The sequence below is a fragment of the Geodermatophilus sabuli genome (assembly GCF_010686765.1).
Classification (GTDB): domain Bacteria; phylum Actinomycetota; class Actinomycetes; order Mycobacteriales; family Geodermatophilaceae; genus Geodermatophilus; species Geodermatophilus sabuli_A.
Window position 1 is genome coordinate 109,517 of the sequence record NZ_JAAGWF010000017.1, and the last position, 91,913, is coordinate 201,429.

79 protein-coding genes, 1 tRNA gene and 1 pseudogene are annotated in these 91,913 nt (G+C 74.6%); 40 read left to right on the plus strand and 41 right to left on the minus strand.

What is annotated here, in order from left to right; genetic code table 11:
* Positions 1 to 46: 46 nt before the first annotated feature.
* Entirely contained in the window at positions 47 to 637 is a 591-nt protein-coding gene (locus GCU56_RS15550) for an SACE_7040 family transcriptional regulator (protein WP_163482655.1), read from the minus strand.
* Positions 638 to 694: 57 nt separating this feature from the next.
* Here GCU56_RS15550 and GCU56_RS15555 point away from each other — a divergent pair, with 57 nt between their 5' ends.
* From GCU56_RS15555 to GCU56_RS15565, 3 genes are all read left to right on the plus strand, one after another.
* The gene (locus GCU56_RS15555; RefSeq protein WP_163482656.1) at positions 695 to 2,308 is read left to right on the plus strand and encodes a carboxyl transferase domain-containing protein; all 1,614 of its coding nucleotides are present in this window, start codon (positions 695 to 697) and stop codon (positions 2,306 to 2,308) included.
* Positions 2,309 to 2,387: 79 nt separating this feature from the next.
* On the plus strand, positions 2,388 to 4,382 hold the full coding sequence (locus GCU56_RS15560; RefSeq protein WP_163482657.1) for an ATP-binding protein: 1,995 nt from the start codon (positions 2,388 to 2,390) through the stop codon (positions 4,380 to 4,382).
* Positions 4,379 to 5,542: an acyl-CoA dehydrogenase family protein gene (locus tag GCU56_RS15565; protein WP_345771867.1), complete on the plus strand. Its 1,164-nt coding sequence runs from the start codon at positions 4,379 to 4,381 to the stop codon at positions 5,540 to 5,542. The genes GCU56_RS15560 and GCU56_RS15565 overlap by 4 nt, the downstream gene beginning before the upstream one ends.
* 141 nt (positions 5,543 to 5,683) lie before the next feature.
* On the opposite strand, the gene GCU56_RS15570 is transcribed toward GCU56_RS15565, so the two are convergent.
* From GCU56_RS15570 to GCU56_RS15585, 4 genes are read right to left on the minus strand one after another with little or no spacing between them, the layout of a single operon-like run.
* Entirely contained in the window at positions 5,684 to 6,697 is a 1,014-nt protein-coding gene (locus GCU56_RS15570) for a zinc-binding dehydrogenase (protein WP_163482658.1), read from the minus strand.
* 40 nt (positions 6,698 to 6,737) lie between these two features.
* Positions 6,738 to 7,082 (minus strand): cupin domain-containing protein, encoded by a 345-nt coding sequence (locus GCU56_RS15575; RefSeq protein WP_163482659.1) that lies wholly within the window; start codon positions 7,080 to 7,082, stop codon positions 6,738 to 6,740.
* A gap of 16 nt (positions 7,083 to 7,098) precedes the next feature.
* Positions 7,099 to 7,746 carry an HAD family hydrolase gene (locus tag GCU56_RS15580; RefSeq protein WP_163482660.1) on the minus strand — a complete coding sequence of 216 codons (648 nt, stop codon included), beginning with the start codon at positions 7,744 to 7,746 and terminating at the stop codon, positions 7,099 to 7,101.
* On the minus strand, positions 7,743 to 8,633 hold the full coding sequence (locus GCU56_RS15585) for an IclR family transcriptional regulator domain-containing protein (protein WP_163482661.1): 891 nt from the start codon (positions 8,631 to 8,633) through the stop codon (positions 7,743 to 7,745). The genes GCU56_RS15580 and GCU56_RS15585 overlap by 4 nt, the downstream gene beginning before the upstream one ends.
* 94 nt (positions 8,634 to 8,727) lie before the next feature.
* On the opposite strand from GCU56_RS15585, the gene GCU56_RS15590 reads away from it, so the two are divergent.
* Genes GCU56_RS15590 through GCU56_RS15625 form a run of 8 tightly spaced genes read left to right on the plus strand, consistent with a single transcriptional unit; the run spans position 8,728 to position 19,816 of the window.
* Positions 8,728 to 10,770: an acetoacetate--CoA ligase gene (locus GCU56_RS15590; RefSeq protein WP_163482662.1), complete on the plus strand. Its 2,043-nt coding sequence runs from the start codon at positions 8,728 to 8,730 to the stop codon at positions 10,768 to 10,770.
* Positions 10,754 to 12,574 carry a PEP-utilizing enzyme gene (locus GCU56_RS15595; RefSeq protein ID WP_163482663.1) on the plus strand — a complete coding sequence of 607 codons (1,821 nt, stop codon included), beginning with the start codon at positions 10,754 to 10,756 and terminating at the stop codon, positions 12,572 to 12,574. Before GCU56_RS15590 ends, GCU56_RS15595 begins: the two co-directional genes overlap by 17 nt.
* A complete protein-coding gene (locus GCU56_RS15600; RefSeq protein WP_345771868.1) occupies positions 12,571 to 13,653 on the plus strand; it encodes a PEP/pyruvate-binding domain-containing protein in 1,083 nt (360 codons plus the stop codon). The genes GCU56_RS15595 and GCU56_RS15600 overlap by 4 nt, the downstream gene beginning before the upstream one ends.
* Before the next feature lie 5 nt (positions 13,654 to 13,658).
* Positions 13,659 to 14,207, plus strand: coding sequence for an acetyl-CoA carboxylase biotin carboxyl carrier protein (locus GCU56_RS15605; RefSeq protein ID WP_345771869.1), 549 nt, complete (start codon positions 13,659 to 13,661; stop codon positions 14,205 to 14,207).
* On the plus strand, positions 14,146 to 15,558 hold the full coding sequence (locus GCU56_RS15610) for an acetyl-CoA carboxylase biotin carboxylase subunit (protein WP_345771870.1): 1,413 nt from the start codon (positions 14,146 to 14,148) through the stop codon (positions 15,556 to 15,558). The genes GCU56_RS15605 and GCU56_RS15610 overlap by 62 nt, the downstream gene beginning before the upstream one ends.
* On the plus strand, positions 15,558 to 17,039 hold the full coding sequence (locus GCU56_RS15615) for a biotin carboxyl carrier protein (protein WP_163482664.1): 1,482 nt from the start codon (positions 15,558 to 15,560) through the stop codon (positions 17,037 to 17,039). The genes GCU56_RS15610 and GCU56_RS15615 overlap by 1 nt, the downstream gene beginning before the upstream one ends.
* Positions 17,032 to 17,895, plus strand: coding sequence for an HAD-IIA family hydrolase (locus GCU56_RS15620; RefSeq protein ID WP_163482665.1), 864 nt, complete (start codon positions 17,032 to 17,034; stop codon positions 17,893 to 17,895). The genes GCU56_RS15615 and GCU56_RS15620 overlap by 8 nt, the downstream gene beginning before the upstream one ends.
* A gap of 52 nt (positions 17,896 to 17,947) precedes the next feature.
* A complete protein-coding gene (locus tag GCU56_RS15625; RefSeq protein WP_163482666.1) occupies positions 17,948 to 19,816 on the plus strand; it encodes an EAL domain-containing protein in 1,869 nt (622 codons plus the stop codon).
* An 18-nt stretch (positions 19,817 to 19,834) separates the two neighbouring features.
* Here the strand turns inward: GCU56_RS15625 and GCU56_RS15630 are convergent, their stop codons facing one another.
* Positions 19,835 to 22,438: a bifunctional FO biosynthesis protein CofGH gene (locus GCU56_RS15630; protein ID WP_163482667.1), complete on the minus strand. Its 2,604-nt coding sequence runs from the start codon at positions 22,436 to 22,438 to the stop codon at positions 19,835 to 19,837.
* A 94-nt stretch (positions 22,439 to 22,532) separates the two neighbouring features.
* Positions 22,533 to 23,045 carry a flavin reductase family protein gene (locus GCU56_RS15635; protein ID WP_163482668.1) on the minus strand — a complete coding sequence of 171 codons (513 nt, stop codon included), beginning with the start codon at positions 23,043 to 23,045 and terminating at the stop codon, positions 22,533 to 22,535.
* Between the two features lie 35 nt (positions 23,046 to 23,080).
* Here GCU56_RS15635 and GCU56_RS15640 point away from each other — a divergent pair, with 35 nt between their 5' ends.
* Positions 23,081 to 24,511, plus strand: coding sequence for a dihydrolipoyl dehydrogenase family protein (locus GCU56_RS15640; RefSeq protein ID WP_345771871.1), 1,431 nt, complete (start codon positions 23,081 to 23,083; stop codon positions 24,509 to 24,511).
* 161 nt (positions 24,512 to 24,672) lie between these two features.
* On the opposite strand, the gene GCU56_RS15645 is transcribed toward GCU56_RS15640, so the two are convergent.
* Complete coding sequence (locus GCU56_RS15645; protein ID WP_163482669.1) at positions 24,673 to 25,200, minus strand: NUDIX domain-containing protein; 528 nt, start codon at positions 25,198 to 25,200, stop codon at positions 24,673 to 24,675.
* 31 nt (positions 25,201 to 25,231) lie between these two features.
* The gene (locus GCU56_RS15650) at positions 25,232 to 26,017 is read right to left on the minus strand and encodes a transglutaminase-like domain-containing protein (protein WP_163482670.1); all 786 of its coding nucleotides are present in this window, start codon (positions 26,015 to 26,017) and stop codon (positions 25,232 to 25,234) included.
* A 98-nt stretch (positions 26,018 to 26,115) separates the two neighbouring features.
* Between GCU56_RS15650 and GCU56_RS15655 the strand changes: the two genes are divergently transcribed.
* Together GCU56_RS15655 and GCU56_RS15660 are read left to right on the plus strand one after the other, a co-directional pair.
* Positions 26,116 to 26,910 carry a GDSL-type esterase/lipase family protein gene (locus GCU56_RS15655; protein ID WP_163482671.1) on the plus strand — a complete coding sequence of 265 codons (795 nt, stop codon included), beginning with the start codon at positions 26,116 to 26,118 and terminating at the stop codon, positions 26,908 to 26,910.
* Positions 26,911 to 26,993: 83 nt separating this feature from the next.
* Entirely contained in the window at positions 26,994 to 27,491 is a 498-nt protein-coding gene (locus GCU56_RS15660) for a hypothetical protein (RefSeq protein ID WP_163482672.1), read from the plus strand.
* Between the two features lie 10 nt (positions 27,492 to 27,501).
* Here GCU56_RS15660 and GCU56_RS15665 read toward each other — a convergent pair whose 3' ends face one another.
* Positions 27,502 to 29,508, minus strand: coding sequence for a putative bifunctional diguanylate cyclase/phosphodiesterase (locus GCU56_RS15665; RefSeq protein ID WP_345771872.1), 2,007 nt, complete (start codon positions 29,506 to 29,508; stop codon positions 27,502 to 27,504).
* 316 nt (positions 29,509 to 29,824) lie between these two features.
* Between GCU56_RS15665 and GCU56_RS15670 the strand changes: the two genes are divergently transcribed.
* Both GCU56_RS15670 and GCU56_RS15675 read left to right on the plus strand, forming a co-directional pair.
* Entirely contained in the window at positions 29,825 to 30,196 is a 372-nt protein-coding gene (locus tag GCU56_RS15670; protein WP_163482673.1) for a VOC family protein, read from the plus strand.
* Between the two features lie 69 nt (positions 30,197 to 30,265).
* A complete protein-coding gene (locus GCU56_RS15675; protein WP_163482674.1) occupies positions 30,266 to 31,303 on the plus strand; it encodes an LLM class flavin-dependent oxidoreductase in 1,038 nt (345 codons plus the stop codon).
* A 67-nt stretch (positions 31,304 to 31,370) separates the two neighbouring features.
* On the opposite strand, the gene GCU56_RS25255 is transcribed toward GCU56_RS15675, so the two are convergent.
* Together GCU56_RS25255 and GCU56_RS15685 are read right to left on the minus strand one after the other, a co-directional pair.
* Complete coding sequence (locus tag GCU56_RS25255; protein ID WP_204332166.1) at positions 31,371 to 32,123, minus strand: DUF4333 domain-containing protein; 753 nt, start codon at positions 32,121 to 32,123, stop codon at positions 31,371 to 31,373.
* 160 nt (positions 32,124 to 32,283) lie between these two features.
* A tRNA-Arg gene (locus tag GCU56_RS15685) sits at positions 32,284 to 32,356 on the minus strand.
* A 135-nt stretch (positions 32,357 to 32,491) separates the two neighbouring features.
* Between GCU56_RS15685 and GCU56_RS15690 the strand changes: the two genes are divergently transcribed.
* The 5 genes and pseudogenes from GCU56_RS15690 to GCU56_RS15705 all read left to right on the plus strand — a co-directional run bounded on the left by GCU56_RS15690 (position 32,492) and on the right by GCU56_RS15705 (position 36,318).
* Positions 32,492 to 33,298 (plus strand): methyltransferase domain-containing protein, encoded by an 807-nt coding sequence (locus GCU56_RS15690; protein ID WP_163482675.1) that lies wholly within the window; start codon positions 32,492 to 32,494, stop codon positions 33,296 to 33,298.
* Between the two features lie 7 nt (positions 33,299 to 33,305).
* A pseudogene (locus GCU56_RS25260) lies at positions 33,306 to 33,734 on the plus strand (single-stranded DNA-binding protein); the annotation flags it as partial.
* Between the two features lie 137 nt (positions 33,735 to 33,871).
* On the plus strand, positions 33,872 to 34,018 hold the full coding sequence (locus tag GCU56_RS25265) for a hypothetical protein (RefSeq protein ID WP_345771878.1): 147 nt from the start codon (positions 33,872 to 33,874) through the stop codon (positions 34,016 to 34,018).
* Between the two features lie 101 nt (positions 34,019 to 34,119).
* Positions 34,120 to 35,790 carry an energy-dependent translational throttle protein EttA gene (gene ettA / locus GCU56_RS15700; protein ID WP_163482676.1) on the plus strand — a complete coding sequence of 557 codons (1,671 nt, stop codon included), beginning with the start codon at positions 34,120 to 34,122 and terminating at the stop codon, positions 35,788 to 35,790.
* Positions 35,791 to 35,901: 111 nt separating this feature from the next.
* A complete protein-coding gene (locus GCU56_RS15705; protein WP_163482677.1) occupies positions 35,902 to 36,318 on the plus strand; it encodes a thioesterase family protein in 417 nt (138 codons plus the stop codon).
* Positions 36,319 to 36,361: 43 nt separating this feature from the next.
* Here the strand turns inward: GCU56_RS15705 and GCU56_RS15710 are convergent, their stop codons facing one another.
* The 4 genes from GCU56_RS15710 to GCU56_RS15725 all read right to left on the minus strand — a co-directional run bounded on the left by GCU56_RS15710 (position 36,362) and on the right by GCU56_RS15725 (position 38,872).
* Positions 36,362 to 36,922 (minus strand): MOSC domain-containing protein, encoded by a 561-nt coding sequence (locus GCU56_RS15710; RefSeq protein ID WP_345771873.1) that lies wholly within the window; start codon positions 36,920 to 36,922, stop codon positions 36,362 to 36,364.
* Complete coding sequence (locus GCU56_RS15715; RefSeq protein WP_163482678.1) at positions 36,919 to 37,566, minus strand: energy-coupling factor transporter transmembrane component T family protein; 648 nt, start codon at positions 37,564 to 37,566, stop codon at positions 36,919 to 36,921. The genes GCU56_RS15710 and GCU56_RS15715 overlap by 4 nt, the downstream gene beginning before the upstream one ends.
* A complete protein-coding gene (locus GCU56_RS15720) occupies positions 37,566 to 38,222 on the minus strand; it encodes an energy-coupling factor ABC transporter ATP-binding protein (RefSeq protein ID WP_345771874.1) in 657 nt (218 codons plus the stop codon). The genes GCU56_RS15715 and GCU56_RS15720 overlap by 1 nt, the downstream gene beginning before the upstream one ends.
* 83 nt (positions 38,223 to 38,305) lie before the next feature.
* Complete coding sequence (locus tag GCU56_RS15725; RefSeq protein WP_163482680.1) at positions 38,306 to 38,872, minus strand: biotin transporter BioY; 567 nt, start codon at positions 38,870 to 38,872, stop codon at positions 38,306 to 38,308.
* A gap of 595 nt (positions 38,873 to 39,467) precedes the next feature.
* On the opposite strand from GCU56_RS15725, the gene GCU56_RS15730 reads away from it, so the two are divergent.
* A complete protein-coding gene (locus GCU56_RS15730; RefSeq protein WP_163482681.1) occupies positions 39,468 to 39,836 on the plus strand; it encodes a hypothetical protein in 369 nt (122 codons plus the stop codon).
* Positions 39,837 to 39,969: 133 nt separating this feature from the next.
* Here GCU56_RS15730 and GCU56_RS15735 read toward each other — a convergent pair whose 3' ends face one another.
* From GCU56_RS15735 to GCU56_RS15755, 5 genes are all read right to left on the minus strand, one after another.
* Positions 39,970 to 41,505 carry an ATP-binding cassette domain-containing protein gene (locus tag GCU56_RS15735; RefSeq protein WP_163482682.1) on the minus strand — a complete coding sequence of 512 codons (1,536 nt, stop codon included), beginning with the start codon at positions 41,503 to 41,505 and terminating at the stop codon, positions 39,970 to 39,972.
* A 182-nt stretch (positions 41,506 to 41,687) separates the two neighbouring features.
* Positions 41,688 to 43,304 (minus strand): glycoside hydrolase family 13 protein, encoded by a 1,617-nt coding sequence (locus GCU56_RS15740; protein ID WP_345771875.1) that lies wholly within the window; start codon positions 43,302 to 43,304, stop codon positions 41,688 to 41,690.
* Positions 43,301 to 43,738 (minus strand): globin domain-containing protein, encoded by a 438-nt coding sequence (locus GCU56_RS15745; protein ID WP_163482683.1) that lies wholly within the window; start codon positions 43,736 to 43,738, stop codon positions 43,301 to 43,303. Before GCU56_RS15745 ends, GCU56_RS15740 begins: the two co-directional genes overlap by 4 nt.
* The gene (locus GCU56_RS15750) at positions 43,735 to 44,982 is read right to left on the minus strand and encodes an MFS transporter (RefSeq protein ID WP_345771876.1); all 1,248 of its coding nucleotides are present in this window, start codon (positions 44,980 to 44,982) and stop codon (positions 43,735 to 43,737) included. Before GCU56_RS15750 ends, GCU56_RS15745 begins: the two co-directional genes overlap by 4 nt.
* 68 nt (positions 44,983 to 45,050) lie before the next feature.
* The gene (locus GCU56_RS15755) at positions 45,051 to 46,061 is read right to left on the minus strand and encodes a mechanosensitive ion channel family protein (protein ID WP_163482684.1); all 1,011 of its coding nucleotides are present in this window, start codon (positions 46,059 to 46,061) and stop codon (positions 45,051 to 45,053) included.
* Between the two features lie 221 nt (positions 46,062 to 46,282).
* Between GCU56_RS15755 and GCU56_RS15760 the strand changes: the two genes are divergently transcribed.
* The gene (locus GCU56_RS15760) at positions 46,283 to 47,257 is read left to right on the plus strand and encodes an ABC transporter substrate-binding protein (protein ID WP_163482685.1); all 975 of its coding nucleotides are present in this window, start codon (positions 46,283 to 46,285) and stop codon (positions 47,255 to 47,257) included.
* Between the two features lie 75 nt (positions 47,258 to 47,332).
* On the opposite strand, the gene GCU56_RS15765 is transcribed toward GCU56_RS15760, so the two are convergent.
* Positions 47,333 to 49,396 (minus strand): prolyl oligopeptidase family serine peptidase, encoded by a 2,064-nt coding sequence (locus GCU56_RS15765; protein WP_163482686.1) that lies wholly within the window; start codon positions 49,394 to 49,396, stop codon positions 47,333 to 47,335.
* A gap of 228 nt (positions 49,397 to 49,624) precedes the next feature.
* Here GCU56_RS15765 and GCU56_RS15770 point away from each other — a divergent pair, with 228 nt between their 5' ends.
* Both GCU56_RS15770 and GCU56_RS15775 read left to right on the plus strand, forming a co-directional pair.
* Complete coding sequence (locus GCU56_RS15770; protein WP_163482687.1) at positions 49,625 to 50,161, plus strand: HNH endonuclease; 537 nt, start codon at positions 49,625 to 49,627, stop codon at positions 50,159 to 50,161.
* 97 nt (positions 50,162 to 50,258) lie between these two features.
* Entirely contained in the window at positions 50,259 to 51,122 is an 864-nt protein-coding gene (locus GCU56_RS15775; protein WP_163482688.1) for an SCO6745 family protein, read from the plus strand.
* Positions 51,123 to 51,180: 58 nt separating this feature from the next.
* On the opposite strand, the gene kynU is transcribed toward GCU56_RS15775, so the two are convergent.
* Positions 51,181 to 52,437, minus strand: coding sequence for a kynureninase (gene kynU / locus GCU56_RS15780; protein ID WP_163482689.1), 1,257 nt, complete (start codon positions 52,435 to 52,437; stop codon positions 51,181 to 51,183).
* A gap of 43 nt (positions 52,438 to 52,480) precedes the next feature.
* Between kynU and GCU56_RS15785 the strand changes: the two genes are divergently transcribed.
* From GCU56_RS15785 to GCU56_RS15795, 3 genes are read left to right on the plus strand one after another with little or no spacing between them, the layout of a single operon-like run.
* Positions 52,481 to 53,914: an amidase family protein gene (locus GCU56_RS15785; protein WP_163482690.1), complete on the plus strand. Its 1,434-nt coding sequence runs from the start codon at positions 52,481 to 52,483 to the stop codon at positions 53,912 to 53,914.
* A 38-nt stretch (positions 53,915 to 53,952) separates the two neighbouring features.
* On the plus strand, positions 53,953 to 54,228 hold the full coding sequence (gene ctaJ, locus GCU56_RS15790) for an aa3-type cytochrome oxidase subunit CtaJ (protein ID WP_163482691.1): 276 nt from the start codon (positions 53,953 to 53,955) through the stop codon (positions 54,226 to 54,228).
* Between the two features lie 48 nt (positions 54,229 to 54,276).
* Positions 54,277 to 54,744, plus strand: coding sequence for a DUF5130 family protein (locus GCU56_RS15795; RefSeq protein WP_163482692.1), 468 nt, complete (start codon positions 54,277 to 54,279; stop codon positions 54,742 to 54,744).
* 55 nt (positions 54,745 to 54,799) lie between these two features.
* Here the strand turns inward: GCU56_RS15795 and pepN are convergent, their stop codons facing one another.
* Positions 54,800 to 57,352 carry an aminopeptidase N gene (gene pepN, locus GCU56_RS15800; RefSeq protein WP_163482693.1) on the minus strand — a complete coding sequence of 851 codons (2,553 nt, stop codon included), beginning with the start codon at positions 57,350 to 57,352 and terminating at the stop codon, positions 54,800 to 54,802.
* A 156-nt stretch (positions 57,353 to 57,508) separates the two neighbouring features.
* Here pepN and GCU56_RS15805 point away from each other — a divergent pair, with 156 nt between their 5' ends.
* Complete coding sequence (locus GCU56_RS15805) at positions 57,509 to 58,171, plus strand: mycothiol-dependent nitroreductase Rv2466c family protein (RefSeq protein ID WP_163482694.1); 663 nt, start codon at positions 57,509 to 57,511, stop codon at positions 58,169 to 58,171.
* Between the two features lie 80 nt (positions 58,172 to 58,251).
* Positions 58,252 to 59,007 carry an SDR family oxidoreductase gene (locus GCU56_RS15810; RefSeq protein ID WP_163482695.1) on the plus strand — a complete coding sequence of 252 codons (756 nt, stop codon included), beginning with the start codon at positions 58,252 to 58,254 and terminating at the stop codon, positions 59,005 to 59,007.
* A 58-nt stretch (positions 59,008 to 59,065) separates the two neighbouring features.
* On the opposite strand, the gene GCU56_RS15815 is transcribed toward GCU56_RS15810, so the two are convergent.
* Together GCU56_RS15815 and GCU56_RS15820 are read right to left on the minus strand one after the other, a co-directional pair.
* Positions 59,066 to 59,851, minus strand: a complete 786-nt coding sequence (locus GCU56_RS15815) for an MBL fold metallo-hydrolase (protein WP_345771877.1) — start codon at positions 59,849 to 59,851, stop codon at positions 59,066 to 59,068.
* The gene (locus GCU56_RS15820) at positions 59,848 to 60,519 is read right to left on the minus strand and encodes a DUF429 domain-containing protein (protein WP_163482696.1); all 672 of its coding nucleotides are present in this window, start codon (positions 60,517 to 60,519) and stop codon (positions 59,848 to 59,850) included. The genes GCU56_RS15815 and GCU56_RS15820 overlap by 4 nt, the downstream gene beginning before the upstream one ends.
* 26 nt (positions 60,520 to 60,545) lie before the next feature.
* Between GCU56_RS15820 and GCU56_RS15825 the strand changes: the two genes are divergently transcribed.
* Complete coding sequence (locus tag GCU56_RS15825) at positions 60,546 to 61,025, plus strand: ribose-5-phosphate isomerase (protein WP_163482697.1); 480 nt, start codon at positions 60,546 to 60,548, stop codon at positions 61,023 to 61,025.
* A gap of 91 nt (positions 61,026 to 61,116) precedes the next feature.
* Here the strand turns inward: GCU56_RS15825 and GCU56_RS15830 are convergent, their stop codons facing one another.
* Entirely contained in the window at positions 61,117 to 62,361 is a 1,245-nt protein-coding gene (locus tag GCU56_RS15830) for a GNAT family N-acetyltransferase (RefSeq protein WP_163482698.1), read from the minus strand.
* Positions 62,362 to 62,433: 72 nt separating this feature from the next.
* Between GCU56_RS15830 and GCU56_RS15835 the strand changes: the two genes are divergently transcribed.
* The gene (locus tag GCU56_RS15835; protein ID WP_163482699.1) at positions 62,434 to 62,787 is read left to right on the plus strand and encodes an MmcQ/YjbR family DNA-binding protein; all 354 of its coding nucleotides are present in this window, start codon (positions 62,434 to 62,436) and stop codon (positions 62,785 to 62,787) included.
* A gap of 3 nt (positions 62,788 to 62,790) precedes the next feature.
* Here the strand turns inward: GCU56_RS15835 and GCU56_RS15840 are convergent, their stop codons facing one another.
* Together GCU56_RS15840 and GCU56_RS15845 are read right to left on the minus strand one after the other, a co-directional pair.
* A complete protein-coding gene (locus tag GCU56_RS15840) occupies positions 62,791 to 63,462 on the minus strand; it encodes a response regulator (RefSeq protein ID WP_440588748.1) in 672 nt (223 codons plus the stop codon).
* Complete coding sequence (locus GCU56_RS15845) at positions 63,453 to 64,769, minus strand: sensor histidine kinase (protein WP_163482700.1); 1,317 nt, start codon at positions 64,767 to 64,769, stop codon at positions 63,453 to 63,455. Before GCU56_RS15845 ends, GCU56_RS15840 begins: the two co-directional genes overlap by 10 nt.
* A gap of 224 nt (positions 64,770 to 64,993) precedes the next feature.
* Here GCU56_RS15845 and GCU56_RS15850 point away from each other — a divergent pair, with 224 nt between their 5' ends.
* The 4 genes from GCU56_RS15850 to helR all read left to right on the plus strand — a co-directional run bounded on the left by GCU56_RS15850 (position 64,994) and on the right by helR (position 71,320).
* Positions 64,994 to 66,658, plus strand: coding sequence for a hypothetical protein (locus tag GCU56_RS15850; RefSeq protein ID WP_163482701.1), 1,665 nt, complete (start codon positions 64,994 to 64,996; stop codon positions 66,656 to 66,658).
* 71 nt (positions 66,659 to 66,729) lie between these two features.
* Positions 66,730 to 67,704 carry an RNA polymerase subunit sigma-70 gene (locus tag GCU56_RS15855; RefSeq protein ID WP_163482702.1) on the plus strand — a complete coding sequence of 325 codons (975 nt, stop codon included), beginning with the start codon at positions 66,730 to 66,732 and terminating at the stop codon, positions 67,702 to 67,704.
* A gap of 354 nt (positions 67,705 to 68,058) precedes the next feature.
* Positions 68,059 to 68,799, plus strand: a complete 741-nt coding sequence (locus GCU56_RS15860) for a DUF1775 domain-containing protein (protein WP_163482703.1) — start codon at positions 68,059 to 68,061, stop codon at positions 68,797 to 68,799.
* A gap of 373 nt (positions 68,800 to 69,172) precedes the next feature.
* Positions 69,173 to 71,320, plus strand: coding sequence for an RNA polymerase recycling motor ATPase HelR (helR, locus tag GCU56_RS15865; protein ID WP_163482704.1), 2,148 nt, complete (start codon positions 69,173 to 69,175; stop codon positions 71,318 to 71,320).
* A gap of 21 nt (positions 71,321 to 71,341) precedes the next feature.
* Here the strand turns inward: helR and GCU56_RS15870 are convergent, their stop codons facing one another.
* The 3 genes from GCU56_RS15870 to GCU56_RS15880 form a co-directional block, all read right to left on the minus strand.
* On the minus strand, positions 71,342 to 72,898 hold the full coding sequence (locus GCU56_RS15870; RefSeq protein ID WP_163482705.1) for a glycosyl hydrolase family 28-related protein: 1,557 nt from the start codon (positions 72,896 to 72,898) through the stop codon (positions 71,342 to 71,344).
* Between the two features lie 181 nt (positions 72,899 to 73,079).
* Complete coding sequence (locus tag GCU56_RS15875) at positions 73,080 to 74,726, minus strand: glycosyl hydrolase family 28-related protein (RefSeq protein ID WP_163482706.1); 1,647 nt, start codon at positions 74,724 to 74,726, stop codon at positions 73,080 to 73,082.
* Positions 74,727 to 74,787: 61 nt separating this feature from the next.
* Positions 74,788 to 76,296, minus strand: coding sequence for an exopolysaccharide biosynthesis polyprenyl glycosylphosphotransferase (locus GCU56_RS15880; protein ID WP_239522393.1), 1,509 nt, complete (start codon positions 76,294 to 76,296; stop codon positions 74,788 to 74,790).
* A gap of 140 nt (positions 76,297 to 76,436) precedes the next feature.
* Between GCU56_RS15880 and GCU56_RS15885 the strand changes: the two genes are divergently transcribed.
* Together GCU56_RS15885 and GCU56_RS15890 are read left to right on the plus strand one after the other, a co-directional pair.
* Positions 76,437 to 77,360 carry a sulfotransferase family protein gene (locus tag GCU56_RS15885; protein WP_163482708.1) on the plus strand — a complete coding sequence of 308 codons (924 nt, stop codon included), beginning with the start codon at positions 76,437 to 76,439 and terminating at the stop codon, positions 77,358 to 77,360.
* Between the two features lie 26 nt (positions 77,361 to 77,386).
* Positions 77,387 to 78,625 carry a glycosyltransferase gene (locus GCU56_RS15890; RefSeq protein WP_163482709.1) on the plus strand — a complete coding sequence of 413 codons (1,239 nt, stop codon included), beginning with the start codon at positions 77,387 to 77,389 and terminating at the stop codon, positions 78,623 to 78,625.
* Here GCU56_RS15890 and GCU56_RS15895 read toward each other — a convergent pair.
* Genes GCU56_RS15895 through GCU56_RS15915 form a run of 5 tightly spaced genes read right to left on the minus strand, consistent with a single transcriptional unit; the run spans position 78,594 to position 84,709 of the window.
* Positions 78,594 to 79,784 carry a glycosyltransferase family 4 protein gene (locus GCU56_RS15895; protein WP_163482710.1) on the minus strand — a complete coding sequence of 397 codons (1,191 nt, stop codon included), beginning with the start codon at positions 79,782 to 79,784 and terminating at the stop codon, positions 78,594 to 78,596. The two genes, GCU56_RS15890 and GCU56_RS15895, sit on opposite strands and share 32 nt — an antisense overlap.
* Positions 79,781 to 80,965 carry a glycosyltransferase family 4 protein gene (locus tag GCU56_RS15900; RefSeq protein ID WP_163482711.1) on the minus strand — a complete coding sequence of 395 codons (1,185 nt, stop codon included), beginning with the start codon at positions 80,963 to 80,965 and terminating at the stop codon, positions 79,781 to 79,783. Before GCU56_RS15900 ends, GCU56_RS15895 begins: the two co-directional genes overlap by 4 nt.
* Positions 80,962 to 81,888 (minus strand): sulfotransferase family protein, encoded by a 927-nt coding sequence (locus GCU56_RS15905; protein WP_163482712.1) that lies wholly within the window; start codon positions 81,886 to 81,888, stop codon positions 80,962 to 80,964. The genes GCU56_RS15900 and GCU56_RS15905 overlap by 4 nt, the downstream gene beginning before the upstream one ends.
* A complete protein-coding gene (locus GCU56_RS15910) occupies positions 81,888 to 83,303 on the minus strand; it encodes a lipopolysaccharide biosynthesis protein (RefSeq protein ID WP_163482713.1) in 1,416 nt (471 codons plus the stop codon). The genes GCU56_RS15905 and GCU56_RS15910 overlap by 1 nt, the downstream gene beginning before the upstream one ends.
* A complete protein-coding gene (locus tag GCU56_RS15915) occupies positions 83,300 to 84,709 on the minus strand; it encodes a hypothetical protein (RefSeq protein WP_163482714.1) in 1,410 nt (469 codons plus the stop codon). The genes GCU56_RS15910 and GCU56_RS15915 overlap by 4 nt, the downstream gene beginning before the upstream one ends.
* Before the next feature lie 155 nt (positions 84,710 to 84,864).
* Here GCU56_RS15915 and GCU56_RS15920 point away from each other — a divergent pair, with 155 nt between their 5' ends.
* Together GCU56_RS15920 and GCU56_RS15925 are read left to right on the plus strand one after the other, a co-directional pair.
* A complete protein-coding gene (locus tag GCU56_RS15920; RefSeq protein ID WP_163482715.1) occupies positions 84,865 to 85,749 on the plus strand; it encodes a sulfotransferase in 885 nt (294 codons plus the stop codon).
* Positions 85,750 to 85,809: 60 nt separating this feature from the next.
* A complete protein-coding gene (locus GCU56_RS15925; protein ID WP_163482716.1) occupies positions 85,810 to 86,751 on the plus strand; it encodes a Wzz/FepE/Etk N-terminal domain-containing protein in 942 nt (313 codons plus the stop codon).
* Positions 86,752 to 86,826: 75 nt separating this feature from the next.
* Here GCU56_RS15925 and GCU56_RS15930 read toward each other — a convergent pair whose 3' ends face one another.
* The 4 genes from GCU56_RS15930 to GCU56_RS15945 all read right to left on the minus strand — a co-directional run bounded on the left by GCU56_RS15930 (position 86,827) and on the right by GCU56_RS15945 (position 91,512).
* Positions 86,827 to 87,780, minus strand: coding sequence for a UDP-glucuronic acid decarboxylase family protein (locus GCU56_RS15930; RefSeq protein ID WP_163482717.1), 954 nt, complete (start codon positions 87,778 to 87,780; stop codon positions 86,827 to 86,829).
* A gap of 143 nt (positions 87,781 to 87,923) precedes the next feature.
* The gene (locus GCU56_RS15935; protein WP_163482718.1) at positions 87,924 to 89,243 is read right to left on the minus strand and encodes a nucleotide sugar dehydrogenase; all 1,320 of its coding nucleotides are present in this window, start codon (positions 89,241 to 89,243) and stop codon (positions 87,924 to 87,926) included.
* A gap of 127 nt (positions 89,244 to 89,370) precedes the next feature.
* Positions 89,371 to 91,023 (minus strand): peroxidase family protein, encoded by a 1,653-nt coding sequence (locus GCU56_RS15940; protein ID WP_163482719.1) that lies wholly within the window; start codon positions 91,021 to 91,023, stop codon positions 89,371 to 89,373.
* Positions 91,024 to 91,326: 303 nt separating this feature from the next.
* Positions 91,327 to 91,512, minus strand: coding sequence for a hypothetical protein (locus GCU56_RS15945; RefSeq protein ID WP_163482720.1), 186 nt, complete (start codon positions 91,510 to 91,512; stop codon positions 91,327 to 91,329).
* Positions 91,513 to 91,913: the final 401 nt, after the last annotated feature.

Consider the following 91,913-nt stretch of genomic DNA (forward strand, 5'->3'; position numbering starts at 1 on the left):
CTCTCCGCGGAAAGTCCCCGGGACGTCCGCGGAGGAGCCCGGGGCGTCAGGAGGTGGCGGCGGCCTCGGCCATGGTGGCCAGCAGGGTGGCCATCTGGGCCCGGGGGAGCCCGCCGGCGCTGTGTGGCGTCGAGTTGATCAGCCCGAACACCGCGTGCGCCCGCGCCCGGCAGGACGGCGCCCCGGCGGTGGGGTGCAGCGCGACCAGCACGGCGACCCACACCTCGACGTAACGGCGCTGCAGCCGGCGCACCTGGGCCGCCTCGTCGCCGGGCAGTGAGCCGAGGTCGCGGTCGTGCACGGTGATCAGTGCCGGGTTGTCCAGCGCGAAGTCGACCTGGAAGGCGATCAGCGTCCGCAGCTGGGCCAGCGGGTCGGCCCCGGCCGCGGCGACCCGCGAGGTGCCCCCGGCGAGCAGCCGCTCGCTGATCCGCACCAGCATCTCGGCGAGCATCGCGTCCTTGCTGGCGAAGTGCCGGTAGATGGCCGGCCCCGTGACGCCGACCGCGGCCCCGACGTCGTCCACGCCCACCGCGCGGGACCCGCGCTCGGCGAACAGCTGCGCCGCGGCCCGCAGGATCTGCTCCCGGCGGGACGGGCGGGCGGCGTCGGCGTGCAGCGCGGTGTCGACGTCCACGGGGCCGATGTTAACGGTCGTTGACCCGCGATGTGAACCGTCGTTAACATCACCGCCGTGGACGCCCCCGTGCTCGCGCGCACCGCCCCTGCCGACGTCGCGGCGGCCGACCGCAACGCGCGGGCGCACGCCGCGCTGGCGACCGACCTCGCCACGCAGCTGCGCCGGGTGGCCGAGGGCGGCGGCGAGCGGGCCCGTCAGCGGCACGTCGAGCGCGGCAAGCTGCTGCCCCGCGAGCGGGTCGACGCCCTGCTCGACCCCGGCAGCCCCTTTCTCGAGCTCTCCCCGCTGGCCGCGCACGGCATGTACGACGGCGATGCGCCGGCCGCCGGGATCATCACCGGCATCGGCCGCATCGCGGGGCGCGAGTGCGTCGTCGTGGCCAACGACGCCACCGTCAAGGGCGGCACCTACTACCCGATGACGGTGAAGAAGCACCTGCGCGCGCAGGAGGTGGCGCTGCACAACCGGCTGCCGTGCGTGTACCTGGTCGACTCCGGCGGGGCGTTCCTGCCGATGCAGGACGAGGTCTTCCCCGACCGCGAGCACTTCGGCCGGATCTTCTTCAACCAGGCGACGATGTCCAAGGCCGGGATCCCGCAGATCGCCGCCGTCCTCGGCTCCTGCACGGCCGGCGGCGCCTACGTCCCCGCGATGAGCGACGAGGCGGTCATCGTCCGCGAGCAGGGCACGATCTTCCTGGGCGGCCCGCCGCTGGTGAAGGCCGCGACCGGCGAGGTGGTCACCGCCGAGGAGCTGGGCGGAGGTGACCTGCACAGCCGGGTCAGCGGGGTCACCGACCACCTCGCCGAGGACGACGGGCACGCGCTGCAGCTGGTCCGCCAGATCGTCGGCACGCTCGGCCCGCGCGCGCCGCGGCCGTGGGACGTCGAGCCGGCGGAGGACCCCCTGCACCCGCCGGAGTCGCTCTACGCGGTGGTGCCGCCGGACCCGCGCACCCCCTACGACGTCCGTGAGGTCATCTCGCGGTTGGTCGACGGCAGCCGCTTCGCCGAGTTCAAGCCGCTCTACGGGCAGACGCTGGTCACCGGCTTCGCCCGGCTGCACGGCCACCCGGTGGGGATCGTCGCCAACAACGGCGTCCTGTTCGCCGAGTCGGCGCTCAAGGGTGCGCACTTCATCGAGCTGTGCGACCGCCGGAGCATCCCGCTGCTGTTCCTGCAGAACATCACGGGGTTCATGGTCGGCCGCGACTACGAGGCCGGGGGCATCGCCAAGCACGGCGCCAAGATGGTCACCGCCGTCGCCTGCGCCCGGGTGCCCAAGCTGACCGTCGTCATCGGCGGCTCCTTCGGCGCCGGCAACTACTCCATGTGCGGCCGCGCCTACTCGCCCCGGTTCCTCTTCACCTGGCCCAACGCCCGCATCTCGGTGATGGGCGGCGAGCAGGCGGCGTCGGTGCTCGCCCAGGTCCGCCGTGACGGTGCCGAGGCCCGGGGCGAGGACTGGCCGGCCGAGGCCGAGGAGGCGTTCAAGGCGCCGATCCGGGAGCAGTACGAGCACCAGGGCCATCCGTACTACGCCACCGCCCGGCTCTGGGACGACGGCGTCGTCGACCCCGCCCAGACCCGGACCGTCCTCGGCCTGGCCCTGTCCGCCTGCGCCAACGCGCCCCTCGAGGAGGTCGGCTATGGCGTCTTCCGCATGTGAGACCGGACTCTCGGCGCCGAGAGTCCGCGACCGAGCCGGGACTCTCGGCGCCGCAGGTCCTGAAGGGTCGGTGGCGTAGGTGTTCGGGACAGTGCTCGTGGCCAACCGCGGCGAGATCGCCGTCCGCGTCATCCGCACGCTGCGGTCGATGGGCATCCGCTCGGTCGCCGTCCACAGCGAGGCGGACGCCGGAGCGCTGCACACCCGGCTGGCCGACGTCGCCGTCCCGATCGGTCCGGCGCCCGCGGTGGACAGCTACCTGTCGATCGACCGGGTGCTCGACGCCGCCGCCCGCACCGGTGCGCAGGCGATCCACCCCGGCTACGGCTTCCTCTCGGAGAACGTGGAGTTCGCCCGCGCCTGCGAGCGGGCCGGGATCGTCTTCATCGGTCCGCCGGTCGCCGCGATCGAGGCGATGGGCGACAAGATCCGCGCCAAGCAGACAGTCGCGGCCGCCGGCGTGCCCGTCGTCCCCGGCCGCGCCGAGCCCGGCATGGACGACGGCGCCGTGGCCGCCGCCGCGGTCGAGGCCGGCTTCCCGGTGCTGCTCAAGCCCAGCGCCGGCGGCGGCGGCAAGGGCATGCGCGTCGTCCGCTCCGAGGCGGAGCTGTCGGACGCGATCGCCGCCGCTCGCCGGGAGGCCCGCGGTTCCTTCGCCGACGACACGCTTCTGGTCGAGCGGTACATCGGCTCCGCCCGGCACATCGAGGTGCAGGTGCTCGGCGACGCGCACGGCACCGTCGTCCACCTCGGCGAGCGCGAGTGCAGCCTGCAGCGCCGGCACCAGAAGGTGGTCGAGGAGGCGCCGTCGCCGCTGTTGGACGACGCGCAACGGGCCGCCATGGGCGCCGCCGCCGTGGAGGCCGCCCGGGCCGTGGGCTACACCGGCGCGGGCACGGTCGAGTTCATCGTCGACGCGGACCGGCCGGCCGACTTCTTCTTCCTCGAGATGAACACCCGGCTCCAGGTCGAGCACCCGGTCACCGAGATGGTCACCGGCCTGGACCTGGTGGAGCTGCAGGTGCGCGTGGCCGCCGGGGAACGCCTGCCCCTCACCCAGGACGACGTCGTGCTCACCGGCCACGCCGTCGAGGCGCGGCTCTACGCCGAGGACCCGGCCCGCGGCTTCCTCCCGCAGACCGGCACCGTCCTGGGCCTGCGCGAACCGGCCGGGGCGGGCGTCCGTCTGGACACCTCCCTGGCCGTGGGGTCGGTCGTCGGCCCCGACTACGACCCGATGCTGGCCAAGGTGGTCGCGCACGGCCCCGACCGGGAGACCGCGCGGGCCCGGCTGGTGGGGGCGCTGGGGCACACCGCCGTCCTCGGGGTGCCGACCAACACCGCGTTCCTGCGGGCCCTGCTGGCCGATCCCGACGTCGTCGCCGGGCGGCTGGACACCGGCCTCATCGAGCGCCGCGGCGAGGCGCTGACCGCCGCGGGCCCCGTCCCGCCGGCGGTGTACGCGGCGGCCGCCCTGGCCCTGCAGCTGGAGGCCGAGCCGGCCGGGCCGGTCGTCGACCGCTGGGACGTCCCCGACGGCTGGCGGCTGGGTGAGCCCGCCTGGACCGTCCGCCGGCTGCAGGCCGCCGGCGGGGACCCGGTCACCGTCCGGGTGCGCGGCCGGTCGTCGGCCGCGGAGCTGTGCGTGGGCGACGGCCGGCCGATGGCGGCCGCCGCGCACCGCGACGCCGCCGAGCTGCGCGTCACCCTCGACGGCGTCACCACCCCGTACACCGTCGTCCACGCCGGTGGGGACGTGTGGCTGGCCGCCGACGGGCGGGCGACGGTGCTGCGCGAGCACGAGCGGCTGCACTCCGCCGTCGAGGGCGCGGGTGGGGACGGCGTGGTCGCCGCTCCCATGCCCGGCACGGTGACCGTGGTGCAGGCGGCCGTGGGTGACCGGGTGGAGGCGGGGACCCCGCTGCTGGTCGTGGAGGCGATGAAGATGGAGCACGTGCTGACCGCGCCCCTCGCGGGGACGGTCACCGAGCTCGGCGTGACGGCCGGCCACCAGGTCCGGCTCGACGAGCGGGTGGCCGTGGTGACCCCACCGGCCACCGACGAGGGGGAGTGACCCGAGTGCTGGACTACCGGCTCGACGAGGAGACCGAGGCCCTGCGGAAGGTCGTGCGGGAGTTCGCCCACGAGGTGGTCGCCCCGCAGATCGGGGCGTTCTACGAGGCCGACGAGTTCCCGACCGCGATCGTGCGGCAGATGGGGGAGCTCGGCCTGTTCGGGCTGCCCTTCCCCGAGGAGTACGGCGGGTCGGGCGGCAGCTACTTCACCCTCTGCGTCGCGCTGGAGGAGCTGGCGCGGGTCGACTCGTCGGTCGCGATCACCCTGGAGGCCGGCGTCTCGCTCGGGGCCATGCCGATCTACCGGTTCGGCACCGAGGAGCAGAAGCAGCGCTGGCTGCCCCGGCTGTGCGCGGGAGAGGCGCTGGGCGCGTTCGGGCTGACCGAGCCCGGCGGCGGGTCGGACGCCGGCGCCACCCGCACCACCGCGCGCCTCGAGGACGGGCACTGGGTGGTCAACGGGTCCAAGGCCTTCATCACCAACGCCGGCACCGGGATGACCGACCTGGTCACCGTCACCGCGGTCACCGGCACCCGTCCGGACGGCGGCAAGGAGATCTCGGCGATCCTCGTGCCGGCGGGGACGCCGGGCTCCGCCGTCGGCCAGCGCTACTCGAAGGTGGGCTGGAACGCCTCGGACACCCGCGAGCTGTCGTTCACCGACGTGCGGGTGCCCGAGGAGAACCTGGTGGGGGAGCGCGGCCGCGGCTACGCGCAGTTCCTCTCCATCCTCGACGAGGGGCGGGTCGCGATCTCCGCGCTCGCGGTGGGCCTCGCCCAGGGCTGCGTCGACGAGTCGGTCAGGTACGCCGCGCAGCGGGAGGCCTTCGGGCACCCGATCGGCCGCAACCAGGCGATCCAGTTCATGATCGCCGACATGGAGGTGCGCGCCTCCACCGCCCGGCTGGCCTACTACCGGGCGGCGGAGAAGATGCTGCGCGGCGAGCCGTTCAAGCGGGAGGCGTCCATCGCCAAGCTGTACAGCTCGGAGATGGCGATGGAGAACGCCCGCTACGCCTCCCAGGTCCACGGGGGCTACGGGTTCATGAACGAGTTCCCGGTCGGCCGGTTCTACCGGGACGCGAAGATCCTGGAGATCGGCGAGGGCACCAGCGAGGTGCAGCGGATGCTCATCGCCCGCGACCTCGGTGTCGGCTGACGGGCGTCCTGCTCCGCTCCGCCGTCGATCATGGGGGACGGTCGCCCCGACATGCCGGCGACGGCGTGTCCCGGGGCGACGCCCCCATGATCGAGGCGCGGAGGGTCCGCTGGCGCCGGGACCCGAGGCGACCGGGCTCCGCTACGCCGTGACGTCGACCAGCACCTTGCCGACGGCGCCGTCCTGGACCGCCCGGTGCGCCTGCGCGGTCTCGGCCAGCGGGAACACGTGCAGCGGCAGGCCGGCGTCCGCCCCGACCCGGACGGCGCCGTCGGCGACGGCGGTCGCGACGTCCTCGACGGCGAGCGCCTTGGCGCGCTCCGGCTCGGTGTAGACGAGCACGAACTGCCAGCGGGCGTTGGCCTGCATCTGCTCGCGGATCGGCACGGTCATCTCGTCGCCCTGGGTGCCGGCGTAGCTGGCGACGGCGCCGTGCCGCGCGATCAGCTGGGCGTCGACCGCCGCGTTCTGCGCCACCGCGACCTCGACGATCGCGTCGACGCCCGCCGGCGCGATCTTGCGGACCTCGGTCACGACGTCCTGCTGCCGGTAGTCCACGACGTGGTCGGCACCGGCGGCCGCGGCCAGCTGCGCCTTGTGCGGGCTGCTCACCGTGGCGATCACCGTCGCGTCGGCCCAGCGGGCCAGCTGGATCGCGGCGTTGCCGACCGCTCCCGCGCCGCCCTGCACCAGCACGGTGTGGCCGGTCAGCGCCCCCGGGCCCAGGCGGTCGGGCACCGACTCGGCCACGGTCAGGCAGCGGTGCGCGGTGAGGAACGGGATGCCCAGGGCCGCGCCGAGCTCGAACGAGGGGGCCGCCCCCAGCAGGACGACGTGCCGCGCCGGGACGACGGTGAACTCCGCCGCCGTCCCCCAGGGTCGCTGCCAGGCCGCCTCCCAGATCCAGACCCGCTCGCCGACCAGCACCGGGTCCACGCCCTGGCCGACGGCGTCGACGGTGCCCGACCCGTCCTGGTCGGGCACCTGGCCGCCGGGGCCGGGCTGGGCGGTGGTGCGGGACTTCCAGTCCGTCGGGTTGACCCCGGAGAAGGCGACCCGCACCCGTACCTCACCGGGTGCGGGCTCGGGGATCGGGCGCTCGACCAGCTGCAGGACGTCGGGACCGCCGGGCTGGGTGTAGGTGATGGCTCGCACGGCGTCTTCCTACCCGTGGCAGCCGGGGGAGGCGACCTCGTCAGTCGGCCACCGGCACCGGTTCGGGCACCGCCACGGTCAGCAGCACCACGGCGTCCTCGAGCGCGCGCACGCCGTGCCGCCGCGGCGGGATCGGCGCCAGCTGGCCCGGGCCCAGGTCGACGCCGTCGTCACCGGCGATCAGCCGCACGCGGCCGCGCAGCACCTGCAGGCTGGCGGCCCCCGGCGCCTCGTGCTCGGCCAGCTCGGCCCCGGACAGCAGCGCCAGCAGGGTCTGCCGCAGCCCGGCACCGAAGGGGTGCAGCGACTCGGCGGCCCGGCGGGCCGGTGAGCCGGCGGCGCGGTCCAGGAGCACGGTGGCCAGCTCGTCCAGGTCGGTCGTCACGGGGTCCTCCTCGGGTTCAGCGCCAGGTCACGGTCTCCGGACGGCGGCCCAGGACGCGGGTCACCCGGGTCGCGGCCCGCTCGTCGGCGTTGACCAGCACCGGCCGCGGCATGCCGGCGAACAGCGGCAGGTCCGAGGGACTGTCGCTGTACACCGCCGCCCACGGCGGGGGATGGCCGCGCTCGGTCAGCATCTCCACCTTGGTGCCGCCCATCGCCCGCCGCACCCGCAGCGGCCGCAGCGACCCGGTCGAGCCGACGACGTCGACGTCCCCGAGGCCGATCGCGGTCAGGAAGCCGCGGGCCAGCGTCTGCTCGCAGCCGGTCGCGACGACCACGAGGTCGCCGGCGGCCCGGTGCGCGCGCACGCTGCCGATCGCGTCCGCGACGGCGGCCTCCGGTCGGCGTGCCAGCACGGCGCGGTAGGCGTCGGCCACCGACTCGACGTCGGTGGCCGTCGCGCCCCCGACCGCCAGGCGGGTGAGCAGCCGGGCGGCCAGCGGCCGGGTCCAGGGCAGCATCGCGCCGGGCACCAGCAACGGCGCCGCGGCCAGGAGGAGCAGCGCCCGCCACGGCGCCTGCCGCAACCGGCCGGAGAGGAACAGCGTCGAGGCGTCACCGGCGAGCAGCACCTTGTCCAGGTCGACGACGACCGTCGGGGTCATGCCGGGGGAGTACCGGGCTCCCCCCGCGCGCCAAACCCGGTTCCGGCGGACCCGGACCCGCCCGCGCCGCTCCCCCCGAGCCCCGCCGCCCGCGCGCGCTCCTCCACGGTGGCGACGGCGGTCCGGAGGTCCTCGAGATGGCGTCGCACCGCCGTCGACAGCGACAGGACCTCCCGACGCCAGGTGAGGTTGATGCAGCCGGCGACCCGGCCGTCCAGGCGCACCGGCATCGCGATCGAGTCCCGGCCGTCGTCGACCTCGCTGCGCGGCCGGTCGTGGTCCCCGCCGAAGTCGGGGGCCCGGACGGCGTACCCCCGGCGTCGGGTCGTCTCGACCAGCTGCCGCAGCGCCGCGTCGTCGAACGCCAGGCGGTGCGCCGGTGCGGCGCGCAGCCGCAGCCGCTGGAGCACGGCCTCGAACTCCTGCTCGGGGCAGAACGCGAGGTAGGCCCGCCCGGAGGCCGACCCCAGCATGTTGACCCGGAAGCCGCGGGGCCGCGCCGGCAGGGCGTCGAAGTAGGTGCGCGAGCTGTTGGTCTCCACCGTCTCCATGTGGTCCAGCCGCGGGACGGAGAACACCGAGGGCCACTGCACCCGCGAGCACAGCTCCGCGAGCACCGGCGAGGCGATCTCGGCCAGCCACTCACCGTCGTCGATCTGCACCCGGCGCTGCAGCGTGTGGCTGGGCAGGAAGGCGCCGTCGACCATCCGCTGCCAGACCAGCCCGTGCCCGTGCGCGGTCCAGAGGATGCGGGTCAGGGTCGGCTTCGGGATGCCGGTCGCCAGGTGCAGGTCGTGCAGGCTGGCCGCCCGCATGTCCTGCAGGACCTGCAGCACGCGCAGGCCGCGGGACAGCGACTCCACCGGCTTCACCCGGTACTCGCGCATGCGTCCCCTCCCCGCCGCCTGCGGCTTTTCGCCCTGCGAAACCGCCGCAGAAGAGTGTTGCCGATCACATCGCCGCTCGACCAGTGTCTCGGCCATGGCGACGACGGCACCGCGCCGCGCGGGAGCGCCCGTCGCCGAGGGCGACCTGCTCTGGACGCCGTCCCCCGAGTGGGTCGAGGCCAGCGCCCTCACCGCCTTCACCCGCTGGGCGCAGCGCCGCACCGGCCGGACGTTCGCCGACTACGCCGCCCTCTGGGAGTGGTCGACCACCGAGCTCGACGAGTTCTGGCAGGCGATCTGGGACTGGTTCGACGTCCGCGCGTCGACGCCGCCCACGGCGGTGCTGGCCGACCCCACCATGCCCGGCGCCCGCTGGTTCCCCGGTGCTCGGCTCAACGCCGCCGAGCAGGTGCTGCGCCAGGAGCGCCCGGGCACGCCCGCGCTGCTGTACGCCAGCGAGACCGCGGGGCTCCAGGAGCTGCCGTGGGAGGAGTTCGGCCGCCAGGTCCGGCTGCTGGCCACCTGGCTGCGCGACCGCGGCGTCCGGCCGGGTGACCGGGTGGTGGGCTACCTGCCCAACGTCCCGGAGGCGGTGGTCGCGGTGGTGGCGGCGGCCAGCATCGGCGCGGTGTGGGCCTGCGTCTCGCCGGACTTCGGCGCCCCCGGCGCGCTCGACCGGCTGGCCCAGCTCGAGCCCACGGTGCTCGTCGCCGCCGACGGCTACCGCTACGCCGGGCGGGAGTTCGACCGCCGCGGCGAGGTGGACCAGCTCGTGGCGGGGCTCCCGGGCCTGCGCGAGGTGGTCGTCGTCCCCGTGCTCGGCCTGCCCGGCACGAGGACCTCGTGGGCGGACGTCCTCGCCGGGCCCGACGTCCCCGCCGACGGGTTCGCCTGCGAGCAGCTGCCCTTCGACGCCCCGCTGTGGGTGCTGTTCACCTCCGGCACCACGGGGCTGCCCAAGGCGATCGTGCACGGGCACGGCGGGATCCTGCTCGAGCAGCTCAAGCTGCAGGCGTTCCACCTCGGCCTGCGCCCCGGCGACCGGGCCCTGTTCTTCACCACCACCGGCTGGATGGTGTGGAACTTCCTGGTCGGCATGCTGTTCCAGGGCATCGTGCCGGTGCTCTACGACGGCAGCCCCGCGCACCCCGACGTCGGCATCCTCTGGCGCCTGGCGCAGGACAGTCGCGCCCGCATGTTCGGCACCAGTCCCACCTTCGTCGAGTCGGTGCGCCGCGCCGGCCTGGTCCCGCGGGAGCGCTTCGACCTCTCCGCCCTCGAGGTGGTCATGCCCGCCGGCGCCCCGGTCTCCCCGGCGGTGACCGCCTGGTTCCACGACGCCGTGAAGCCCGACCTGTGGGTGGCCACCGGCAGCGGCGGCACCGACTGCTGCACCGGCTTCGTCGGCGGGGTGCCGACCCTCCCGGTGTACGCGGGGGAGATCCAGGCCCGCTCGCTGGGCGTCGCCGCACAGGCCTGGGACGACGAGGGACGCCCCGTCGTGGGCCCGCTCGGCGAGCTGGTGGTGACCGCGCCGATGCCGTCGATGCCGCTGTTCCTCTGGGGCGACGAGGACGGCGCGCGGTACCGGGCCAGCTGGTTCGACACCTTCCCCGGCGTCTGGCGGCACGGTGACTTCTTCGAGCTCAACGAGCGCGGCGGGTGCTTCGTCCGCGGCCGGTCCGACGCCGTCCTCAACCGGCAGGGCGTCCGGATCGGCACCGCGGAGATCTACCGCGTGGTGGAGGACGACCCGGCGGTGGTCTCCTCGCTCGTGGTGGACCTCCCGGTGGACGGCGGCGGGTCGGTGATGCAGCTGTTCGTCGTCCTGGCCCCCGGTGCCGAGCTGGACGACGCGCTGCAGGCCCGGCTGCGCCGCCGGCTGCGCGAGGAGTACACCCCGCGGCACGTGCCCGACGTGATCTCCGCCGTCGGCACGGTCCCGCTGACCCGCAGCGGCAAGAAGATGGAGATCCCGGTCCGCCGGCTGCTGCTGGGCGCCGATCCCGCCGCCGTCGCCGACCCGAGCGCCATGGCCGACCCCGAGGCGCTCACCGACTACGTCGCCCACGCCCGAACGCACACCGAGAACCGACCCCTCACCGTCGAGGAGACGACCCATGAGCCAGCCCGCTGAGGACCGCTCGTTCCCGCTGCCGTCGCAGATCGCCCCGGTTCCGGGCGCCGAGGGCTGGGAGGCGATGTACCCCTACTTCTCCCGCTTCCAGCCCGAGGACGACCAGCGGTTCTGGTTCTACAACTCGATGCACTTCCCGGAGGTCGTGCCGGCCTTCGACGGCATCACCTCGGAGATCCCCTACACCGCCATCGGGGCGAACACCGCCCGCCTGTTCTCCTTCCCGACGACCATGGGGATCGACTACCGGATCGTCAACGGGCGGGTCTACATCACCGCCAACCCGGTGACCGACCCGGCGCAGGTGGAGGAGCGGCTGGGCCACTTCCAGGAGCGGGCCGGCCACTACTACGCCAACTGGGACTCCCTCTACGCCGGCTGGCAGCAGCGGATCGAGGCGCTGATCGCCGACATCGAGGCGGTCGAGGTCCCCGAGCTGGGTGAGCTCGACGACCTCTCGGTGGTCACCGAGGCCCGCGGGTTCGCCTCCAACCACTTCCTCCGCGAGCGCTTCCACCGCTGCATCGACCTCTACTCGAAGATGTGGCACCACCACACCGAGTTCCTGATGCTCGGCTACGGCGCCTACGTCGTCTTCTTCGAGTTCTGCAAGCAGGCGTTCCCGGAGATGGGCGACCAGATGGTGGCCCGCATGGTCGCCGGCATCGACGTCACCATGTACCGGCCCGACGACGAGCTCAAGAAGCTGGCCCGGCTGGCGGTCGAGAACGACGTCGCCGACCTGTTCGTCGAGGGCAGCGACCCGGTCAAGGTGCTCGCCGCGCTGGGTGAGCGCGGCGAGGGCGGAGCCCGCTGGCTGGCCGCCCTGGAGGAGGCCAAGGACCCCTGGTTCAACGTCTCCGTCGGCGACGGCTTCTACCACCACCACCTGTCCTGGGCCGACGACCTGACCGTCCCGTTCGCCGCGCTGCCGCGCTACGTCGAGCAGGTCCGCGCCGGGGAGGACCTCACCCGGCCCACCGAGCGGCTGGCGCAGGAGCGCGACCGGATCGCGGGGGAGTACCGCGCGCTCCTGGGCAGCGAGGAGGAGCAGGCCGCCTTCGACCAGATGCTCGGCGTCTGCCGGATGGTGTTCCCCTACGTGGAGGCGCACAAGTTCTACTGCGAGCACTGGTTCACCACCCGCTTCTTCCAGAAGATCCGCGCCTTCGGGACGCTGCTCGCCCGGCGCGGGGTGCTCGCCGAGGCCGACGACGTGTTCCACCTGCGGCACGTCGAGGTGGAGGACGCCCTCGCCGACGTGATGCTCGCCTGGGCCTCGGGCAGCACCGAGCTCGGCGCCCGGCACTGGCAGCCGATCGTCGCCGAGCGCAAGCGCATCGTCGAGGCGCTGTCGGGCTGGTCACCGCCCCCGGCTCTGGGCGCCGTCCCCGAGGCGCTCAACGACCCCGCGGTGAAGATGCTGTGGGGCATCACCCAGGAGACGGTCGAGACCTGGCTGGGCAGCGAGGAGGACGACCAGTCGACGGTGCGCGGGTACGCCGCCTCACCGGGGGTCGTGGAGGGCGTGGCCCGGGTGCTGCTGAACGTCAACGACATCGGCCAGATCCGCGAGGGCGAGGTGCTCGTCTGCCCGGTGACCGCACCGAGCTGGGGGCCGGTGTTCGGCAAGATCGCCGCGGCGGTGTCCGACATCGGCGGCACCATGTCCCACGCGGCGATCGTGGCCCGCGAGTACGGGATGCCGGCCGTCGTCGGCACCGGCAGCGCCACCGCCCGGATCCGCACCGGTGACCGCGTCCGGGTCGACGGCGACCGCGGTGTCGTCACGGTCCTGGGGTGACCGCGGTGACCACCGCCGCGCCCGTCGTCGCGTTCGCCGACGTCGGCCTCGCCGACGTGCCGACCGTCGGGGGCAAGGGCGCCAGCCTCGGCGAGCTGCGGCGGGCCGGCATCCAGGTGCCCGACGGGTTCGTCGTGACGACGGCGGCCTTCCGCTCCGCCGTCGAGGCGCTGGACCCGGGCACCGGCCTGAGCGGTCTCGACCCCGCCGACGCCGACGCGGTCGGCACCGCCTGCGCCGAGCTGCGGTCCCGGGTGGCGGCGGCGCCGCTGCCGGCCGGGCTGGCCGACGCGGTCACCGCGGCCTACGGCCGGCTCTGCGACGACGCCGGCAACGCGCGGCTGCCGGTCGCGGTGCGCTCCAGCGCGACCAGCGAGGACAGCGCCGAGGCGAGCTTCGCCGGGCTGCAGGACACCTACCTGTGGATCCGCGGCGCCGACGAGGTGCTCGCCTCGGTGCGCCGCTGCTGGGCCAGCCTGTACAGCGTCGAGTCGGTCACCTACCGGCTGCGGCGCGGCATCCCGGAGACCGACCTGGCGATGGCCGTCGTCGTCCAGCGGATGGTCGACGCCCGCAGCTCCGGGGTCATGTTCACCCGCAGCCCGCTCACCGGGGACCGGTCGGTGATCGCCATCGACGCCAGCTGGGGGCTGGGCTCCGCGGTGGTCAGCGGCGACGTCACCCCGGACTCCTTCGTGGTGAGCAAGGTGACCGGCGAGATCACCAAGCGGACGGTGGCGACCAAGTCCCGCTGGCACCAGCCCGACCCCGGCGGCTCGGGGGTGGTCGAGACCGACGTCCCCGGCCAGCTGCGCGACGTCCCGTCGATCAGCGACGAGGAGATCGCGGCGCTGGTCGCGGTCGCCCGGCGGATCGAGGCGCACTACGGGGTGCCGCAGGACATCGAGTGGGCGGTGTCGCGGTCGGCGCCTGCGGGCGAGAACGTCTACCTGTTGCAGAGCCGGCCGGAGACGGTGTGGGCGGAGAAGGACCGCGCCAAGGTGGCCACACCCACCGCCCGGCCGTTCGACCACGTCATCAACCTGCTGGGCGGCAACCGCCCGACGTCGGAGGGCTGACCGCCGTGGACCTGACCCCCGACGACGTCCGTGACGTGCTGCGGGTGCTCGACTCCAGCGGGCTGGACGAGCTGCACCTGGAGACCGCCGGCCTCACCCTGACCGTGCGCCGGGCCGGCGGCGGGTGGACGGCGGAGCAGCAGGTCCTCCGCGAGCCCACCCTCGTCCCCTCCGGGGGCGGAGACGGCCATGTCCGCCCCCCGGAGGAGGAGCGCCCGGCGGCCGAGGTGGGGGAGGGGCTGGTCGCGGTGCACCCGCCGCTGCTGGGCACCTTCTACCGGGCGCCGCAGCCCGGGGCTCCGCCGTTCGTCGACGTCGGCGACGCCGTGGAGTCCGACACCGTGGTGGGCATCGTCGAGACCATGAAGATGATGACGCCGGTGCACGCCGGGGTCCGGGGCACCGTGGTGGAGTTCCGCACCGCCAACGGCGAGTTCGCCGACGCCGACGCCGTGCTGCTGGTCGTGGCGCCGGCCGGGGGTGGCGGGGCGGGTGGCCAGCACCGGGGTGGCGGGGCGGGTGGCCAGCACCGGGGTGGTGGAGCGGGTGGCTGACATCGGGCGGATCCACCGGCTGCTCGTCGCCAACCGCGGGGAGATCGCGGCCCGGGTGATCCGGACCTGCGCCCGGCTCGGCATCGAGTCGGTGCTCGCCGCCTCGGACGCCGACCTCGACTCCCTCCCGGCACGGCTGGCCGACCGGGTGGTGCGACTGGGCCCGGCCGCCGCGGCGCAGAGCTACCTGGACCCGGCCGCGGTGGTGCGGGCCGCGCAGGCCGCGGGGGTCGACGCGGTGCACCCCGGCTACGGGTTCCTGTCGGAGAACCCGGCGCTGGCCCGGGCGTGCGGGGCCGCGGGCCTCGTCTTCGTCGGGCCGGCGCCGGAGTCGCTGGAGGCGGTGGGCGACAAGCTGCGGGCCCGGTCGCACGCGCTGGCCGCCGGGTTGCCCGTCGTCCCCGGCGGCGAGGCAGCGGACCTGGCCGGCGCGCGGGCCGTCGCCGCGGAGGTCGGCTACCCGCTGCTGGTGAAGGCGGTCGGAGGAGGCGGGGGACGGGGGATGAAGCTCGTCCGCGCGGCCGACGAGCTGGCGCACACCCTCGACCTCGCCGTCTCCGAGGCGGCCGCGGCGTTCGGTGACCCGCGGGTCTACCTGGAGCGGTTCGTGTCCTCCGGCCGGCACGTCGAGGTGCAGGTCCTCGGCGACGGGACGTCGGCGGTCGCGCTCGGCGACCGCGACTGCTCGGTCCAGCGCCGCTACCAGAAGCTGCTGGAGGAGGCGCCGGCCCCGCTGCTGTCCGACGTCCTGCGCGCGCAGATGGCCGACGCGGCGCTGGCCCTGACCCGGCACCTGGGCTACCGCGGCCTCGGCACCGTCGAGCTGCTCGTCGACCGGGAGCGGGACACCTTCTACTTCCTCGAGATGAACGCCCGGATCCAGGTGGAGCACCCGGTCACCGAGCTGGTCACCGGCCTGGACCTGGTCGCCGAGCAGCTCGCCGTCGCCGAGGGCCTGCCGCTGCGGCTGCGCCAGCAGGACGTCGTCCTCACCGGGCACGCCGTCGAGTGCCGGATCAACGCCGAGGACGCCGCGGCCGGCTTCCGCCCCTCGCCCGGCCGGATCGAGCGGGTGGTGCTGCCGGTCGGCGAGGGCATCCGGGTGGACACCCACGTGCAGGGCGGCTCGGTCGTCCCGCCCTACTACGACTCGCTGCTGGCCAAGCTGGTGGTGCACGGGCGGGATCGGGACGACGCGCTGGCCCGTACCCGCGCGGCGCTGGAGCTGCTGGAGATCGTGGGGGTGACCACGACCGCCCCCGTGCACCAGGCGCTGCTGGCCGATCCGGAGTTCGCCGCCGGCGGCGTGGACACGGCCTTCTTCGAGCGGTTCCTGGCGGGGGTGCACTGATGGCCGACGTCGGGCTGGTCGACGTGTCGATCCGGGACGGCAACCAGAGCCTGTGGGGCGCCACCGGCCTGCGGACGGCGCACGTGCTGCAGGTGGCGCCGCTGCTCGAGCGGGTGGGCTTCCGGGCGCTGGACTACTCCTCGAGCACCGCGATGGGGGTCGCCGTCCGCACCCACCGGGAGGACCCCTGGGAGCGGATCCGGCTCACCCGGGCGGTCATGCCGACCACGAAGCTGCAGTTCATCGGCACCGGGTTCCGGTTCATCTCCTGGGAGAAGTCGCACCCGGAGACGATGCAGCTGGTCTACGACCGGCTCGCGGCCAACGGCATCGACCGGGTCGTCGTCCTCGACCCGATGCACGACATGGACGCCGCCCGGGAGACCGCCCGCCGGCTGAAGAGGGCCGGCATCGCCGAGGTGGTCGGCGCGCTGACGTTCACCATCAGCGCCGTCCACGACGACGCCTTCTACGCCGACCTCGCCGGGCAGATGGCCGCCTGCCCGGACCTCGACCGGGTCTACGTCAAGGACCCGGCCGGCATCCTCACCGCCGAGCGGGCGCGGACGCTGCTGCCCGCCATCACCGCCCGGCTGGGCGAGACGGCGCTGGAGCTGCACTCGCACGCCACCATCGGGCTCTCGCCGCTGACCTACTCGATCGCGCCGGACCTGGGCGTGCAGGTGGTGCAGGTCGGCTGCGGCGCGCTGGGCAACGGCAGCTCGCTGCCCGAGGCCCGCCGGACCGTGGCCAACCTGCGGGAGATGGGCCACCGGGTGGACGTCGACGACCGGGCGCTCGGCCTGGCCTGCGACTTCTTCGACCGGCTGGCCGCCGCGGAGGAGCTGCCGGCGGGGATGCCGCAGGACTTCGACGCGGCGTTCCTCCACCACCAGATCGCCGGCGGCGTCATGACCACCACGCGCCGGCAGCTGCGGGAGATCGGGATGGAGGACCGCTTCGAGAGCCTCGTCGAGGAGGTCGGCCGGGTCCGCGCGGAGCTCGGGTACCCGATCATGGTGACCCCGTTCCCGCAGATGGTGGTCTCCCAGGCGCTGTTCAACGTCATCGGCGAGCGGTACGGCACGGTGCCCGACCAGGTCATCCGGTACGTGCTGGGCAGCTTCGGCCGGCCGACCGGGGAGATCGCGCCCGACGTCCAGGACCGCATCCTCGACCGGCCGCGGGCCCGGGAGCTGCAGGCGGAGCCGCCACCGCCGGCACCGGAGGAGCTGCGCCGGCGCTTCCCGCGCGGGATCAGCGACGAGGAGCTGCTGCTGCGGGCGCACATGCCCGAGGACCAGGTCGACGCGATGCTGGCCGCCGGGCCGGCGCCCAGCCACTTCAACCCGTCGCTGGCTCCCGTGCTGACGCTCCTCGGCGAGGTCGGGTCGCGGCGCACCGTGCACGACCTCGCCGTCGCCACCCCGGGCCTGCGGATGACCGTCCGCCGCTCCTCCGAAGGGACCCCCGTTGCCTGACACCGCCGTCCTCGACCGGCTCCAGCAGGTGCGCGGGTTCGTGCTCGACATGGACGGCACGCTGGTCATGGGCGACCGCGACAACCAGGGCCTGGTGCTGCTGCCCGGCGCGCTCGACCTCGTGCAGGCCCTCGCCGACCGCGGGCTGGGGTTCTGCATCTACACCAACGGCACGGTGAAGACGCCGGCCCAGTGTGCCGACGCCCTGCGGCAGCTCGGCCTCCCGGTCGCCCCGGAGCAGGCGCTGACGCCGGCCTCCACGGCGGTCGACGTGTTCCTCGAGCGCGGTCACCGGCGGGTGATGGTGCTGGGCGGGACGGGGATCACCGAACCCCTGGAGGCGGCCGGCATCGAGACGGTGCCGCCGCTGCGGGGGACGCCCTGCGACGCGGTCATGGCCGGCTGGTACCGCCAGCAGCTCACCTTCGAGGCGCTCGAGGCCGCCGTCTTCGCGGTCTTCGACGGCGCCGAGTACTACAGCGCGTCGCAGTCGCTGTTCTTCGCGACGGCGGAGGGGCGGTCGCTGGGGACGTCGCGGGCGATCAGTGCCGTCGTCCGGGACATCACGGGGTGCGAGGTGACCGTCGTCGGCAAGCCGTCGCTGCGCGCCCTGCAGACGGCGGGCCGGCGGCTGGGCGTGCCGCCGGCCGAGCTGGCGGTGGTCGGCGACGACCCGGAGCTGGAGGTGCCGATGGCGCACCGGGGCGAGGCGCTGGCGGTCGCCGTCCACACCGGGATCGGGCACGCGGAGTCCTTCACCGACCTGCCGGCCGACGTCCGCCCGCACCTGGACCTCCCCGGCGTCGGCGCCCTCGCCGAGCTGCTGCGGTCGGTGAGCCCTCACCCGTCGGGGTGACCGGGACGCCCGGGGGACTGCACCGGGTGCCGATCCGGTCGATCACACCGGTGTGCACCCGACATCCCTGAGCCGGCTCGCCGCGCTGCTGCCCGAAGGCCGGCGGCTGCCCGACGGGGTCTGGCTGCGCCGGCACCGCGTGCTCCTGTGGGTCGCCGTGCTGCAGGCGGCCGGGCTGCTGCTCCTCGCCCTGGCCACCGGTCACTCGGCGGGGACCGCGCTGCTGACGGTGCTGGGGGTGACCTACCCGATGGCCCTCCTGCTGCTGCCGGGCCGGGGACGCCGGGTCGCGTCCGCGGCCACCACGCTCAGCCTCCTGGGCGCGTCGATCGCGCTCGTGTACCTCCTGGACGGGCTGACCGAGGCGCACTTCCACTTCTTCGTCGTCATCGGCCTGGTCGCCCTCTACCAGAGCTGGCTGCCCTTCGGGGTGGCCATCCTGGTCGTCCTCGCCCACCACGGCGTGGTCGGCACCCTCTTCCCGCACGCGGTGTTCGGCCACGGGAGCGCCCACGCCGACCCGTGGACGTGGGCGGCGCTGCACGGCGGCTTCGTCCTCGCCGCCAGCCTGGCCCACCTCGCCGCGTGGCGGCTCAACGAGCAGCAGGTGCTGCGCGACCCGCTCACCGGGCTGGCCAGCCGCACCCAGCTGGTCGAGAGCGCGGACCGGTTGCTGACCCGGGGGTCCGGGCCCGTGGGGGTGCTGTTGCTCGACGTCGACGACTTCCGCGACGTCAACGACTCCCGCGGGCACGCGGTGGGCGACCGGCTGCTGGTCGCCGTGGGGCAGCGGCTGGCCGGCTGCGTCCGACCCGGTGACCAGGTCGCGCGGCTCGGCGGCGACGAGTTCGCCGTGGTCGTGGACGGCGGCCCGGCCGTCGCCGCGGCGGTCGCCGAGCGCATCCTCATGAGCCTCGCCGACCCGATCACGGTGGACGGGCGGCCGCTGGCCGTGCACGTCAGCATCGGGGCCGCCGACACCGACACCGCCGCGGAGCGCAGCGCGGTCACCCTGCTGCGCAACGCCGACCTGGCGATGTACATGGCCAAGGCGCAGGGCAAGAACCGGTCGGTGCGCTACGCCGACGGGATGGCCCAGGCCGCCCACACCAAGGCGCAGCTGCTCGAGGACCTCGCCGGCGCCACCGCGGGCGGCCAGCTCGCCGTCCATTACCAGCCGACCATCGACCTGGCCGACGGCGTGACCACCGGCTACGAGGCGCTGCTGCGCTGGTACCACCCCACCCGCGGTCTGGTGCCCCCGGTGGAGTTCATCCCGCTGGCCGAGGAGGGCGGGCAGATCGTCCAGATCGGCCGCTGGGTGCTCACCGAGGCCACCCGTCAGGCCGTGGCGTGGTCGGCGCGGGCCGGCCGGCCGATCGGCATGGCGGTCAACCTCTCGCCGCGGCAGCTGGCCGACGACGACGTGGTCGCCACCGTGCGCGCCGCGCTGACCGACAGCGGCCTGCCCGCCCGGCAGCTGACGCTGGAGGTGACCGAGGGGGTGCTCGTCCACGACGTCGACCAGGTGGTCGCCCAGTTGCTGGCGTTGCGTGCGCTCGGCGTCCGGATCGCCATCGACGACTTCGGGACCGGCTACTCGAGCCTGTCCTACCTGCGCCGGTTGCCGGCCGACATCGTGAAGATCGACCGCAGCTTCGTGCAGGACCTCGATGCCGGTGGCCGCTCCACCACCCTGGTCGCGTCCATCATCGAGCTGGCCCGCAGCCTGCACCTCGACGTCGTCGCCGAGGGCGTGGAGACGGCCGAGCAGCACGCCGTGCTCGCCGAGCTGGCCTGCTCGCACGCCCAGGGCTACCTGTTCGGCCGGCCCGCCGCGGCCGACGCGCAGAACCCGCCCGCCGTGCAGCCGCACGCCCTCCCCGCGCCCCGCCGGCCGGTGACCGGCGCCCACCGCTGAGGCGGGGGCGGGCCTCTCTCAGCGCGGGGTGATGGAGAGGGTGAGCGCGCGGCGGCCGGCGTCGGAGCGGGCGGTGGCCATGCGCTCGGCCGACGGGGTGCCGTACTCCGTCGTCCGCTGACGGGCGGGCCGGCCGATCGCGGCGGCGATGCCCTCCAGCTCCGCGATGGTCTTCAGCGAGCCGTTCTCGCTGCCGGCCATCCGGCTGATCGTCTCCTCCATCAGGGTGCCGCCGAGGTCGTTGGCGCCGCCGCGCAGGACGGCCTGCGTGCCGACGTCACCGAGCTTGACCCAGGAGGTCTGGATGTTGGCGATCCGGCCGTGCAGCAGCAGCCGGGCGACGGCGTGCACGGCCCGGTTCTCCCGCACCGTCGGTCCGGGGCGGGCGACCCCGGCCAGGTAGATCGGCGAGCTGTGGTGCACGAACGGCAGCAGCACGAACTCGGTGAACCCGCCGGTCTGGTCCTGCACCGCGGCCAGGGTGCGCAGGTGCGCGACCCAGTGGGCGGGGGTGTCGACGTGGCCGTACATCATCGTCGACGTCGTCGGCAGGCCCACCCGGTGCGCGGTGGTGACGATCTCGATCCAGGTCTCGGTGGGCAGCTTGCCCTTGGTGAGCACCCAGCGGACGTCGTCGTCGAGGATCTCCGCCGCCGTGCCCGGGACCGAGTCCAGCCCGGCCTCCTTGGCCGCGGTCAGGAAGTCGGCGAACGACAGCCCGGTGCGGGCGGCGCCGTTGACGATCTCCATGGGTGAGAAGGCGTGCAGGTGGATGCCGGGCTGCCGCTTCTTCACCTCGCGGGCGAGATCGAGGTAGGCGGTGCCGGGCAGGTCGGGGTGGATGCCGCCCTGCATGCAGATCTCGGTCGCGCCGGCCGCCCACGCCTCGTCGACCCGGTCGCCGACCTGGGCCATCGACAGGGTGTAGGCGTCGGCGTCGGTGCGGCGCTGCGCGAAGGCGCAGAACCGGCAGCCGGTGTAGCAGACGTTGGTGAAGTTGACGTTCCGGTTCACGACGTAGGTGACGTCGTCGCCGTTGACGTCCCGGCGCACCGCGTCGGCCAGCGCGCACAGCGCCTCCAGGTCGGCGCCGTCGGCACCGAGCAGCGCCAGGTACTGCGCGTCGGTCAGCCCGGCCGGGTCGGTCTCGGCCCGGCGCAGTGCGGCGTGGACCGCCCGGTCGCCGACGCCCAACGCGGTCGAGTGCCCGTCCCGGGCGCTCTCCGTGCGGGAGCGCAGCTCCGACCAGTCGCCGTAGACCGCGTCGAAGTCCGACCGCCGGTCCGTCGTGCGCCCGACGGTGTCGACCTCGACGTGCAGGTCGACGCGGCCGGTCGACGCCCACGCCTCGTCGGGTTCCTGCCACGGCAGGCCGACCGGCAGCCGGTCCTCGACCGCGAGACCGTCCGGGGCGGCCAGAGCGGCGACGTGCGGGCGTACCCGCGGGTCCAGCCACGGCTCGGGCTGGAGCACGTACGGCGGCTGGGCGGCCAGCCGCTCGCGGAGCTCGAACCCGGCCTCGGCGCTCAGGGCGGCGAGCTTGTCGATGTTGGGCCACGGCCGCTCGGGGTTGACGTGGTCGGGGGTCAGCGGGGACACCCCGCCCCAGTCGTCGACGCCGGCGCGCAGCAGCAGGCCGAGCTCGGTCGAGTCCGACAGGTTCGGTGGTGCCTGCACACGGGCCTTGGGGCCGAGCAGCAGCCGGCTGACGGCCACCGCGGCGACGTACTCCTGCAGCTCCAGGTCGTCGTGCGCCTGCATCGCCGTCCGCGGCTTCGCCCGGAAGTTCTGGACGATGACCTCCTGCACGTGCCCGTGCCGCTGCGCCGACGCGCGGATCTGCAGGATCGCGTCCACCCGCTCGGCGTAGTCCTCACCGATGCCGAGCAGCACGCCGGTGGTGAACGGGACGGCGGAGCGCCCGGCGTCCTCCAGCACCCGCAGCCGGAGCGCGGGCTCCTTGTCCGGGGAGCCGTAGTGGGGGCCGCCGGGCTCGGACCACAGTCGCGTCGCCGTCGTCTCCAGCATCATCCCCATCGAGGCGGAGACCGGCTTGAGCCGCTGGATCTCCTCCCACGTCAGCACGCCGGGGTTGAGGTGGGGGAGCAGCCCGGTCTCCTCGAGCACCCGGATCGCCATGGCCCGCAGGTAGGCGAGCGTCGAGTCGAACCCGTGCGCCTCCAGCCACTCGGCCGCGACCGGCCAGCGGTCCTCGGGCCGGTCGCCCAGGGTGAACAGCGCCTCCTTGCAGCCCAGGGCGGCGCCGGCGCGGGCGACGTCGAGCACCTCGTCCGGCGACAGGAACGGCGCCGTACCCCGTGCGCGCAGCTGTCCCGGTGTGGTGACGAACGTGCAGTAGTGGCAGCGGTCGCGGCACAGGTGGGTGAGCGGGATGAACACCTTGCGGCTGTAGGTCACCACCCCCGAGCGGCCGGCCGAGGCCAGTCCCGCGTCGCGGACCCGGCCGGCGGCGGCCAGCAGCCGGTCCAGCGGCTCGCCCTCGCCCAGTCCGCGGGCGTGCAGCAGCGTCTCGGCCTCGGTCGCGTCGAGGGTCACGCCGCGCTCGGCGCGGGTGACCGCACGGCGCACGGCGGACTCGGAGGGCGGGGTCAGGGCACTCATGGTGCGCTCGACGCTAGTGGACGGAGCCCGGGAAGGGTCCCTGGGAGGACCCCGGGGAGGACCCCGTCCGCCCCACCGCTCGCCCCCTCGCGGCTCAGGGCCGCCGGACCGGCCCGCCGGCCCCGTCGGTCCAGCGGCCGCGCAGCCGCAGCAGGGGGTCGGCGTCCGCGGTGAGCACCGGCACCGCGTCGACCTCGAGCAGGGCGACCACGTGGTCTCCCGCCGTCACCAGCCGGTCCAGCCGGCAGTCCAGGGCGGCCAGCCCGCCGTCGAGCACGATGGCGCCGCTGCCGGCCGCCCGGCTCCACGGCACCGACTCCAGCAGGTGGCGGGCGCTGGGCCGGCCGGCGGAGGAGAAGCGGCTGGCCACGATGGCGTGCTCGGCGGCCAGCACGGTCAGCGCGCACCGGCCGACCTCCCCGAGCACCTCGGCGGGGTAGCCATCCGCGGTCAGTCCCACCGCGACCAGCGGTGGCCGGGCCGACACGCTCATCACCGAGGAGACGGTGGTGCCGACGTCGTCGATGTCGTCGCGGACGGTCAGCAGGCACACCCCCGCTGCGTACTGGCGCAGCGCCTCGGCGAAGGCGGCGGGGTCGACCGGCATGGCGGCCAGTCGACCACACCAGCAGGATCGGGCGCGTGAGCGAAGCGGTGGATGCAGGCCAGACCTACGACGTCGTCGTCCTCGGCGCGGGCTCGACCGGGGAGAACGTCGCGGACGTGGTCGTCCGCGGCGGGCTGACCGCTGTCCTGGTGGAGGCCGAGCTGGTCGGCGGGGAGTGCTCCTACTGGGCGTGCATGCCGAGCAAGGCGCTGCTGCGGGGCAGCGAGGCGATCGCGGCGGCGCGGGCGGTCGACGGTGCGGCGCAGGCGGTCACGGGCGCGCAGGACGTCGCCGCCACCCTCGCCCGGCGGGACGCCTTCACCCACGACTGGGACGACTCCTCCCAGGCGCGGTGGGTGCGGGGCGCCGGCATCGACCTGGTCCGCGGCACCGGCCGGCTCGTCGGTGAGCGCAGGGTCGTGGTCACCGACGGCGAGGGGAGGACGACCCGGCTGACCGCCCGGCACGCGGTCGCCGTCTGCACCGGGTCGGAGGCCGCCGTCCCGCCGATCGAGGGACTGGCCGACGTCGACCCGTGGACGCCCCGCGAGGCGACCAGCGCCAAGGCGGCGCCCGGCCGCTTGCTGGTGGTCGGGGGCGGCTACGTCGGCTGCGAGATGGCGACCGCGTGGCAGGCCCTGGGTGCTGAGGTCACCCTGCTGCACCGCGGGGAGCGGCTGCTCGAGGACATGGAACCCGAGGCCGGGGACGCCGTCGCCGCCGCGCTGCGCGAGCGGGGGGTCGACGTCCGGCTGGACACCGACGTGACCACCGCCCGCCGCGACGGCACCGAGGCGGTCCTCGGCACCGGCGACGGCGAGGTGCGCGGGGACGAGGTGCTCGTGGCCGTCGGCCGCCGTGCCCGCACCGGCGACATCGGGATCGACTCCGCCGGCCTGACCCCGGGCGAGTACCTCGACGTCGACGACTCGCTGCAGGTGCGCGGGCTGCCCTGGCTGTACGGCGTGGGGGACGTCAACGGCCGCCGGCAGCTCACCCACATGGGCAAGTACCAGGCCCGCCAGGCCGGTGCCGCCATCGTCGCCCGGGTGCGAGGGGAGCAGGTGTCCCTGGCCGACTGGTCGCCGTTCGTCGCCACCGCCGACCGGGGGGCGACGCCGTCGGTCGTGTTCACCGATCCGCAGGTGGCCAGCGTCGGCCTCACCCGGGCGCAGGCGCGGCAGAGCGGGGTGGCGCACCGGGTGGTCGAGTACCCGCTCGGCTCGGTCGCCGGCGCCGCGCTGTACGCCGACGGCTACACCGGGACGGCGGTCGCGCTGGTCGACCCCGACCGCGAGGTGCTGATCGGCGTCACGTTCGTCGGCCCCGCGGTCGCCGACCTGCTGCACGCGGCGACGATCGCGGTGGTGGGCGAGGTGCCGATCGCCCGGCTGTGGCACGCCGTCCCGGCCTATCCGACGACGAGCGAGATCTGGCTGCGGCTGCTGGAGACCTGGCGCGGCTGAGGCACTTCCCGGTCGGGCGGCGCGCCGCCACCATCGCCGCCGTGCGCCCGCCCCAGGAGCGTCCCGTGACCGCACCCGCGCGTCCCCTCGACCGCCGCGGGCCGGCCCGCCGGCAGGTCCGCTGGGCGGAGCTGCCGGCGGCCGAGGCGGCAGCGCGGGGGTCAGACCCGGTCGAGCAGCAGCAGCGCGTAGGCGGCCAGGCTCGGGCCGTCGGTGAAGCGGCCGTCGCCGACCATCGCGTGCAGGCGCGCCTCGGGCACGAACGCCGACTGCATGTCCGCCTCGGTCACCTCCCGGGCCGTCGGGCCGGGCGTGAGGTCGGTGGCCAGCCAGACGTCGAACTCCTGGGTGGACAGTCCCGGGGCCAGGTCCAGGTGACCGAGGTGGCGCAGCCGGCCCGCCCGCAGACCGGTCTCCTCGGCGAGCTCCGCGCGGGCCAGTTCCTCGGGGGTGCCGCTGGAGCCGTGCGTCCAGGTGCCCTGCGGGAACTCCCAGGCGCGCCGGCCGACCGGGTGCCGGAACTGCTCGACCAGCCAGAAGCCGTCCCGCTCCTGCGCCAGCACGACGGCGAAGTGCGGCTTCTCCACCACGCCGTAGACCCCGGCCGACCCGTCGGCCCGCTCGACCTGGTCCTCCCGCACCCGGATCCACGGGTTGCGGTAGACCTCCCTGCTGCCCGTCGTCCGCATGCGGCCATCCTGCCGGGGGCAGGGCCCTCCCTCAGGGCATCGGGTGCGGCGCGGTGGTGGTCTGCGGCAGCCGGTCCTCCACGGTGGCGGTCACCGTCATCGACTCGAACCGGGCGATCCCGCCGAGCGTGGTGAGGAACGCGGTGTCGGCGGCGTCGCGGCCCGAGCAGATCCGCACCAGCGAGCGGAGCGGGGCCAGCCGGGTGGCGTCGACGACGTGCCAGGTGCCGTCGACGTCGGCCTCGACGACGGCGTGGAAGTCCATCGGGTCCAGGCCCGGCGCGTAGACCGCCACCAGCCGGGCCGGCACCTCCAGGGCGCGCAGCAGGGTGACGGTGAGGTGCGCGTAGTCCCGGCACACCCCCCGCCCGGCCAGGAGCGTGTCGACGGCGGTGTCCACCGGGCGGCTGGCTCCGACGGTGTAGACCAGCCGGTCGTGCACCCAGCCGGCGACCGCCTCGACCAGGTCGGCGCGGGGCGTCGTCCGGTCGAACTCGGAGGTGGCGAAGCCCTCCAGCTGGTCGGACGGGCAGTAGCGGCTGGGCCGCAGCGCCTCGGCCCAGGCCGCCGGCGTCACCGGCCGGGGCGGGCCGTCGCCCTCGACCGCGGCCGTGTAGGCCACCGTCGTCGTCCCCTCGCCGAGCTCGACCCGGTGCACGCGGGCCTCGCCGACGGCGAACTCCTCGATCGCCAGCGGCCGGCCCTCGCACAGCACGGTCAGCTGCTCGGTGGCCGGCGCGGCGGCGGCCACCTGCAGCAGCGCGGTCGCGGGTGCGGGGGAGGAGATGGTCAGGGTCGCCGCGACGTCGGTGCGCATGCGCCCATCGTCGCGTCGCCGCAGGTCGCACGCGCTGTGTGGTGCCTCACCACAGCCGTGCTCGCCCGTCGATCGGGGGCCGTGCTGGAGTGGACGGCGTGCAGCTCGAGCCCTCGCGTACCTCCTGGCGGCGCTACGTCGCCCTGGGCGACTCCTTCACCGAGGGGCTCAGCGACCCGGACCCGGAGCGACCCGGGCAGTACCGCGGATGGGCCGACCGGCTGGCCGGGCACCTGGCCGCCGTGGCCGACGGCGACGTCGAGTACGCCAACCTCGCCGTCCGCGGACGGCTGCTGGGGCAGGTGCTCGCCGAGCAGGTGCCGGTGGCGCTGGCCGCCGGACCGGACCTCGTCAGCCTGGTCGCCGGCGGGAACGACCTGCTGCGTCCCGGCGCCGACCCCGACCGGCTGGCCGCCGCGCTGGAGGACGCCGTGGTGCGGTTCCGCGCCGCCGGTGCCGACGTGCTGCTGGCCACGGGCGTCGATCCGCGGCAGACGCCGATCATCCGGCGCACCCGCGGCCGGGTGGCGGTCTTCAACGCCTCGCTCTGGTCGATCGCGGCCCGGCACGGCGCCGTCGTCCTCGACCAGTGGGGCGCAGCCTGGATCCAGGACTGGCGGATGTGGGACGGCGACCGGATCCACCTCACCGACGAGGGGCACCGGCGGACGGCGCTGGCCGCGGCCACCGCACTGGGGCTGCCCGTCGGCGACGACTGGCGCGCACCGCTGCCCCCGCAGCCGCCGCGGGCCCTGCGGGCGGCCCTGGCGGACGAGGCCGCCTGGGTGCGCGGCTTCGTCGCGCCCTGGATCGGCCGCCGGCTGCGTGGCCGGTCCTCGGGTGACGGCCGGGCGGCCAAGCGGCCGGTGCCGCTGGTGCTGCCCCGCGGCTGAGCCGCCCCCACGGACCGCGGGTCACCCGCTGACCCCGGTCGCACCCCCGCTGCCGCGCCGGGACCGCGGCTACGGTGCGAGGCGTGGGGACACCGGTGGTCCGCCTGGGGGCGTGGTGCGACCTGGAGACCGAGGACGAGGCCCGCCGGCGGCTCGGCGCGGCAGCAGCGGAGACGGCAGCCGTCGATGACCCGGCCGACCCGGCTGCCCCGCGACCGGGGCTCTTCGTCCCGGTCCCGGGGACCCCGGTGCTGTCCCCGGGTGGCATCCACTTCCGCGTCGAGGAGTTCGCCGTGCTGGCCGACGGGCGGCGCATCCGGTTGCACGGCGAACGCGGGTTCGGGCTGAGCGCCGGAGCCGATCCGTGGCGGTTCCAGACCCTCGAGAGCCTGGCCCGAGACGTCCGGACGACCGTGCTGCCCGACGACGCGGAGGACACCGGCGAGGACCATCCCTGGGAGTGGCTCGTGGAGCTCCTGCGCGCGCGGGGCGTGGAGGCCTCACCCGACGAGCTCCGGGCCCTGCCGTACGACGTCGAGTTCAGCGACCGCCTACGGGCCCGGGTGTCCGCCGGCGGGTGAGACCCCGAGGTCAGCCCTGGTCGGCGGCGTCCGCGCCGGCGGTGCCGGGCTCGACGGCGTCGTCCTGCGCGGCGGTGGGCTCGAGGCCGTCCTGCTCGGTGGCGCCGAGCCCGGTGCCGCCGTCGTCGGTGCCGCCGTCGTCCCAGGTGCCGTCGTCCGTGCCGTCGTCGTCGGTGGCGTCCTCGGCCGCGGAGCCGACCGCCGGGGTCTCCCCGGTGGTGGCCGCCTCGACGGCGGCGTCGGTGAGCACGGCCTCGGGGAGCACCTCCTCGGCGACCTGGGCGGCGAGGACCTCGGCCCGGCTGGGCAGCGGGGCGGGCCGGCCGAAGGCGTAGCCCTGGGCCATCACGCAGCCGTGGTCCCGCAGCCACTGGGCCTGGTCGAGGTCCTCGATGCCCTCGGCGATCACCTGCAGCCCCATGCCCAGGCCGAGCTGGAGCAGGCCCTGCACGAGCGCCGCGGTGGAGGGCTCGGTGACCACGTCGGCGACGAAGGAACGGTCGATCTTGACGGTGTGGATGGGCAGCCGGTGCAGGGCGGTGATCGCCGAGTAGCCGGTGCCGAAGTCGTCCAGGGCGAGCGTGACGCCGGCGTCGGTCACCTCGGAGACCGCCTGCAGGGTGGCCTCGGCGGCGAACAGCGCCGTCGACTCGGTGATCTCCAGCTCCAGCCGCTCCGGGGGCAGGCCGGTCTCGGCCAGTGCGTCGGTGACCAGGTCCGCGAACCCCGGCTCGGCCAGGTGACGGGCGGAGATGTTCACGTGCACCCGCAGCCCGGCCGGCCAGCCCGCGGCGTCGGAGCAGGCCTGGCGGAGCACCCAGGCGCCCAGCTTGGAGGTCAGCCGGTTGTCCTCGGCAGCGGCCAGGAAGGCGCCGGGCGGCAGGAGTCCGCGGGTCGGGTGCTGCCAGCGGATCAGGGCCTCGTACCCGAGCAACGTCTCGTCCGAGAGCGCCACGATCGGCTGGTAGAACAGTCGCAGCTCGTCGGAGTCCAGTGCGTGGCGCAGGTCGGCCTCCAGCTGCAGCTGGTCCACCTCGCTCTCGCTGAGGACGCCGTCGTGCACCTCGATGCGCGCGCGGCTGCCGTCGGCCTTCGCCCGGGTCAGCGCGCCGTGTGCCTGGCGCAGCAGGTCGTCGGGGGCGACGTCGGAGCCGAGGGTGAGCCCGACGCTGGCCGACAGCACGATCTCCCGCTCGCCGATGAGGAAGGGGTCGTCGAGCACCGACAGCAGCCGGTCGGCCAGCGCCCGCAGGCCGTCGAGGTCCTCGACGTCCTCGGCGAGGATGAGGAACTCGTCCGCCCCGAGGCGCACCGCCGTGTCCTCCACCCGGGTGCTCCAGCGCAGCCGGTCGGCGACCTGGGTGAGCAGCTGGTCGCCGGCCTCGTGCCCGAGGACGTCGTTGACCGCCTGGAACCGGTCGAGGTCCAGGTGCACCAGGCCCACCTGCAGCCCGCGCCGGCGGGACAGTGCCAGGGCGTGGTTGAGCCGGTCGCCCAGGGCCCGTCGGTTGGGCAGCCCGGTGAGCGGATCGGTGAAGGCGCGGCGGACGAGGTCCTCCTCCGCGCGCCGGCGGTCGGTGACGTCGACCAGCGAGAGGACGACGAACTGCGGCGCCCCGGCGCTGGTGTGGATGACCTCGTGCGACTGCAGTGCCCACAGCTCGCTGCCGTCGGCGCGGCGCAGGCGCCGCTCGCCGTCCACCGTGAGCCAGGGATCCAGCGGTGCGCCGTCCGGCAGGTCGGGGACCGGCGCCTCGTCGGGGTGGGCGAGCAGGTCCACGTGCCGGCCCACCATGTCCTCGGCGGTGCGGCCGGTGAGTGCGCACAGGGCGTCGTTGACCACCAGCAGGTGCCCGTCGAGGTCGACCAGGGCCTTGGGGATCGGCGCGGCGAGGAACAGTGCACGGAACAGCTGGCCGCGGTCGGCGAGCAGGGTGTCGATGGCCCGGAGCCTCGAGCCGGCGGGCCCGGGGATGCCGGCCCGGGGTCGCGGTACGTCGGGAGCGCTCAGGTTCACCCCGACAGCGTGAGGGACCGATGCCGCCAAGTGACGGACCCCGCGCACGGAGAGTCGTGGTCAATCGAACACGTGGAGTCACCATTCGGGGACGGTGGGGCGCGAGGGCACGGGTGGGACGAACCCGTGACCGACGCCGCCCCCGCCGGTCCGCCCGATCGGTGCCCGTCAGGCCGGCGCGGGTCGACCCCGGGGAGTGCGGGCGCGCCCCGAAACGGACACCGGGCGGCCGCAGTGTCGGGCCGCGGGCTGCCCCTGCCGGTGGGAGCTGGGGAGGCTGACCCCGTCGTCCCCCACGACTGGCGAGGAGCGCGGCATGGACTGGAAGCTCGAACTGGTGGCGGTGCCGGTGACCGACGTGGACGAGGCGGTGGCCTTCTACACGGGCCGGGCCGGGTTCGTGCTCGACCACGACCACCGCGTCAGCGACGAGGTCCGCTTCGTCCAGTTGACCCCGCCGGGATCCGCCTGCTCGATCGCCCTGGGGACCGGCCTGGTGGAGACCCCGCCGGGATCGGCCCAGGGGCTCCAGCTCGTGGTGGAGGACATCGAGGCGGCCCACGAGGAGCTGGCCGGCCGGGGCGTGGAGGTGACGGAGGTGCAGCGGTTGCCGTGGGGGGCGTTCGTCTACTTCCGTGATCCCGACGGGAACGGCTGGGCGGTCCAGCAGCTCCCGCGGGGGGACTGAGCTCCGCGGGAATCCCCTGGTCCGCCCGGGCGCTGCGCTCCCCAGAGACCTACGGGAGGAGTGCCGGCGATGGACGACGGCAAGCGGATCGGGTTCCTGTCCTTCGGGCACTGGCAGCCGATCCCCGGATCGCGGGTGCGCACCGGCCGTGACGCCCTGGTGCAGAGCGTCGAGCTGGCGGTCGCCGCCGAGGAGCTGGGCCTGGACGGCGCGTACGTGCGGGTGCACCACTTCGCCCGTCAGCTGGCCTCGCCGTTCCCGCTGCTGGCTGCCATCGCGGCGCGCACCAGCCGGATCGAGATCGGCACCGGCGTCATCGACATGCGCTACGAGAACCCCCTGTACATGGCCGAGGAGGCGGCGGCCGCCGACCTGCTCAGCGACGGCCGGCTGCAGCTGGGCATCAGCCGGGGGTCACCCGAGACGGCGCTGCGCGGGTCCGAGGCGTTCGGCTTCGTGCCGCCCGAGGGGACGAGCGACGCGGACTTCGCCCGGCGCAAGACCGCTGTCTTCCTCGCCGCGATCTCCGGCCAGCCGGTCGTGGACGCCGATCCGGCGATGACCGGCGGGGCGCAGGGCCGGCTGGCGATCCAGCCCCAGTCGCCCGGGCTCGCCGAGCGGATCTGGTGGGGGTCGGGCACCCGCGCCACGGCGGAGTGGACGGCGCAGCAGGGGATGAACCTGATGAGCTCGACGCTGCTGGTGGAGGACACCGGCGTGCCCTTCGACGAGCTGCAGGCCGAGCAGATCGCCCGCTACCGGGCCGCCTGGGCCGAGGCCGGCTGGGAACGGACGCCGCGGGTGTCGGTCAGCCGCAGCGTCATGCCGATCGTCACCGACCTCGACCGGCAGTACTTCGGCGAGCGGTCCGGTGAGGACCAGGTCGGCCTGCTGGAGGGTGTCCGCGCGCGGTTCGGCAAGAGCTACGCCGGGGCGCCCGAGCAGCTCGCCGAGGAGCTGGCGAAGGACGCTGCCGTCCGCGAGGCCGACACGCTGCTCCTGACGGTGCCCAACATGCTCGGGGTCGACTACAACGCCTCTCTGCTGGAGACCGTGGCCCGCTACGTGGCGCCGGCGATCGGCTGGGTCCCCCCGGCGCAGCGCTGATCACCCGACGCGGGCGGCAGGACCGGGTCTGCCCGGCACCACCGCCCGCGTCGTCCCACCGGTCACCTCACGCGAGCTCGTAGCCGACCTGCCCCGCCTCGTCGACCGTCGCGCTCACGTCGATGCTGTCGGTCGCGTCCTCGGCGTTGGCCACCGTGCAGGGGATCGGCGTCCCGGCGATGTCCACGAGCACGCTGCGGCCTCCCGCGTCGCAGGTCGCGGTGGCCTCGACGCCGGCCTCCTCGCCCACCTGCGCGGCCAGCTCGGCCTCCACGTCGGCGACCGCGACGAAGCTGTTGTCGCTGGTGATCTGGACGTTGCCCTCGCCGTCGGTCTGTTCGACGGTGAAGGAGGCCGGCTGCCCGTCCAGCGTGGCGGTGCACGTCGTCGTGGTACCCGCCTCCAGCGGGACGTCCTCCGGGCACCGGACGTCGCTCGCGGCCAGGCCCACCTGCTCCTCGGTCAGCCGGACGATCTCCGTCTCCGCCCGGGCGGTGTCCAGCTCCTGCGAGCCGAAGAGGAACAGCGCGCCGACCACCAGCCCACCGACGAGCAGGAGGGCCGCGACCACGGCACCGACGACGGCGCCGGTCCGCCGTGGCTTCGCCGGCGGAGGACCGAACGCCCCCGAGGGCGGACCGAACCCACCGCCGGGTGGCGGACCGAACGCCCCTGGGGGCGGACCGAACCCACCGCCGGGTGGCGGACCGGAGGACGCGGCCGGCGGCGGGGAGCCCGGGCCGGGGGGTGGGGCGAACTGCGCGGCCGCCCGGTGCGGCTGCGGCACGGGGACGTGCGGGGCGGTGAACTGCTGGGTCACGGTCTCTCCTCCGGTGGGGCTCACGCGGACCACCGTGACCCCGAGCCCTTCGACCGCACTTGTCCCCGCCTGGTGCCGCACTTGGACGCCGGTCCAAGCGGGGGCGGGTGTGCTCGGCAGCTGGCAGCGGTGGGCCCGGTCCGGTGCCCGGGCGGCAGAGCGCGCCCGGCAGGGATCGAACCTGCGACCAAGTGCTTAGAAGGCACCTGCTCTATCCGCTGAGCTACGGGCGCTCGGCGCACGATCATCGCACCCTCGCCTGGCTGGGGACGTCCGTCGCCCCGGCACGCGCCCGCCTCTGGTGCGCCGGAGCGGTTCGGGACGACGATGCGCGACGGACCGGCATCCAGTGCGTCGGGAGGTGGGCCGTGGAGCAGGCCCGGACGACGACAGGACCGTGGGTCGGCGGCGCGCGCTACGAGGCCTACGTCGGGCGGTGGAGCCGGCTGGTGGCCCGCCGGTTCCTCGCCGGCCTCGCCGTGCCGCACGGGCGGCACTGGCTGGACGTCGGCTGCGGCACGGGCGCGCTGGCCGGAGAGGTGCTCGCCGGTTCCGCGCCGGCGCGCGTCGTCGGGATCGACCGGTCGGCCGACTTCGTCGCCCACGCCGCCACGCACGTCACCGATCCCCGCGCGGAGTTCCGGCAGGGTGACGCGCAGGACCTGCCCGTGGCGGACGCGTCGTTCGACGCAGCCGTGTCCGGCCTCGTGCTCAACTTCCTCCCCGCCCCCGGGGCCGCCGTGGCGGAGATGCGGCGCGGCGTCCGGCCAGGCGGTGTGGTCGCCGCCTACGTCTGGGACTACGCCGACGGCATGCAGCTCATGCGGGCGTTCTGGGACGCTGCCGGCGACCTCGACCCGGCGGCGCGCGCCCTCGACGAGGGGCGCCGGTTCGGCATCACCCGTCCCGAGCCGCTGCGCGCGCTGTTCGACGGCGCCGGGCTGAGCGACGTGGCCGTGAGCGAGGTCGTCGTCCCGACGGTGTTCGCCGACTTCGACGACTACTGGTCGCCGTTCCTCGGCGGGACCGGGCCGGCGCCGGCCTACACGACGTCCCTCGACGAGGACGCGCGGGCGGCGCTGCGGGAGGCACTGCGGGCCCGGCTGCCGGTGGCCGAGGGCGGGTCGATCCGGCTCACCGCGCGCGCCTGGGTGGTGCGGGGCCGCTGCCCGTGACGAGTCCATGCCGGTACCCCAGCAGCCGGGTGGGACGGCGCGCGGGTGCCCGTCCACAGGACCGGCCGGTGTCCACAGATGCCCGGGCAGGGCTGCGGCGCCGTCCTGCGGGGACCGATCGTCCTCGGTGAGCCGGCACCCCGCCGGCCGCGCCGCCCCGGCGCACCAGACACCGAGGAGCACCGTGAACGACACCATCGTGACCGTCGTCGGAAACGTCGTCGACGCCCCGCGCCGCTTCCGGCCGGAGAGCGGCAGCCCGGTCACCAACTTCCGCATGGCCTCGACCTCCCGGCGGTTCGACAACCGCAGCCAGGAGTTCGTCGACGGCGCCACCTTCTGGGTCGACGTCGAGTGCTGGAACGACCTGTCGGGCAACGTGTCCGGCAGCGTCAGCAAGGGCGACCCCGTGATCGTGCACGGGCAGCTGAGCACGCACAGCTGGGAGACCGACAGCGGCCGCCGGAGCATCCCGCGGATCAAGGCGTCCGCGGTCGGGCCGAACCTCGCCGCGGGACGGCGGAGTTCAAGCGCAGCCGGTCCTCCCGCAGCGCCGACCAGCGGGACGAGGGCGTGCCGGCTCCCGAGGCCTCCGGCACCGCCGGAGACGGCTTCCCGGGCGACCGCGAGATGCCGGTGGCCGGGCGGGACTACGTGGAGGGCACCGGGGCGTTGCACGAGGTGACCGTCGAGGACCTCGCCGAGCCCGCGCACGTCTAGTTGCCGCGGCTGGGAGGATCGACGGAGAGAACGCGGGGGGCGGGTCGGCACGCGGCCGGCCCGTCCTCCCCTCGTGAACCGACGGAAGGCTCCGAAGCCCAGTGGCTCAGTACATCTACACGATGGTGCGCGCGCGCAAGGCGCACGGCGACAAGGTGATCCTCGACGACGTCACCCTGTCGTTCCTCCCCGGCGCCAAGATCGGCGTCGTCGGACCCAACGGTGCCGGCAAGTCCACCGTCCTCAAGATCATGGCCGGGATGGAGCAGGCGTCCAACGGCGACGCGAACCTGGCCCCCGGCGCCACCGTGGGCATCCTCCAGCAGGAGCCGGCACTCAACGAGGCGCTGGACGTGCGCGGCAACGTCGAGGAGGCGGTCAAGCCCCTCCGCGACGCGCTGCGGCGCTTCGAGGAGGTCAGCGCGGCGATGGGGGAGCCCGACGCCGACTTCGACGCGCTGCTGACCGAGCAGGGCGAGCTCATGGAGGTCATCGAGAACCACGACGGGTGGGAGCTCGACGCCCGCATCGAGCAGGCCATGGACGCCCTGCGCTGCCCGCCGGGGGACGCCGACGTCACCGTCCTCTCCGGCGGTGAGCGCCGCCGGGTGGCCCTCTGCAAGCTGCTCCTCGAGGCGCCCGACCTCCTGCTGCTCGACGAGCCCACCAACCACCTCGACGCCGAGAGCGTGGCGTGGCTCGAGCAGCACCTGGAGAAGTACGCCGGCACCGTCGTCGCCGTCACCCACGACCGGTACTTCCTCGACAACGTGGCCCAGTGGATCCTCGAGCTCGACCGCGGCCGGGCCTACCCCTACGAGGGCAACTACTCCACCTACCTGGAGACCAAGGCCGCCCGGCTGAAGGTCGAGGGCGCCAAGGACGCCAAGCGGCAGAAGCGGCTGGCCGACGAGCTGGAGTGGGTGCGCTCGGGCGCCAAGGCGCGGCAGGCCAAGAGCAAGGCCCGGCTCGCACGCTACGAGGAGATGGCCGCCGAGGCCGACAAGTACCGGAAGCTGGACTTCGAGGAGATCCAGATCCCGCCGGGCCCGCGCCTGGGCAACGTCGTCGTGGAGACCCGCAAGCTCACCAAGGGCTTCGGTGACCGGCTGCTGATCGACGACCTGTCGTTCACCCTGCCGCGCAACGGCATCGTCGGCGTGGTCGGCCCCAACGGCGTCGGCAAGACCACGCTGTTCAAGATGCTGGTCGGCGAGGAGAAGCCCGACGACGGCGAGATCAAGGTCGGCGACACCGTCAAGCTGTCCTACGTCGAGCAGAACCGCAGCGGCATCGACCCCAAGAAGACCCTGTGGGACGTCGTCTCCGACGGGCTGGACCACATCAAGGTCGGCAACGTCGAGATGCCCTCCCGTGCGTACGTCGCTGCCTTCGGGTTCAAGGGACCGGACCAGCAGAAGCCGGCCGGCGTGCTGTCCGGCGGTGAGCGCAACCGCCTCAACCTCGCGTTGACGCTCAAGCAGGGCGGCAACCTGCTGCTCCTCGACGAGCCCACGAACGACCTGGACACCGAGACGCTGACCAGCCTCGAGGGGGCGCTCCTGGAGTTCCCCGGCTGCGCCGTGGTCGTGAGCCACGACCGTTGGTTCCTCGACCGGGTGGCCACGCACATCCTCGCCTACGAGGGCGAGTCCAAGTGGTTCTGGTTCGAGGGCAACTTCGCCGACTACGAGAAGAACAAGGTGGAGCGGCTCGGCCTGGAGGCGGCACGTCCGCACCGGGCCACGTACCGCAAGCTCTCCCGCGACTGACGGAGGACCCCGAGCACCTGAACGGCGGCCGGCCGGAGCCCAGCTCCGGCCGGCCGCCGTCTGTCCGGGGGCGGGTACGCGGCCGGCGCGACGTACGGCAGGGTGTCGGCCGTGAGGCACACCGTGCAGGTCCCGATGCGCTGGTCGGACATGGACGCCTACCAGCACATCAACAACGTGGCGTTCCTCGGCTACTTCGAGATGGCGCGGGTGAGCCTGTTCTTCGAGCACCCCACGCACGACGAGCGGACCGGGATGCGCCGCGGGCTCGTCGTCGTCGGGCACGACATCCGGTACAAGCGGCCGGTCGTCTACGACGCCGAGCCGCTGGAGGTCCAGATCTGGGTCTCCGGGATCCGCTCGGCGTCCTTCTCCTGCCACTACGAGGCCTTCGACCACGGGCAGCTCGCCGTCACCGGGAGCACCGTGCTGGCGCCGTTCGACTTCGCGCTGAACCGGCCACGCCGGCTCACCCCCGGGGAGAAGGAGTTCCTCGCTCGCTGGACCGACGACCAGCCCGCGGTCTGAACCGGGCGGTCAGGCGACAGGGACCGCGCCCGGCGGGCGGAGGTCAGGCACCGACGATGCGGGGCACCGGCCGGTCGGCTCCCGTGGGCGCCCCACGGCCGGCTGCCTCCTGCTCCGTGACCGGGCGCACCGGAGCACCCTCGGCGATGGTGGCCCCGGTGAACACGGCGGCGTTGATCCCGCCGCGGTGCACCATCGCCTTGACCAGGCGCGCTCCGGTCAGCCGCTCCAGGTGCGTGCACGGAGGGCAGCGCTTCATCCCGAACAGCAGGGCGTCGCCGACGGCGAACCAGCGACCCACCAGGGACGGCAGGTCGATCCCGGTCGTCACCAGGTTGCGGCGGGTGTCGCCCGGCGTGAGCTCCGCGCCCGCCTCGGCAGCGACGGCGGCCACATCGGCGGCGTCGATCAGGGTGAGCTGCTTCTCCAGGTCCGGGTACTGCGCCCACGTCCCCCCGCCGAGGGCGTACCGGTCGCCCTCCAGGCCGCGGCCGGCCAGGAGCCGGGCTGACGGCACCCGCCGCATCGGAGCGGCCGCGGCATCGGTCAGCCAGATCCCGGTCAGCACACCGGCCCCGCACCCGGGGCTCACCGACCTGCTCACGCGGGCCCCACCGGACCGGCCGTCGGGCGCACCGGGCGCACCGGGGTGTCGTCGGCTCCTCGGGCGTCGAGAGCCTCGCTGAGCGTGTGCGCCATCTGCAGTACCGCGATGACCAGCGGCACGAGCACCGACAGTCGCACCCGCTCGGCGCCCCGGGCGGCCTGTGCCTCCCGGATCCGGGCCGCGCGCTCGGCCAGCAGCGGGATGAAGCGCAGGGTCATCGCGATCACCAGCCCCACCCGCGCGGGCCGGACACCCACCAGCCGCAGCGGCCGGGCCAGCCACTCCACGACCGCCACCAGCGCGGTCACCCGCGTGGTCGCGGTGACCACCGCGGCGGCCAGGACCAGCGTGAGCAGGCGCAGCACCGCCACCGCCCCGGTCAGCGGCCCCGTCACGAGCAGGTGGACGACGAACAGTGCCGCCAGCCAGATCCACACCGGCCGCACCTGCGCCCAGAGCGCCGGGCCGGGCAGCCGCGCTCCCACCACCCCGACCGCCAGCACGACCACCAGCGCCCCGGCCACCACCTCGACCCGCGACACGAGGAACAAGCCGATGCCGAGCGCCGCCAGCGCGGCCAGCTTCAGGCCCGCCGACGCGCGGTGCACCGGGCTGGTGCCCGGGAGGTACAGCGACAGCATCAGCCCATCCTCGCCACGTACCAGGGCACCGTCTCCGCGGGGGAGCCGTCGGCGGCCACGCGACCGTCCTCGAACACCAGCACCCGGTCGAAGTCCGCCAGCAGGTCCAGGTCGTGAGTGACCACCACGACGTCCTGCTCGAGCTGCTCGATCACGCGGGACACCCGCCGCGTGTTGGCGAGGTCCAGCAGGGTGGTCGGCTCGTCGAACACGATCCGCTCCGGGCGCATGACCAGCACGCCCGCGATCGCCAGCAGCTGCTTCTGCCCGCCCGAGAGCAGGTGCGCCGGGTGGTCACGGTGCCCGTCGAGGCCGTACCGCACCAGGACGTCGTCCACCCGCCGGGCGATCTCCGCAGGCTCCACGCCCTGGTTGGTCGGTCCGAAGGCGAGGTCCTCCGCGACGGTGGGGTGCACGATCTGGGCGTCGGGGTCCTGGAAGACGAACCCGACCCGGCGGCGCACCTCCCTCGCCCGGCTCCGGGTGTCGAGGCCGTCGACGAGCACGGTCCCCGAGGCCGGCACGACCAGCCCGTTGAGCAGCCGGGCGAAGGTGCTCTTGCCCGACCCGTTGCCGCCGATGACGCCCACCCGCGCCTCGGTCAGGGTGAGGGACACCGACGACAGCACGGTGCGGTCGCCGTAGGCGTGCGTCACGTCCCGGACCTCCACCGCCGTCCGCGGGAGCGTCTCCGCAGGCGCCGTGGCGGCCCCGCGCCGTGCCCACCGCATGCGAGGGCTCAGCCGGCGGTGGCGCGCCGGCCGGGCAGCTCGATCACCGGGTAGGCGCGGCGGACGGCGACCGCGACCACCGAGGCGGCCACCGCCTTGACCACGTCACCGGGGACGAACGCCAGTGACCCCGTGAACGACGTCCACAGCGGGACGTCGGCGTAGAGGCTGGTGAACGGGACGCCGATCGCGTAGATGACGACGACGCCGCCGACCAGGTTGGCCACCAGCGCCCAGGCGAGGTTGAACCGGCGCCAGGTCAGCTGCGTGAGCCAGCCGATCACGAACGCGGCGACCGGCCAGCTGTAGAGGTAGCCGGCCGTCGGGCCGACGAAGACGCCCAGCCCGCCACGGCCGCCGGACAGCACCGGAGCCCCCACGGCGACCACGGCCAGGAAGACCAGCAGCGCCAGACCCCCCCGACGGGCGCCGAGCACCGAGCCGGCCAGCATCACGCCGAGGGTCTGCGCCGTGATCGGCACCGGGATCCCCGGCACGGGAACCGGCGGCAGCAGCCCCAGCACGGCCACGATCGCGGCGAAGAGCGCGACGTAGGCGAGGTCCCTGGTCTTCACGGCGCTCTCCTCATGACGGCGGGGCGGTGCCCGCCCGTTCGGTCCCCCGCGGAACGTACCCGAGGCCGGGGCGGCGGCCGCCGCGCGGTTTCCGTCCGCCCCCGGGTCCGTGGCCCACCCTCGTCCCGGTCGCCTCCGGCGCCGCCGGGGCACCCCCGGAGCCGGTCGCGGTCGGTGTCGACGCGCTCACCTGCAGATACGTCGGCCGGTTTGCCCGGCCTCCCGGGGGCGTGTTTGTGTGGGGGTCTTGAGCCCCTCGTCGGAAGCGGATCGTGGCATGGCAACCGGGTGGTGGGCGTCCCTGTGGTCGGGGGGACGCTCCGCACCGCGCGAGCTCCCCGCGGTCCAGCCGCAGGGTGCGGACCGGGAGACCCCCCGGCCCGCACGGCACCCGCCGGTCGTGCCTCCCGCTCCCGGCGAGACGGCTCGGGACCGCGCTCCCACCGGTGCGACACGCGTCGGCGGGACGGCGACGCCGCCCCGGCACACCGCGCGCCGACAGGTGTCCGGCTCGTCCGGTCCACCCGGGGCACCTCCCGACCGGACCCACAGCACCCCGCTGTGGTCCTCCCACGAGACGACAGGAGCTCCATCCGTGGCACATCTCGACAACGTCATCGCCGACCTGCTCGCGATCGACGGCGCCAGCGGCGCCGCGATCGTCGACATCGACAGCGGGATGGCCCTCGCGGCCGGCGGCACGCCCGGGTTCGACCTCAACGTCGCGGCCGCCGGCAACTCGAACGTGGTGCGGGCGAAGCTCCGGACCATCTCCGACCTCGAGCTCAAGGACGAGATCGAGGACGTCCTGATCACGTTGCAGAACCAGTACCACCTGATCAACGTGCTCAAGGGGCAGGGCAACTCCGGCCTGTTCATCTACCTGGTGCTCAACCGCGTGACCGCGAACCTCGCCCTCGCCCGGCACAAGCTCAGGGCCGTCGCGAGCACCGTCAGCGTCTGATCCGCCGCGGCGCCGCCGGGCCCACGGGCCGGGCGGCGCCGGCGGTCGCCGACGCCCCGCTCGCCCTGTGACGACGCGTCGGCCTCCTGCAGGGGCCCGCCACGAGTCCGCGGGCCGGGGGCAGGCTCCTCTGTCAGGCGGCGGCCGTGGCCGCCTCGACGATCCGCTCCCGCACCGCGTCGACGGCCAGTTCCCCGGTGTCGATCCAGCGGGCCACGCGGCCATCGGCCACGATGCCGACGCGGTCGCAGAAGTCGGCCAGTTCATCGGGGTCCACCGACACCACGACGACCGAGGTCCCGTGCGCGGTCGCCTCGTCGAGCAGTTGGCGCACCTGCTGGCGGGCCCGGACGTCGAGGCCGCGGGCGGGCTCGTGCAGCACGACGACGTCGCGGGCCGAGGCCATCCACCGGGCCAGTGCCAGCTTGTGCTGGTCGCCACCGGACAGCGCGCCGACGGAGGTCCGGATGCTCAGCGTCTTGACGTCGAGGCTGTGGACGGTCTTGATGACCCGGCGCAGCGAGGCGATCTCCTTGCGGAGGTCGGTGAGCGCACCCCACGGCTCGTCGGTGAGGGTGCGGGCGATCGTCTCGCCGGGGTCGACCCCGTAGGCGTCCTCGTCGGGCCGGTACGCGGGCAGCCGCAGGGCCTCGACGTCGGCCGAGGGGGTCAGCAGGCGCGGCTCGCCGTGCAGCAGCGCCTCGTCGCTGAGCGCCGGCAGCTCTCCGGTCAGCGCCCCGGCGATCTCGCGGACGCCGGAGGTGCGGTGCCCCGTGAGCCCGACGACCTCGCCCCGGCGGAGCACGAGGTCGACGCCCTCCACCGCGCCGGGTACCCGCAGGTTGCGGACCTGCAGGGCGACCTCGTCGGAGCGGGCCGGCCGGGCCGGTGCGGGGAGCGGGGCGTCCTCCGCTCGGGACGACTGCAGGGCTGCCGGTTGCCGGCGCACCGGCAGCGAGACCGGCCCGCCCACCGTCTCCCCGGCCAGCCGGACCGGGTCCAGGGACGCGCTCGGCCGGTCGAGGGCGATCCGGCCCTCCCGCAGCACCAGCACCCGGTCGACCACCTCGAGCATCTCGGGCAGCCGGTGGCTGATGTAGAGCACCCCCCGCCCCTGCCGGCTCAGCCGGGCGGCGACGGCGTGCAGGCGGGTGACCTCCGAGGGCAGCAGGACCGCCGACACCTCGTCGAGCACGACCAGCCGGGTGTCCTCGGCGAGCACGCGGGCGGTCTCCACCAAGGGGTGCACGAAGTGCGGCAGCTCTCCGACGAGGTCGTCCGGGTCCGCGTCGAGGTCGACCTCGCGGCACAGGACCCGTGCCTGCTCGCGCAGCTCCGACTGCTGGCGCCCGGCCTGCGGCGTGCCACGGAACACGGCCTGGGCGACGGTGAGCTCCGGGTCGATCGTGACCAGCTGCTCGACGACCCCGACGCCGAGATGACAGGCGTCCTGGGCCGACAGGGGGGCGTAGGGATGGCCGAGCAGCGTCATCGTCCCAGCATCGGCCGGGGTGATCCCCGAGACGATGTCGCCGAGGGTCGACTTCCCCGCCCCGTTGGTGCCGACGAGCCCGACGATCTCGCCCGCGCCGATGGTGAAGGACACGTCCCGCAGGACCCGCCGTCCTCCGAAGGACTTGGTCATGCCCTCGACGGACAGCAGTGTCATGGGCGGGCGGCCTCCCGGGCGTGGTCCCCGACCGCGGGGTCGGTCGATCGTCGCGTCAGCGTCCCCCGCGACGCATCGTCACGGCTCCGATGCTACCCGCGCACGGCATCGGCGCTCCCCGGGGCACGGCGACCGACCGGCGAGCGACCGGCCGCCGACGGGCCGCCGTCCGGTGTCGGCCGTCAGGCCCGCACCCACACCGCGGCGTCGGCGGGCAGGACCCCGCCGGTCACGTCGGCGCTCGCCAGCAGGACCTCGCCCTCCGGCAGCCGGACGGCGCGCGCCGACAGGTTGAGCAGGCAGACCAGCCCACCGGGCCGCCGGAACGCGAGGCACCCCTCCGGCGCGGGCAGCCACTGCAGCGCGTCCCCGGCGAACGCCGACGACGTCCGCCGCAGCGCCAGCGCGGACCGGTACAGCGACAGCATCGAACCCCGGTCGGCCGCCTGCGCCTCGACGGTGAGCGCCGCCCAGCCCTCCGGCATGGGCAGCCAGGAGTCCGGCCGGTCCGAGAACCCGTAGGACGGCGCCGTGCCCGACCAGGGGACGGGAATCCGGCAGGCGTCGCGGCCCCGCTCGGCGTGCCCCGACCGCTCCCAGATCGGGTCCTGGAGCGCCTCGTCGGGCAGGTCCACGTCGGGCATGCCGAGCTCGTCGCCGTTGTACACGTAGGCCACGCCGGGCAGGGCCAGCTGCAGCAGTGCCGCCGCCCGGGCCCGCCGGGTGCCCAGCTCACCCCCGCCGTAACGGGTGACGTGCCGCGGGCGGTCGTGGTTGGACAGCACCCAGCAGGCCGGCGCGGGGGTGCCGGACACGGTGGCCAGCGAGTGCACGACGGCGTCCCGGAGGTCGTCGGCCGACCAGTCGGCGGTCAGCAGCTTGAAGTTGAACGCCAGCTGCAGCTCGTCGGGCCGCAGGTACTGCGCCAGCCGCTCGTCGTCGGAGACCCAGACCTCGCCGACGGCCATCGTGCCGGGGTGCTCGTCGAGCACCGCGCGGATGCGCCGGTGCACCTCGTGCACGCCGTCCTGGTCGAACCGGTGGTCGCCGGGCCCGTGGTCGTCGAGCAGCCCGGTGTCCTCCATGGGCTGCATGTCCGGGAGCCCGTCCGGCTTGGCCATGCCGTGCGCGACGTCGATGCGGAAGCCGTCGACCCCGCGGGCCAGCCAGAACCGCATCGTCGTCTCGAGGTCGGCGAGCACCTCGGCGTCGGTGAAGTCCAGGTCGGGCTGCTCGGGGGCGAAGATGTGCAGGTACCACTGGCCGTCCGGCACCCGGCTCCACGCCGAGCCGCCGAAGACCGAGGGCCAGTTGTTGGGCGGCTCGCTGCCGTCCGGGCCGCGGCCGTCGCGGAAGAGGTAGCGCGCCCGCTCGGGCGAGCCAGGCCCGGCGGCCAGCGCCGCGGCGAACCACTCGTGCTGGTGCGAGCTGTGGTTGGGCACCAGGTCGATGGTCACCCGGAGTCCCGCGGCGTGGGCCTCGGCCAGCAGCGCGTCGAACTCGGCCAGGTCGCCGAAGGCCGGCTCGACGTCACGCGGGTCGGCGACGTCGTAGCCGTGGTCGGCCATGGGGGAGGGGTAGAACGGCGTGATCCACAGCGCGTCGATGCCCAGCTCCACCAGGTGCGGCAGGCGCGCCCGGATGCCGGCCAGGTCGCCGACGCCGTCGCCGTTCCCGTCGGCGAAGCTCCGGATGTAGACCTGGTAGAAGACGGCCTCGCGCCACCACGACAGGACCTGGTCCCCCTCACCCCTCGCAGGCTCGGGGCGAGCCCCTGCACGAGGCCGTGACCCCGTCACTGGGCGGGCGAGAGGTCGCCGACCGCGTCGTCGGGCCAGCGGTTCTGCATGCTGCGAGCCGCCATCTCCAGGTAACCCCACAGCGTCGCGTCCTGCTCGGGGGAGAGCGCGAGGGAGTCCACGGCGTCCCGCATGTGGGTCAGCCACGCGTCGCGCTCGGCCGGGCCGATGTCGAAGGGAGCATGCCGCATGCGCAGCCGCGGATGCCCGCGCTGCTGGGAGTACGTCGTCGGCCCGCCCCAGTACTGCTCGAGGAACCCGCGCAGCCGGACCTCGGCGCCGGCCCAGTCGTCCTGCGGGTAGAGCGGCGCGAGCACCGGGTCGGTGCGCACACCGGCGTAGAACCGGGCCACCAGCCGTTCGAAGGTGGGCGCCCCCCCGACCTCGTCGTAGAAGGTGCGCGCCGAGGGCAGGGAACGGCTGGACTCGGTCACGGGACCGATCGTCCCGCAGGCGTGGCCGTCGCTGCCACGTGACCCTGCGTACGTCCGTAGCTCAGCAGCGGCCAGACGACGGCGAGCAGTCCCGTTCCGCCGATCAGCGCCACCACCGCCCCGGCCGGCAGGCCCTCCGCCGCGAGACCGGCGACCAGCACGCCGAGGCCCTGGACGCCGTACAGCCCGCTCACGGCGACGCCGAACGCGCGACCGCGGAAGGCGGACGGGACCGCCTGGACGAAGGCCACGTTCAGCGGGATGGTCCAGGACGCGCCCAGGCCGGCCACGAACATCAGCACCACGACCAGCACGTAGGCGCCGCGCCCCGGCCCGGCCCACATCGTGACCAGCCCCGCGGCGAGGATCGGCAGCAGCGACAGCACGACCAGGACGGGCACCAGTCGCTCCCGCCGCTCCTGGGTCAGCACGCGAGCCAGCAGCAGCCCGCCCACGGTCACGCCGAGCGGGTTGGCCGCCAGCAGGACGCCCACGTGGGCAGCGCCCTCCCCGAGCCCGTCCACCAGTGGGGTGGCGATGCCCTCCGCGGCGTTGGCGAACAGGGTGCCCACCCAGGTCAGCACGAGGATCGCGCGCAGCCGCGGTGACCGGCCGATCAGCCGCACCCCGTCCCCGGCGTCCCGCCACACCGAACGCCCGGCCTCGCCCCCGGCCTCGGCGGCGGGGGCGGGGCGGCGCTGCAGGCGGGCCGACAGCCAGAGCGCCGAGACGGCGAAGGTGGCGGCGTCCAGGAGCAGGACGGCGGACGGGCTGAACAGGGCCACCAGCGAGCCGGCCAGCACGAAGCCGGCGACCTGGGCGACCTGCGCGCCGACGTTGGTCAGCGACGTCGCCAGCGCGTAGCGATCGCCGTCGAGCACGTCGGCCATCAGCGCGGAGCGGGCCGACTCGAACGGCGGCGCGCACAGCGCCACGAGCAGCAGCAGCGCGAGCAGCACCGGCAGCGGCGTCCCGGGGATCGCCATGCCGGCCACCAGCACGACCCGGGCGACGTCGGTGGTGATGAGGACGCGGTGCCGGGGGAACCGGTCGGCCAGCGTGGACAGCAGCGGACCGCCGAGCAGCCACGGCAGGTAGCTGATGCCGAAGGTGATCGCCGACAGGAGCGGGGACGAGGTGCGCTGGTAGACCAGCACGGTGAGCGCCACCCGGGCCAGCTCGTCACCGGCGGTGGACAGCAGGTAGCTGCCGAACAGCGGCCGGAACTCCCGCTCGGCGAGCACCTCGCGGAAGGTGGCCGGGCGGGACTCCGGGGCGCCGGTGCGGTCGGATCCGGCCGGCGCGGCCGCGCTCAGCGGACCCCTGCCCCGGACACCGTGCCGAGCAGCGGCAGGGGGGTGCGGATCCCCTCGAGGACGAACCGCTCCTTGAGCCGCATGCGCAGCTCACGGCCCACCCGCCACTGGTCGGCGTTGGTCGTGCGCACCTGCAGCCGCATGAACACGCCCTCGGAGGTGATCTGCTCGACCCCCAGGGACTCCGGCTCGGCCAGCAGGACGGCGGCCCACTCGTCTTCGGCGTACATCTCGTCGGCCACCTCCTGCATCACGGTGCGGCAGCTCTCCAGGTCGGTGTCGTGGGCGACGGGCATGTCGATGACGACCTGGGCGTAACCCTGGCTCTTGTTGCCCACCCGGAGGATCTCGCCGTTGCGGGCGTACCAGACCACACCGTTGACGTCCCGCAGCCGGGTGATCCGCAGCCCCACCGCCTCGACGGTGCCACTGGCCTCCCCGAGGTCGACGACGTCCCCGACGCCGTACTGGTCCTCGAGGATGATCCCGATCCCGGCGATGAAGTCCTTCACCAGGTTCTGCGCGCCGAAGCCCAGGGCGACCCCGACGACCCCGGCGCTGGCCAGGATCGGGGCGAGGTTGATCCCCAGTTCCCCGAGCACGAGCACCACGGCGATGCCGAGGACGACGATCGAGGCGAAGCTGCGCAGCACCGACCCCATGGCCTCGGCCCGCTGGGTGCGCCGCGCCGCCAGCGGGTCGGCCGCGTCCCCGGCCGCCCGGACACGGGTTCGGCGCGACCGGAGGATGGCGGGCATCGCGCCGGTCGCCGTCCGGTCGGTGAGCCGGCGGATCGCCCGGTGGGCCAGGAACCTGACCACGGTGGCGAGGGCCACGATGAGCAGGATCTTCGCCGGCTTGGCGATCAGCGCCTGGGCGTTCTCGGCCAGCCAGTCCAGCCCGGACCACTCGTAGACCTGCTGGCAGAGCCAGTGGTCGGCGCAGTCGGGCACGGAGCCGGTCAGGTCGTCGTCAGCAGCGGCATGCACAGACGGTGAAGCAGTCATCACGGAAACTATCTCAGGTCGACAGGCCGCATGGGGATCACTGGGTGCGACCGTCTGCCTGCAGCTGCGTGAGGTGGTGGACAGCACACCTCACGATGCGGTAAAGGCTGCGGCCGTCGAGTTGACCCCTACCGACGACCTCCATAGCGTCCGCCGGCGGACCAACCGTCGTCTCGTGCCCGTCGCACGGGTGGAACGACGATCGAACATGGGAGAACCGAGTGCGCCGAACGATGATCAGCCTGGCCCTGACGAGCACGGTGGTGCTCGCCGCCTGCGGCGGTGGGGACGACGAGACCGGCGGCGGCGGTGGTGGCGGCGGCGAGGGCGGCGTGACGACCGTGCGCGTCGGCGCGATCCCGATCGTGGACGTGGCGCCCCTGTACCTCGGCATCGAGCAGGGCATCTTCGAGGAGGCCGGCCTGGAGGTCGAGCCCTTCCTCGCCCAGGGTGGCGCCGCCATCGTGCCCGCGGTGGTGAACGGCGAGGCCCAGTTCGGCTTCTCCAACATCACCAGCCTGCTGCAGGCCACCGGCCGGGGCGTCCCGCTCGGCCTGGTGGCCCCCGGCCCGGGCGCGACCGGTAACGCCGAGGACGACTTCGCCGCGGTCATCGTGGCGGCCGACAGCCCGGTGCAGAGCGCGGCCGACCTGGCCGGCCTGCGGGTCGCGATCAACTCGATCAACAACATCAGCGACACCGTCGTCAAGGAGAGCGTCCGGAAGGCCGGTGGCGACCCGGCGGGCATCGAGTTCGTCGAGATCCCCTTCCCGGACATGGTGGCCGCGGTCAGCACCGGGCAGGTCGACGCGGCCTTCGGCGTCGAGCCGACCGTCACGTCGGGGGAGGCCCAGGGCCTGCGCCGGGTCTCGGCTCCCTACACCGACACCGACGACGACCTGACCGTCGCGGGGTACTTCACCTCCGACCAGTACGCGGCGGAGAACCCCGAGGTCGTGCAGGCCTTCGCCGACGCGATGGCCGAGGCGCAGGAGTACGCCCAGGCCAACCCCGACCAGGTGCGTGAGGTCCTGGGCAGCTACACCCAGATCCCGCCGGAGGTCGCGCAGGAGCTGACGCTGCCGACCTTCCAGACCGAGATCAACCGGGAGTCGGTCGAGCTGCTGCTCGAGCTGGGCAACGAGGACGGCATCATCGAGGGCGACGTCGACCTCGACGAGCTCATCGTCGAGTGACCTGACCCCTGGCCGCTCCGGGCCCTGCCCCGCTCCTCACCCGGAGCGGTGCAGGGCCCGCTGCGTGTCCGGGGGTCAGCCGGTCAGGCCGGTGTGCGCGGCCAGGAAGGCCAGCTGGTCGGCGGACAGACCCACCGTCCGGCTGACCGCCCGTGCGCCGTGCCCGACCGAGGTCTCCCGGCGCAGCAGCACCGGCGCCGCCGCGCGCGTGGCGTGCTGCAGCGCGGCCGCCAGCTTGCGGGCGTGCAGCGGATCGACCCGGGTGTCGGACTCGAAGGTCGTGAAGAGCACGGCCGGGTAGTCGGTGCCCTCGACGACCCGGTGGTAGGGCGAGTACCCCAGCAGCCACCCCAGTTCCTCGGGGTCCTCGGCGGTGCCGTACTCGTCGTTCCACGTCCGGCCCAGGCCGAAGCGCTCGTACCGGACCATGTCGAGCAGGGGTGCGCTGCAGACGACGGCGGCGGCGAGGTCGGGCCGCTGGGTGAGGGTGGCGCCGACCAGGAGCCCGCCGTTGGACCCGCCCATCACCCCGAGCTGCGCCGGCGTCGTCCAGCCCTCGGCGACCAGGTGCTCCCCGGCGGCGGCGAAGTCGTCGAAGACGTTCTGCTTGCGCTCCCGCATGCCCGCCCGGTGCCACTGCTCGCCGTGCTCGGAGCCGCCACGCAGGTTGGCCACCGCCCACACGCCGCCCGCCGCCACCCACGACAGGGCCTGCGCCGAGTACGCGGGGGTGAGCGCCACGTCGAAGCCGCCGTAGCCGTAGAGCACCGTGGGCCGCGGCCGGTCGGGGCTGCCGGCGCCGGAGAGGACGAACAGGTGCACCGGCGTCCCGTCCGCCGACGTCGCGTGCGTCTCGACGACCCGCACGTCGGGCACCGCCCCGGCCACCGGTGCCCGCTCCCAGCTGGTCAGCGACGACGGGTCGGTGCTCTGCCAGCGCAGCACCGACGGCGGGGTGGCGTAGTCGGTCCAGCCGATCCACGCCGTGCTGCCGCCCTCCGGCGGCGCGCTGACGCCGGCGACGCTGCCGGCGCCCGGGGTGGGCACGTCGGCGATCCGCCCCGAGTCGTGCCACAGCGACAGCCGGTCGGTCGCGTCGACCGAGTGGACGGCGAGCACCTGCAGGCCGCCGTCGGCGCCGTCGACCAGCGCGACGTCGGTGAGCACGCCGTCCTCCTGCTCGGGGACGACGTCCCGCCAGCTCCCGGGTGCCCACGTCCCCGGATCGGCGGGATCGGCCACCGCCAGCCGCCAGCGCGGTGTCCCGCGGTCGGAGAGCAGCCACAGCCGCCCGTCGCGGGCCACCCAGGCGGCGGTCTGCGCGTCGACGCCCACCTGGAACTCGCGCAGGACGCCGTCCCCGGCGAGGTCGGCCAGCCAGACGTCGTCCCGCGGCGCGGTACCGGCCGACGCGGAGACCACCAGCCAGCGGCCGTCGGCGCTGGTGCGCACGCCGTAGTAGTTGGTGGGGTCGAGGCCCTCGCCGTGCACCATCAGGTCGGCGGCGGGGTCGGCGCCGACCCGGTGGCGCCAGACCCGGCGGTGGAACTGTTCCTCCCCGGCGGGCACCTGGTCGGGTGCCAGCCGGCGGACGTAGAACAGCTCCTCGCCGCCGGGCAGCCAGGCCACCGGGGAGTAGCGGCAGCGGTCGACCGGCCCGTCGAGCTGTTCACCGGTGACGACGTCGAGCACGAACAGCCGCGACTCCTCGTCGCCGCCGGTGGAGAGCTGGTAGGCCAGCCGGTCGCCCTCCCAGGACGGCGCCCACGCGTCCAGCGTGGTGGTGCCCGCCGGGTCCAGGGCCATGGGGTCGACCAGCACCCGCGTGGTCCCGTCCGGCTCGCGCACCCGCAGGACGGCGTGCTCCTGGCCCGGGTCGCGGCGGGTGGAGAAGGCGCGGCCGGCCCGCCACACCGGGACGCCGACGGCACCGGCGTGCACCAGCTGCTCGAGCCGCTCGGCGAACCGGTCGCGCAGCGGCAGCGCGGCGAGGGCCTCGGTGGTCAGGTCGTCCTGGGCCCGGGTCCAGGCCACCGTCCGGGGGTCGGCGGCGTCCTCGAGCCAGCGGTAGGGGTCGGCGACGGGATGGCCGTGGAGGGTCTCGACCAGGTCGAGCCGTTCGGCGTCGGGGTAGCGCACCCGGGCCACGGTAACGGCGTCCCCCGGACCGGCCCGGCCTCCCCGGACCGGCCCCGGGGTTCCCGGCCAGCGGGGATCGGCCGTCCCGGGACAGAATGGGCTCGACCCCGGGTCGCACAGCATCCGGCGCGCGTCCGGGGCGCTCGGAGGTGCCCCGTGCCGCGTCCCGCGTCCCGGTCGGTGTCCGCAGGCCAGCCAGGTCCGCGGCGCGACCACCACTCCCATCCGGTGCCGCCTGCCGCCGCGCGGGTCACCACGGCAGCCACGCTGCTGCTCAACGCCACGTACGAGCCGCTGTGCGTCGTCTCCAGCCGCCGCGCGATCGTCCTGGTGCTCGCCGAGAAGGCGGTGTCGGTGGACGCCGCGGCCGAGGAGGTGCACTCCGAGTCGGTGACGCTTCCGGTGCCGGTCGTGGTGCGGCTGACCCGGTACGTGCGGGTGCCCTATCCCGCGCAGGTGCCGCTCTCCCGGCGGGCGGTCTTCACCCGCGACAGCTCGACCTGCGTGTACTGCGGCAGCTCGGCCACCAGCATCGACCACGTCGTCCCCCGCAGCCGGGGCGGCACCCACACCTGGGACAACGTCGTCGCGGCCTGCCGGCGGTGCAACCACACCAAGGCCGACCGCTCGCTGGCCGAGCTCGGCTGGAAGCTGCCCCACCCGCCGCACACGCCCAGCGGTGCCGCCTGGCGACTGCTCGGCGCCCGCACCGTGGACCCGCGATGGCGCGAGTGGCTCGGCGTGCCCGAGAGCGTGAGCGCATGAACGAGGACCACCCTGCCCCCCGCCGCTCGCCGGCTCGCGGCGGGACCCCGCCGGGCGGCCGGTGCCGGGATGCCGACGTGTCCAGCGAGGGGTCATCGTGACGTCTCCGGCGACGGCGCGGCGGTTGTGGGCGCTGGGGGAGCCCGTCCACGCGCTGACGTACTTCGCCGACGAGTGCCGCACGGCCGCGGAGGCGGCCGGCCTGACGGGGTTCTGGCAGACCTACTTCGCCCTGCGCGCCGCGCCGCTGGGGCCGGTCGGACCCGAGGTGGTCACCGCCAGCTTCTACAACTTCGCTCCGCACTTCGTCGCCCGCCGCGTCCCGGCCGTCTGGCAGGCGGTGACGCCGGCCGCCGCGCTGGAGGTGCGGCTGGCCGGGATCGACGCCGCCGCCCGCCGGGTGCTCGGCGAGGACTGGCCGCGGTCGGCGGAGGCGGCGGAGACGGCCGGCCTGCTCGCCGTCGCCGCCGAGGCGGTGGACCTGCCCGGCCGCCCGCTCGCCGCCGCGAACGCGGGGGTGCCGACGCCGGAGGCCCCGCACCTGGCGCTGTGGCAGTCGCTGACCACCCTGCGCGAGCACCGTGGGGACGGGCACAACGCCGCGCTCCTGCAGCGGGAGATCTCGGGAGTGGGTGCGCACGTGCTGGCCGCCGCCGCCGGCCGCAGCCCCCGGGAGTGGCTGATGCGGGCCCGCGGGTGGGACGACGCGGCCTGGGACGCCGCCGCCGCGGGCCTGTCCGACCGCGGCTGGCTGGCCGGCGACGAGCTGACGGCCGAGGGCGCCGCGATCGTGGCCACCGTGGAGGCCGACACCGACCGGCTGGCACTGGCTCCGTGGCGGGCGCTCGGCGATGCGCGGTGCGACCGGCTCGCCGAGCTGCTGCGGCCGGTCCGCCGCGCCGTCCTCGCCGCCGGGCTGTGGCCGGACCGCAACCCGATCGGCGTCCCCGACCCCGAGTAGGAGGACCCCCGTGCCCCCACCGCTCGCGAGCTCGCGGCGGGACCCCGCACGAGGGCCTTCAGGTGACGCGGGTGCGCTCGGTGGGGTAGCGCTCGTGGGCGCCGGTGGCCAGCACCTCGCGGAAGCGCGCCATCGCGTCCCACACGTCGACGAAGCGGGTGTAGATCGGGGCCAGGCCCAGCCGCACGCGGTCCGGCGTCCGGAAGTCCGGCACCACGCCGCGGTCGACGAGCGCCTGGGTGAGCTGCCAGGCCTGCGGATGGGCCAGGGTGACGTGCGAGCCGCGGCGGGCCGGGTCGCGCGGCGAGGCGAGGGCGACCCCGTGCGGGACCAGCCACGCGTCGGCCAGGGCGACGGTCAGCTCGCCGAGCGCGCGGCCCTTGGCGGCCAGCCGCTGGACCCCCGCCTCCGCGACCAGCGCGGCGCCCACCTCGACCGCCGTCATGGCCAGCACCGGCGGCGTCCCGACACCGAACCGCTCGATGCCGGGCGCCGGGTCGTAGACCGGACCCATCGCGAACTGGTCGCGCTGCCCGAACCACCCCCAGATCGGCTGGCGCAGCTGCTGCTGCAGCTCGCGGCGCACGTAGAGGAAGGCCGGGGCGCCCGGCCCGCCGTTGAGGTACTTGTACGTGCAGCCGACGGCGAGGTCGGCGCCGGCCGCGGCGAGGTCGAGCGGGACGGCGCCGGCCGCGTGCGAGAGGTCCCACAGCACCAGCGCACCCGCGTCCCGGGCGGTCCGCGTGACCGCCGCCAGGTCGGCCAGAGCGCCGGAGCGGTAGGCGACGGCGGAGAGGACGACGACGGCGACCCGCTCGTCCAGCGCGGCGGACAGCACCGCCGGGTCCAGCCCCTCGTCGACGTCGGCGGGGACCTCCCGCACCGTCATCCCGCGGGCGGCGGCCACCCCGGCGACGATGTAGCGGTCGGTGGGGAAGTCGTCGGCGCAGCAGACCACCACGTCGCGGCCGGGTCGGGCGTCGGCGGCGGCGACCAGGAGCTTGTAGAGGTCGACCGAGGTCGAGTCGCCGACCAGGACCTCGCCGGGACGCGCACCCAGGACCCCCTCGGCCAGCAGGTCACCGACGCGGGTGGCGGCGCCGATCCACGACGCCCACGAGCCGACCAGCCCGCGCGCCCACTCCTCCTCGACCGTGCGGGCGATCGCGGCCGGCGTCTCCCGGGGCATCCGCCCGAGGGAGTTGCCGTCGAGGTAGAGCAGCCCGTCCTCACCGGCGCCGGCGAACCGGCCGCGGAACGCGGCGAGCGGATCGGCGGCGTCCAGCGACTGGGCGTGCGTGCGGTCGAGGTCCACGGCGACGTGTCTACCGTCCCGCCGCGGTCTAGCGTCCGGTGCCGTGACCCCGGGGACCCGCCTGCACGACCTGACCGCACTCGAGCAGGCGGCAGCCGTCCGCGCGGGAGAGGTCAGCCCCACCCAACTGGTCGAGCACGCGCTGCGGCGGATCGAGGCCCTCGACGCCGGCCTCGGGGCGTTCCTCACCGTGACCCCCGACCGCGCGCTGGCGGCCGCGCGGCGCGCCGAGCAACGGCTGCGCCGCGGCGGCGAGCTGCCGCCGCTGCTCGGCGTCCCGACCGCCATCAAGGACCTCAACAACACCGCCGGCGTCCGGACGACGTTCGGCTCGGCCGTCTTCGCCGACAACGTGCCCACGGTCGACGACGCCGTGGTGACCAAGCTGGCCGCCGCCGGGACGATCTCGGTCGGCAAGAGCAGCACTCCTGAGTTCGGATACCCGTGCTACACCGACAACGCCTTCGTCGGCCCGGCCCGCTGCCCGTGGGACCGGACCCGGCTGGCCGGCGGCTCCAGCGGGGGAGCCGCGGTGGCGGTGGCCGCCGGGATGCTGCCGTTCGCCCAGGGCAGCGACGGCGGGGGATCGATCCGGATCCCGGCGAGCATCAACGGGCTGTACGGGATCAAGCCCAGCCGCGGACGCGTCAGCAACGCCCCGTTCGGCGGCGACGTGACGGGCCTGGGCACCAACGGGCCCCTCGCCCGCACGGTCCGCGACGCCGCGGCGATGCTCGACGCCATGGCGGGACCGGTGCCCGGGGACCCGACGTGGGCCCCTCCGCCGCCGCCCGGCGAGACCTTCCTCGGCTACGCAGACCGGCCGGTCGGCCGGCTGCGGATCGGCCGCCACCTCGAGTCGCCGATCCCGGACGTGTCCCTCGAGCCGGAGGTGCGGGCGGCGTTCGAGGACGCCTCCGCGTTGCTGGAGAGCCTCGGGCACGAGGTGGAGGACGTGCCGCCGGGGCTGCTCGGCCCCGACGTCCTCACCGCCTTCGAACAGGCCTGGACGCTGTCGGGCACGCTGCTGCCCGTGCCGCCGGACCAGGTGGCGCGGTTGCGGCCGCTCACCCGGGAGCTGCGCGGGCGGGGCTTGGCACTGTCGGCCCAGGCCGCGATGCAGGCGCTCACCGCCCTGCGGCTGTTCGCCCGCCGGTTCCTCACCGCCACCCACTCCTACGACGTCCTGCTCGCCCCGGTCACCACGATGACGCCGCGGCCACTGGGCTGGTTCGACGCCGACGGGGACGGCGCCGCGGACTTCGAGCGGCAGGAGCGCTACGCCGCGTTCACCGCGGTCTTCAACGTGACCGGGCAGCCCGCGGTCAGCGTGCCGCTGTCCTGGACGGCGGACGGGTTGCCGGTCGGCACCATGCTGGTCGGCCGCCCCGCCGACGAGGCGACCCTCATCGCGCTGTCGGCGCAGCTGGAGGAGGCCCGGCCCTGGGCGCACCGCCACCCCGCCGGGTGGGACTGACCAGGAACCGGGGGACCGGTGCCGGTAGGTTGTCGGCCGTGACCGTCGTCGAGACCCTGCTCGTCTACGTGGGCATCCCGCTGGCCATCGTCCTCGTCATGGCGCTGCTCACGATGCGCCCCGGCAAGGGGCAGAAGAAGCTGCGGTACAAGCCCGGCCAGTCCTGGGACCACGAGCCGGTCTGGTACGAGCCGCACCCCGGTGGCGCCGGTGCGCACGGCGGCGGCCACGGGGGCGGCCACGGCGCGCACGCCCTGACCGCCGGGGCGCCGGCCTCCGCCCGTCCCTACGGCGGCGCCCGCGGGACGTGGTGACGACATGACCCCCGACATCCGCACCCACAGCACTCCCGGAGGCCGGAGATGACCCGCGCGCTGGAAGCCACGTCGCACGACACGGCGACGTCGGCCGGCACGATGCCGACGCGGACCGACGAGGCCCAGGCCCCGGACACGATCTTCAGCTACCAGGAGCTGCTGCGTCTCGACGATGCGCTGACGCTCTCCTCCCGGGAGACCGGCCTGCGCTTCACCCTCTACCTCGGGGACCTCGGCACCCGGACCCGCGTGCGCGCCGAGGAGCTGTTCGAGCAGTCGGGGGGCCACCTCCCCGAGTCGGTGCTGCTGGCCATCTCCCCCGGGCAGCGGGTCATCGAGGTCGTCGTCGGCGCCGCGGCGTCGCGCCGGCTGCCCGACCGCGCCTGCGCCCTCGCCGTCCTGTCGATGACGAACGCCTTCGCCTCCGGCGACCTGGTCGGCGGGATCGTCAACGGCCTGCGCCAGCTCTCCGACCAGGCCGGCCACCCGAGGAGCCTGCGCCCCACCCATTGAGGCGCCCGCTGCCCCCGCCGCGCACCTGCGCGCGGCGGGGGCAGCGGCGTCCTCCCTACTCGGTCTCTGCGGCGTCCCGCTCCCGGGCGCGCAGCGACCGCGCGATCCCGTCGCGGCCCTCGGAGACCAGCCGCCGGAGCGAGGCCGGGTGGTCGTCGTCGGCCAGCCAGGAGTCCGCCGCCTGCACGGTGCGCAGCTCCACCACCGGCGGGAAGAGGTACTGCACCGCGTTCTTCGCGATCTCCCCGGGACGGCGGTCCCAGAGCGGGCGGATGTCGGCGAAGTACCGCTCCACGTAACCGGCGGTGAGCTCCCGCTGGGCGGGGTGCCAGAAGCCCTGCAGCATCGCCTCGTGCACGGCGTTGGGCAGCGTGGCGTCGGTGAACGCCCGCTGCCACGTCTCCTCCTTGGACTCCGCCGTGGGCCGCAGCGCCCGCGCCGTGGCCGCCCTCCGCTGACCGGTGGCCGTGGCGTCGCGGGCCTCCTCCGCGTCGATGTCGGCGTCCCCGGCGGCTCCGATGGCGACCAGCCCGTGCAGGAACGCCCACCGGGCGTCGGTGTCGACCGGCAGGCCCTCGACCGTGCGCGACCCGTCGAGCAGACCGCGCAGGACGGCGGCGTGCGCCTCGGTCCGGGCGGCGCCGGCGAAGGTGCGCGACCACTGCAGCTGGCTGTCGCTGCCCGGCGCCGACGCCTCGAGCGCGGCCAGGGCCTTGTCGGCCAGGGCCCGCCAGCCGGTCTCGGCCCACCGCGGATCGGCGTAGTTGGCCAGCGCCGCCTGCACCCGGGCCAGCAGCGACTGGACGACGCTGATCTCGCTCTCGGCATCCACCCCGGCCAGCACCAGGGCGACCCAGTCGCGGGCGGCGAGCTCGGCGTCCCGGGTCATGTCCCAGGCGGCCGACCAGCACAGCGCCCGCGCCAGCGGGTCGGGGAGCGTGCCGATCGACGCGGTCAGCGTGGTCAGCGACCGAGCGTCGAGCCGCAGCTTGGCGTAGGTGAGGTCGTCGTCGTTGACCAGCACCAGGTCGGCCGCGGGGTGGCCGACCAGCTCGGGCACCGCGGTCCGCTCGCCGTCCACGTCGAGCTCCACGCGGTGCGTGCGGGTCAGCCCGTCCGGGCCGGTGCTGTACAGGCCCACGGCGAGGCGGTGCCGGCGGAGGAACGGGTGCTCGGGCACCGCCGTCTGCTCGATGGCGAAGGCCGCGTACCGGCCGTCGTCGGTGAGCTCGTACGCCGGCCGCAGGGTGTTGACCTGGCTGGTCTGCAGCCACTGCTCCGCCCACGCCGAGAGGTCCCGGCCCGAGCTCTCCGAGAGCGGCCCCAGCAGGTCGGCCAGGGTGGTGTTGCCGTACTCGTGCGTGCGGAAGTAGCGCTGGACGCCGCGCAGGAACTCCTCGCGGCCGACGTAGGCGACCAGCTGCTTGAGCACCGAGGCGCCCTTGGCGTAGGTGATCCCGTCGAAGTTCACCTCGACCGCGGCGACGTCGACCATGTCTGCGGCGATCGGGTGCGTCGAGGGCAGCTGGTCCTGGGCGTAGGCCCAGCTCTTCTCGGTGTTGGCGAACGTCGTCCAGGCGGTCGTGTACTCGGTCGCCTCGGCCTGGCAGAGGGTGGAGATGTAGGTGGCGAAGGACTCGTTGAGCCACAGGTCGTCCCACCAGCGCATGGTGACCAGGTCGCCGAACCACATGTGCGCCAGCTCGTGCAGGATCGTCTCGGCGCGCCGCTCGTACTTGGCCCGGGTGGCCTTCGACCGGAAGACGTAGTCCTCCAGGATGGTGACCGCGCCGGCGTTCTCCATCGCGCCGGCGTTGAACTCGGGGACGAAGAGCTGGTCGTACTTGTCGAACGGGTACGGGTAGTCGAACACCCGGTGGTAGAAGTCGAAGCCCTGCTTGGTCACCCGGAACAGCTCCTCGGGATCGAGGTGCTGGACCAGCGAGGCGCGGCAGTAGAGGCCCAGCGGGATGCCCTCGTGCGAGTCGGTCACCCGGGCGTAGGGGCCGGCGATCAGCGCCAGCAGGTAGGTGGACAGCCGCTTGGTGGGCTCGAAGTGGACCAGCTGGGAGCCGGCGGGACCGGCCTCGATGCGGCGGCCACCGGTGTTGGAGACCACCTCCCAGTCGAACGGCGCGGTGACGTGCACCGTGTACGGCGCCTTGAGGTCGGGCTGGTCGAAGCAGGCGAACACGCGCTTGGCCTCGGCGGGCTCGAAGTGCGTGTAGAGGTAGACCTGCCCGTCCTCCGGGTCGACGAAGCGGTGCAGCCCCTCGCCGGAGTTGGAGTACCGGCAGTCGGCGACGACGACGAGCTCGTTGTCCGCGGCCAGCCCGCGCAGCGGGAGCCCGCCCTCCTCGGTGTAGCTGCCGACGTCGACCGCGACCCCGTTGAGCGTGGCCGAGTGCACCGTCTCGGCGACCAGGTCGATGAAGGTCCCGGCGCCGGGCTGACGGCAGCTGAACCGCACGGTGGTGGTCGACCCGAAGGTCGACTCGCCGGGTCGGCCGTCGCCGTCGGTGAGGTCGAACCGGAGGTCGTAGCTGTGCACCGCCAGCAGCTGGGCGCGGGCGGCGGCGTCATCGCGGGTCAGGTTGGGTACGGCCACGCAGGGGAGCTTCCCACGGGCCACCGACGTGCCCGTGCGCCCGCGGTGGGCGGCCGCCGTCCGGTTGAGGGAACAACCACCCCGCCGGCCGCCTTGCAGGCCGGTAGAGCGCCCGGGCGCAGCGCCGCGGGGGCACGACGCGAGGAGTGCGAACGCATGACCGAGGCAGTGCAGAGCGCCCCCGTCCGGGCGCGCGTGGACTTCTGGTTCGACCCGCTGTGCCCGTGGGCCTGGCTCACCAGCCGCTGGGTCCTGGAGGCGGCCAAGGTCCGCGACATCGACCTGCACTGGCACGTCATGTCCCTGGCCGTGCTCAACCGCGGCCGGGACCTGCCGGAGGAGTACCGGGAGATGATGCAGAAGGCGATCGGTCCCGTGCGGGTCGCGATCGCCGCCGCGCAGCAGCACGGCGACGAGGTCCTCGGTGACCTCTACACCGCCATGGGCACGCTGCGCCACCACGAGGGGATCGAGCTCGACGAGCTGATCGCCCCGGCGCTCGAGCGGGTCGGGCTCCCGGCGGAGCTGGCCGCGGCCGCCACCTCGACCGAGTACGACGAGGCGCTGGAGAAGAGCCACCACGAGGGCATGGACCCGGTCGGCGACGACGTGGGCACCCCGGTCATGCACATCGACGGGGTCGCCTTCTTCGGCCCGGTGATCAGCAAGGTGCCGACCGGTGAGGACGCCGGCAAGGCCTTCGACGGCGCCGTCCTGCTGGCCAACCTGCCCGACTTCTGGGAGCTCAAGCGGACCCGGCTCTCCGGGCCGGACATGGACTCCGTCCCGGCCGACGCACTGGAGCTCGACCGCCGCTGACAGAGGACCCCGCCGCCCCCCGCCACTCGCGAGCTCGCGGCGGGTCCTGCAGCGGGGCGGGGGTGCGGCATCCTCGACGGGTGCCGCACCCCGTCCGCCAGCGGATCCTGATCACCGGCGCGAGCTCCGGCCTCGGCGCCGGCCTGGCCCGCCGGTTCGCCGCGAGGGGCCGTGACCTCGCCCTCGCCGCCCGCCGCACCGACCGGCTCGAGATGCTCCGCGAGGAGCTGCTCACCGCGCATCCCGGCATCCGGGTGGTCACCGCGGCACTCGACGTCGACGACCCCGCCGCGGTGGACGACGTCGTGCCGCGGCTCGCCGGGCAGTTGGGCGGCCTGGACCGGTTCGTCGCCAACGCCGGCATCGGCAGGGGAGCCTCGGTCGGCACCGGCCACGGCTCCGCGAACCGGGCGACGCTGGTCACCAACGTGCTCGGCACCCACGCGCAGGCCGAGGCGGCGATGGCGCTTTTCCGGGCCCAGGGCGCCGGCCACCTCGTCGTCGTCTCCTCGGTGGCCGCCGTCCGCGGCATGCGCGGCACCCGGACGGCGTACGGGGCGAGCAAGGCCGCGCTCAACGCGCTGGCCGAGGGCATCCGGTCCGACGTCCTCGGCACCGGCATCCGCGTCACGACCGTGCTGCCGGGGTTCATCGCCACCGACCTCAACGCCGGCCGCCGCGGACCGTTCACCGTCGACCTCGACCGCGGCGTCGACGCCCTCACCGCCGCGATCGAGCGGGAGCCGGTCCGCGCCTACGTGCCCGAGTGGCCGTGGCGGCCGGTGTCGGCGCTGCTGCGGGTGCTGCCGCTGCCCGTCGTCCGCCGCTTCACCTGAGAGCGGACCCCGTCCTCCCACCACTCGCGTGCGCGGGGGCCTGGAGAGGGCCACCCCCTCACCGGGGCAGCGCCCTGGACGCGGCCGTGCGCATGGTCGCCGCGTCGTAGGGGCCGGCGTCGAGCCGGCCGGCGCGGACGGCGGCCAGCACGGCCAGCAGGTCGGCGCGCTGCGCGCCGACGAACGCCGCGTCGACCACCGCGCCGTGTCCGGGCACCACCGGCCCGCGGGCCAGCGCGTGCAGCCGGCCGAGCGTCGCCGGCCACTCGGCGAGGACGGCGTCCTCGAACGCGGGGGGCGCCCCCTCCTCGACGAGGTCGCCGGCGAACAGGACGTTCCCGTCGCCGTCGCCGTCGGTCTCGACCTCGACCACCAGGTCCGAGTCCGTGTGCCCGCGGCCGAGGAACCGGAGCACCACCTCCCGGCCGCCGACGTCCAGCACGGCCGTGTCGTCGACCAGGGCGTCGGGCGGGTCGAGGGGAGCCGCGCCCACCCGCCGGGCGGCCTCGGCGTGCCCGGCGGCGAGCAGTTCGGCCACCCGTGCGGCGCGCTGGGCCTCGCCGGTGGCCCGCAGGGCGGCGGCGCACCCGCGGGCGCCCCAGACCGTCGCCGGGCGGAAGGCCGCGGTGCCGAAGCAGTGGTCGTAGTGGGCGTGGGTGGTCACCACCGTCCACGGGTGCGGCGTCACCCGGCGGACGGCGGCGATCAGGTCGGCCGCCTCGCCGAGGTCGGACCGGGTGTCGACGACCAGGCAGGCGCCCTCGCCGACGACCAGCCCGCAGTTGAGGTCCAGCGACCGGTGCCGCCGGACGAAGACGCCGTCGGCGACCTCCCGGAAGGTCACCAGCAGATCCGCATCGGCCGGCTGCGGCGGTCGAGGCCCCCGTCGCCCACGCACTCGCCGCGCCCGCCGGCCAGCCGGCGGGCGGACCACGCCGCGGCACACGCGTCCAGCGCGTCGACCATCGGCACGCCGACCGGCGCCGTGAGCAGGGCGTGCTCCACGTCCATCACCGGGCGCAGGGCGTGCAGGCGCTGGGCGGTCCCCCGCGCCGTGCCCTTGCGGTCACGGACCACCTCCGACATCGCCCGGAACGCCAGCTCCGGGTGCACCTCGACCACGCGGTCGGTCGGCGGGTCGCCCAGCGCGTCGTCCAGGGCTCGGATCGACTTCACGAGCTGGAAGGCCTGGGCCGACGGCGCGCGCGGTGGATCGGTGTGCGCCCGCGAGATCGCGCGCGCCTCGGCGTAGTCGTCGGTCGTCAGCACCGCCCGCACGGGAGTGGGGAACACCGAGCTCCCGGCCGGACCGAGCAGCCGCCGCGCCAGCACGTCGCAGGCCCGGACGCCGTCCTCGGGCAGGCCGATCGGCATGTCGATGGCCACCAGCTCCACCCCCGGGACGGCGAGCACATCGGGGACGCCGGCCAGCGCCAGCAGCGTCACCCGCCGGCCGTCGAGCAGGGCGCCGACCCACGCGCCGCGCCACCCGTCGACCCCCAGGACCGCCACCGCGGCAGCCTGACAGACTCCCCGGCATGCGCGTCTTCGTCGGCACCGACCACGCTGGCCTGGAGTTCAAGGAGCACCTGAAGCAGGCGCTCGCCGACGCCGGCCACGAGCCGGTCGACTGCGGGGCCTTCGAGTACGACGCCCAGGACGACTACCCGCCGTTCTGCTTCGAGGTCGGCGAGCGCACGGTGACCGAGCCCGGCAGCCTGGGCGTGGTCATCGGCGGCTCGGGCAACGGCGAGCAGATGGCGGCGAACAAGGTGCCCGGCGTGCGCGCGGCGCTGGTGTGGAACCGGGAGACCGCGGAGCTCGCGCGCCAGCACAACGACGCCAACGTGGTCTCGATCGGCGCTCGTCAGCACAGCGTCGCCGAGGCCACCGACCTGGTGCTGCTCTTCCTCGCCACGCCGTTCAGCGACGACGAGCGGCACGTCCGCCGGATCGGCCTGATCACCGACTACGAGCGCGACCGTCACCGCCCGGCCGGCGGACTGCCCACCAGGTGACAGGCCGGGGCGGCCCCCTGCAGGGCCCCGCCGCCGGCCCCGTCCCGGGCCCCGCCCTGAGCTTGCGCAGGGTGGGCAGGACGGGGTGCTCTCAGAACTCGTCGGGGCACCACGGGGTCACCGGCCACCGGAACGCCGTCGCCGCCTGGGTCACCGCGCCGGGGCTGACCTCGGTCACCCGGCCGGCGGCCTGCAGCGTGGCCAGCGACACCCCGCCCAGATACGCCGCGGACAGCGCCTCGACGTCGACGACGAGGTCGGGGTCGGCGTCGGTCGGGGAGCAGAACGCCCCCGCCGGGTGTCCGACCAGCGACCACCGGCCGTCGTTCCAGGGGCAGAACGGGTCGCGCACCTCGAGGACGAGGTTGACCGGCGCGGGGTATCGGCGGGCGGCCAGTGCCCGGCCGACGTCCACCAGGCGCACCCACAGCGCGTCCACCGGCTGGGCGTGCAGCGCGCGCGGGTCGGCCAGCAGGTGGCGCAGCGGCTCGTCCGGTGACAGCGACGGAGCCTGCAGGTTCCGGACGAGGTCGACCGACAGCAGGAACCGCCAGAGCGCGGCGTACGCCGGGGTGCTGGTGCTCCGGATCTCCTCGACCACGACGGTCCCGTCCGGCTCGCCGGCGTCGCTCCAGGCCGACCGCACCCGGTAGGCGGCGTAGCCGGTGACGGTGCCGTCGGCCTCCGTGTGCAGCACGTACCGTCGCGCCGTCGCGCCGCGCCGCTGGTCGGGCTGGTCCCGCAGGGCGCGGTCCCACCACCGGTCGTCCCGGGCCAGGTTGCCGGGCACGGACCGCCGCACGCGGTCGTGCAGGCCGACCGCGGCGGCCCGGTAGTCGTCGGCCGCCACGAGCACGACCCGTCCGGTCCCGACGGCCACGTCCGGCCGCAGCCGGAGCCGCTCGACCCGACCGCCCAGGTTGCTCCGCCAGGTGGCCGGTGCGTAGCCGAACCGTCCGTAGATCGAGGCCTCCGACGCCCAGAGGGCGGCAACCGGCTCGCGCTGCTCCTCGTGCAGCCCGGTGAGCTGCCGCCGCATGATCGCGGTCAGCACGCCCCGCCGCCGGTGCGTGGGGGAGACCGTCACCCAGGTGATCCCGGCACAGGGGACGACGGCTCCGGGCACGGTCAGCTCGCGGCTGTAGACGCCCGCCGTGGCGGCCACGCGCCCCTCGTCCCACAGCGCGAGCGACCGGTCCAGCTCCGCCACGCCGGGCGGGCCCTCGAGGTAGTGGGCCGGGAGCTCGTCCTCCCCGAAGACGTCGAACATGGCGCGGATGAAGACCGGCCACTCCTCGGTGGTGATCGGGCGGAGGGCGTCGGCGGGATCGGTCACCGGTGCTGTCTACCGGGCAGTGCCGCGACGACGCGACCGGGTTCCGTCGGTCTCCGGTGCCAGGATCGGTGGGTGCCCGCCACGCCCGCCGACGTCCGCAGCGTCGCCCTCGCCCTGCCCGAGGCCAGCGAACGCCCGGCGTGGGACATGGCCTGCCTGCGCGTCCGGGACAAGATCTTCGCGTCGATGCCGCCGGACGAGTCGTGGGTGGCGATCCGGCTGGCCGAGGGGGAGAACACCGCGCTGGCCACGGCGCGGCCCGGCGTGTTCTCGGTGCCGCACCACTACCGCAACTCCACGATGGTCGTCGTCGCGCTGGACGCGGTGGACCGCGACGAGCTGGCCGAGCTGCTGACCGAGGCGTGGCGGCTGCGAGCCCCGGCCCGGCTGCGCGCCGCGTTCGACGGCGCCGAGGCGGAGGGGTAGGCGCTAGGTGCGCAGGTAGGCCAGCGTGGCCATGACCCGGCGGTGCTGGTCCTCGTCCTGGGCCAGCCCGAGCTTGGCGAAGATCCGCTGGGTGTGCTTCTCGACCGCGCCGGGGGTGACGACCAACAGGCGGGCGATCGCGCTGTTCGAGTGCCCCTCGGCGATCAGCCCGAGCACCTCGCGCTCCCGCGGGGTCAGCCGGCGCACCGGGTCGTCGGCCCGGCGGCGGGCGAACAGCTGGGCGACCACCTGCGGGTCGAGCACGGTGCCGCCGCCGACGACGTCGGTGAGCGCGGTGAGGAAGGAGTCGAGGTCGGTCACCCGGTCCTTGAGCAGGTAGCCGACCCCGCCGCGGCCGTCGGCGAGCAGCTCGTCGGCGTAGGCCACCTCGACGTACTGGGAGAGCACGAGCACCGCCGTCCCCGGCACCGTGGCCCGGGCCTGCACGGCGGCCCGCAGCCCCTCGTCGGTGTGCGTGGGCGGCATCCGGACGTCGACGACGGCGACGTCCGGGCGGGCCTCGGTCACCGCCCGGACGAGCGACGGCCCGTCACCGACCGCCGCCACCACCTCGGTCCCGGCCTCCTCCAGCAGGCGCACCAGCCCCTCCCGGAGGAGGACCGAGTCCTCGGCCAGCACGACCCGCATCGGCCGGTCGTCCGGGCTCAGCCGCACGGGAGCTCCGCGACGAGCCGGGTGGGGCCGCCGCGCGGGCTGTCGACGGTGAGCACCCCGTCGACGGCGAGCAGCCGGTCGGTCAGCCCGGCCAGCCCGTGCCCGGGGGCCAGCACCGCACCGCCGGCGCCGTCGTCCTCCACGACCACCCGCAGCCGGTCCCCGATGCGGGTCACCGCGACCCGGCAGGCCGTCGCGCCGCTGTGCTTGGCCACGTTGGCCAGCGCCTCGCTGACCACGAAGTACGCGGTGTTCTCCACGGCGGGGGCCAGCCGCTCCTCGTCGAGGTCGACGGCGAGCTCGACCGGCACCGGGGAGCGCGCCGCGACGGCGGCCAGCGCGGCGGCCAGGCCGCGGTCGGCCAGCACCGGCGGCGCGATGCCGCGGGAGAGGGCGCGCAGCTCCTCCAGCGCCTCACGCGCCAGCCCGGCGGCCTCGCCGAGCGTCGTCCGGGCCGCCTCCGGGTCACGGTCGAGCTGCCGCTGGGCGCGGGAGAGGTCCATGCCCAGCCGCACCAGGTGCTGCTGCGGGCCGTCGTGGATGTCCCGCTCCAGCCGGCGCAGCGCGACCGCCTCGGCGGCGACGGCGGCGTCGCGGCCCTGGGCGAGCCGGCCGAGCTCCGCCTGGGTGGCGGCGCGGGAGGTCAGCAGCGCCCGGCCCACCTGCGCCTGCAGCACCGCCGCCCCGCGGACGGCGAACGGGAGCAGCACGGCGAACACCACGCCCAGCACGGTGTACAGCAGGATCCGCCGGCCCGCGGTGCTCTCGAAGCCGAGCAGCTCGAGGAGGTCCTGGTTGTCGGGGCTCGCGGAGGCGTCGGGCAGCGACCAGTCCCACAGCGCGTAGGTCAGCCCGCCGAGCGCGCCGGCCCAGAAGGTGACCGTGACGACGAAGGACAGGATCGCGAACGGGAACCGCAGGACGGCGTGCAGCACGTCCAGCCAGCACTGCGGGTCCCGCAGCGGCGTGAGCAGCCGGCGGACCCGGCCGCCGGTGCCGGTCGTGTAGGCGGGGGCGGGCAGCGGGTGGCCGAGGACGCCGGGGAGCCAGGCGCGCTCGACGGTGGCCAGCCCGCGGGCGGCCACCAGGGTCCCCGCGAGGACGGCGACGCCGATCCAGACGACCAGCAGCCCGGTGCCGACCGCGAGCCCGGTGACGACCAGGACGAACGCCAGGATGGCGAGGGGGAAGGAGACGAGCGAGTAGCTGGTGTCCACGCCCAGCTGCGGCAGCACCCCGCGCCGGCGGACGGCGGGGGGTGGCAGGGGAGAGGACACGGTCGGCAGGACGGCGGTGTCGGTGGTCATGCCGTCGAGCCTGGTCGGCGGAGAGGGGGGGACCCATCCCGCCAGCCGGTCGATCGGGTGTCGGGCTGTCCCGACAGACGCGTGGTGGTCATCTCGGATGGGGATGCTGGCGGCGCGGCGGCCCCGGTGTCCAGCGGGCACGCCCCGTTAGGGTCGCGGACAGCCGAGCGTGCCGACGTCGTCGCGTGACCGCGTGACCGCGCGCGCCCGGCGGGGGAGGGGCCGTGCGCTCCACGTCGATGCCGATCGCCCTGGCGGCGGTCCTGCTCGCCAGCGGTTGCGGAGCGACCGGTGGAGGGGAGGAGGAGGAACAGCGGCGGGCCGCGGTCGCCACCTCGGTCCCCGATGCCCGGCTCACCCTGGTCGCCGACGAGGACCCCGTCGCCTCGGCCGCCTCGACCAGCCGGGCGCTGTTCGACACCGCCGACGTGGTCGTGCTGGCCCGCAGCGGCGATCCGGCCGGCTCCCTCCTGGCTGCCTCGGCCGCGGTCGGACTCGGCGTCCCCCTGCTGGTGGAGCCGGCCGACGGCGCTGCGGCCGACGCCCTGACCGCCGAGCTCGACCGGCTGGGGACCACCACGGTGCTCGCCGTCGGCGACGCCGAGGGCGGCACGTCCGACGAGGACGCCGGCGGCACGGACCGCGAGGTGGTCGCCGTGCCGGCCGCCGCGGAGTCCGTGGCGGCCGTGACCGGGCTGGACCTCGGCGAGGTGCAGGAGACCGACGACGGCCAGGCGCCGGCGGCGGTGGCGGCGCTGGATCCCGGGGACCCCGTCGCGCTGCAGCCGCCGGGGGACGCACCGGACCCGGCCGGGGACGTCGGCACCCTGCCCGCCGTCGACCGGGCGGAGCCGCTCGAGGGCACGCTGGTGATGGCGACCGGCGACGCGGGCTCGCTGGCCGGCATCGCCACCGCCCGCGCTGCGGGTGCCCGGGTGCAGCTGACCGGGGGTGTGACCGACCCCCGCGGCTCCGCCGACCTCGTCGCCCTGCTGGGGGAGGAGGAGCCGGACGCCGTGGTCGCCCTGGGCGCGGGGTTCGGCGCCGAGGAGGGCCTGGACTGGAAGCTCGAGACCGCCGCCACCGGGACGCAGCTGCCCGGCGGCGGTCAGCTGCTGTTCCCCGGGCACTTCCTCGTGGCGCTCTACGGCCACCCGGGCAGCGGTGCGCTGGGCGTGCTCGGCGAGCAGGACGTCGCGGGGGCGGTCGAACGGGCACAGGCCCACGCGGCGCCCTACGAGCCGCTGGTGACCGATGCCGCCGTCGTCCCTGCCTTCGAGATCATCGCCACCGTGGCCTCGGAGTTCGCGGGCCCCGACGGCAACTACTCGACCGAGGTGCCGGCCGAGGACCTGCGGCCGTGGGTGGAGGCAGCGGGGCAGGCGGGCATCTACGTCGTCCTGGACCTGCAGCCCGGCCGGACCGACTTCGTGGCCCAGGCCGAGCTGTACCGGTCCCTGCTGGAGCTGCCGCACGTGGGCCTGGCACTGGACCCGGAGTGGCGGCTGGCGCCGAACCAGGTGCACCTCACCCAGATCGGGTCGGTCGGCATCGACGAGGTCAACCGGGTGGTGACCTGGCTGGCCGACCTGACCCGCGCCGCCGCGCTGCCGCAGAAGCTGCTCGTGCTGCACCAGTTCCAGGTGCGGATGATCCCCGAGCGGGAGCGCCTGGACACCTCGCGCGAGGAGGTGGCGGTGATGGTGCACGCCGACGGCCAGGGCGGCCAGGGGGACAAGCAGGCCACCTGGTCGACGCTGCGCCAGACCGCGCCCGACGCGGTGGCGTGGGGGTGGAAGAACTTCTACGACGAGGACGCCCCGATGCTCTCGCCCGAGGAGACGATCGCCCAGGTGAGCCCCCGGCCTCAGCTGATCAGTTACCAGTAGGCCGGGACCCCTCCCGTTCCGTCGGTGGCCTGTGGTGAGCTGTCGCGGCCCACCCACCCCGAGGAGGTCCTGTGACGAGCGTGGTGAGCAGGGAGCTGGATCCGCGGCTCCTGGAGCACCGGCGGGAGCTGACCGGCTACTGCTACCGGATGCTGGGTTCGGCCTTCGACGCCGACGACGCCGTGCAGGAGACGATGGTCCGGGCCTGGCGCGGGCTGGGCGACTTCGAGGGGCGGTCGGCGCTGCGGTCCTGGCTCTACCGGATCGCCACCAACGTGTGCCTGGACCAGCTGTCGGGCCGCCAGCGCCGGGCGCTGCCGATGGACCTGTCCGGCTCGCCCTGGCAGCCGGTGGAGGCGTCGCTGGCCTCCCGGCGGCCGGGGACGGCGTGGGTGGAGCCGATCCTCGACCGGCAGGTCGTCGCCGACGACGCCGATCCGGCCGAGCAGGCGGTGCAGCGGGAGTCGATCCGGCTGGCCTTCGTCGCCGCCCTCCAGCACCTGCCGCCGCGCCAGCGCGCCGTCCTGCTGCTGCGTGAGGTGCTGCGCTGGAAGGCCGACGAGGTCGCCCAGTTGCTGGACACGACGGTCGCCTCGGTCAACAGCGCGCTGCAGCGCGCGCGGGCCACGCTGAGCGACCTCGGCGCGCGCCCCGAACCGCGACAGCTGGACGACGACGACCAGGACCTCCTCGACCGCTACGTCGACGCCTTCGAGCGCTACGACATCGACGCCTTCGTCGCGCTGCTGCACGAGGACGCGACCCAGCACATGCCGCCGTACGAGATGTGGCTGCGCGGCCCGGCCGACATCGGCACCTGGATGCTCGGCCCCGGCAGCAAGTGCCGGGGCTCGCGCGTGCTGCCCACGCGCGCCAACGGCTCACTGGCCTTCGCGCAGTACCGCGCGCGGGAGGGCGGTGGTCGCGAGCCGTGGGCTCTGCACGTGCTCGAGGTGGACGCGGGACGGATCGCGCGCATCTCGAGCTTCCTCGACCTCGACACGGGTCTGTTCGTGCGGCTGGGTCTGCCGGCGGAGCTCGACTGACCCCGGCACCGCTGCCGGGACCGAGGAGACCGCCGGTCCTGCCCGAGGACGGCGCCGACCACCGCGGCCGGACCACCGGTCGGTGAGCGGACGACGGACGACGGCAGCGGCGCGCCCCACGAGGTGACCGGCTGCGGCTGCCCCCCGCCCAGCCGTCCGTGCGCCGGGCCAGGTCGGATCCCGGCAACCAGACGGACGGACGGGACGGGCGGGAGGACCACGTCGGCCGTCGTCTCCCCACGTCGAGGTGGAACCGCCCGTCGTGCGGGAACCAGGCGTGCTCCGCCGACGACTGTGGGGGCATCGAGACGGAGCGGCGACGGGCTGGTCCGATCGGCACGAAGGAGCCCTCCTGTGACATCCCGCCTCGCCCGGGTGCTGACCGTCCTGCTGGCCGCACTCGTCGCCGTCCTCGCCGTGGGGGTGGGTACGGCGTCGGCGCACGTGCGCGTCAGCTCCGCGGACGCCGCCGCCGGCGGTTTCGGTGAACTGACGTTCCGGGTGCCCAACGAGAGCGACACCGCCTCGACGATCTCGTTGCGGGTGCAGATCCCCGCGGAGACGCCCCTGGCCTCGGTGAGCACCAAGCCGGTGCCCGGCTGGACCGCGACCACGACGACGGCCCCGATCGACCCGCCCGTCGACGTCCACGGGACGGCGGTCAGCGAGGCGGTCACCGAGATCACCTGGACCGCCGACCCGGGCGCCGGCATCGCCCCCGGCCAGTACCAGACGTTCTCGATCAGCGGCGGCCCGTTCCCCGAGGTCGACGCGATGACCTTCCCGGCCGTCCAGACCTACGACGACGGCCAGGAGTCGGCGTGGATCGAGCCCACGGTCGAGGGTGCGGCGGAGCCGGAGAGCCCGGCGCCGGTGCTGTCGCTGACCGGCACCGGGGGCACCGACGCCCACGGCGAGGAGACCGACACCCCGACGGTCGAGACGGCCAGCAGCGACACCTCGGCCTCGGCCGGCGGGTCGGGCACCTCCGGCCTGGCGGTCACCGCGCTCGTCGTCGGCATCGCCGGGCTGCTCGCCGGGCTCGCCGGCCTCGCCTTCGGGCTGTCCGCCCGGCGGCGGAACACCACCGCCTGACCGACGAGGGCTGCCCGGACGGGCAGCACGCACGACGACGGCGTCCCGGCTCCCGCCGGGGCGCCGTCTCGTGCTGTGTGGGTGCTGCCGAGGGGCGGGCCGGGGCCCGCACCGCGGCGGCAGGCTGCTCCGGCGGGACCTCCGCGCCGCGCGAGAGACGGCACGCGGCCTGACGCGGGTGGGGATCGCTGTCTCCCTCTTCAACGTATACGGCACGGGGGGACTTGCGGCAAGACCCCGGTCGGCCCGCAGACTCGCCCGGCCGAGGCCGTGACCTGCCCGAACGGGCGGCCGAGTCCAGCCGGGCCCGTGCCCGCCGGAACGCGATCCGGACGTCGTGATCCGGACGTCCTCGCCTCAGATCGGAGACGACGTGACCCCCCTGACCGCCAGCGCGTTCGACCTCCCCGACGACCTCGTCGCCAAGACCGACCCGGCGCTGATCGCCGCCGACGAGCGGCACTTCGCGGCCATCGCGGAGAGCCTGCGGCAGACCGTCGCCGACCTCTCCGGTCGCCTCGATGCGGCGCGCAGGGCTCCGGGCGGGGTCGGCCAGGAGGCCCTGGACCGGGACCTGGAGGTCCACCGGCTGACCGCTCGCCTGCGCACGCTGCGCCGCTTCGGCCTGGACCTGTGCCTGGGCCGCATCGTCGGTGCCGACGATGCCGAGCCCGTGTACGTCGGACGGCTGGGCCTCACCGACAGCGCGGGGCGCCGGCTGCTGCTCGACTGGCGATCCCCCGCGGCCGAGCCGTTCTTCGGCGCGACCCACGCCCATCCCATGGGTCTGGCCAGTCGCCGCAGGTATCGCTGGACCCGCGGCCGGATCACCGACTACTGGGACGAGGTGTTCACCGCCGACGGGTTCGAGGGTCACGCCGCACTCGACGACCAGTCGGCGTTCATCGCCAGCCTGGGCGGCAACCGGTCGGCGCGGATGCGCGACGTGCTCGGCACCATCCAGGCCGACCAGGACGCCGTCATCCGGGCGGGCTCCGCCGGGGCCCTCGTCGTCGACGGCGGCCCGGGCACGGGGAAGACCGTCGTCGCCCTGCACCGCACGGCCTATCTGCTCTACGCCGACCCACGGCTGGGTCACCAGCGGGGCGGGGTGTTGTTCGTCGGTCCGCACGAGCCGTACCTCGCCTACGTCTCCGACGTCCTCCCCAGCCTCGGCGAGGAGGGCGTCCGGACCTGCACCGTGCGGGACCTGGTGCCGCAGGGTGCGGCAGCCGGCGTCGAGGCCGATCCGGAGGTGGCCCGGCTGAAGTCGTCGATGGACGTGGGCGCGGTGATCGAGACGGCGGTCCGCTTCTACGAGGAGCCGCCGTCGAGGGGGATGACCGTCGAGACCGACTCCGCCGACATCCGGCTGGGCGTGGACGACTGGGCGGAGGCGTTCGAGGCGCCGGACCCCGGCACCCCGCACAACGAGGCGCGCGACCAGGTCTGGGAGGCGCTGCTGACGATCCTGGTCGCCGACCACGACGGCGACGAGGACGAGGCCCTGCTCCGGGGGTCGCTGCAGCGGAACCGGGACCTCCGCCGCGCGTTCGACCGGGCGTGGCCGCTGCTCGAGGCAGCGGACGTCGTCGGCGACCTGTGGTCGGTCCCGGCCTACCTGCGGAGGTGCGCTCCGGCGCTCGACCCCCAGGACGTCCGCCGGCTCCAGCGCGCGGACGCGCAGGCCTGGACGGTGTCCGACCTGCCGCTCCTGGACGCTGCCCGGCACCGGCTGGGTGATCCGGAGACGTCGCGACGCCGCCGTCGGCAGGAGGCCACGACCCGCCGCGAACGGGAGCGCATGGCCGACGTCATCGACGAGCTCATCGCGACCGACGACTCCGAGCTGCTGCTGATGACGAGCCTGCGTCACGCCGACCTGCGCGACGCCCTCGTCGACGACGACGCGCTGCCGACCGCCGACCCGGACCTGCTCGCCGGACCGTTCGCGCACGTCGTGGTGGACGAGGCGCAGGAGCTGACCGACGCGGAGTGGCAGATGCTGCTGCTCCGCTGCCCGTCCCGGAGCCTCACCGTCGTCGGGGACCGTGCCCAGGCCCGGGGAGGGTTCCCCGAGTCGTGGGAGGAACGGCTCGGGCGGATCGGGCTCGACCGGGTCACCCTGGCCTCGCTGAGCATCAACTACCGGACCCCGGAGGAGGTCATGGCCGAGGCGGAGCCGGTCATCCGGTCCGTGCTCCCCGACGCCAACGTGCCGATCTCGATCCGCAGCAGCGGCGTCCCCGTCGTCCACGGGCCGGTGTCGGAGCTGGCACCGGTCCTCGGCGCCTGGCTCGACGAGCACGCCGAGGGGGTCGCCTGCGTGATCGGCGATCCCACGTTCCGGGCGACGTCCCGCGTCCGCTCGCTGACCCCGGCGCTGGCGAAGGGACTCGAGTTCGACCTCGTCGTCCTGGTCGACCCGGAGGCGTTCGGGGAGGGCATCGAGGGAGCGGTCGACCGTTACGTCGCGATGACCCGGGCGACGCAGCGACTCGTCGTCCTCACGAGCTCCTGACGTCGGCGGGACGTACCGGCATCAGCCGCCGCGGTTGTTCCGGATGACCGTGTCCGCCGCGTTGTTGGTGATCTTCGTGGCCGTGGTCAGGCCCGTGAGGTCGTTGCCCTCGATGACCACGCCGCTGCAGGCCGCCGCCACGCGGACGGCACGGGCGGTCGTCGCCCCGGCGGCCTGCCGGAAGGTGGAGCCGGCCACGCGGGCCCCGGCCGCACCCATGAGGTCGACCCCCCAGACCCCGTTCCCGACGTCGGTGAACCGGCAGTTCTCCACCGACAGCGCCGTCACGGGCGCCGTCGGACCGGCCACGAGCAGCCGCTTGTCGCGCGTACCGGCGAACGAGCACCCCAGCATGCGCACCCGGTCGGCCTGCTCGACGACGGCGACGACGGTGGACGTGCCCGAGGGGGCCGCGAACGTGCACCCGTCGAAGGTGATCCCGCTGATGTTCGGGCCTCCGACGCGCAGCACGCTGTTGACCGGCCGGGTGATGGAGGTGCGGGTGAAGGTCACGTCGCGGATCGAGCCGCCGGACGCCGGATCGGTCTGGATCCGGATCTCCTGCGTCTCCGCGTTCGCGCTCCGGGACATGTCCACCGAGCAGTCGGTGAAGGTCAGGCGCGCGATGGTGCCCGTGCTGTGCGTGTTCTTGACGACGATGCCCCGGTTGGTGCCGGACCCGCGGCAGGTGCTGAAGGAGCAGTTCGTGACCGACGCGGTCATGCCGCCGTCCCCGCGCGTCCACTCGAGCGCGGCGATCATGAACCGGCTCACGGTGCTGACGCCCGTGCAGCCGACGAAGCTGCCCCCGGTGATGTCCATGTCGAAGAGCAGGGCATCGGGGTCGCCGATCGGCACGAACTGCAGGCAGTCGTCGCCGGACTGCACGTCGCACGAGGTGGCGCGGAAGTCCGCGCCCCCGAGCACGCGGATGCCGCCGGTCCCGGTGGTGGCCGCGCTGTTGCGGATCTTCACCCCGTCCATGCGGCCCCGGTCGCCGGCGTACATGACCGCCTGCCCACCGGCGTAGGTGTCGATGGTGAGGTTCCGCAGCTCGACGTCGTCGCCGTAGAGGGCGACGACCACGCCGGTCCGGCTGTGGTCCCTCGCCCCGATCGTCCCCGGACCGGTGATCCGGACACCGTTGGACCGCACCGCGAAGTCGGTGTTGCGGAGGAAGGCGTTGGCCAGGCCGGGGGTCGCTGCCCAGTCCTTCAGCAGCCGCGCGCCACTGGCCAGCTGCAGCTGCGCGCGGGCGGGCAGGAGCAGGCTGCGCGTACAGCGGTAGGTCCCGGCCGCCAGCACACCGACAGCCCCTTGTCGCGCCGTCGCGTCGATGAGCCGCTGGACGGCGGCGGTGTCGTCGGTGGTCCCGTTGCCCGTGGCGCCGAAGTCCCTGGCGTTGAGGACCACGGCCGCGGGCGACTCCGCGGGAGAGAGCAGTCCGATGACCGGGACGGCGGCCAGCCCGACCCCACCCGCGAGGAGGGCGCGGCGGCGGAATCGGGGGGCGGCCGCCCGACCGCCCTCGACCGGCTGATCGTCCGGGGTGGGAGCTGCGTCCGGTCGGTCGTCCACGGCAGACCTCGTTCCGAGGCGCACCGGCGTGCGCGGTTGGTGTGACCGGCCGCCCGGACGGGCGCTCGGCGGAGCAACGGCAGCCTGGGCCCGGCGGCGTCGGGATCAGGATGACGAACGGAGGGGAGCCGTGGCCAGTGCTCGGGCGACGGATCCCCCGGTGGTGCTCACGATCAGCGGCTCACGTGCCACTGTTGTTGCTCAGGGTCGTCCCGGTGGCGCGGTCGGTGATCGGCGCGGCGTTGGTGAGACCGGTGAGGTCGTTGTCCTCGATCGCGACGCCGGTGGACGTCGCCGACACCCGGACCGCGCGGGCGGTGGTGACCCCGCTGGCCGCCTGGAAGACGGTGCCGGAGATGCGGGCACCGGCGACGGACAGCAGGTCCACGGCCCAGATGTTCGCGCCGATCCCGGTGAAGCGGCTGTCCTCCACGGACAGGTCGCTCACCGGTGTGGTGGGGCCGGCCACCAGCATCCGCTTGCTGGCGCCGACCGCCGTGCCGGCACCGGCCGCCGTGCTCGCGGCGGCGGTGCCGGAGAACGAGCACGCCCGGAACCGGACGTCGGACGCGGCGTCGACGACGGCCGTGATGGGCGCGGCGCCTGACGGGGCGGCGAAGGTGCACTCGTCGAAGGTGAGTCCGGTGATGTTGGGTCCGCCCACCCGCAGGGTGCTGTTCACCGGGTTGGTGATGTTCGTCCGGGTGAACGTGACACCGCTGATGGAACCGCCCGTGGTGGCGTCGGTCTGGATGCGGATCTCCTGGGTGGAGGCGTCGGCGGCACGGGCCATGTCGACCGTGCAGTCGGTGAAGGTCAGTCTCTCGATGCTGCCGGCGCTGTGGGTGTTCTTGACCACGATGCCCCGGTTGCTGCCCGCGCCGCTGCAGTCGATGAAGGAGCAGTCCTGCACCGAGGCGCTCATGTCGGTCGTCCCCGGCTCTCCGCCGGTGAACTCGAGCGCGATGATCAGGAACCGGCTCACGGTGCTGAGCCCGGTGCAGCCGACGAAGCTGCCCCGGAGGATGCTCTGGTCGTAGAGGCTGGGCTCGGCCTCGGGGTTGCCGATCGGGGCGAACTGGAGACAGTCGTCGCCGGACTCGACGACGCAGTCGGTGCCGAGGAAGTCCTCCCCGCCGAACACCCGGATGCCGCCGGTACCCGTCTCCTCCGCGCTGTTCTTGATCGTGAGCCGGTCGATCCGGCCCCGGTTGCCGGCGTACATGACCGCCTGGCCGCCGGCGTAGGTGTCGATGGTGAAGCCCTGCAGCAGCACGTCGTCGCCGTAGAGGCCGATCACGACACCGGTCTTCTCGTGGTCCCTGGCGCCGATCGTCCCCGACCCGGTGATCCGCACGCCGTTCGAGCGCGTCGCCAGGTCGGTGTTGCGCAGGAAGGCGTCCTGCAGGCCGGTCGGGGCCACCCAGTCCTTCAGGAGCCGTGCGCCCCGGTCGAGGTGGAGTTGCGCCCCGGCCGGCACCAGCAGGCTCGCGGTGCACCGGTAGGTGCCCCGGGGGATCAGGCCCACCCGCTTGGTCCGCGCCGAGGCGTCGATCAGCCGCTGCACCGCTCGGGTGTCGTCCCTGGACCCGTCCCCCTTGGCACCGAAGTCCTTCCTGAGGTCCAGGACGTCGTCGTCGCTCCCCGCCGTGCGCAGGCCGCCGACCGGGGAAGGGCTGGCGCTGCGCCCGCCGAGCAGCGGCACGGCGGCCAGCCCGGTCGCCCCCAGGAACAGGAGGCTGCGGCGGCTCACCAGCGGGCCGGCGGGCGGTCGGGCCGAGGTGCCGGCGTCGATCGGAGCGGGGGTTCCCGGGAGGCGGGCGTCCATGGGGGATCTCTTCCGTGAGATGCGCCGGTGCGTGGGGTCGGGGGTGTCGCGGGTGTCGCGGTCAGCGGGTGGCGGACCGGACCGCGGTGAAGGCCTGCCGGTTCACCGCTGCCACCGTGCGGACGAGGATCACGACGTCCCGCCAGAGTGACCAGTGCTCGATGTAGGAGTTGTCGAAGCGGGCCCGCTCCTCGATGGAGGTGTCGCCGCGCAGGCCGTGGATCTGGGCCCAACCGGTGAGCCCGACGGTCAGGCGGTGGCGGTCGCGGTAGCCGTACACCGAGTCCGCGAACTGGGCGGCGTAGGTGCGCTCCTCCGGCCGCGGCCCCACCAGCGACATGTCGCCGCGCAGGATGTTCCACAGCTGGGGCAGCTCGTCCAGGCTCGTCCGGCGCAGGACGTTGCCGATCCGGGTCTTGCGCTGCTCGACGTCGATCTGCCGGGCGTGCATGGTGCTGCGGGTCGACCCGGTGACCGCGTTCTGCGAGGGGGCGGACGCCGGTGCGGCCGGCCGCAGCGTGCGGAACTTGAGGATGGAGATGTCCTCGCCGTCCTGTCCGGTGCGCGGCTGGCGGAACAGGATCGGCCCGGGGCTGCTGATCCGCACGGCCAGCGCGAGCAGGCCCATGAGCGGCGCGAGCAGCGTCAGGGCGGTCCCGGAGACGACGACGTCGATGAGCCGCTTGACCCGCCAGACACCCCGGCGCAGCGCGGCGCGACGGACCCGGTGCAGCGGGATGCCCCAGAGGTCCTCGACGTCGGGGCCGTGAGGGGAGAGCCCCACGTCGAAGAAGCGGGGGACGATGTAGACCTCGATGTCGCGCTGGGCGGCACTGCGCACCAGCCCGACCAGCTCGGCCTCGCGGGTCGGGCCGTAGGCGACGACGACCTTGTGGACCCCGTAGGTGTCCAGCACCAGGTCGAGGTCCTCCAGGCGGCCCAGCGGCTCGCGCTCGTCCAGCGGGGATCCCTCGCTGAGGAAGCCGACGCCGCGCAGCCCGTACTCGGGGTGCTCCTCGAGGGTGCTCAGCAGGTCCATGCCCAGCCGGCCGCCGCCCACCACCAGCGTCGCCGCGCCGACGACGGAGCGGCGGCGGGCGCTGCGGACGAGGGCGTAGGACAGGCTGCGGCCGACGACGAAGACGGGGACGGCGCACAGCGCGTGGACCGCCAGGCCCAGGTCCGCGCCGGCCGCGTACCCGAGAGGGGCGACGAGCAGCAGGCCGAGGCCGAGCCGGGGGAGGTGGCGCGGGGCCTCGTCGAGGGCCGACAGCGACATGCGGGGGCGGTGCGCGCCGGAAGCGGTCAGCACCGCGAGGGTGACGGCGACCAGCGCGGCCACGAGGACGAGGGAGCCGTCCAGCACCAGGGCGGGCAGCGCCAGCGCGGCGGCGTCGACGGTCACCAGCAGGGCCCGGATGACGCCGCGGTGCTCGCGGGGCTCGGGCTCGAGCAGGTGCGGCGCGCCCGCGACCGCACCCGGCGTGGCGGCCACCGACCCGCGCAGCGCGTGGCGTACCGCCACCGGGTCCAGGGACTCCTGGACTCGCTGCCCGCCGATGTCGATCATGGCCACCCCGTCTCTCGTGTGTAGGACGAGACTCGCTGTTGGCGGCCGGGAGCCACACTCCCGGGCAAGGGGCGCTCACCCCCCCAATCCGGGGGCGTCGCTGGTCAGGGGCGCGCGTGCGCGGCGGTAACATCCCGCCGATGACGGACGCCCCGGACTTCCTGGTCATCGGGGCTGCGCGCAGCGGCACGACCGCGCTCACCTCGTTCCTCGGCGAGCACCCCGACGTGTTCGTCTCCACCCCCAAGGAGCCGCACTTCCTGGCCTTCCCCGGGGGTGCACCGCGGTTCGCCGGGCTGGGTGACGACGACCTGATCAACCGGGGGGCGGTCCGGGACGAGCAGGCGTGGCGCGACCTGTTCCGAGGGCGCTCCGAGCGGCGCCGCGGCGAGGGGTCGGTGACCACCCTGGCGCACCCCGACGCGTCGATCCCCGCCATCGAGCGGTTGTGCGCACCGGGCTGCCGGCTGGTGGTGATGCTGCGTGACCCGGTGGACCGGGCCTTCTCCAGCTGGCTGTACCTGCGGTCGCGGGGCTACGACGCCGGGTCCTTCGAGGAGTGCCTCGCTGCCGAGGACGAGCGCACCCGGGCCGGGTGGAGCCACATGTGGCAGCTGGCCCGGCTGAGCCGGTACGCCGAGCAGCTGGTCCCCTTCGCCGCCGCGTTCGGGGACCGGCTGCTGGTCGTCGTCCAGGAGGAGTTCGCCGCGGACCCGACCGGTCAGCTGCGGCGGGTCCTGGAGTTCCTCGAGGTCGACCCGGACGTCGACATCGACCCCTCGCGCCGGGTCAATGCCGCGGGCCTCCCGCGCAGCCGGGCGATGGCCTCCGCGCTGAACACCTTCCGCCGCTCGCCGGTCCTGCGCCGGGTGGTCACCGCGGTGGTACCGCAGCGCCAGCGCGAGCGGATCCGGTCGGCGAACCTGGACAAGACGACGGTCGACCCGGCCACCCGCGCCCGGTTGGCCGCACTCCTCGCCGACGACGTCCGGGACCTGCAGGAGCTGCTCGGCCGCCCCCTCACGATGTGGCCGACGGCCGCGGTCGCGAACGGGCCGGCATGAGCGGAACGCCCCGCGGGAGCGGATCGGTGTCACGGAGCGACCGGGTCAAGGTGCTGCAGCTGACCGGCATCACGGTCGGCGGCTCGGCCGAGCACCTGCTGCAGCTGGCGACGTTGTTGCCGCCCGACCGGTTCGAGACCACGATCGCGCTCTCCGGTGGCGGCCCGCTCGACGACGAGATCCGGGCGACCGGGCTGCCGGTCCTCGACTACGCCCCCTCGCACGGGGCGGGCCACTTCAAGCAGGCGACGCCGGACGGGCCGGTGGAGCTGGTCCGACAGTTCCTGCGCATGCGCGCCGCCATGCGGCGCCACCGGTTCGACGTCGTCCACACCCACACGTCGGTGGCCGGCGCCATGGGCCGGGTGGCCGCGTGGTCGGCCGGTACGCCGGTCCGCCTGCACATGCTGCACGCCTACGCCGGCCACGCGGGCGTGCCGCAGCCGAAGCGTTCGCTCTACCGGCTGGTCGAGCGGGCGCTCGGGCTGGTCACCACCCACTACGTCGCCGGGTCACGGTTCATCCGCGACGTCGGCGTGCGGCACCGGCTGTTCCGCCCCGAGGACGTCACGGTCATCCCGTACTCCAGCCGGATGACGGTCGGCGACGCCACCGCGGCCGACCGTGCCCGGCTGCGGGAGGAGCTCGGGTTGTCGCCCGACGCGCTGCTCATCGCGCTCGTCGGCCGGATCGAGGACCAGAAGGGCGCCGACCTGCTGATCCGCGCCGTCCCCACCGTGGTCGCCCAGGTGCCCCGCGCCCACGTCGTCGTCGTGGGCGACGGCACGCGGCGTGCGGAGGCCGAGGCCCTGGCCGTCGAGCTGGGCGTCGCCGATCGGGTGCACTTCACGGGGTGGCGGCACGATCTCGCCGACGTGATGCGCGCGGTCGACGTCCTGGCCCTGCCGTCGCGCTGGGAGGCGTTCGGGATCGTGAACCTGGAGGCGATGGCCGCGGCCCGGCCGGTGGTCGGCTTCGCCGTCGAGGGGATCCCGGAGGTCGTCGTCCACGGAGAGACCGGGCTGCTGTCACCGGCCGGCGCCGTCGACGAGCTCGCCCGGGACCTCGTCCGGGTGCTCACCGACCCGGAGTTGGCCGCCCGGCTGGGTGCCGCCGGACGGCGCCGGTTCGTGGAGCACTACGTGCCGCACCAGATGATGCAGGCGCACGCCGACCTCTACGACGAGCTGATCGGCGTCGCGCGTCGCCGACGCCGCCGTCCGCGTCGGCTGCTCAGCCGCGCCGCGCGACGACGCCTTGGATGAGTCGACAGAAGGTCTGCCCGACGTCCGCCATCCGGTAGTGCGTCCGGATGAGGGCGGCCGCTTCCGCGCCCATGTCGGCGCGGCGGTGCGCGCCGAGCGCGACGAGGTCGCCGATCCGTCCGGCGAGGGACTCCGGGTCCTCGCTGCGAGCGACCAGCCCGTGCCGTCCCTCCTCGAAGACCGGGGGCATGCCGGAACAGTCGGTGAAGACCGTCGGGAGCCCGGCGGCCATGGCCTCCATGACGGCGAGCGGGAGCGCCGGCCCCTCCCACCGGGCGGCGTGGACGTAGCCGTCCGCCGCGGCGAGCAGCTGCCGCACGTCGCTGCGCCAGCCGAGGAAGGAGACGACGCCCTCGAGGCCGAGGGCGTCGGCCTGCCGGCGGAGGGATGCCTCGAAGGCGGTCGTGGCTCGGGCGGCGACCGGGTCCCCGGACGAGCCGACGAGGGCCACGTGGACGGGCGCGGCCCACCCCTGCCCGCCGAGGGCCGTGAGCAACAGGTCCTGACCCTTCTGCGGATCGAGCCGACCGACGTTGAGCAGGAGGACGTCGTCGTCCCCCGCGCCCATCTCGGCCCGGAGGCGCCTCCGCTCCCCGGCGGGGAGCTGCAGGGACGGAGGGGCGTCGATGCCGTTCGCCAGCACCACGGCGCGCTCGGCGGGCACCCCGAAGGCGATGAGCTCGTCCCGGACGACGGCCGAGGTACAGACCGCGAGCGTGGTGTGCCGGGCGACCACGCGGGTGTAGCTCAGCCGCTTCAGCGCGGCGACGGGCCGGGAGCCCCAGAAGCGGTGCTGGTTGCCGACCACCACGACGCCGGGGACCCCGGCGCGTGACGCCGCCAGCAAGGCGAGCATCCGGTCCCGTTGGTTCACGCCGATGACGCACACGCCGCCCTCGGACCGGACACGATCGGCCACCGCGCGCACGAGCAGGGGATCCCATGGGCGCTCCAGCCGGGGCTCCAGGACGGTCTCGGCGCCCAGCTGGGCGAAGTCGGGGAGGATCGACGGTTCGCTGGCCGGCACCGTGCCGTGCACCAGAGTCACGTCGAAGCGATCGGCGTGCAGCGCCTGCGCGAATGCCAGGGCCATCTTCGCCGCGCCGGTGCGGTCGGGGAGCCGGAGCGTCATGTGCACCCGTCCCCTGCCGGCCGTCATGCGGTGCGCTCCTCGTACCCGGCGTCGAGGACGCCGCGGACGAGTCCACTGAAGGTGCGACCGAGATCCTCGACCCGGTAGTGCGCCCGGATGAGCGCTGCGCCGGCGTCGCCCATCGCCGCACGGTCCTCGGGGCGCATCGCAGCCAGTTGAGCGATCCGCTCCCGGATGGAGGCCGGATCCTCGCTCCGTGCCAGCAGCCCGTCCCGGCCCTCGTCGAAGACCGGCGGCTGGCCCGAGCAGTCGGTGAAGACGGTGGGGCGGCCGGCGGCCATGGCCTCCATGACCGCCAGCGGCAGCGCCGGGCCCTCCCAGCGGGCGGTGTGCACGTAGCCGTCGGCCGCGGCGAGGAGCCGGGGGACGTCGTCCCGCCAACCCAGGAAGCTGACCGTGCCCTCCAGCCCGAGGTCGCGAGTCTGCCGGTGGAGGACCGCCGCGTGGCGCGCGGCGGCGGCGGAGTCCCCGGCCGAGCCGACCAGCGCCACGTGGATCGGCGCGCTCAGTCCGCTCAGCGCCTCCAGCAGGACGTCCTGGCCCTTCTGTGGGTCGAGCCGGCCGACGTTGAGCAGCAGGAGATCGCCGTCGCGGGCGCCCATCTCCGCCCGCAGGCCGGCCCGCTCCGCGTCGGTCAGCTGGACCGGAAGGGTCGGGGAGATGCCGTTGGGGAGGACGACGGTGCGTCCGGCCGGCACGCCGAAGGCGGTCATCTCGTCGCGTACGACGGTGGACGTGCAGACGGCCAGGGTGGTCCGGCGGGCGACGACGGTCCGGTACCCACGCCGTTTCACGGCGGCCAGGGGGCCCGAGAAGTGGTGCTGGTTCTGCACCATGAGCACCCCGGGCACGCCGGCGCGCGTGGCGGCCAGCAGGGCCGGCGCACGGTCGCTCCGGTTGACCCCGATGACGCAGCGTCCGCCGTCGCGGCGCACCCGCTCGGCGAGGGCGCGGACCAGCCGGGGATCCCACGGCCGCTCGAGCAGCGGCTCGAGGACGGTCTGGATGCCCAGGCCGGCGACGTCGGGCAGGATGCTCGGTCCGTCGCCGGGGACGCGGCCGTGTACGAGGGTGAGGTCGAAACCGTCGGCGCGCAGCGCGCGGGCGAACTCCAGCGCCATCTTGGGCGCGCCGGTCCGATCGGGCCGGCGCAGGGTCATGAACAAGCGTCCGTCGGGCGCGGTCATCCGCGGCCGGTCGACTGGCGCACGGGCGCCCGCCACGCGCCCACGTCCAGTCCGGTGACCTGCTCGAGCAGGTCGAGGTCGGCGCGGAAGGTCTGCACCAACTCGCGCCGGGTCTCGGGTCGGTAGCTGGTCCGCACGATGTTGCGGGCCACGATCTGCCGCCGCAGCCGCCGGCGCAGCGACGTCGGGACGACGGGGGACAGCACCTTCTTCAGCGGGTGGTGGGTGCTGATCACCCGGCCGAGGAACCGGCTGCGCGGCTCGCCGGAGCGGTGCGGGTCGGGGGCGACGGTCACCGGAACCCGGTCCACGCCGAGGTGGTCGTACAGCCGGCCGACGGTCTCGACCGGGTCGGCGGTCAGCTCCTCGTGCCGGAGCACGAGGAGCTGCTCGCGGGGGAACACCTCCAGCACGTGCCGCAACTGCTCGCCGTACCGGCTCATCCCGGCGTAGTGCCAGATGTGGTGCCAGCCCTCGGCGATCCGGCGCGGTTCGTCCGCCAGCGCCTCCTCGAAGGTCGCGCACGGTTCCCAGCCGCGGGTGCGCATGAAGCCGTAGGCGGAGAAGGCCCGGTCCACGGGGTCGCGCAGCATGCAGACCAGCCGCGCGTCGGGGACCATCTCCCGGACCCGGGTCACGGCGTGCGGGTAGTACATGGTCGACACCGACGCCTCGCCGCGGACCTGGTCCGGGCGGGCCTCCCGGTAGAGCCGGAGATAGGCGTCCCGGTCGGGGATCGCGAGCCGGTTGATGGTCTGGCGGTCGCCCGGCCCGGTGAACGCCGGCGTCGTCCCGGCCAGGGCGAAGTGGTGCGGCTCCTTCGGCTCGGTCAGGAACAGCCCGGGGTGCTCGGCCAGGTACTGGTACAGCGCCGTCGTCCCCGACCGTGCCGCGCCGATGATGAGGAACTGCGGTCCGAGCATCACTTCCCTCTCCGTGTCGGGAGCGCGATCGTACGGATACCGAGAGTCCGGTGGGCGGCACCCGCCAGGTGCAGGTTGCGGACACTCATGGCCACCGCCGCGGCAGCAGCCACCCCGATGCCGCCCCAGGCCGAGCCCCACCAGCTCGCCAGCACCGCGAACGCGATCGAGGAGACCAGGGCGCTGACCGCCACGACGCGCTGGCGCCCGGCGTGGGAGAGCACCACCGAGCACGGTCCGGTCCAGGCGTTGACCAGGACACCGGCGCACATCACCAGCGCCGGGACCAGGGCCGCGTCGTAGCCTGCACCGAAGAGCGCCGGCAGGAGCACGCGGCCCGCTGCGGCGAGCACGACGACGACCAGCGCCGTCACCGCCGTCGACCAGACCGCGAACCGCCGGATGGGCTCCTGCAGGTCCGCCAGCCGGCCGGAGCCCGAGGCGGCGGCGATCCGCGGGGCCAGGGTGCGCATGCCGATGGCGGTCGGGACGGCGACCAGCACCGCGATCCGCACCGCGACGGAGAAGACCGCGACCTCCTCCACCGGCGCGACAACCGCGAGCAGCCAGACGCCGGCCTGCGGGACGGTCACCGACGCCACCGTGGCGAGGACGAACGCGCTGCCCGAGCCGAGCATCCGCCACGGCGAACCGCCCGGGTCGGGACCGCCGGCCTCGCGCGGCGGCGCCCCAGCGGTCGGCTCCTGCGTGGTGACCCGGCCCGCCGCGTGCCGCCCGTCGCCACCGGTGGCCACCACGCGGACCAGGAGGAGCAGGGCGACGAGGTACACCGCGGTCTCGACGGCGACCGTCCACTGCACCGCGGTCCGCGCCGCCGGGGCGCTCGCCGCGGCCGCCGCGAGCAGGAGGACCGCCACCAGGACCACCCGGCGGACGTGCTCGCCGAACACCAGGGCCAGCCCGAACCGGTCCCGCGCCCGCAGCACGTTGACCAGGAGCGGGCCCAGGGCGGCCGCCGGCAGCCACAGGGCCACGAGCAGCACCAGCGGTCGATAGACCTCCGGCGGCGTGCCGGCCGCCGCCGTCGCCGGCCCGAGCACCCACTGCCAGAGCGCAGCGGTGACGACGACGCCGACGGCCTGCGCCAGCAGCAGCCGCCGCAGCAGTGCTCCGTGGGTCCGCCGCTCCCGCTGGGCGACGACGATGGTGGCCACCTGGGTCAGCCCGAACTGGGCCACGACCGCCAGGAAGGTCAGCCAGCTCAGCGCCCAGGACAGGGCGCCGAACTCGTCGACGGGCAGCACCCGTGCCCCGACCACGGTGACGAGGAAGGCAGTGACGACGGCGGCCAGCTGACCGACCGCGACCAGCGCGGTGTCCCGGCGCAGGGCGGTGTCACGGCGAGCCGGGCGCTGTCCGGCGTCCCCGGCGCCGTGGGTGAGCGGGGCCGTCAAGGAACGGGCGCCTTCCGCTCCGTGTCGAGGGCGTCGGCACCCACCGTGGGCGGCAGGCGGGAGGAGCCGTCCCGGCCCTCGCGCGCCCGCCGGACGAACATGTTGACCAACCAGGTGAACGCGAGGATCGGGAGCCCGAATGCCACCCACTTCGGCGCCGAGGTCGCCCACACGCCGCCCGGGAAGATCCGGATCATGAAGACCAGGCTGAACCCCCAGACCAGCGGATCGCGTGCGAACCTCCGGAAGGCGAGCTGGGCGGCGCGGACGACCAGACCGCTGAGCAGCCCCCCGAGGACGATGCCGGGGAACCCGAAGTTGACGTACCAGTCCCCGACGGGGGTCGCCGGGAAGCCGTTGTTGCGGTCGATGTAGGTCTGGGCCAGCTGCACGGCGGGGGAGACGAACGGGTCCTGCGGGCCGACCAGCACCGAGGGCACCGCGCTCACCGAGCCGTCGACGAAGTCGGCGCCACCGGTCAGGTCGAACCGGTCGGGCCAGTCGTCGAGGTAGAGCAGCAGCGCGTCGTAGAAGGTGTTGTTGGTGGCGACCGCGACCTGACGGACGGCGCCCTGCCCCACGATCGAAGGCGCCAGCTCCCCCCAGAGCACGGTGTCGCGAGCGGTCCGCAGCGTGAAGGCCAGCAGCACCGCGAGCACGGGGACCAGGAGGAAGCGGCGGCGCCACCGCGGGTCGCGCAGCCAGTGTCCGTCCGGTCGGCGGGCGGCGCGGCGGCCGGTGCGGCCGAAGATCAGTGAACCGGCCAGCAGGGCCACGACGGAGAGCACGGGGACGTCGCGTGCGCCCCAGGTCCAGCTGAGGTAGCCGTTGACCGCGATGAGGCCGAAGATCATGAGCCGCTGGAGCCGGGCCCCACGGACGGAGAAGAACGCGGCGACGCCCAGCAGGGCGGCCAGCATGGGGATCGCCCGGAGCGCCCGGCTGTCGGCGATGTCGCGGTCGACCTTGGAGGCCTGCAGCAGCCCGGACGGCCCGCCGTAGCGGACCCACAGGGCAGCGGTCGCGACGAAGGCGGCGGCGGTCAGGACGACGGTGAGGACGACCAGCGTCCGCGGGGCCATCGGGCCGCGGAGCTGTGGGTACAGCACGGTCACGGGCCGCACGAGCGGGGACAGCAGGCGGGCGCCGGCCCACAGGGCGAGCAGGAAGCCCACGACGACCGCCTGGCCCACCAGGAGCAGCGTCTCGGTGTCGCGCTCCTCGAACAGCAGCGTGGGGAAGGGCGTGTCGAGACCGAGGGCCAGCATCAGCGGCCGCCACAGCAACTGCAGGGCCAGGTAGTAGAGGGTGAGGGCCATCGCGTCGAGGGGGTGCACGACGAGGCTCCGGTAGACGAGCCCCCAGACCACGAAGGACGCCGCCACCGCGAGCAGCGGCCCGATCACGACCGCGTCTCCATGTCGTACGGGGAACCCACCGCATCCTCCGACCGTCGCCGTCCCCCGACGGCGGCACGGAGGGCGAGGGTAACGCAGGGAGACGCCGTTCCGGGTCCGCCGGCGTTTCGCCATCCCGCGCTCCACGCTCTACCATCCCGCGGATGCGCCCAGGGCCGAGGCTGATGATCGTCGGTGCCCCCAAGAGCGGGTCCACCGCCCTGTTCAACTACCTGGCCGCCCATCCGGACGTCCGCAGCCACGTGCACCGCGAGATGCCGTTCTTCGGTCGGGACGACGAGTTCACGCACGGCTGGGACCACGCGGTCGGCAAGTACTACCCGCCGTCGGTCGGGGACGCGCCGCTGGTCGCCAAGCACACGATGGCGATGTACGACCCGGCGGCGCTGCGCCGCATCGTCGACGCCACGCCGGCGGTCGTGGTCGCCGTCCTCCGCAACCCGGTCCCGCGGGCGTACTCGCACTTCCACTACGCCCGGCTGCGCGGTTGGGAGGACGCGGTCACCTTCGAGGAGGGCCTCGCGCGGGAGGCGGCCCGGGGGGTCAGCTCGCCACCGCAGGCCCGCGACATGCAGTACGTCGGGAACGGGGTCTACGCACCGCACGTACGCACCCTCCTCGACACCGTGCCACCGGAGCGGCTGCGGATCTACCTCTCCGACGACCTGCGCCGAGGTGCCCTGGACATCTGCGCCGAGCTCTTCGACCTGGCCGGACTCGCCCCGCACGAGCCGGACGTGACGACGAGGCACAACGAGGGGCGCGCGCCCCGGTCGGCCCGGTTCGCCCGGGCCTTCCTCGCAGTCCAACGGCCCGGCAGCCCCGTGCGCCGGCTCGCCGCTCGTGTCCCGAGCCGGACGCTCTACCGCGCCCGCCATCTGGTCAACCGGCTGAACGAGGGTCGGGCGTCCTTCCCCCCCATGGCCCTGGAGACCGCTGCCCGCCTGCGCGAACGGTTCGCGGAGCCCAACGCCGCCCTCTCCCCGCTGATCGGGCGGTCACTGACCGCCTGGGACACGGCACCCTGAGTTGCTTGGCGATCGCCGAGTCGCCTCCCGATCGCCTCCCGTGCCGGTACCTTGACCGCCGTGCTCGATACAGCCGCTGACGGGACCCAGCGCACGTCGACGGACCGCTCCGGCGGGGTCCACGAGGGGGCCGCGCCGTACGACGCGGGGCCGGGCCTGCGGGAGTACGTGTCGGCCCTCCGGCGGTACTGGTGGCTGGCGCTGCTGACCTTCCTCGTCGTCCTCGCGGCGTCCATCGCCTCGCTGTACGTCATCGACCCCGTGTACCGGGCGGAGGCCCAGGTGCTGGTCCGCACGGAGGACAGCCGGCAGCTGTTCCCGCGCACCAGCGGCACGTCGGCCGGCGCGTTGATCCGCTCCCCGAGCGCGGAGATCGTCTACGTCGGGAGCGACGAGTTCCAGCAGCGCGCCCGCGACGCCGCGGGCGACGAGGCCGAGGTGGAGGTCCGGAGCGCCACGGGCTCCAGTCCACTCGGCGAGTCCAGCGCGCTCGTCTTCGTCGCCGAGGCCGGCGACGCGGAGGCGGCCCGGGCGGCCGCGCAGCTCTGGGCGGAGACCTACGTCGCCGTCCGGCACGAGAGCGACGTCGCGGAGACCACGGCCCTGCGGGATCTCATGGTCGGGGACCGGGATGCGTTGCGGGCGCAGCAGCAGGAGATCCTCGCGCCGCTCGCCGCCCTGGACGACGCCATCGCCGCGGAGACCGATCCGTCCGACCTCCCCCGCCTGATCAACGAGCGGGTGGCGCTCCAGCGCGAGCTCGGTCCCACCCTCGACCCGGTGGAGGCCGACCTGCGGCGGGTGGAGGCGCAGATCTCCAGCCTGGGCGTCGACCTGCGGGTGATGGAGAACCCCCGAGCCCTGGCCTACGTCAGCAGCGCGGCCGAGTTGCCCGAGGAGCAGGCCAACGGCTCGATGACCCGGAGCGTGCTCGTCGGCGTCGTCGCCGGGCTGGTCCTCGCCGGCGGCGCCGTCGCGGCGGCGCGGGCACTGCGCGGGTGAAGGACCCCGTGCCCCCCGCCGCTCGCACGCTCGCGGCGGGACCCTGCACGGGGGCCGACGGGAGGGGGTCCTCGCTCAGCGGGGGGCGCCCACCACGTCCGGGTGCTGGGCGAACCAGTCGATGGTGCGCTTGAGGCCCTCGTCCAGGGCGACCTGCGGCTCCCAGCCCAGCGCCCGGCGGGCGAGGGTGATGTCGGGCTGACGGACCGTCGGGTCGTCCTCCGGCCGGGGGATGAACTCGATCGTCGAGGCGGACCCGGTCAGCTCCTTGATCCGCCGGGCCAGGTCGATCACCGGGGTCTCGTGCGGGTTGCCGATGTTCATCGGCCCCGTCTCCGACGACAGCAGGAAGCTGATGAGCCCCTCGACGAGGTCGCTGACGTAGCAGACGGAGCGGGTCTGGCTGCCGTCACCGGCCACGGTCAGGGGTTCCCCGGCCAGTGCCTGCCGGATGAACGTCGGGATGGCCCGGCCGTCGCGTGGCCGCATGCGCGGGCCGTAGGTGTTGAAGATCCGCACGATCGCGGTGTCCACGCCGTGCGTGCGCCGGTAGGCCGACGTCAGCGCCTCGGCGAACCGCTTGGCCTCGTCGTAGACGCCCCGCGGACCCACCGGGTTCACGTTGCCCCAGTAGGTCTCCGGCTGCGGGTGCACGAGCGGGTCCCCGTAGGTCTCCGACGTCGAGGCGATGAGGTACCGGGCCCCCTTCTCCTTGGCCAGGCCCAGCGTGTGCAGGGTGCCGATCGAGCCGACCTTCATCGTCTGGATGGGCAGCTCGGCGTAGTCGATCGGGGACGCGGGCGAGGCGAAGTGGAGGACGTAGTCCACCGGCTCCGGCACGTGGACGTAGTCGGTCACGTCGGCGCGGACCAGTCGGAAGCCCGGGCGCTCCAGCAGGTGCGCCACGTTGGCCGGCGTCCCGGTCAGGAAGTTGTCGAGGCACAGCACCTCGACGTCGCGGTCGAGCAGCGCTTCGCACAGGTGTGACCCGAGGAAGCCGGCCCCGCCGGTCACCACAGCACGAGACATGGTCCGTCCTCCTCCACCTGCACGATCGCCTTGGTAGCGCACCGTAACGCGGGGCATCGCCGGACGGCGTCCCCACTGCGGGGGATGCCGTGGCGGAACGAGCCGAGGCGCCCTCCCGCACCCTCCCAGCAGGGCGGAAGCGGTCAGCCGCTGCGCCGGCCCAGCGCGCGGTATGTCCAGCCGGCGGCGGTCCAGGCCTCGCGGTCGAGGGCGTTGCGGCCGTCGAGCACCCGCTTCTGGGCGACGACCTTGCCGAAGGCGACCGGGTCGAGCTCGCGGTACTGCGTCCACTCGGTGAGGACGAGGACGGCGTCGGCGCGCTCGGCGGCCTCCTCGGCGGTGTCGGCGTAGTCCAGCTGCGGCCACTGCCGGCGGGAGTTGTCGACGGCGGCGGGGTCGGTGACCCGGACGACGGCGCCCTGCAGCTGCAGCTGGGCGGCGACGTTGAGCGCCGGGGAGTCGCGGATGTCGTCGGAGTCGGGCTTGAACGCCGCCCCCAGGACGGCGACCCGCTTGCCCAGCAGCGAGCCGTCGCAGACCTCGCGGGCCAGCTCGACCATCCGGATCCGGCGGCGCATGTTGATGTTGTCGACCTCGCGCAGGAAGGTCAGCGCCTGGTCGGCGCCCAGCTCGCCGGCGCGGGCCATGAAGGCGCGGATGTCCTTGGGCAGGCAGCCGCCGCCGAAGCCGAGGCCAGCGTTGAGGAACTTGCGGCCGATCCGGTCGTCGTAGCCGATCGCGTCGGCCAGCAGCTTGACGTCGGCGCCGGTGGCCTCGCACAGCTCGGCCATCGCGTTGATGAAGCTGATCTTGGTGGCGAGGAAGGAGTTGGCCGCCGTCTTCACCATCTCCGCGGTGGCGTAGTCGGTGGTCACCTTCGGCGTCCCGCGCGCGACGATCGGGGCGTAGACCTCGTCGAGCATGCGCTCGGCGACCTCGCCGTCGGGCCCCTCCGGGAGGCCGTAGACCAGCCGGTCGGGGTGCAGGGTGTCCTGCACGGCGAAGCCCTCCCGCAGGAACTCCGGGTTCCAGACGAGCAGGGCGCCGGGCACCTTCTCGGCCACCATGTCGGCCAGCTGCGCGGCGGTGCCGACCGGCACCGTGGACTTGCCGACGACCAGGTCGCCGGGCGTCAGGACCTGCAGCAGCGACTCGACAGCGGCCTCGACGAAGTGCATGTCCGCCGCGTACTCACCGCGCTTCTGCGGCGTACCGACGCAGACGAAGTGGAGGACCGAGCCGGACGCGTCGGCGATGTCGGTGCTGAAGCGGAGCCGGCCGGTGGCCAGCGTCCGCGCCAGCAGCTCCTCGAAGCCGGGCTCGTAGAACGGCGCCTTCGCCTCCCGCAGCGCGGCGACCTTGCGCTCGTCGACGTCGACGCCGACGACCTCGTGGCCCATCTCCGCCATCGACGCGGCGTGGACCGCACCCAGGTAGCCGCAACCGATGACCGAGACCTTCACGGCCGAACCCCCTTGATGACCGGCGCCTCTGCACGGCGCACCCGAGCTGACTGCTCACCGCAGGGACACGTTCGCATGCGATCGGAGTGCACCCACACTCCGTCTGCCCCGCACGAGCTAGAGCCGGTCATTCGACCAGCGAGAGCGAGCCCACCGGGGAGGTCGCCGCCGGGTTGATCACCTCGTCCGGCTCCAGCGGCAGCGCGCCGGTGTCCACGACCTCGTCCGGCGGCGCGATGATCCGCGAGCGGGGGTCGAGCGCGTCGGCGAGCAGGATCACGTCACCGACCGTCTTCTTCTCCTGCCACTGGAACGCCGGCTTGAGGTTGAAGTAGGACTCGGGGTCCAGCGCCATGATGCCGAGGATCACCTCGGCGACGATCCGGCCACCGACCGGGCCGAGCTTCTTGCCCTTGCTGGTCAGCTCGGCCTCCTTGAGCACGTAGTACCAGAGCGGCGCCTTGCCGCCCCAGCCCGGCTGCTTGAGGCCCAGCTGCGCGTTGGTCAGCGGGGTGATGCCCATGGCCGTGGCCACGTCCTGGCCGCAGGGCAGGCCGAGCCGCTTGCCGCGCAGCAGGTTGCGCTCGGCCAGGGCGATGATCGCCTTCTCCGTCGGTGCGACGACCGTGGACGGCAGCGTGAACAACGGCAGCGACAGCTGGGTGTCGATGAGCCGGGACATGTTGCGGTCGTCCGGGGGCTCGAGGCCCGGGATGTCGAAGAAGTAGTTCCAGTCGCACCAGAGGTTGGCCGGGATGGGCCGGTTGCCGCGGAGGTCCTCGAAGCCGTCGCGGCCGAAGATCGGCACGGTGTGGCCGTCCTGCATCTCGTACTCGGCGCGGATCATGCTGTGCCCGAAGCGGTAGGCGGCGCCGGAGTACTCGATCGGCATGTACGGGTTCTCGGGGTGCTCGGGCTTGTAGAGCGTGCCGGTGAACTTGATCGTCCCGTCCCGCTTGATCAGGCTGGTGACGACGTCCTTGCCGACGATGCGCGGCAGGTAGTCGTTGACGATCAGCCACTGGTAGTGCCACCGCGTCTGCCGCTGGGCCTGGGCGTAGGTCATGCCCTGGCTCATGAACTTGTTGTGCAGGCGGATGAACACGATGTGCAGCTGGTTGACGATGAGGTTCTCGTCGTTGCGCGGGTCACCGAGGTAGGCCGCGCCGACCGCGTCGCGCGGCACGTCGTACAGGTCGTCGTGCTGCACGAGCTTGAGGTAGCCGTACCGGGCCGGGTCCTGGTCGTAGAGCTCCGGGCTGCCCTTGATGCCCTTGCCGTAGATGCTGCCCAGGTCGAACCACGGGGTGTCGTAGTTCCGCATCGCCAGCGGGTCCTGCAGCCGGGTGGTCAGCGGCGTCTTGTCCAGGGTCATGTCGTGGTCGACGAACTGGCCGAAGTAGATGTAGCCGGCCGGGATGCCCGCGTTGTCGAAGGCGACGTCGCTGTCCTTGACGTCGGACAGCGGCGCCTTGCCGTCGTTCATGCTCGCCGCGAGCCCCTTCAGCAGCCCGTCGGTCGGCGCGAACGGCGGCAGGTCCTTGAACATGAGCCCGAAGCGGGCCTCCGCCTTGCGGTCCACCCGCACGGCGACGTCCGCCCCGCGCGGGTCGCCGACCGCGTGCGCCGCGGTCTCGGCGGGTGCACCCGTGGGCGCCGGGACCGTGCTGGGGTCGGCCGTCACGGGCACCTCCTCGGCCCGCGCCGTGCCACTGAGCCCGCCGACGGCGGGCACCATCGCCGTGGCCAGTGCCCCGGCGAGGAACCCACGCCGGGCCACCCCTCGCGTCGCCCCGGTGCCGGCTCCGGCTCCACTGAACGGGCAGCCGCCCGCACTTCCGTGATCCTGCTGCACAGTCGTCGCCCCCCGGCGTCATACGGGCCCCCTGGCCCGTGCTGGGACGAGTGTCGAGGTCAGGGGCCTGACCCCGACAGACGCGTCCATGGGGTCGGCTGACCCCCCGTTGTGGGGTGCCGGTCGCCGTCTCGACGTCGTGGACGTCCCGGACGGTCCCTCCGCGCAGCCGCCGGCGCCCTGGTCGGGCCGTTCAGGTCTGGCCGGGCACGCAGCTGGAGCGGATGCTCAGCCCACGACCGGGAACGCCGGCCGGGCCCGACGGCCACCGCACTCGCGGAGTCGGTCGTCCGTGAGCCGCCGTCGGCCGCCGCCGTGCGGATCGGCCGCCGTGCTGACCACCCGGTCCCACGCGTGAGCGAGGAACGCCGACAGCGGCAGCCAGGCCACCAGCGGCCACATCCACCAGTCCATCGTTGCCTCCGTCAGTCGACCGTCGTGACGCCACGGTTCCGCACTTCTCCACGATCCAGGCGCTCCTCACCGACTCCCGTCGGCGGCGCGCCGCCACCCCACGCCTGGGGTCGTACCAGGTCACGCTCCCGCGGCGCCGGACCTGCCGTCCGGTCGGCCGCCGGCCCACGCGCGGGCCCGATCACGGCCCTCTCCAGGGGCCTGCCCCGATCTCGCGAGGGGTGGGGTGGAGGGGTCCTTGCTCAGTCCTGCGGGGCGCTGGGCCGGCCCCCCGCGAGTGGACGGTCCAGGTCCGGGGCCCGAGTGACGTCGGCCAGGCGGGCGGCCTCGGCGGCGAGCGCGTCGGCCGACTCCTGGGCGCGGTCCTTGCGGTACTCGCGGAAGGAGTGGACGACCGCGGC

Coding starts and splice junctions, on each gene's coding strand:
- GCU56_RS15580 (WP_163482660.1), bottom strand. CDS start 7,746: ATGACCCCGACGGTCGTCGTCGACCTGGACAAGGTGCTGCTCGCCGGT.
- GCU56_RS15585 (WP_163482661.1), bottom strand. CDS start 8,633: ATGCGCGAGTACCGGGTGAAGCCGGTGGAGTCGCTGTCCCGCGGCCTG.
- GCU56_RS15590 (WP_163482662.1), top strand. CDS start 8,728: ATGGCGACGACGGCACCGCGCCGCGCGGGAGCGCCCGTCGCCGAGGGC.
- GCU56_RS15595 (WP_163482663.1), top strand. CDS start 10,754: ATGAGCCAGCCCGCTGAGGACCGCTCGTTCCCGCTGCCGTCGCAGATC.
- GCU56_RS15615 (WP_163482664.1), top strand. CDS start 15,558: ATGGCCGACGTCGGGCTGGTCGACGTGTCGATCCGGGACGGCAACCAG.
- GCU56_RS15630 (WP_163482667.1), bottom strand. CDS start 22,438: ATGAGTGCCCTGACCCCGCCCTCCGAGTCCGCCGTGCGCCGTGCGGTC.
- GCU56_RS15635 (WP_163482668.1), bottom strand. CDS start 23,045: ATGCCGGTCGACCCCGCCGCCTTCGCCGAGGCGCTGCGCCAGTACGCA.
- GCU56_RS15645 (WP_163482669.1), bottom strand. CDS start 25,200: ATGCGGACGACGGGCAGCAGGGAGGTCTACCGCAACCCGTGGATCCGG.
- GCU56_RS15650 (WP_163482670.1), bottom strand. CDS start 26,017: ATGCGCACCGACGTCGCGGCGACCCTGACCATCTCCTCCCCCGCACCC.
- GCU56_RS15670 (WP_163482673.1), top strand. CDS start 29,825: ATGGACTGGAAGCTCGAACTGGTGGCGGTGCCGGTGACCGACGTGGAC.
- GCU56_RS15675 (WP_163482674.1), top strand. CDS start 30,266: ATGGACGACGGCAAGCGGATCGGGTTCCTGTCCTTCGGGCACTGGCAG.
- GCU56_RS15715 (WP_163482678.1), bottom strand. CDS start 37,566: ATGCTGTCGCTGTACCTCCCGGGCACCAGCCCGGTGCACCGCGCGTCG.
- GCU56_RS15735 (WP_163482682.1), bottom strand. CDS start 41,505: ATGACACTGCTGTCCGTCGAGGGCATGACCAAGTCCTTCGGAGGACGG.
- GCU56_RS15755 (WP_163482684.1), bottom strand. CDS start 46,061: ATGACTGCTTCACCGTCTGTGCATGCCGCTGCTGACGACGACCTGACC.
- GCU56_RS15795 (WP_163482692.1), top strand. CDS start 54,277: ATGACCCGCGCGCTGGAAGCCACGTCGCACGACACGGCGACGTCGGCC.
- GCU56_RS15805 (WP_163482694.1), top strand. CDS start 57,509: ATGACCGAGGCAGTGCAGAGCGCCCCCGTCCGGGCGCGCGTGGACTTC.
- GCU56_RS15825 (WP_163482697.1), top strand. CDS start 60,546: ATGCGCGTCTTCGTCGGCACCGACCACGCTGGCCTGGAGTTCAAGGAG.
- GCU56_RS15845 (WP_163482700.1), bottom strand. CDS start 64,769: ATGACCACCGACACCGCCGTCCTGCCGACCGTGTCCTCTCCCCTGCCA.
- GCU56_RS15875 (WP_163482706.1), bottom strand. CDS start 74,726: ATGGACGCCCGCCTCCCGGGAACCCCCGCTCCGATCGACGCCGGCACC.
- GCU56_RS15880 (WP_239522393.1), bottom strand. CDS start 76,296: ATGATCGACATCGGCGGGCAGCGAGTCCAGGAGTCCCTGGACCCGGTG.
- GCU56_RS15885 (WP_163482708.1), top strand. CDS start 76,437: ATGACGGACGCCCCGGACTTCCTGGTCATCGGGGCTGCGCGCAGCGGC.
- GCU56_RS15895 (WP_163482710.1), bottom strand. CDS start 79,784: ATGACGGCCGGCAGGGGACGGGTGCACATGACGCTCCGGCTCCCCGAC.
- GCU56_RS15900 (WP_163482711.1), bottom strand. CDS start 80,965: ATGACCGCGCCCGACGGACGCTTGTTCATGACCCTGCGCCGGCCCGAT.
- GCU56_RS15905 (WP_163482712.1), bottom strand. CDS start 81,888: ATGCTCGGACCGCAGTTCCTCATCATCGGCGCGGCACGGTCGGGGACG.
- GCU56_RS15920 (WP_163482715.1), top strand. CDS start 84,865: ATGCGCCCAGGGCCGAGGCTGATGATCGTCGGTGCCCCCAAGAGCGGG.
- GCU56_RS15930 (WP_163482717.1), bottom strand. CDS start 87,780: ATGTCTCGTGCTGTGGTGACCGGCGGGGCCGGCTTCCTCGGGTCACAC.
- GCU56_RS15945 (WP_163482720.1), bottom strand. CDS start 91,512: ATGGACTGGTGGATGTGGCCGCTGGTGGCCTGGCTGCCGCTGTCGGCG.